At 72.2% G+C, this 112,001-nt stretch carries 87 protein-coding genes, 1 tRNA gene and 1 pseudogene; 39 read left to right on the top strand and 50 right to left on the bottom strand.

What is annotated here, in order from left to right:
• The 5 genes from ACFWJO_RS22280 to ACFWJO_RS22300 all read right to left on the bottom strand — a co-directional run.
• Positions 1–2,046: helix-turn-helix domain-containing protein (locus ACFWJO_RS22280; protein WP_386867618.1), on the bottom strand; the 2,046-nt coding region annotated here is incomplete at its 3' end.
• Between the two features lie 347 nt (positions 2,047–2,393).
• A complete protein-coding gene (locus ACFWJO_RS22285; protein ID WP_386867620.1) occupies positions 2,394–3,287 on the bottom strand; it encodes a BTAD domain-containing putative transcriptional regulator in 894 nt (297 codons plus the stop codon).
• A gap of 438 nt (positions 3,288–3,725) precedes the next feature.
• Positions 3,726–4,373 (bottom strand): ScbR family autoregulator-binding transcription factor, encoded by a 648-nt coding sequence (locus tag ACFWJO_RS22290; protein WP_386867622.1) that lies wholly within the window; start codon positions 4,371–4,373, stop codon positions 3,726–3,728.
• Between the two features lie 330 nt (positions 4,374–4,703).
• Positions 4,704–5,177 (bottom strand): DUF1772 domain-containing protein, encoded by a 474-nt coding sequence (locus ACFWJO_RS22295; protein ID WP_386867624.1) that lies wholly within the window; start codon positions 5,175–5,177, stop codon positions 4,704–4,706.
• 18 nt (positions 5,178–5,195) lie between these two features.
• Positions 5,196–6,707, bottom strand: a complete 1,512-nt coding sequence (locus tag ACFWJO_RS22300; protein ID WP_386867626.1) for a von Willebrand factor type A domain-containing protein — start codon at positions 6,705–6,707, stop codon at positions 5,196–5,198.
• A 241-nt stretch (positions 6,708–6,948) separates the two neighbouring features.
• Between ACFWJO_RS22300 and ACFWJO_RS22305 the strand changes: the two genes are divergently transcribed.
• Entirely contained in the window at positions 6,949–7,659 is a 711-nt protein-coding gene (locus tag ACFWJO_RS22305) for a DNA-binding response regulator (protein ID WP_386867628.1), read from the top strand.
• A gap of 18 nt (positions 7,660–7,677) precedes the next feature.
• Here ACFWJO_RS22305 and ACFWJO_RS22310 read toward each other — a convergent pair whose 3' ends face one another.
• From ACFWJO_RS22310 to ACFWJO_RS22330, 5 genes are all read right to left on the bottom strand, one after another.
• On the bottom strand, positions 7,678–8,118 hold the full coding sequence (locus tag ACFWJO_RS22310; RefSeq protein WP_386867630.1) for a hypothetical protein: 441 nt from the start codon (positions 8,116–8,118) through the stop codon (positions 7,678–7,680).
• A gap of 75 nt (positions 8,119–8,193) precedes the next feature.
• A complete protein-coding gene (locus ACFWJO_RS22315) occupies positions 8,194–14,196 on the bottom strand; it encodes an RHS repeat-associated core domain-containing protein (protein ID WP_386867632.1) in 6,003 nt (2,000 codons plus the stop codon).
• A 500-nt stretch (positions 14,197–14,696) separates the two neighbouring features.
• Positions 14,697–18,932, bottom strand: coding sequence for a LamG-like jellyroll fold domain-containing protein (locus tag ACFWJO_RS22320; protein WP_386867633.1), 4,236 nt, complete (start codon positions 18,930–18,932; stop codon positions 14,697–14,699).
• Between the two features lie 395 nt (positions 18,933–19,327).
• A complete protein-coding gene (locus ACFWJO_RS22325) occupies positions 19,328–20,185 on the bottom strand; it encodes an ABC transporter permease (RefSeq protein ID WP_386867635.1) in 858 nt (285 codons plus the stop codon).
• Positions 20,182–23,073: an alpha/beta fold hydrolase gene (locus tag ACFWJO_RS22330; protein WP_386867637.1), complete on the bottom strand. Its 2,892-nt coding sequence runs from the start codon at positions 23,071–23,073 to the stop codon at positions 20,182–20,184. Before ACFWJO_RS22330 ends, ACFWJO_RS22325 begins: the two co-directional genes overlap by 4 nt.
• Positions 23,074–23,219: 146 nt before the next feature.
• Between ACFWJO_RS22330 and ACFWJO_RS22335 the strand changes: the two genes are divergently transcribed.
• Positions 23,220–23,645 carry a GNAT family N-acetyltransferase gene (locus ACFWJO_RS22335; protein ID WP_386867639.1) on the top strand — a complete coding sequence of 142 codons (426 nt, stop codon included), beginning with the start codon at positions 23,220–23,222 and terminating at the stop codon, positions 23,643–23,645.
• An 83-nt stretch (positions 23,646–23,728) separates the two neighbouring features.
• Here ACFWJO_RS22335 and ACFWJO_RS22340 read toward each other — a convergent pair whose 3' ends face one another.
• From ACFWJO_RS22340 to iolC, 6 genes are all read right to left on the bottom strand, one after another.
• Positions 23,729–24,385 carry a DUF4291 domain-containing protein gene (locus ACFWJO_RS22340; protein ID WP_386867641.1) on the bottom strand — a complete coding sequence of 219 codons (657 nt, stop codon included), beginning with the start codon at positions 24,383–24,385 and terminating at the stop codon, positions 23,729–23,731.
• 45 nt (positions 24,386–24,430) lie between these two features.
• Positions 24,431–25,240 carry an inositol monophosphatase family protein gene (locus tag ACFWJO_RS22345; protein WP_386867642.1) on the bottom strand — a complete coding sequence of 270 codons (810 nt, stop codon included), beginning with the start codon at positions 25,238–25,240 and terminating at the stop codon, positions 24,431–24,433.
• An 87-nt stretch (positions 25,241–25,327) separates the two neighbouring features.
• The gene (gene mmsA / locus ACFWJO_RS22350) at positions 25,328–26,830 is read right to left on the bottom strand and encodes a CoA-acylating methylmalonate-semialdehyde dehydrogenase (protein WP_386867644.1); all 1,503 of its coding nucleotides are present in this window, start codon (positions 26,828–26,830) and stop codon (positions 25,328–25,330) included.
• A gap of 11 nt (positions 26,831–26,841) precedes the next feature.
• Positions 26,842–28,716: a 3D-(3,5/4)-trihydroxycyclohexane-1,2-dione acylhydrolase (decyclizing) gene (gene iolD, locus ACFWJO_RS22355; protein ID WP_386867646.1), complete on the bottom strand. Its 1,875-nt coding sequence runs from the start codon at positions 28,714–28,716 to the stop codon at positions 26,842–26,844.
• Complete coding sequence (gene iolB / locus ACFWJO_RS22360; RefSeq protein ID WP_386867648.1) at positions 28,713–29,543, bottom strand: 5-deoxy-glucuronate isomerase; 831 nt, start codon at positions 29,541–29,543, stop codon at positions 28,713–28,715. The genes iolD and iolB overlap by 4 nt, the downstream gene beginning before the upstream one ends.
• A gap of 104 nt (positions 29,544–29,647) precedes the next feature.
• Positions 29,648–30,703 carry a 5-dehydro-2-deoxygluconokinase gene (gene iolC, locus ACFWJO_RS22365; RefSeq protein WP_386867754.1) on the bottom strand — a complete coding sequence of 352 codons (1,056 nt, stop codon included), beginning with the start codon at positions 30,701–30,703 and terminating at the stop codon, positions 29,648–29,650.
• A gap of 247 nt (positions 30,704–30,950) precedes the next feature.
• Between iolC and ACFWJO_RS22370 the strand changes: the two genes are divergently transcribed.
• Positions 30,951–31,868, top strand: a complete 918-nt coding sequence (locus ACFWJO_RS22370; protein ID WP_384415332.1) for a sugar phosphate isomerase/epimerase family protein — start codon at positions 30,951–30,953, stop codon at positions 31,866–31,868.
• Positions 31,869–32,090: 222 nt separating this feature from the next.
• Positions 32,091–32,288 carry a helix-turn-helix transcriptional regulator gene (locus tag ACFWJO_RS22375; protein WP_384415329.1) on the top strand — a complete coding sequence of 66 codons (198 nt, stop codon included), beginning with the start codon at positions 32,091–32,093 and terminating at the stop codon, positions 32,286–32,288.
• Positions 32,289–32,291: 3 nt separating this feature from the next.
• Here the strand turns inward: ACFWJO_RS22375 and ACFWJO_RS22380 are convergent, their stop codons facing one another.
• Positions 32,292–34,652 (bottom strand): MMPL family transporter, encoded by a 2,361-nt coding sequence (locus ACFWJO_RS22380; RefSeq protein WP_386867651.1) that lies wholly within the window; start codon positions 34,650–34,652, stop codon positions 32,292–32,294.
• A 165-nt stretch (positions 34,653–34,817) separates the two neighbouring features.
• Here ACFWJO_RS22380 and ACFWJO_RS22385 point away from each other — a divergent pair, with 165 nt between their 5' ends.
• Positions 34,818–35,459 (top strand): TetR/AcrR family transcriptional regulator, encoded by a 642-nt coding sequence (locus ACFWJO_RS22385; RefSeq protein ID WP_386867653.1) that lies wholly within the window; start codon positions 34,818–34,820, stop codon positions 35,457–35,459.
• Positions 35,460–35,624: 165 nt separating this feature from the next.
• Here the strand turns inward: ACFWJO_RS22385 and ACFWJO_RS22390 are convergent, their stop codons facing one another.
• Positions 35,625–36,896 carry a cation:proton antiporter gene (locus ACFWJO_RS22390; protein WP_386867655.1) on the bottom strand — a complete coding sequence of 424 codons (1,272 nt, stop codon included), beginning with the start codon at positions 36,894–36,896 and terminating at the stop codon, positions 35,625–35,627.
• A gap of 64 nt (positions 36,897–36,960) precedes the next feature.
• Here ACFWJO_RS22390 and ACFWJO_RS22395 point away from each other — a divergent pair, with 64 nt between their 5' ends.
• From ACFWJO_RS22395 to ACFWJO_RS22405, 3 genes are all read left to right on the top strand, one after another.
• Positions 36,961–37,926, top strand: a complete 966-nt coding sequence (locus ACFWJO_RS22395) for a PrsW family intramembrane metalloprotease (RefSeq protein ID WP_386867656.1) — start codon at positions 36,961–36,963, stop codon at positions 37,924–37,926.
• 126 nt (positions 37,927–38,052) lie between these two features.
• Positions 38,053–38,271: a heavy-metal-associated domain-containing protein gene (locus ACFWJO_RS22400; RefSeq protein WP_384415317.1), complete on the top strand. Its 219-nt coding sequence runs from the start codon at positions 38,053–38,055 to the stop codon at positions 38,269–38,271.
• A gap of 72 nt (positions 38,272–38,343) precedes the next feature.
• The gene (locus ACFWJO_RS22405) at positions 38,344–40,602 is read left to right on the top strand and encodes a heavy metal translocating P-type ATPase (protein WP_386867658.1); all 2,259 of its coding nucleotides are present in this window, start codon (positions 38,344–38,346) and stop codon (positions 40,600–40,602) included.
• A gap of 442 nt (positions 40,603–41,044) precedes the next feature.
• Here the strand turns inward: ACFWJO_RS22405 and ACFWJO_RS22410 are convergent, their stop codons facing one another.
• Entirely contained in the window at positions 41,045–42,334 is a 1,290-nt protein-coding gene (locus tag ACFWJO_RS22410; protein WP_384415311.1) for a citrate synthase, read from the bottom strand.
• A 179-nt stretch (positions 42,335–42,513) separates the two neighbouring features.
• Entirely contained in the window at positions 42,514–44,739 is a 2,226-nt protein-coding gene (locus ACFWJO_RS22415; RefSeq protein WP_386867661.1) for an ATP-dependent RecD-like DNA helicase, read from the bottom strand.
• Positions 44,740–45,110: 371 nt separating this feature from the next.
• On the opposite strand from ACFWJO_RS22415, the gene ACFWJO_RS22420 reads away from it, so the two are divergent.
• Positions 45,111–45,593, top strand: a complete 483-nt coding sequence (locus tag ACFWJO_RS22420; protein ID WP_386867663.1) for a hypothetical protein — start codon at positions 45,111–45,113, stop codon at positions 45,591–45,593.
• A gap of 160 nt (positions 45,594–45,753) precedes the next feature.
• On the opposite strand, the gene ACFWJO_RS22425 is transcribed toward ACFWJO_RS22420, so the two are convergent.
• From ACFWJO_RS22425 to ACFWJO_RS22435, 3 genes are read right to left on the bottom strand one after another with little or no spacing between them, the layout of a single operon-like run.
• Positions 45,754–46,527 carry a sugar phosphate isomerase/epimerase family protein gene (locus tag ACFWJO_RS22425; protein WP_386867756.1) on the bottom strand — a complete coding sequence of 258 codons (774 nt, stop codon included), beginning with the start codon at positions 46,525–46,527 and terminating at the stop codon, positions 45,754–45,756.
• Positions 46,528–46,553: 26 nt separating this feature from the next.
• Positions 46,554–47,768, bottom strand: a complete 1,215-nt coding sequence (locus tag ACFWJO_RS22430; protein WP_386867665.1) for a dihydrodipicolinate synthase family protein — start codon at positions 47,766–47,768, stop codon at positions 46,554–46,556.
• Positions 47,765–48,922, bottom strand: a complete 1,158-nt coding sequence (locus ACFWJO_RS22435) for a Gfo/Idh/MocA family protein (protein WP_386867667.1) — start codon at positions 48,920–48,922, stop codon at positions 47,765–47,767. Before ACFWJO_RS22435 ends, ACFWJO_RS22430 begins: the two co-directional genes overlap by 4 nt.
• Positions 48,923–49,051: 129 nt before the next feature.
• Between ACFWJO_RS22435 and ACFWJO_RS22440 the strand changes: the two genes are divergently transcribed.
• Entirely contained in the window at positions 49,052–50,179 is a 1,128-nt protein-coding gene (locus ACFWJO_RS22440) for a LacI family DNA-binding transcriptional regulator (protein WP_386867669.1), read from the top strand.
• 358 nt (positions 50,180–50,537) lie between these two features.
• The gene (locus ACFWJO_RS22445; protein WP_386867671.1) at positions 50,538–52,289 is read left to right on the top strand and encodes a hypothetical protein; all 1,752 of its coding nucleotides are present in this window, start codon (positions 50,538–50,540) and stop codon (positions 52,287–52,289) included.
• Positions 52,290–52,313: 24 nt separating this feature from the next.
• Here the strand turns inward: ACFWJO_RS22445 and ACFWJO_RS22450 are convergent, their stop codons facing one another.
• Together ACFWJO_RS22450 and ACFWJO_RS22455 are read right to left on the bottom strand one after the other, a co-directional pair.
• Positions 52,314–52,880: an AAA family ATPase gene (locus ACFWJO_RS22450; RefSeq protein WP_386867673.1), complete on the bottom strand. Its 567-nt coding sequence runs from the start codon at positions 52,878–52,880 to the stop codon at positions 52,314–52,316.
• Positions 52,877–53,800: an EamA family transporter gene (locus tag ACFWJO_RS22455; RefSeq protein WP_386867675.1), complete on the bottom strand. Its 924-nt coding sequence runs from the start codon at positions 53,798–53,800 to the stop codon at positions 52,877–52,879. Before ACFWJO_RS22455 ends, ACFWJO_RS22450 begins: the two co-directional genes overlap by 4 nt.
• A 151-nt stretch (positions 53,801–53,951) precedes the next feature.
• On the opposite strand from ACFWJO_RS22455, the gene ACFWJO_RS22460 reads away from it, so the two are divergent.
• Both ACFWJO_RS22460 and ACFWJO_RS22465 read left to right on the top strand, forming a co-directional pair.
• Positions 53,952–54,863: a LysR family transcriptional regulator gene (locus ACFWJO_RS22460; RefSeq protein ID WP_384415287.1), complete on the top strand. Its 912-nt coding sequence runs from the start codon at positions 53,952–53,954 to the stop codon at positions 54,861–54,863.
• A 187-nt stretch (positions 54,864–55,050) separates the two neighbouring features.
• Positions 55,051–56,781 (top strand): glycoside hydrolase family 3 protein, encoded by a 1,731-nt coding sequence (locus tag ACFWJO_RS22465; protein WP_386867758.1) that lies wholly within the window; start codon positions 55,051–55,053, stop codon positions 56,779–56,781.
• 84 nt (positions 56,782–56,865) lie between these two features.
• Here the strand turns inward: ACFWJO_RS22465 and ACFWJO_RS22470 are convergent, their stop codons facing one another.
• From ACFWJO_RS22470 to speB, 6 genes are all read right to left on the bottom strand, one after another.
• Positions 56,866–58,311: an aminopeptidase gene (locus ACFWJO_RS22470; protein ID WP_386867677.1), complete on the bottom strand. Its 1,446-nt coding sequence runs from the start codon at positions 58,309–58,311 to the stop codon at positions 56,866–56,868.
• Positions 58,312–58,398: 87 nt separating this feature from the next.
• On the bottom strand, positions 58,399–58,785 hold the full coding sequence (locus tag ACFWJO_RS22475; protein ID WP_386867679.1) for a hypothetical protein: 387 nt from the start codon (positions 58,783–58,785) through the stop codon (positions 58,399–58,401).
• 83 nt (positions 58,786–58,868) lie between these two features.
• The gene (locus ACFWJO_RS22480; RefSeq protein ID WP_386867681.1) at positions 58,869–59,228 is read right to left on the bottom strand and encodes a hypothetical protein; all 360 of its coding nucleotides are present in this window, start codon (positions 59,226–59,228) and stop codon (positions 58,869–58,871) included.
• 72 nt (positions 59,229–59,300) lie between these two features.
• A complete protein-coding gene (locus tag ACFWJO_RS22485) occupies positions 59,301–63,077 on the bottom strand; it encodes an ABC transporter ATP-binding protein (protein WP_386867682.1) in 3,777 nt (1,258 codons plus the stop codon).
• A gap of 158 nt (positions 63,078–63,235) precedes the next feature.
• On the bottom strand, positions 63,236–64,918 hold the full coding sequence (locus ACFWJO_RS22490) for a thiamine pyrophosphate-binding protein (RefSeq protein ID WP_386867684.1): 1,683 nt from the start codon (positions 64,916–64,918) through the stop codon (positions 63,236–63,238).
• A gap of 124 nt (positions 64,919–65,042) precedes the next feature.
• Positions 65,043–66,020 carry an agmatinase gene (speB, locus tag ACFWJO_RS22495; RefSeq protein ID WP_384409244.1) on the bottom strand — a complete coding sequence of 326 codons (978 nt, stop codon included), beginning with the start codon at positions 66,018–66,020 and terminating at the stop codon, positions 65,043–65,045.
• 129 nt (positions 66,021–66,149) lie between these two features.
• Here speB and ACFWJO_RS22500 point away from each other — a divergent pair, with 129 nt between their 5' ends.
• Entirely contained in the window at positions 66,150–67,649 is a 1,500-nt protein-coding gene (locus ACFWJO_RS22500) for a PucR family transcriptional regulator ligand-binding domain-containing protein (protein WP_386867687.1), read from the top strand.
• 7 nt (positions 67,650–67,656) lie between these two features.
• Here the strand turns inward: ACFWJO_RS22500 and ACFWJO_RS22505 are convergent, their stop codons facing one another.
• Positions 67,657–68,262, bottom strand: coding sequence for a hypothetical protein (locus ACFWJO_RS22505; RefSeq protein WP_384409240.1), 606 nt, complete (start codon positions 68,260–68,262; stop codon positions 67,657–67,659).
• Positions 68,263–68,424: 162 nt separating this feature from the next.
• Here ACFWJO_RS22505 and ACFWJO_RS22510 point away from each other — a divergent pair, with 162 nt between their 5' ends.
• The 3 genes from ACFWJO_RS22510 to ACFWJO_RS22520 all read left to right on the top strand — a co-directional run bounded on the left by ACFWJO_RS22510 (position 68,425) and on the right by ACFWJO_RS22520 (position 71,787).
• The gene (locus ACFWJO_RS22510; RefSeq protein WP_386867689.1) at positions 68,425–69,651 is read left to right on the top strand and encodes a helix-turn-helix domain-containing protein; all 1,227 of its coding nucleotides are present in this window, start codon (positions 68,425–68,427) and stop codon (positions 69,649–69,651) included.
• A 105-nt stretch (positions 69,652–69,756) separates the two neighbouring features.
• A complete protein-coding gene (locus tag ACFWJO_RS22515) occupies positions 69,757–70,914 on the top strand; it encodes an acyl-CoA dehydrogenase family protein (protein ID WP_386867691.1) in 1,158 nt (385 codons plus the stop codon).
• Positions 70,915–71,787, top strand: coding sequence for an acyl-CoA thioesterase (locus tag ACFWJO_RS22520; RefSeq protein WP_386867693.1), 873 nt, complete (start codon positions 70,915–70,917; stop codon positions 71,785–71,787).
• 54 nt (positions 71,788–71,841) lie between these two features.
• Here ACFWJO_RS22520 and ACFWJO_RS22525 read toward each other — a convergent pair whose 3' ends face one another.
• Positions 71,842–74,541 carry a SpoIIE family protein phosphatase gene (locus tag ACFWJO_RS22525; protein WP_386867695.1) on the bottom strand — a complete coding sequence of 900 codons (2,700 nt, stop codon included), beginning with the start codon at positions 74,539–74,541 and terminating at the stop codon, positions 71,842–71,844.
• A gap of 70 nt (positions 74,542–74,611) precedes the next feature.
• Between ACFWJO_RS22525 and ACFWJO_RS22530 the strand changes: the two genes are divergently transcribed.
• Positions 74,612–75,532 (top strand): cation diffusion facilitator family transporter, encoded by a 921-nt coding sequence (locus ACFWJO_RS22530; protein ID WP_386867697.1) that lies wholly within the window; start codon positions 74,612–74,614, stop codon positions 75,530–75,532.
• A 38-nt stretch (positions 75,533–75,570) separates the two neighbouring features.
• Here the strand turns inward: ACFWJO_RS22530 and ACFWJO_RS22535 are convergent, their stop codons facing one another.
• Complete coding sequence (locus ACFWJO_RS22535; protein ID WP_386867699.1) at positions 75,571–76,353, bottom strand: phosphatase; 783 nt, start codon at positions 76,351–76,353, stop codon at positions 75,571–75,573.
• An 84-nt stretch (positions 76,354–76,437) separates the two neighbouring features.
• Positions 76,438–77,049: a TetR/AcrR family transcriptional regulator gene (locus ACFWJO_RS22540; protein ID WP_386867701.1), complete on the bottom strand. Its 612-nt coding sequence runs from the start codon at positions 77,047–77,049 to the stop codon at positions 76,438–76,440.
• Positions 77,050–77,161: 112 nt separating this feature from the next.
• On the opposite strand from ACFWJO_RS22540, the gene ACFWJO_RS22545 reads away from it, so the two are divergent.
• Genes ACFWJO_RS22545 through ACFWJO_RS22560 form a run of 4 tightly spaced genes read left to right on the top strand, consistent with a single transcriptional unit; the run spans position 77,162 to position 82,810 of the window.
• Positions 77,162–78,769 (top strand): carboxyl transferase domain-containing protein, encoded by a 1,608-nt coding sequence (locus tag ACFWJO_RS22545; RefSeq protein ID WP_384409224.1) that lies wholly within the window; start codon positions 77,162–77,164, stop codon positions 78,767–78,769.
• A 23-nt stretch (positions 78,770–78,792) separates the two neighbouring features.
• The gene (locus ACFWJO_RS22550) at positions 78,793–80,718 is read left to right on the top strand and encodes a biotin carboxylase N-terminal domain-containing protein (protein WP_386867703.1); all 1,926 of its coding nucleotides are present in this window, start codon (positions 78,793–78,795) and stop codon (positions 80,716–80,718) included.
• Entirely contained in the window at positions 80,715–81,647 is a 933-nt protein-coding gene (locus tag ACFWJO_RS22555) for a hydroxymethylglutaryl-CoA lyase (RefSeq protein WP_386867704.1), read from the top strand. Before ACFWJO_RS22550 ends, ACFWJO_RS22555 begins: the two co-directional genes overlap by 4 nt.
• 2 nt (positions 81,648–81,649) lie before the next feature.
• A complete protein-coding gene (locus ACFWJO_RS22560; protein ID WP_384409220.1) occupies positions 81,650–82,810 on the top strand; it encodes an acyl-CoA dehydrogenase family protein in 1,161 nt (386 codons plus the stop codon).
• Between the two features lie 85 nt (positions 82,811–82,895).
• Here the strand turns inward: ACFWJO_RS22560 and ACFWJO_RS22565 are convergent, their stop codons facing one another.
• Together ACFWJO_RS22565 and ACFWJO_RS22570 are read right to left on the bottom strand one after the other, a co-directional pair.
• Positions 82,896–83,099 (bottom strand): DUF397 domain-containing protein, encoded by a 204-nt coding sequence (locus ACFWJO_RS22565; protein ID WP_386867759.1) that lies wholly within the window; start codon positions 83,097–83,099, stop codon positions 82,896–82,898.
• A 95-nt stretch (positions 83,100–83,194) separates the two neighbouring features.
• On the bottom strand, positions 83,195–83,455 hold the full coding sequence (locus ACFWJO_RS22570) for a Scr1 family TA system antitoxin-like transcriptional regulator (protein ID WP_386867706.1): 261 nt from the start codon (positions 83,453–83,455) through the stop codon (positions 83,195–83,197).
• Between the two features lie 32 nt (positions 83,456–83,487).
• On the opposite strand from ACFWJO_RS22570, the gene ACFWJO_RS22575 reads away from it, so the two are divergent.
• The gene (locus ACFWJO_RS22575) at positions 83,488–83,877 is read left to right on the top strand and encodes an ATP-binding protein (RefSeq protein ID WP_386867761.1); all 390 of its coding nucleotides are present in this window, start codon (positions 83,488–83,490) and stop codon (positions 83,875–83,877) included.
• 122 nt (positions 83,878–83,999) lie between these two features.
• Positions 84,000–84,458: a DUF4265 domain-containing protein gene (locus ACFWJO_RS22580; RefSeq protein WP_386867708.1), complete on the top strand. Its 459-nt coding sequence runs from the start codon at positions 84,000–84,002 to the stop codon at positions 84,456–84,458.
• On the opposite strand, the pseudogene ACFWJO_RS22585 reads toward ACFWJO_RS22580, so the two are convergent.
• The 7 genes and pseudogenes from ACFWJO_RS22585 to ACFWJO_RS22615 all read right to left on the bottom strand — a co-directional run bounded on the left by ACFWJO_RS22585 (position 84,452) and on the right by ACFWJO_RS22615 (position 89,296).
• A pseudogene (locus tag ACFWJO_RS22585) lies at positions 84,452–85,191 on the bottom strand (transposase). The gene ACFWJO_RS22580 and the pseudogene ACFWJO_RS22585 sit on opposite strands and share 7 nt — an antisense overlap.
• A 36-nt stretch (positions 85,192–85,227) precedes the next feature.
• Positions 85,228–85,653: a hypothetical protein gene (locus ACFWJO_RS22590; protein WP_386867710.1), complete on the bottom strand. Its 426-nt coding sequence runs from the start codon at positions 85,651–85,653 to the stop codon at positions 85,228–85,230.
• 75 nt (positions 85,654–85,728) lie between these two features.
• Positions 85,729–86,172: a glycine-rich domain-containing protein gene (locus ACFWJO_RS22595; RefSeq protein WP_386867712.1), complete on the bottom strand. Its 444-nt coding sequence runs from the start codon at positions 86,170–86,172 to the stop codon at positions 85,729–85,731.
• Between the two features lie 361 nt (positions 86,173–86,533).
• Positions 86,534–86,935, bottom strand: coding sequence for a helix-turn-helix domain-containing protein (locus tag ACFWJO_RS22600; RefSeq protein WP_386867714.1), 402 nt, complete (start codon positions 86,933–86,935; stop codon positions 86,534–86,536).
• Positions 86,932–87,453 (bottom strand): DUF6879 family protein, encoded by a 522-nt coding sequence (locus tag ACFWJO_RS22605; RefSeq protein ID WP_386867716.1) that lies wholly within the window; start codon positions 87,451–87,453, stop codon positions 86,932–86,934. Before ACFWJO_RS22605 ends, ACFWJO_RS22600 begins: the two co-directional genes overlap by 4 nt.
• A complete protein-coding gene (locus ACFWJO_RS22610; RefSeq protein WP_386867718.1) occupies positions 87,440–87,631 on the bottom strand; it encodes a hypothetical protein in 192 nt (63 codons plus the stop codon). Before ACFWJO_RS22610 ends, ACFWJO_RS22605 begins: the two co-directional genes overlap by 14 nt.
• Before the next feature lie 129 nt (positions 87,632–87,760).
• Entirely contained in the window at positions 87,761–89,296 is a 1,536-nt protein-coding gene (locus ACFWJO_RS22615) for a hypothetical protein (RefSeq protein ID WP_386867720.1), read from the bottom strand.
• Between the two features lie 283 nt (positions 89,297–89,579).
• Here ACFWJO_RS22615 and ACFWJO_RS22620 point away from each other — a divergent pair, with 283 nt between their 5' ends.
• From ACFWJO_RS22620 to ACFWJO_RS22645, 6 genes are all read left to right on the top strand, one after another.
• Positions 89,580–90,635 (top strand): ABC transporter substrate-binding protein, encoded by a 1,056-nt coding sequence (locus ACFWJO_RS22620; protein WP_386867722.1) that lies wholly within the window; start codon positions 89,580–89,582, stop codon positions 90,633–90,635.
• A gap of 3 nt (positions 90,636–90,638) precedes the next feature.
• Positions 90,639–91,538 (top strand): siderophore-interacting protein, encoded by a 900-nt coding sequence (locus ACFWJO_RS22625; RefSeq protein WP_386867724.1) that lies wholly within the window; start codon positions 90,639–90,641, stop codon positions 91,536–91,538.
• A gap of 142 nt (positions 91,539–91,680) precedes the next feature.
• Positions 91,681–93,144, top strand: coding sequence for a pyridoxal phosphate-dependent decarboxylase family protein (locus ACFWJO_RS22630; RefSeq protein ID WP_386867725.1), 1,464 nt, complete (start codon positions 91,681–91,683; stop codon positions 93,142–93,144).
• Complete coding sequence (locus ACFWJO_RS22635) at positions 93,137–94,414, top strand: lysine N(6)-hydroxylase/L-ornithine N(5)-oxygenase family protein (protein ID WP_386867727.1); 1,278 nt, start codon at positions 93,137–93,139, stop codon at positions 94,412–94,414. Before ACFWJO_RS22630 ends, ACFWJO_RS22635 begins: the two co-directional genes overlap by 8 nt.
• Positions 94,411–94,974: a GNAT family N-acetyltransferase gene (locus ACFWJO_RS22640; RefSeq protein ID WP_386867729.1), complete on the top strand. Its 564-nt coding sequence runs from the start codon at positions 94,411–94,413 to the stop codon at positions 94,972–94,974. The genes ACFWJO_RS22635 and ACFWJO_RS22640 overlap by 4 nt, the downstream gene beginning before the upstream one ends.
• Positions 94,971–96,755 carry an IucA/IucC family protein gene (locus tag ACFWJO_RS22645; protein WP_386867731.1) on the top strand — a complete coding sequence of 595 codons (1,785 nt, stop codon included), beginning with the start codon at positions 94,971–94,973 and terminating at the stop codon, positions 96,753–96,755. The genes ACFWJO_RS22640 and ACFWJO_RS22645 overlap by 4 nt, the downstream gene beginning before the upstream one ends.
• 74 nt (positions 96,756–96,829) lie before the next feature.
• On the opposite strand, the gene ACFWJO_RS22650 is transcribed toward ACFWJO_RS22645, so the two are convergent.
• Both ACFWJO_RS22650 and ACFWJO_RS22655 read right to left on the bottom strand, forming a co-directional pair.
• Entirely contained in the window at positions 96,830–98,098 is a 1,269-nt protein-coding gene (locus ACFWJO_RS22650) for a calcium-binding protein (RefSeq protein ID WP_386867732.1), read from the bottom strand.
• 236 nt (positions 98,099–98,334) lie between these two features.
• The gene (locus ACFWJO_RS22655) at positions 98,335–99,957 is read right to left on the bottom strand and encodes a beta-N-acetylhexosaminidase (protein WP_386867734.1); all 1,623 of its coding nucleotides are present in this window, start codon (positions 99,955–99,957) and stop codon (positions 98,335–98,337) included.
• A gap of 184 nt (positions 99,958–100,141) precedes the next feature.
• On the opposite strand from ACFWJO_RS22655, the gene ACFWJO_RS22660 reads away from it, so the two are divergent.
• Entirely contained in the window at positions 100,142–100,417 is a 276-nt protein-coding gene (locus ACFWJO_RS22660) for a hypothetical protein (RefSeq protein WP_041662420.1), read from the top strand.
• A 71-nt stretch (positions 100,418–100,488) separates the two neighbouring features.
• Positions 100,489–102,306 carry a glutamine--fructose-6-phosphate transaminase (isomerizing) gene (gene glmS / locus ACFWJO_RS22665; RefSeq protein WP_386867736.1) on the top strand — a complete coding sequence of 606 codons (1,818 nt, stop codon included), beginning with the start codon at positions 100,489–100,491 and terminating at the stop codon, positions 102,304–102,306.
• 128 nt (positions 102,307–102,434) lie between these two features.
• Here the strand turns inward: glmS and ACFWJO_RS22670 are convergent, their stop codons facing one another.
• Positions 102,435–102,995 (bottom strand): GPR1/FUN34/YaaH family transporter, encoded by a 561-nt coding sequence (locus tag ACFWJO_RS22670; RefSeq protein WP_386867738.1) that lies wholly within the window; start codon positions 102,993–102,995, stop codon positions 102,435–102,437.
• 211 nt (positions 102,996–103,206) lie between these two features.
• On the bottom strand, positions 103,207–103,728 hold the full coding sequence (locus tag ACFWJO_RS22675) for a universal stress protein (RefSeq protein ID WP_384409196.1): 522 nt from the start codon (positions 103,726–103,728) through the stop codon (positions 103,207–103,209).
• Positions 103,729–104,051: 323 nt separating this feature from the next.
• Here ACFWJO_RS22675 and ACFWJO_RS22680 point away from each other — a divergent pair, with 323 nt between their 5' ends.
• The 4 genes from ACFWJO_RS22680 (at position 104,052) to ACFWJO_RS22695 (ending at position 106,886) form a co-directional block, all read left to right on the top strand.
• On the top strand, positions 104,052–104,456 hold the full coding sequence (locus ACFWJO_RS22680; protein ID WP_386867740.1) for a hypothetical protein: 405 nt from the start codon (positions 104,052–104,054) through the stop codon (positions 104,454–104,456).
• A 307-nt stretch (positions 104,457–104,763) separates the two neighbouring features.
• Positions 104,764–105,936, top strand: a complete 1,173-nt coding sequence (locus ACFWJO_RS22685) for a helix-turn-helix domain-containing protein (RefSeq protein WP_386867742.1) — start codon at positions 104,764–104,766, stop codon at positions 105,934–105,936.
• A gap of 132 nt (positions 105,937–106,068) precedes the next feature.
• Positions 106,069–106,671 (top strand): oligoribonuclease, encoded by a 603-nt coding sequence (gene orn, locus ACFWJO_RS22690; RefSeq protein ID WP_386867744.1) that lies wholly within the window; start codon positions 106,069–106,071, stop codon positions 106,669–106,671.
• A 142-nt stretch (positions 106,672–106,813) separates the two neighbouring features.
• Positions 106,814–106,886: transfer RNA gene (locus ACFWJO_RS22695), tRNA-His, on the top strand.
• Positions 106,887–106,992: 106 nt separating this feature from the next.
• On the opposite strand, the gene ACFWJO_RS22700 is transcribed toward ACFWJO_RS22695, so the two are convergent.
• Entirely contained in the window at positions 106,993–107,871 is an 879-nt protein-coding gene (locus ACFWJO_RS22700; protein WP_386867746.1) for a glycosyltransferase family 2 protein, read from the bottom strand.
• A 234-nt stretch (positions 107,872–108,105) separates the two neighbouring features.
• Positions 108,106–108,678 (bottom strand): GNAT family N-acetyltransferase, encoded by a 573-nt coding sequence (locus tag ACFWJO_RS22705; RefSeq protein WP_386867748.1) that lies wholly within the window; start codon positions 108,676–108,678, stop codon positions 108,106–108,108.
• Between the two features lie 141 nt (positions 108,679–108,819).
• Between ACFWJO_RS22705 and ACFWJO_RS22710 the strand changes: the two genes are divergently transcribed.
• Genes ACFWJO_RS22710 through ACFWJO_RS22720 form a run of 3 tightly spaced genes read left to right on the top strand, consistent with a single transcriptional unit; the run spans position 108,820 to position 111,972 of the window.
• Complete coding sequence (locus tag ACFWJO_RS22710; protein WP_386867750.1) at positions 108,820–110,169, top strand: ABC transporter substrate-binding protein; 1,350 nt, start codon at positions 108,820–108,822, stop codon at positions 110,167–110,169.
• A gap of 4 nt (positions 110,170–110,173) precedes the next feature.
• Positions 110,174–111,148 (top strand): carbohydrate ABC transporter permease, encoded by a 975-nt coding sequence (locus ACFWJO_RS22715; RefSeq protein WP_386867752.1) that lies wholly within the window; start codon positions 110,174–110,176, stop codon positions 111,146–111,148.
• Positions 111,058–111,972 (top strand): carbohydrate ABC transporter permease, encoded by a 915-nt coding sequence (locus ACFWJO_RS22720; protein ID WP_386867763.1) that lies wholly within the window; start codon positions 111,058–111,060, stop codon positions 111,970–111,972. Before ACFWJO_RS22715 ends, ACFWJO_RS22720 begins: the two co-directional genes overlap by 91 nt.
• The last annotated feature ends 29 nt before the right edge of the window (positions 111,973–112,001 follow it).

The raw sequence follows: 112,001 nt of genomic DNA on the forward strand, positions 1-112,001 counted from the left end.
TGCGTCCTTCGCCGGCCCGGTCTGGCGGGTGTCGCCGAGGGCGGCGCGGCGGCGCGCCAGGACCTCGCGGGTGCGCTGGAGGCGCAGCGCCAGCTGCACCTCCAGGACCTGTCCGGGCTTCTGCCACTCCGGGCCGAGGAGTTCACCGATCCGCTCCAGGCGGCGCGAGACCGTGTTCGGGTGGACGTGCAGGGCCTCGGCCGCGTTGGTGGGACTGCCGCCGGAGGCGAAGTACGCCTCCAGGGTGCGGGTGAGATCGGTGAACCGCTCGGCGTCGTAGTCCAGTACCGGCCCGATCGCCGACTCGACGAAACCGTCGACGTCGTGGTCGTCGGACAGCAGCAGTCCCAGGAAGCCCAGGTCCTCCACGGACGCCGCCGCTCCCGTGCCGCCGAGCGCGCTCATCGCGTCCAGGCAGCGGGTGCCCTCCTGGTAGAGCCGGCCCACGGTGTCCGGGCTCCAGCCGGGGCCGGCCGCGCCCACCGAGACCGGGTGGCCGAGCAGCGGGGCCAGTTCGCCCGAGACGGCCTTCGCGGCGGCGGACGCGTCCACACCGGGCAGCAGCAGCACGATGCAGCCGCCCTGCACGGTCTTCAGCCCCGCCATCCGGTACGCGTACGAGGACGCCCACACCACCGCGCGGCCCTGCTCGCCGCCCTCGGGCCGGGCCACCACCAGGACGTGCGGCTTGCGCAGGTCGATGCCGAGGCGGCGGGCGCGCTGGGCGATCTGCTGCGGGGCGTGCTGCGGCTCGGCGAGCAGGTCGTCGAGGAGTTCGTCGCGGACGGGGCCCTCGGCGACGGCGGTGGAGCGCTGCATGAGGAGCAGGAAGGCGACGGACTGGGCGGCGAGTTCGAGCAGCCGCTCGTCCTCGCCGGTGAGCTCGGTCGCGGCGCTCACGACGAGGACGCCGAGGTCCTCGGAGCCGGCGATGACGGGCGCGACCCAGGTCTGCTCGGCGTCGCCGTCACCGGGGCCGTGATCGGAACCGTACGCCGGGCCGCACCCGGGCGGTCCCGCCTTGGCCCCGGCGCCGCCGGCGCGTACGGGGCGGCGGCCCGCGTGGGCGTCGAGCGAGGCCTTCGCCACCGCGTCCTCGTCGAGGCCGGGGATCTCGCCGGTGGCGGCGAGCGTGCGACCGCCGGTGTCGCGGACGAGTACGCACGCGTCGAGGGCGTCACCGGCCGCCTTGGCGACGCCGAGCAGGTCGCCGCCCGACAGCACCAGGTTCATGATCCGGCTGTGCGCCTCGCCGATGTAGCGCATGCGGGTGAGCGCGGTGCGGGCGCGGGAGCTGTCCTGTTCGAGTTCGGTGACCTCGGCCGTGGTCTGGTCGAGGAGTCCGGCCTTCTCCGTGGCGACGGCGGCCAGGTCGGCGAGCGGTGCGAGCAGCGCGAGCTCGGCGTCCGCGAACCTCCGGGCCCTGCGGTCGGCGCCGTACAGCAGGCCGAGGACGGTGTCGCCGATCCTCAGGGGCACGGCGAGGACGGCGCGCAGTCCCTCCTCGCGGACCACCTCGTCGACCGAGGGCAGGTGCGGGAAGCGGTCGTCCGCCAGGTAGTCCTCGGTCCAGGCCGGTCCGCCGGACGCGTGGACCAGGCCGCCGAGTCCCTGGCTGTCGAGGGCGCCGGAGCAGGCGGCGGCGTCGAAGGCGGTGAGGCCGCCCTCGGAGCTGTGCAGGACGCGTACGCCGTGGTCGTCGCGCAGGGTGACGCAGGCGAGGTCCAGGTCGAGGAGCCTGCGGGCCCGGCGGACGACCAGCCGCAGCAGGCCGTCCAGGTCGTACGGGAGGGTGAGGTCGCGGGCGGTGTCCGCGAGGGCGTCGAGGCCCGCCTCGCGCTGCTCGCGGCGGGCGAGCGAGCGGCCGACTCCGGTGGCGAGGTGCACCGCCCGCTCCAGGCGGGCGAGTTCGCCGGCGGGCATGCCGGACGCGCGGGCCTCGTCGAGCAGTTCGGCGAACCGCTCGGGCGGCGCCTGCTGGGCCAGCAGCTCCAGCACGGAGAGCGCGTCCACTCCCCCGCCCCCGTCCGTGCCGTGGTGGGACATGCCTCAACTCCCGCTGTTGAGCAGAACCAGGTGTCGCCGTTGACACCCGTACCGCTGGCCGAAACTAGATCGGACGTGCACGGCGGTCAACGGTGAGATCGACGACTTCATGGCTGTTCTTCACCTTCCGCCCCATTCCGCTGACTCCAGTGTGCCGGGGCCACCTTCGCGCGCCTGCGACGGGGTGGCGCGGGCACCTTGCCGGGCGGTGCGCGGGCGCGCCAGCGTGAGCGGGGCGCGCCCGACGGTGCGTCAGGGCCGGGCAGGGGCAGGCGGGACCGGGCACCCCGGGAGCGCCGACCTCGGGGTGCCGGGTCCGGCCGCCGGCCCGCCGGGCGGCGGGCGGATCAGGCCGGCGCACCCGCGACGGCCGGTACGAGCCGGAGCGGCCGCAGCCACGATCCCTGGGCCTGCGCCGGTACGCGGGGCCGGGGAGCCTCCCGTACGGTCAGCAGCGAGCGGTGCAGCCGGCGCAGCCGCGCCGAGGGCTCCCGGCCGCCGTCCTCGGCCAGGGCCACGCAGAGCCGGTGGTAGACCTCCACGGCGTCGTCGGTGCGGCCGGAGCGCAGCAGGGCGACCATGAACTGGGCGTGCAGCGACTCGTTGACGGGGTGCCGGGCGACGAGGACGGCGAGTTCGGGCACCATCTCGGCATGCCGGCCGAGCCCCAGCTGGGCCTCGACCCACTGGTCGAGCACGCTGAGCCGGGAGGCCTCCAGGCGCTCGGTCTCCGCGCGCAGCCCCGGGCCGGCGTCGACTCCCGCGTACGGCTCGCCGCGCCAGAGCGCCAGGGCCTCGCCGAGCCTGAGCGCGGCGCGCGCGAGGTCGCCCGCCTCCATGGCGCGGTAACCGGCGCCGGCCGCGCGCTCGAACTGCCACACGTCATGGGAACCGCCGCCGGTGTCGAGCCGGTAGCCGCCGGCCTGGGCGGCGAGCACGGTCTCGGGGGTGCGGCCGTCTGCCGCGCCGGGCCCGCCCTCCGGGCCGCGGCCGGCGCCCCGGCCGTCACTGAGCGCGGCGGCGATCAGCGAGCGCAGTCCCACGATGTGGGAGTGGAGCTCGGCGCGCGCTCCGCGGGGCGCGCCGGACGGCCACAGTTCTTCCATGAGGACGGAGACCGGGACGACCTGGTCGGCACAGGCGGCGAGCAGGGCGAGCAGCTGTCGCGGCGCGGCGGCGGTCGGGGTGATCGACACCCCGTTCTCGCGCACCGAAAGTCCCCCCAGGATCCGGACGTCCACGTTGCCCCCTCAGCCTCTGCGCACGGGATGACCCTCGACGATTAGAAAAGAGACCGCGCGGCATGTCAATAAGAAACCGGACGGTATGGAATCACTGGACTCGGTGGACGGAATTTTTGCCCGTTTCATCCGCGTTCGCGACCGTCAAGAGGTCGTCAAGCGCTCAAGAAACGTACTCCCGGATCCAGTTACTGGACCCACGGGTATGCTTTGGCGTTGGTTTTCAGGCAGCGGTGCGGGCGGCTTCCGGCCAGGAGCTCCGCAAAACCGGCACAGCGGTTTCGTTTGAGATCATGATGGCGCGCCGCGGGGGCCCTGGGAAGGTGGCGTCGGGACCGGCTCGGGAGCACGCGGGGCCGACAGGACCGGCCCCGGGCGCACGAAAGCCGCGCGGGAGACCACGCGGCGAAGGAAGACAGGGCCGGCCGGCAGGCGGGCCTAGGAGGGGGCGTCCGCGGCGCCGAGGGCCCGGGCGCCGCGGCCCGGCTCCAGGTCCAGCATGGTCAGCACGGACGGCACCACGATGCTGGGCAGTAAGTGGTGGTAGAGCGCCGAGGCCCAGCGCTCCATGGAGGAGCGGTCGCCCTCGAGGGCGTGGGTCATCAGGTTGAGCCCCGCGTAGGCGCCGACGACGAGCGGGGCGACCTCCTCGGGCACGGCGTGCGGCAGCAGCTCGCCGCGCTCCTTCGCCTCCCGGAGCAGGGCCAGGTTGATCTCGGTCCACTCGCGGTAGGGGCCGCTGCGGTTGAGTTCGTGGCCGCCCTGGTCGAGGGTGAGCCGGACGCTGCCGCTCAGCACCCGGTCGACGGTGAGCCGGTGTGCGAACACCATGCCGACGTCCACGAACTCCTGGACCTTGCACGTCTGCGGCGGCGCCGTGGGCACGACCGACACCTGGGCGTCGATCACCGCGTGCGCGAGGTCTTCCTTGGAGTCGAAGTGGAAGTAGAGCGCGCCCTTCGTCACCTGGGCGAGCGCCAGGATGTCGGAGAGCTTGGCCGCCTCGTAGCCCCGCTCGTCGAAGACGGCGGCAGCCGCCTCCAGGATCGCCTTGCGCGTGCGAATCGCCCGATCCTGCTTCGCCATGGGAGTCACGTCCCTCTCATCGCGCCCGAACCGGCATCCCGGTGGCCCGAGAAAACAAACCTTGGGGTACCTATTTTCCGGCAGCTGGAAGATACCCGAAGCCTTGTTCGCAGTGAACCCGCAAGCCCGGCCACCCGCTTTCGCAAGCCCCTGACCAGCGGAGTTGCGGACGGTGTCGAGTAAGAGAACGTCAGGTCGGCCGATAACGCACCGACCTGACGCACCGTCGCCCACCGCCGGATGTCACTCAGGGCGACCGGAAAACCGACCCTCCGGTCCAGTGTCGGTCGGCCGTCGGCCCGCAGCCCGTCGGCCGACAGCCGGCAGCCGTCAGCCGGTGACCACCGCCGAGGCCGTGAGGAGCCCGAAGGCGGCCAGGATCAGCAGGGTGCGGACCAGGTGGAGACGGTTCCAGCGCCGCTCGAAGGCCGCCCGTACGGCGGCCGCCGGCTCACCGGCCGGCTCCGACGCGGCGAGGGCGTTGTTGAGCGGGATGTTGCCCGCGACGGTGACCAGATGATTGGCCGCCGCACCGACGAGACCCGCCAGCACCAGCCACTTCTGGGTGTCGGTCCGCCCGTCGACCGGCACGGCCAGGGCCGCCGCGGGGAAGGCGACGGCCCCGAGGAAGACGAGCAGGAACACCGGCCTCGGCACGTACTCGTTGATCCGCCGCATCGCGTTCACGAACTCCTCGTCCGTGAGACGGCCCAGGGCGGGCATCACACCGGTCCGGAAGATGAGCATGAACCCGGCGTAGAGACCGGTGGACACGACGGCGAGGGCGAGCAGCAGGGCGGCCATGGGCATCATGATGGCCGATCACCCGGCGTACGGGTCGGAGGAACCGCTCAACCCGTCCGCCTGCCGGATCGCCTCGGCCAGCTCCCGCACCGACGCGGAGCGGGCCCGCTCGGCGATCGCACCGGCCCGGGCGGCCAGGCTCGACAGGACCGGCGCGCCGGGCAGGTCGCCGCCGCGCAGCCGGTCGGCGAAGTACGCGGCGATCGCAGTCAGTTGCAGGCTGTCGTGACCGTCGCCCCAGATCGGCGCGGTCATGGCGGCGGCGTCCACGCTGCCCGAGCGCTCGTGCGGGGCGCGGGTGGCCGGGTCGAGCCAGCGGACGGTGGCCGTGGCGACCCTGCCGCGCTGCCCCGGCCGCAGCTTCACCGCGTACAGCGCGGTCACGGTGTGTCCGGCGCCGATCTCGCCGCCGTCGACCCGGTCGTCGCGGAAGTCGTCGTCGGCGACCTTCCGGTTCTCGTAGCCGACGAGCCGGAACTCCTCCACGGTCTTCTCGTCGAAGGCGACCTGGGCCTTGGCGTCCCGGGCGCGCAGTTCGACGTGGCCGGGGAGCTGGTCGACGAAGACCTTGCGGGCCTGTTCGGGGGTGGCGACGTAGGTGGTGTGGCCGTCGCCCTTGTCGGCGAGCCGCTCCATGAACGCGTCGCCGTAGTCGCTGCCGACGCCGACGCCGAACAGGGTGATCCCGTACGTGCGGCGCTCGGTGTCGATGCGCTCCAGGATGCCTTCGGCGTCGGTGTCGCCGGTGTTGGCGAGGGCGTCGGAGAGCAGCACGACCCGGTTGGTGGCGCCCGTGCGGCGGCCCTCGACGGCGACGTCGTAGCCGGTGCGGACGCCGGCCTCCACGTTGGTGGAGGAGCTGGTCTCCAGGCCGTCGACGACGTCGTGGATCCGGCCGCGGTTCTCGCCGACCCGGGTCATGGGGAGCCGGACCTCGGCGTCGGAGCTGAAGGTGACGAGGGCGACGGAGTCGTCGTCGCGCAGCCGGTCGGCGAGCAGCCCGAGCGACTCCTTGACGAGGTCGAGCCGACCGGGCTCGCCCATGGAACCGGACACGTCGATGACGAACGTGAGGGCGGCGGGCGGGCGTTCGCCGTCGCCGGGCCGGGTCGCGAGCCCGACCCGGAGCAGCGACCAGCCGGCCGCGTCGGAGCGGGCGCCGTCGAGGGTGACGCTGAAGCCGTTGTCCTTCGGCCGCGGGTAGTCGGGCCGGAAGCTGTTGACGAACTCCTCGGGCCGTACGTCAGCGGGGTCGGGCAGCCGGCCCTCGGCGAGGGTGCGGCGGGCGTAGCCGTACGAGGCGGTGTCGACGTCGAGGGCGAAGGTGGAGAGCCGCTCGGGCGCCTCGGGCGCACCGGACGGCCGCCGCGCGTCCGGGGCGTCGGGCGCGGGCGCGGGGGCGCCGCGGTCGGGAGCGGCGCGGTCGGCGCTGGTCCGGCCGGACCCGTCGGAACCGCCGGCGCATCCGGTCAGCAGCAGGGCGCCGCCGAGCAGTCCGGCCGCCACTTTCGTCGAGAGCCTTCGTCTCATGAACATCTCCCCCACGTCTCCTTCCCCCATGTCCCCTTCGGAGTCACGCACTTGTGAATGTGACGTCCGAGGAGGCCGGAAGGAGCAGACGAAGGAGTTGCGGATGGATCTCAATGCGGCAACGGCGGCGGGGGCGCGCTGCCGTGGCAGGGACTCGCCATCCTTGTCAACAGGGGTTGTCACCGTGTGCAGTCGCGTGCGTACATGGAGTGGCACACCGATCGGGCGGGGGTGGTCAGCGGTGTCAGAGACTGCGGGCTCCGTGATGCTCGCCCGTTCGGCGATGGGCCGTGCCGGTCCGGAGCCCCAGCGTCCTCCCGGGCGCCCGGTCCGCGGCACGCGGCGGGTCAGCGCGGCGCTCGCGGGCCTCGCGGCCTCGGCGCGGCACGAGTTGCTGACCTTCGACGATCCGGCGGCCTCCGCCTCGCGTGCGATCCCCGAGCCGTTCCTGGAGCTGGCAGGAGCGTGCATGCGCGCGGCGGCGGAGCGGGCCGGCGAGGTCCGCCGGATCGTCCCCCGCCACGCCCTCCCCCAGGTGGCGGGGACGGTCCGGGTCCCGGGCCGGGCGAGGGTCGCGGACTCGATCCCCTTCAAGATGATCGTGGTCGACCGCACCGTCGCCGCGGTCCCGCTCGACCTCGAACTCCACTACAACGGCCTGCTCCTGATCCGCGACCCGGTCGTCGTCCAGGCCCTGGTCCGCGCCCACCACGCCTCCTGGGACACCAGCCAGGAACTGGCCGGCCTCACCCCGCCCGCCCGCGACCTCCCGCCCCAGCTCCGCCCGGTCCTCGACGCCCTCCTCGCCGGCCTCACCGACGAAACCGCCGCGGCCCGCCTCGGCATGTCCCCCCGCACCTACAGCCGCCGCGTCGGCGAACTGATGGCGGCCCTGGGCACGACGAGCCGCTTCCGCGCGGGGGCGGAAGCGGCTCGGAGGGGGTGGGTGTGACGAGAACCGTGCAGTCAGTCAGTCGGTCCTGCGGATCGCCAGTTCCCACTCCCGTTGAATCACAGCAGCTTGCTGTCGCACACGTCGATTAACCCGTGGATGTCCGCTTGTGTAGCCGGCCAGAATCAGAAGCGGTATTTCACTCCCGTCCTTTGTCTTGACCACCGGCATTTCAGCCTCAAGCAGGCCGTTCCCACCGACGTATTCGACCGTGACGGACTGTACCGCATCCCACGTGAAGCGCTTACGCTTAAGGATTCCGCGATACAGAACTCCACGGTCATTCACTCGCACTCCGGCGAAAGGCGCGGTAGCCACCACCCATACACCGATGACCAAAGCGATGACGACCGTGAACTCGTTGCCGTCGAACTTGCCGAGCAGCAGACCAGACAGACCGATAGCAAGAGGAAGAAGCCCCATACCGAAGGAAGCCCACTTCCATGTGCCAGACAGCATTGTGATTCCCTTTCGGATTGCGGGCCATGCGGCCCCGAACCTGCGAAATAGATTCGGGCGCCACATCGCTTTCCGCTAATCGCCACTGAAGAACGACGCCGTCGCATTGATGACGGTCGGAGCCGACGTCGCCAGAGTGTAGAGCGGATGATACGCCTGGCCACCCTTCCAGGAGGCCGCCTTATACATCGCCGGCACGCGGCCGGTTTCCCTTACACCGGAGAGCTTGCCGAACTTGGCCCACCTCATGGCAGTTCCTCCGACACCGAAGGTCGATGCCGTGAGCACAGCATCGAAAGTGTTCTCGCGCCATGTCTTCTTCCAGCCTCCTCCTTCAGCCGCACGCTGCTGAGCTCTGACTCCGTAAGCAGCTGCCTGAAGACCGGCGCAGGCGGCCCAACCCACAGCGGGCACGAAGCACCCCACGGTCGCTGCCACACTCGCTACGAGGCCGCGGTTATCCCAGAGCCAATTAGCCCCTGCCTCAACGTTGTTGACCGTATCTGCGGCAACACCAAGGGCAAATTTGGTGAGCGGCTCCCTCAGGGCATTCCATGAGTGCCCCAAGATGCTCAGTTGTGGATTATCGCTATGCGCCTGCCGGGCCGCCTCCCGCTGCGCGGCCTCCTTTAGCGCAGCAGCCCTCAGCGCCTCCACTTGTTTCGCGTCGTAGTGGTACACCTTGTAGTGTCGGGGATTCGCTCGGTAATGCCAGTACTTGCGGTGAGACGCGCGGTCCGACTTCACCTTGATGTCAAAGTCGCCCTTACCATAGTCGTAGTGGATGGACATGCCACGATCGTTGGCCCAGTAGTAGTCCGCGACTCCATTACCGCCCGCCGGACCGTCCGGGCGCAGGCCCGTCGGGTCGGACTTCGTGATCGGGGAGTTGTGGGCGTAGCTGTAGGCGTTCATCTGGGCCGGGTCCTGGGGGTCCATGACCGGGTCGACGGAAAGGAAGCGGCCCAGTGAGGGGTCGTACTCGCGGGCGCCTATGTGTGTGAGGCCCGACTGGGCGTCGATCGTGCCGCCCACGAAGCCCTTCTCGCTCGGCCAGTTACTGGCCACGCCCCGGGCGTTGCCGTAGGGGTCCTGGCGTCGTCGGGTGATCATGCCGGTGGCGGCGGCGATGGCGACGAGGCCTGTGCCCTGCTGGTCGGAGCCCATGAAGTGCAGGTCGCCCTTGTCCTGGCGGACGGCGACCGTCTGGCCCGCGAAGGTGTAGTAGCGGGTGGCCTCGACGGCGGTGCCGCCGGTCGGGAGCTTCAGTTCCATGCCTGGCAGGTAGAGCGTGGTGCCCGTGGCATCCTTCCGGACGGCCCGGTTGCCGTCCGCGTCGTACAGGAAGGTGGACTGCTTGCCGTCCGCCTCGGCGATCTTCGTCGCCTTGCCCTCGGAGTTCCATTCCACGCTCTGAGTGGCGGTACCGGAGGTTCGCGTGTCGGTGTTGCCGCTCTCGTCGTAGTGGTAGGTAGAAGTGCGGGCGCCCGCCGGGTCGGCCTCGTCGACCTTGGTGACGGCGTGCGGACCCGCGGTGCCCTCCCCGTAGGTGAAGGTCCGGGTGACGTCCTTGGTCGCGTCCAAACCGGTGTCGTGCGTGACGTCCTTCGTCCGGTTGCCGATGGAGTCCGTGGTGTAGGACTTCCAGTAGGCGGCGGGGCCGCCGAGCGGGTTCGCGCCGGGCGCCGCGGCACAGGCCGTGGGAGCCTTGCCGTTCTGCGTCGCGCCGACTGTGCCGGAGCCCGTCGCCTCGGCACCGACGGCGGCCGGGGTCCACGCCTCGGTGAGTCGCTGGCCCGCGTCGTAGGCGAAGCACTGCACGTCGGCGACCGCATCTGATGTGTCGGTGACGGACAGGACGTTGCCGGACTGGTCGTAGGAGTACGCGGTCGCCTTCGCCGGAGCCGTGGCGCCCTCGACGTCGACCGTCGAGCCGATCAGCCGCTGGGAGCCCTTCTCGTAGTCGAAGGACTGTTGGACCTGCCGGCCGCTGCCCGAGGCCATCACCAAGCCCTTGAGCTGCCCGGTACCCGTGTACAGCGTGTCCTTGACGTACGTGGACAACACGCTGGTCATGGTGTCAGGACGACGCAGCTCGTCGTATGTGTAGGCGAAGGTCTCGACGGGCAGCTTGCCCGCCGCCGGCATGGCCGTGCTGGTGGGGTTGCCGTCGAGCCCGTACTGGGTCGTGAAGCTGTAGGTGCCTTGGAGTTTGGCGTCCACCCCGGCGGCCACGTAGTAGTCGGTCCTCTCCGGCCGGTAGAGCGCGTCGCGGGTCTGGATGTAGCTGGAGTAGGCCTCGACACCGTCGACGTACCGGATGGAGGCCCAGGGCTGTCCCAGGTAGCCGGCGTTGTCGTACAGGTTCTCGGTCAGCTGCTTGCCCGTACCGGGGTCACCCTCCCACGTGCCGGTCTCACGCCCGAGCACGTCATAGGTGGTGGAGATCTTCTTCTTCCGGGCGTCCTCGGTCCACTTGGGACGGTCGAGGTTGTCGTACGCGGTGGTCGCCGTGCCCGCGTCGGGGTCCACCGTCGTGGTCTTGCGTCCGAGCTGGTCGTAACCGTAGCGCCAGACGTTGCCCTGGGAGTCGGTGACCGTCTCCAACTGACCGCGCTGGGTGTACGTGTACGTGATGGAGTCGTACTGGGTGCCGGGGCCGAGCGGATCAGGGGATGCGGTGCGGTAGTGACGGCGCTCCTTGACCCGACCGTGGACGTCGTTGATCGTCGTCGTGGGCACGCCGCCGACCGGCGGGTCGACGTGGACCGCGTTGCCGTCGTAGGCGGTGGTCGTGCGCCACTGCTCGTTGCCCGCGATGAGGGAGATCTCCGCGGTGGTCCGGCCGAGACCGTCGTACTCGTAGACGGTCTGCGCGCCGACCTGACCGTTGAGCACGGTCACCAGCTCGTCGGACGGCGCTCCTGTCGCGTTGTAGGTGGCGTTGGTCTTCCGCTTTTTCCCGGTTCCGTCGTACCAGACGTCGCTGACGAGACGGGTGCCGCCGGCGCCCGGGGCCTGGGTCTGCCGCAGACGGAGCAGGCTGTCGTAGAGCTGGAACGAGGCCTCGTAGGACCCGTCATTCTTGAGCGTTTCCGTCGTGACCGCGACCGGCTTGTCGCGGCGGACGTTGTAGGCGTACTTGAGGCTCGGGGTGGAAGTCCTGGCCCGGTTGGCGAGCCACACCGAGGTGAGCCGGCCCAGCGGGTCGTACGCCAGGTCCGTGCGCTTCTTGTTCGGGTCGGTGACGCCGGTGGCCACGCCCCAGGCGGGGGCGTAGTCGGTGACGGTGACGTGCTTGAGCGCGTTGGTCACCGTGGTTTTGGTCAGAAGACCGTTGGTGTCGGTGTAGGCGGTCGTGGTCGGATTGAGGTCCGCGTCCTTGACCAGTGTCGGACGGCCGTAGCCGTCGTAGTCGGTGGTGCTCACGGGATCGTAGTGGGGCGTCGTCCCGTCGTGGGAGGTCAGTCGCTTGGTCTCGGTGACGTCACCGGCAGCGTTGTACGTGGACGTCTCGTCGCTGATGACCTGAGTCCTGCGGTCCGGCGTGGCGGCGCAGTTCACGGAGACCGTCTCCTTGCGGGAGATCTGGTCGAAGACGTTCTGGGCCGGCACGTCGGCGTACGAGGGCCGGACGCACTTGTCGTCGACGGCGGTCGTGACATCGCCGAGGTCTTCGCTGTACTTGAGTCGGGTGCCCGGCACGCTCGTGTCGTAGGCGGAGACCGACTTGGTCTGGGTCCAGGTGTTGTCTGACTGACGGTGGTACTCGCGGGTCGAACCCGCACGGACCACGGTGGCCCTGCTCGTGCCCCAGCTCTTGGTCTGGGTGGCGGTGTCCACCTTCCACGGCTCGGTGAGCGTCTTGGAGACCACCGTGCCGGCGACGGCGGTGTCGTATGCCTGCTTCTCGATCTCGAAGCCTGTGAACTCCTTGCTGCCGGTGTACTCGACGTCGGTGGAGTCCTTCACCTTCTCGACCCGGGTGGCGGTGCCGGTGCCGGGCAGCTTGTCGCCGTCGAGTCCCTGCAGATACGTGTAGTCGACGCGGGACGACATGGTCTGACCGTCGCCGCCCGTGACCGTGACCTTGCCGTAGCCCTGCCACTGGCTCCAGGTCAGGTACTTCGGGTCGGTGATGCCATTGGGCTCGGCGTACCGCCAGCCGGCGTCGCCCTGGTAGGCGTAGCGGGTGACGAGGTCGTCGCTTCCGCCCGTACGGTCGGTGTCGGTGATCTGCTGGACGACGTACTTGTGGAACCAGTCCGTCTGCGGACCGGCGGCGCCGGGTGGCGTCCACACGACGGGATAGCAGCGCCTGGTCGAGGAACCGGGCTGCGGCAGTGTGGTCGGCGTGCACTCGGTGGGCGCGTAGGTGATGTCGAGCTGGGCTCCGGTCTCACTGGTCACGGTGGTGAGGCGGAAGCGGTAAAACGGATCGGTGTTGTCGGTGTCGCTGTCGACCCGGTTCATCTTGGCTTCGCCCTGAAGGTCCACGGAGGGCAGTGCGGCAGTGCCGGTACCGGCCCGGCCCTCGTGGTCGATCTTCGAGAGCCACAGGGACTTGGTGGCGTCACCGTTGTCAGTGAACAGATGCGTGAATGTCCACGCATCGACTTCGTCGTATTCCCCGGCAACGGCGCTGGTGCTCATCTGGGTGGTGACGCTGATGAGCCGCCGGGTGGTCCAGAAGGTCTGCGTGCTCTGTGCAAGGGTGCACTTGGTATTGGCAGCACAGTTGCGGTCGAACGGGGTGTCGGGCCAGCGCGCGGCGTTGGCCGCCGTGAACTTCGACGGATGGCAGTCGAACGTGGTGTCCGGAAGACAACGCTCGGCCGTGCCGAACACGACCCGTGCCGGGGCCTTCGTGGAGTAAACGGCGCCGTCACGCTGTCCGTAGTCGATGCGCTCGACATATCCGGCGCGGTGGTAGGCGGTGCCGTTGACGTCCGTCTTGCCGTTCAAGGCGTAGTAGTTGGTCTCGGGCTTGTAGAAGTACGACCTGACATCGCCGTGACGGTCCTTGACGTAGTCGAGGTTCCAGCGCCAGGCCTGCTTGCAGTGAGCGCTGGTGAACGTCGCGTTGTAGCACGGCTCATTGACGTCGTCACCGAACACGGGAGCCGTCCAGACGGACTGAGTCTCCTGCTTGCCCGATGTCCAGCCGGGGAGTCGGTTCAGACCGAAGTAATACTCTGTGCCGTCGGTCGTGGTGATCTTCCAGTACTCGTCGTCGTTGTCGTCGCTGCCAGTGGCGTACGTGCGGCTGTCGAGCTTTTCGATCTTGGCTCCGTTGTCGGTGGCGAAATGCCACGTGCCGTCCTTGTCGCTCTTGACGAGCGCAGAGGACTGGCCGTTGAGCATCACTGTGGCGTTCTCGTACGCCCAGCACTGCTCGCCCGAGCCGGAGTGCCCGTCGTCGGAGCAGGGCTTGTACGAGCGCTCGATGTAGTCCGGCTCATAGCTGAAGCCCTCACCGAGCCAGGAACCCTGGTTGTTGGTGGCAGCGGTTCGACCGTCGGCGGACTGGGACGAGTAGCCCAGCTCGATGTTGGGAGCGATGTCGCCGGGGGTCGGCACCATGCGCAGGGGGTAGCTCCACGAGAAGCCACCGGAGGAGTTGGACACCGACCAGCTCGCCGAGGGGGCCAGCGGAGTGGCCTTGTAGTCGCCCTTCGCCGAGGAGGCGGTGGCGGTCAGCGCGTAGACGGCCGCAGGAGCGTTCGCCGCGGTCGCGGTGACGTCGGAGCTGACGGTGCGGTGCGCCGTGTCGTTCTCGGACACAAGAGTCTTCGGGACGGCCGTGCAGTCCCTGCTGCCCGGCGCCTTCGTGACCGCACAGGCCGGCAGCTGAACGAGGGTGAGCCGGGAGCCGTAGGCACCGCCCGCGCCGTCGGAGAACGACGAGTAGTCCAGGGAGAGCCGCACGGACGAGGCACTGGAACCGGCGTCGGCGCGTTCGACGGTGAAGAGGGCAGCGCCGCCCCAGCGGGCGGCCTTGTCCCGGCCAAGGGAACTGATCTTCACCTTGGCGGGGGTGCCGGCCGCGCTCTTCGCACGTGCAGGCGCGACGGTCACGGGAAGACCTCCCACGCGGGTCTTCCCGACGGCCGCCGGGACAGCGGAACGGGCGGTGTGCGCGCCGGGTCCGGCAGGCACGGTGGCCGTGGACGCGGGCACCGCGACTTCGACGCTCGCCGCGGTGGGCCAGGAAACCTTGCCCAGACTGCGGACCGCTGCCTTCTTCGCCGCGTCGGGGGGCGTCGGCCGGGCCTTACCCGCCTTCCTGCCCTCGATCGGTGCAGGGTTCTCGGCGAACCCGGGCAGGCCGCGAGGCTTCGGTTGAGGCGTGACAGCCTGGGCGATGCTGCCACCTGAGAGGGACAGCGTGAGGGCGAGAACCAGGCCTGACAGTGCGCCTGCGGACATGCGCGCGGCCACAGGTCTACCGCGTAGTGGCATGACGAAACTCCGATGTGAGGTCAGAGGGAGAGAAAGAGAAGGCGACGGAAACCCGAAGGCGACCGACCGGCCGGGTGGCTCGCCTCGAAGAGGGCCACCCGGCCGGGGCAGCGGGCCTACAGGTTCGGGTCCGGCATCTGGTTCTCGATCATGGAGATCACGGTCGGGCTGAGCGCGCCCGCGTAGGCGCGCACCTCGTCCACGGCACCGGACAGGTACTCACCGGTCTTCACCGAACGGCCCACCTGGAGGCCGCCGACGGAGGCCCATCCGGAACCGTTCTCCACCGTGGCTGTCACGGGCTCGCCGCCGTCCACGTAGAGCCGCAGTTCACGCGCAGCGGCGTCATACACGACCGCGAGGTGGCTTCCGGCACCATCGGCGGAAGGCAGCGCGGCGCTGTCCGTCACCTCGGTCACCTTCGCCGCGGCGCTGTCGCTCTCGGTCAGGACGAGCTTCCATCGCTGGGTCGCGCCGTCGTAGCGGACAGCGACCCGGTCGGTGTTCTGGCCGGGCAGGGACAGCACCGTCTGCGAGGCGGTCGAGTTGACGTTGGTCAGCCGCACGCGCGCCGAGAGCGTGAAGCTCTTGTCGCCCCCCACGACCGGTGCGTTGGTGTACGCGTAGTCGTTGACGCCGTCCAGCACCGCGTGGCCTGCACCGGACAGGGCGACCGGTTCTCGCACGCTGGTCCTGCGGTAGAGCGTGGACTCGAACAAGCCGAGCGAGCTGCCCATGCTCTGGATGTTCGGCAGGGTGCCGTCCGCGTTCGCCTTCTCGAAGTCCCAGTACGCCTTCCGGGCCGGCCTTACCGCCTGGAACTCGGCGATCTCCGCTGTCGTGACCGGCCGGTTGTAGATCCGGACGGCGGACAGGTCGCCCGCGAAGTGGGCGACATGGAGGCCCGGGACGGTCATCCGGCCGATCTGGAGAGCTCCGTTGGCGTTCCAGGAGGCGGGGGCTCCCCGCGCTACTGTCGCCGTGCCTGTCGGGGTGGCCGGGTCACCGTCGTCGACGTACAACCGCAGCTGAGGCCCTCCGGTCGCCCTGGCGTCGAACACGCCTGTCAGGTGTACCCACTTGTTGAGGGCGGTGTCGCCGGTGGGGACCGTAACGGTAGTACGCCTGCCGTCATCGCTCGTGGCGAAGCTCCAGGACTTCGCGGCGGCGTCATAGCCGAGCAGGAATTCGGCCCATGTCGTGCCGTCCTGGCTGACGACCGCCATGTCGCGGTCAAGAGCCGCCGGCTTGACCCACGCGCTCACCGAGAAGCTCGACCGGGTGTCGACGACGGAAGCGTCCTCCCACGGGGCCTCGGGGTCTGCGGTTGTCAGATACGCCTCCGACGTGCCGTCAAGTCGCGCCACAGGGTCGGCCTTGCCGCCCTGGCCGGGTACCTCGAAGGTCACGCCGGCGCCGGGACGGATCGCGTAGTTGCCCATCTCGTCATGAGCCTCGGTACTACCGACCGGGTCGCCGAGGTTCCACTGGGCGACCCTCCCGCTGGCGACCAGGAAGGTGTAACTGGCGACCGCGCTCGTCTTTCCCGCAGCGTCGTAGGCCTCGACGTCGACCGTGTGGCGTCCCGGCCAGGTCGGCGTCCACGGCAAGGTCACCGGGTTGCCGGTCGTGGTGGCGACGGTCCTGGTGGTCTCGTCGTCGAAGGTGTACCGATAGCCGATGACGTCGGAGTCGAAGGCATCGAAGGTGAAGGTCCCCTGCCTGCCGACACCGTCGCGCCACTCGTTGTCGGTCTTGTACGGGTCGGCCGTCACGATGGGGGCGGCAGGCGTGGTCGTGTCCCGTCGAACGTAGCAGCGGCCGGCGCCGCTCGCAGAGCTCCACGGACCCCAGGCATCACCGTCGAAGGCGCGCGCCTGCCAGGAGATCACGCTGTTGGCGGGGACGCTGGGAACCCAGGTGCCGGTGAGCGGGGTCACCGAAGTGCCGTAGCGGTCGCCGTACATGAACACGTTGTCCGCGACGTTGTTGGCGTGCTCGTTGTTCAGGTAGAAGGTGTGGTTACTCGATCGCCATACCCCGATGCTGTCGGTCTTGTCACCGTTCCAGTCGCCCACCACGGGGCTGTCACCGACGTTGCCGTAGCGGATCTCCCAGCTGTTGCCGCCCGCGCTGTTGGCGTTGCGGATGTAGAACGTGACGGCGTCGTACGCGTACATGCCGATGGTGTCCACGCCGTCGCCGTTCCAGTCGCCGACGAGCGGGCTCATGCCGTCGCCTCCGTAGATGAACTGGATGTCAGCGACGTTGTTGGTGTGCTCGTTGTTCAGGTAGAAGGTGTGGTTGCCCGGCCGCCACAAACCGACGGTGTCCTTGCCGTCGCCGTTCCAATCACCGACGACCGGTTCATCCCCCGTGTTCCCGAAGGCGATCGTGATGGCAACCGGGCCCGCGTTGTCGTTCCTCAGCGCGAACGTCCGGTTGGCCGGGTCGTACACGCCAAGCGTGTCGATCCCGTCGCCGTTCCAGTCGCCCACCAGGACACGCTTCGCAGGGGTGCCGTACTCGGGAATTCCTCCGATGTCGAAGGGAATCACAGCTGTGTCGGGGCCCGCGGACGGCGTGGAACGCTGATAGACCCTGTTGTGCTCCGCGGAGTACAACCCGACCCCGGAGACCGCCGGCGGTGCCACCCTGTGCGTGTACAGCACACCCGGGTTCGGAGACTTGTAGCCGGTCTCCGCGAGATAGCTCCTCTCCACGTTCCCGGCATCACGGTAGAAGACCTGGTACTGCATCTTCACCGGGTCGCTGGAGCTCTTCGTGTGGTCGGGGTCCGACGCCTGGCCCCGAAGCATCGGAAAGCCGTCGACGTAAGGAGCCTTGGCCGGGTCCGTCACGCACTTGCCGCCGGGGTCCGAGGACATGGTCGCGTTCGCGACCTGGAGCGGCGGCGTGTTGTACGTGATCGACAGGTAGGCGTTACCGCAGATGCGCTTCCAGCCGGCGTACGCTCCCTCGTCCTTGGCTCGCAGACCGAGGGACATGGTCGACCAACCGCCTGCCACGGCTGCCTGCGTCTGGGTGAGCAGCTGGCCGTTGCTGAAGTGCAGGTTGGCCTGGCTGCCGCACTGGGTCGGGGTGATCGACCGGTCGACCGTCATGAGGTTGGCGACCCAGTCATCGCTGGTGTTCGACCAGTTGCTGCCGGAAGTGACGGTGTAGTTGGCGGAGCCGATCCGGTACAGGTCGATCGGCTCGGCGTGGTTGTCGAACGCGTAGTTCTGCGTCAGTCGAGCGGAAAACGTGCTGCTCAGGATCTGCTTGCCCTTGAAATAGCCCAGGGGAAAGGTGAACAGCAGCCGGCGTACGCCGATTCCCGAGCACGATGCGGGCGTCTGGTCGGACGGGCAACGCCCCACGCCCGCGTCGCCGGCGTACTTGAAGTCCTGCTCCGTGGGCATGCCCGACATCACCGACGTCCACGCGGTGGTCCCCGTGGTACGCGGTGTCGGGTCGATGACGACCGGATAGCCGGTGTTCTTGCCGCGCAGCAGCTTCAGGTCGGGCTTGAGGGTCAGTTTGCCCTTGCGTACGTCGAGAGCCACCTTGGCCTTGCGCCCGCCATCGGCTGCGTCCAGCGCGGGCCTCGCGGACTTCGTGGACGTGGCCGCCGATGCCGCCATGGCCGCGGCGGAGTCCCACATGGCTGCGGGGCCCGACTCGAAGACCGTGCCGCCGACAGCGGAATCGACGGCCTTGACGGCACCATCGGAGGTCTCCGTGACCGTCAGGCCCTTCGTCGAGAGGTCGAGTTCCAGCGTGTCCAGCTGCGAGTTGCCGGCCGCCTCAGCCGTCTTGACGACGAAGTAGTGCGAGAAGCCCTCGACACCGGCTCGCACGGCCAGATCGACGCCCGGCAACACCTCTTCGTAGCGGGCGGTGTCGCCCTCGACCTTCGGTTTCGGCAGCGTGCCACCCGGCCAGGTCAGTGCGTACTCGCGGCCGACCCGGCTCATCCTGACGAACGGGCCCTTGCCTCCGTCGGAGAAATCCAGGTCCACGGTCGAGGCCTTCGGCGACCAGGTGCCGTCGCCGTTGGCGACGAGCGTGGCGTCCACGGGCACCCAGCCGTTGCCGCGCCTGGCACGCACGGGCTGCGTGTATTCGCGCGCCGTGAACGACCCGTCCGCGTTGGCGAACACTTCGCGCCGCTCGTGCCGGAGGCCGGTGACCTCCACGGCGCGCCCGCTCCTCTTGGCGGCTGCCTTGGCCAGCGCCTCGCTGGGCGCTTCGCCGGTCTCCGCCGCAGTGGCGACGGCGCCGGCCTGCGATGTGGCGCTCGCCTCCTGCGCGGTGGCCGGCTGGACCGCCGTACCACCCGCCATCATCGCCGTCAGCGTCGTGACGACGGCTCCGTACGTCGCTCTGCGGCGACGCCTTCCCCACCCCATGGACCCCCCAGCCTGCTTGAGTGAGCGCGTGGTTCGCGCGATCGGCCGGGAACGCTACCGGCGGAGTTCAGGTGGGGCAGGGGCGACATCAAGAGCAGACCGGCAGGTTGGTTTTCTTCTGGGACATAGCTGGCGGTGACCTTTATCACGGCCTTATGTCCGGCAAGCTCCTTCCCAAACGTCCACGAGACGGAACACCCAGCTCAGACACCTTTTATCTTGGCATGGACATGCAATCACGTGAAGCCGCTGCAAAGGTCTCGTGAACCGCTCGGAAACGGTCGCCATGCGAATACGTCAGGTTTACCGCCTCTCTCGGCTCATCAGTTCGTTCAGGAAACGACGTCCTTGCGGGAGAAGCCGCGGAAGGCGAGGGCGAAGAGGATCAGGGCGTAGGTGACGGAGATGGCCGTGCCCTTTGCCATGCCCGTCCATTCCAGGTGGGGCTGGAGGGCGTCCGCCCAGGCGAACTGCCAGTGGGCGGGCAGGAAGGCACGCCAGTCCCCGAGGGCGGTGACCGCGTCGAGGACGTTGCCGATGATGGTGAGGCCGACGGCGCCGCCGACCGCGCCCAGGGGTGCGTCGGTGCGGGTGGAGAGCCAGAAGGCGAGGCCCGCGGTGACGAGCTGGGACACGAAGACGAACGCGACCGCGACGGCGAGCCGCAGCAGTGCGTCCCCGGCCGGCAGGGCGCCGCCGGTGGGGAGCTTCAGCGGGCCCCAGCCGTACGCGACGGTGCCCGCGGCCAGGGCGACCAGGGGCAGGAGGAGCATGGCCGCCGCGCTGAAGCCGAGGGCCACCACGAGTTTCGACCGGAGGAGGCGGGCGCGCGGCACCGGCGCGGCGAGCAGATAGCGCAGCGAGGACCAGCCGGCCTCGGACGCCACCGTGTCGCCGCAGAACAGCGCCACCGGGATCACCAGCAGGAAGCCCGCCGAGACGAAGAGGCAGGTCGCGGCGAAGTTGGCGCCGGATGCGGTCGCCGTGTCCATGAGGGTGACGCGGTTGTTGCCCGCCCCGTCCGGAGTGCCGCCGATGGCGAAGGCGGCGATCAGGACGAAGGGAAGGGCGGCGAGGATCCCGGCCATGACCAGGGTGCGGCGGCGCTTCAGCTGGCGTACGGCCTCCACGCGCAGCGGCAGGGTGCGGCCGGGCGTGTAGCCGAGGGCGGCCGGGGCGGCGGCGGTCATGCGGTCTCTCCTCCGATCAGGGTCAGGAACGCGTCCTCCAGGCGCCGGTGCGGGCCCACCCCGGTCACCGGCACGTCCAGGCGGACGAGTTCGCCGATGAGGAAGGTGGCGCTCCTGCCGTCGAGCCGTACCAGCAGGCCGGATTCCGTGCGTACGGCGCCCAGCTTCTCCACCACCGCGTCCGGCACCGGGCCGTCCAGGGTGACGAGGAGGGTGTCGCCGGAACCGGTGATCTCCTCGACCGGTCCCGTCTGGACGAGACCGCCGCGGTCCATCACCACGAGGTGGGTGCAGGACTGTTCGACCTCGGAGAGGAGGTGGCTGGAGACGATGACGGTGCGGCCGCCGGCCGCGTAACGGATCATCACCTCCCGCATCTCGCGGATCTGCGGCGGGTCGAGGCCGTTCGTCGGCTCGTCCAGGATCAGCAGGTCCGGCAGGCCGAGCATGGCCTGGGCGATGGCGAGCCGCTGCCGCATGCCCTGCGAGTAGGTGCGCACGGCGCGTTCCAGGGCGCCGCCCAGGTTGGCGATCCGCAGCGCCTCGTCGATGTGGGCGTCCTCGGCCGGGCGGCCGGTCGAGGCCCAGTACAGCTCCAGGTTCTCGCGACCCGACAGGTGCGGCAGGAAGCCCGCGCCCTCGACGAAGGCGCCGACCCGGGACAGCACCGGAGCGCCGGGGCGGATGGCGTGGCCGAAGACCCGGATCTCCCCCTCGTCCGGGGTGATCAGGCCCATCAGCATGCGCAGGGTGGTGGTCTTGCCCGCGCCGTTGGGGCCGAGCAGGCCGAGTACCTGGCCCTGTTCGACGCGGAAGGACAGCTCACGGACGCTGTACCTGTCCGTGCCGGCGTACTTCTTCGACAGGCCGGTGATCTGGAGCGGGACCTCGGCGAGCGCCGGGTCGGGGGCCGGGGCGGCGGTGCGGCGCCGGGCGGTCAGCAGCAGTCCGGCCGCGACGGCCAGGCCGAGCAGCGGCAGGCCCCACACCCACCAGGGCAGCCCGGCCGCCTGGGTGGCCACGGCGGGCGCGGTCGGCACGGTCAGCGGGCTCTCGACGGCCACGGTGTACGTGGCGGGGGCGACGGGCGAGGCGTAGCCGAGGTCCGTCGCGGCAAGCACCAGCCGCAGCCGGTGTCCGGCCGTCACCTCGTGGTCGACGGCGGGCAGCGTGAGGTCCACGGTGCGGCCGTCACCGGCGGCGCCCTCGACCCGTACCGGGGTGACGAGCTGGGAGGGCAGCACCTGCTGCCGGCCGTCCGGGCCCACGTCGTACACCTTGGCGAAGAGGACGGCCGAGCCGTCGGGCGCGGTGGAGGTCACCTTGACCCGGACGGTCGGGGCGCCGGTGATGCGGAGGGGCACGGACTGCGGCCGTGCGTCGAAGCCGGCGAACTGGCCGGGGAAGTCGAGGGACAGTCCCAGGCCGAGCGAGGAGAACTGCGACAGGCCGCCGCCGAGGCCGGGCACGGCGGACAGGGCGGGCGGGTTGGCGCCGGCCGGGTTGGTGAAGGAGCGCGCGGGTGACGGTCCGGAGGCCGCCGGTCCCGAAGCCGCCGGTCCGGAAGACGGCGGTCCGGAAGACGGTGCTACGGAAGAGGGCGCTCCGGACGGGGCGAGGGTGACCTGGATGGGGCCCGCGGAGAGACCCGGGTAGCGGTCGGCGGTGGCGCCGCGCAGGGTGGCCCGGCCGTCGGTGGAGTCCACTCCTCCGGTACGGCTGACGCGGAAGGCGGGGCCGGTGGCGGCGGAGGCGTCCCGCTTGAGGTAGCGGTCGAACCAGGCGCTGATCCTGGCCTGGACGCGGTCGGTCTCCCGGTCGCCGCCGTCATGGCCCCCGGCCGTCCAGTCGACGGCGACGGGCGCGCCGTTGCCCGCGATGGTCCGCGCCATCGCGTCGGACTGGCCGAGGGTGAAGAGGGAGTCGGCCTGCCCCTGGACGATCAGCGCGGGCACCTTGATGCGGCTGCCGACAGCGGAGGGACTGCGGGCCTCCAGGAGCGCGCGGGCGGCGGCGTCGGGCCGGCCGGTGACGGCGACGCGCTGGTAGAGCGCGCAGACCTCGGGGCTGAAGCGGCCGCAGGAGACGGGGTCGGGGGCCGCCTTGCCGTCCGCCGCACCCGCACCCGCACCGGGACCGCCGGTACCGGGACCACCGGTACCGGGACCACCGGTACCGGGACCACCGGTACCGGGACCACCGGTACCAGGACCGGACCCGGGGCCGGACCCAGGACCGGACCCCACCCCTCCGCCCGTACCCGCCCCCGTACCCGCGCCCGCCGAGAAGAAGATGCCGGACCAGAGCTTTTTGAAGACGCCGTTCGGGAACAGCGCGTCGGCGAGGTTCCAGTACGTGATCTGCGGGGCCACGGCGTCGACGCGCGGGTCGTGGCCCGCGGCGAGCAGCGAGACCGCGCCGCCGTAGGAGGCGCCGGTGACTCCGACGCGCGGGTCGCCCGCCTTGTCGAGGAGCACCTCGGGGCGTCCGGCGAGCCAGTCGACGAGTCCGCTGACGTCCTTGACCTCGCGCGCGGGGTCGTTGAGGCCGATCTGCCCGGTGGAGGCGCCGAAACCGCGGGCGGACCAGGTGAGCACGGCGTAGCCGTCGCGGGCGAGCTGCTCCGCCTGGGCGCGGACGTCGTCCTTGGAGCCGCCGAAGCCGTGCCCGAGGAGGACGGCCGGGCGGCGGCCGTCGCCGCCGGAGGTGAAGTACGAGGTGTCGAGCCGTACGCCGTCGAGTTCGAGCATCCGGTCGGCGCGCCGCACGGGCGCGGCGTCGTCGGAGGCGACGGCGGTCCAGGTGCCGGCGCCGCCCGCGAGCACGGCGAGCACGGCGCCGACCGCGGCCCATCGCGGCAGGCCCTTCCGGGGAAGTCGCAGCTGCATGGGTCGAGCCTAGGCGCCGAGCCCGGCGCGGTTCGCGTGCCCAGGGGCGGAACTCGTCGGCCTCCTCAGGTCGTACGCGGTAGCGTCCCCGTACACCGGACGCGGTACGTGCACGCGACGCGTGGACGCGGATGTGGGAGGTACGGGTGGAGATCCGGCGGGCCACGGCGGTGGCGGAACTGCTCGCGGCGGCGCATCTGTACGACGCGCCGCCCCGGGAGGACTGGGCGGCGGCCTTCCTTGCCGCGCCCGGGCACGTGCTGCTGATCGCGTACGCGGAGGACGGCTTCCCCGCCGGTTTCGTGTCCGGGATCGAGATGCGCCACCCCGACAAGGGCGTGGAGCTGTGCCTGTACGAGCTGTCGGTCGACGAGGCGCACAGGAGGCGGGGCGTGGGCCGCGCCCTGACGGAGGCGCTGGCGTCGGAGGCCCGGGCCCGGGGCTGTTACGGGATGTGGGTGGGCGTGGACACGGACAACGAGGCGGCGCTGCGGACGTACGCGTCGGCGGGCGCGGTGGACGAGGGAGTGTTCACCATGCGGGGCTGGTCGTTCGAGAGGGAGCGGACCTGAGCCTGGTGCGGTGCACGGCGGACGGGCGTCCTCTGCCGGGCCGCGTCCCTGACCTGCCCGGCCCCTGAGCCGCCGGGCGCGCCCTAGGCCGTTTCTTCCGGACGCGGACCCGACCACGATCCGGAAGGGACGGCCTGCGCGACGACCCGCCCCAGGAGTCCGTCCCCCACCGGGTACGGCCGCTCCTCGGGCAGCAGTCGTTCGGCCTCCTCCAGACGTCGCTCGCGTACCAACTCGTGGATCTCGCGGGCGAGCGGCGTCACGTCGCGGATGGCGACCGTCCACTCGTCCGCGTAACGCCGGGAGGCCTCCCCGGCGAGGCCCAGCTGGAGCGAGCGGTACGGCAGCGGCCGGTGGTGCAGATCGCGCTCCGGGTCCCACTGGACGCGGGCCGGCGAGCGCTTCAGCTCCCGCTGCCAGGCGGCCCGGTCCTCGTGGAAGCCGCGGACGTAGTGGGAGAGACAGGCGTTCCGCAGCGCCCACTCGAAGCCCTCGCGGGTGATCTCGACGGCCAGCACCGTCTCCTGGCCCTCCTTCAGGCCCCAGCCGCAGCGGTACGCCATCCACAGGAACGAGGGCTTGATCCACGTCATCCGGTCCCGTTTCCAGGCTGCCGGGAAGCGGCCGTCGCGGGCGGCCGGCAGGCCGATCGACGGCCTGTAGGCCTGGTAGACGGTCACCGTGGTGTCGGTGTGGACGGCTCTGATCTGGAACTTCGGCGGCTGTGCGGGAACGGACATGGCCCCAGGGTGCGCCGGAACGCGCCGCGGGGGCCACTCATTTCGTCAGCGGCGGCCGCTGATCATCTCCATCAGCAGCCCATGGGTCTCGGCGTCGGCGGCGGCGAGGAGGCCGCGGCCCGCCCCGTCCAGCGGGGCTCCGTCGATCCCGGTGACCACGCAGCCGGCGGCACGGCACAGGGCGATGCCGGCGGCGAAGTGCACGCTCCCGGAGAGGTCGCCGCCGTCGGTGACGTACGCGGCGCGCCTGCCGGCGGCGACCCAGGCGAGGGCCAGGGTCGTGGACACGACCCGGGGCCGGAAGCGAGCGGCGAACTCGGGGTGGGCCAGCAGGTCCACGGCCCGGAACGCCGGCGCGTTCGGGAACGGGGGGTCCAGGTTGACGTCCACGAGCCGGGTGGCGGGTGTGGGCGTCAGCGGCGCGTCGTCGGCCCCGTCCCGCCGTACGCGTGCGGTCTTCCCGTCGGTGAAGAAGACCTCGCCGCCGAACGGGTCGGCGACCGCTGCCGCACCGTCCCGGAGCGCCACGTTGACGGCCACCAGCATGGAGCCGACGGCGTAGTTGAGGGTGCCGCACAACGGGTCCACCAGCCACTGGCGTTCGCCGCCGGCAGCGCCCCGTCGCCCGCCTTCCTCGCCGAGCACCGCGTCGCCGGGCCGTGCGGCGCGGAGGACGTCGAGGATCGCCTCCTCGGCCGCCACGTCGGCGGCGGTGGCGAAGTCGCCGGCGCCCTTGTCGATGCGGGCGAGCCGCCTGCCGTACATGCCCCGGACGACCTCCGCCCCGGCACGGGCCCCGGCTATGGCCACTTCGGCGTCGTGCGCCTGATCGGTACTCGCGGATGAGGTGATCATGTCGGCAGGCTACCGAGGCTGGCTCAGGGGGCGGCCCCCGCCGACTGCGGTCGACGGGGGCCTGCGGGTGCGACGGGGCTCAGGCGCTCAGTGGTTGCGCGGGAAGCCCAGGTCCACGCCGGCCGGGGCCTCGGACGGGTCCGGCCAGCGGGTGGTGACGACCTTGCCGCGGGTGTAGAAGTGCACGCCGTCGTTGCCGTAGATGTGGTGGTCGCCGAAGAGCGAGTCCTTCCAGCCGCCGAAGGAGTGGTAGCCCACCGGGACGGGGATCGGCACGTTCACGCCGACCATTCCGGCCTGGACCTCCAGCTGGAAGCGGCGGGCGGCGCCGCCGTCGCGGGTGAAGATCGCGGTGCCGTTGCCGAACGGGGAGGCGTTGATGAGGGCCACGCCCTCCTCGTACGTCTCGGCGCGCAGCACGCACAGGACCGGGCCGAAGATCTCGTCCTGGTACGCCTTGGCGGTGGTCGGCACGTGGTCCAGGAGGGACAGGCCGATCCAGTGGCCGTTCTCGTGGCCGTCCACCGTGTATCCGGTGCCGTCGAGGACGACCTCGCAGCCCTCGTCCGCCGCGCCGTGCACGTAGGAGGCGACCTTGTCGCGGTGGACGGCGGTGATGAGCGGGCCCATCTCGGAGGTCGGGTCGTTGCCGGGGCCGATCTTGATCTTCTCGGCGCGCTCGCGGATCTTCTGCACGAGCTCGTCGCCGATGGCGCCGACCGCGACGACCGCGGAGATCGCCATGCAGCGCTCGCCGGCGGAGCCGTACGCCGCCGAGACCGCCGCGTCGGCGGCCGCGTCCAGGTCGGCGTCGGGCAGCACCAGCATGTGGTTCTTGGCGCCGCCGAGCGCCTGGACGCGCTTGCCGTTGGCGGAGGCGGTGGTGTGGATGTGGCGGGCGATCGGGGTGGAGCCGACGAAGGAGATCGCGGAGACGTCCGGGTGCTCCAGGAGCCGGTCGACGGCCACCTTGTCGCCGTGGACGACGTTGAAGACGCCGTCCGGCAGCCCCGCCTCGGCGAGCAGCTCGGCGATCTTCAGGGACGGCGACGGGTCCTTCTCGCTCGGCTTGAGGACGAAGGTGTTGCCGCAGGCGATGGCGATGGGGAACATCCACATCGGCACCATCGCCGGGAAGTTGAACGGCGTGATGCCGGCGACCACGCCCACCGGCTGGCGGATCGCGGCCACGTCCACGCGGTTGGACACCTGGGTCGACAGCTCGCCCTTGAGCTGGGTGGTGATGCCGCAGGCCAGGTCCACGATCTCGAGACCGCGGGCGACCTCGCCGAGCGCGTCGGAGTGCACCTTGCCGTGCTCGGCGACGATCAGCTCGGCGATCGCGTCGCGGTTGGCGTCGAGCAGCGCGCGGAACTTGAACAGGACGGTGGTGCGCTGGGCCAGCGAGGAGGTGCCCCAGGTCTCGAAGGCGGCCTTGGCGGCGGCGACGGCCGCGTCGACCTCGTCGACGGAGGCGAGGGCCACCTGCGTGGTGACGGCGCCGGTGGCCGGGTCGGTGACCGGGCCCCAGTTGCCCGACGTGCCCTCGACGGTCTTGCCACCGATCCAGTGGTTGACGGTCTTCGTCATTACGTACTCCTTCAGAGATGGCGGCGTCGGGCGGTGACGTGCCGGTCGTACTCCTCGCGGGCCTTGACCGCCGACGGGCGGGTCGAGGTCTCGGCCACGGGCACATCCCACCACGCCTGGGCGGGGGGCGCGCCCGACACACTGTCTGCCGTTTCGGTCTCGACGTAGACACATGTGGGAACCGTCGCCCCGCGGGCGTCGGCGAGGGCTTCCCGCAGGTCACGTACGGTGCGGGCGCGCAGCACCCGCATGCCGAGGGAGGCGGCGTTGGCGGCGAGGTCGACGGGGAGCGGCGGCCCGGTGAACCTGCCCTCCGGGTCCCGGAAGCGGTAGTCGGTGCCGAAGCGCTCGGCGCCGACGGCCTCCGAGAGGCCGCCGATGGAGGCGTAGCCGTGGTTGTCGAGGATCACGACCTTGATCGGCAGGTCCTCCTGCACGGCGGTGACGATTTCGGTGGGGTTCATCAGATAGGTCCCGTCGCCGACGAGTGCCCAGACGGGCCGGCCGGGCGCGGCGAGGGCGACGCCGATGGCCGCCGGGATCTCGTAGCCCATGCAGGAGTAGCCGTACTCGACGTGGTACTGGTCGGACGACCGGGTCCGCCACAGCTTGTGGAGGTCGCCCGGGAGTGAGCCGGCCGCGTTGATCAGGATGTCGTCGCCGGTGACCAGAGTGTCGAGTGCGCCGAGCACCTGGGCCTGGGTGGGGCGGGCGTCCTCGCCGTCCGGCGCGTAGGCGGCGTCGGTGCGCGCCTGCCAGTCGGCCTTGGAGGAGGTCCACGGGGTCTCGTCCTGGCCGTCGGCGGCCCGGCGGTGGTCGCCCAGGGCCTCGGTGAGTGCCGTGAGTGATTCCCGGGCGTCGGCGACGAGGGTCCGGGCCGCCTGCTTGTGGGCGTCGAAGCCGGTGATGTTGATGTTGAGGAAGCGGGTTGCGGGGTGGAAGAGGGTGCCGGAGGCGGTGGTGAAGTCGGAGTAGCGGGTGCCGACGCCGATGACCAGGTCGCTGGTGCGGGCGAGCGCGTTGGCCGTGGCGGTGCCGGTGTGGCCGATGCCGCCGACCTCGCAGCGGTGGTCGTACGGCAGGGCGCCCTTGCCGGCCTGGGTGGTGGCGACGGGCAGGCCGGCCCGCTCGGCGAGCGTGCGCAGGGCGTCCTCCGCGCCGCTGTACTTCACTCCCCCGCCCGCGATGACCAGCGGCCGCTCGGCGGCCCTGATCGCGTGGACGGCCGCGTCGAGCTCGGCCGTGTCGGGGCGCGGCCGGCGCACGGTCCAGGTCCGCTCGGCGAGGAACTCCTCCGGCCAGTCGTACGCCTCGGCCTGCACGTCCTGCGGCAGCGCGAGGGTGACGGCCCCGGTCTCGGCCGGGTCGGTGAGCACCCGTACGGCGGCGAGCGCGGCCGGGATCAGGGCCTCGGGGCGGGTGACCCGGTCGAAGTAGCGCGAGACCGGGCGCAGGCAGTCGTTGACCGACACCTCGCCCGCGTACGGCACTTCGAGCTGCTGGAGCACGGGGTCGGCGGGACGGGCGGCGAAGGTGTCGCCGGGCAGCAGCAGCACCGGGATCCGGTTGACCGTGGCGAGCGCGGCACCGGTGACGAGGTTGGTGGCGCCGGGGCCGATGGAGGTGGTGACGGCGTGGATCCGCAGCCTGCGGGACTGGCGCGCGTAGCCGACGGCCGCGTGCACCATGGCCTGTTCGTTGCGCCCCTGGTGGTACGGCATGAGGTCGGCGTGCTCGACGAGCGCCTGGCCGATCCCGGCGACGTTGCCGTGGCCGAAGATGCCCCAGGTGGCGGTGACGAGCCGCTGCCGCACGCCGTCGCGCTCGGTGTGCTGCGCGGCGAGGAAGCGCACCAGGGCCTGGGCGACGGTGAGCCGGACGCTCATGCGTATCCCTCCGTGTGGTCGGGGTGGAAGCTGATCCGCCACTCCCGCTCGGGGCCGGGGCCGGCCATGACGTTGAGGTAGTACAGCGGGTGTCCGGGCTGGGCGACGGACGGGCCGTGCCAGCCGTCGGGGACGAGGACGGCGTCGCCGGTGCGCACCTCGGCGAGGAGTTCGGCGCCGCCGGGCCGGGAGGGCGTGATCCGCTGGAAGCCGTAGCCGTCCGGGCCTCCGGCCCGCGCCGACACCTCGTAGTAGTAGATCTCCTCCAGGACGGACTCCGTGCCGGGGTGGTGCTCGTCGTGCTTGTGCGGCGGGTAGGACGACCAGTTCCCGCCGGGGGTGACGACCTCGACGGCGATCAGCCGATCGCACGCGAAGACGCCGGCGGCGGCGAAGTTGCGCACCTCACGGGCGCGGTTGCCGCTGCCGCGGGTCTCGACGGGAACCTCCGGCGCGGGGCCGTAGCGGGCGGGGAGTCGTCGCTCGCATTTCGCTCCTGCCAAAGCGAATCGGCCCCCCGCGCCGGAGGCGATCTGGGCGTGGGTGTCCCTGGGCACGTAGGCGAAATCCGAGACCCCGTCGAACGGGCTGGCGCGGCCCACGAGTTCGAGGGTTTCCCCCTCGACGCGCACCGTACCGCCCCCGGACAGCGGAAGCACCACCCATTCGCTGTTCCCTGTCTCGAACTCGTGGGTCCCGCCGGGCGGGAGGTCGAGCACGCGCAGCGAGCTGTGCGTCCAGCCGGCCCGCTCCGGGTCGATGTCGACGGCGTACGGGCCGCGGGCGGCGGTCCCCGCGGGGACGTGGAGGGTGAGCGTCGAGTCCATGATCTGTCCCTACCCCCGGTCCGGGGGCCTCACCGCCGCGTCCGGGTCATGTCCGGGCCTGGTCCGGGACGCCGTCCGGGTTGTGTTCGAGGGGTCGCGGGGCGTCATCGCGGGTGGTCCGGGAGGGTGGCGTGGCCGGTGTCGAGGGCGAGGGTGATCTCGTCGGCGTACGGCATCGCGGGCGAGCAGGCGAGCCGCCCGGCCACGATCGCGCCCGCCGCGTTGGCCCGGCGCAGCAGGGTCTCCAGGTCGAGGCCGGTGAGCAGGCCGTGGGCGAGCGCTCCGCCGAAGGCGTCGCCCGCGCCGAGGCCGTTGACGACCTCGACGGGCAGCGGCGGCACCTCGGCGGTGGTGCCGTCGGCGGCGAGCGCGAGCACGCCCTTGGGCCCCTGCTTCACGACGGCGAGCCGCACGCCGGCGGCGAGCAGGGCGCGGGCGGCGGCGTACGGCTCGCGCTCTCCGGTCGCGACCTCGCACTCGTCGAGGTTGCCGACGGCGACGGTCGCGTACCGCAGCGCCTCCCGGTACAGCGGCCGGGCGTCGTCGGCGGTGCCGTCCCAGAGGGCCGGCCGCCAGTCGAGGTCGAGAACGGTGAGCGGTCCGGCCCCGGCCGCACCGCCTCCGGCCCCACCGGCCCCACCGGCCCCACCGGCCCCGGCCGCACCACTACCCGCCGCACCGCCCCCTGCCGTGTCCTCGCCCGCCGCCTCGGCCCGCGCGCGGAGGGCGCCGAGGGTGGCGGCGCGGCTGGGCTCGGCGCTCAGTCCGGTGCCGGTGACCCACAGGGCGCGGGCGGCGCACAGGGCCGGAAGGTCCAGCTCGTGGAGGTGGATCTCCAGGTCGGGGGCCTTGGGCCGGCGGTAGAAGTGGATCGGGAAGTGGTCGGGCGGAAAGATCTCGCAGAAGGTGACCGGAGTGGGATGGGCGGCGACGTCGGTCACCCAGCGGTCGTCCACCCCGAACGCCCGCAGCTCGCGGTGCAGGTACTCCCCGAACGGGTCGGCCCCCGTGCGGCTGACGAGCGCGGTGCGGCTGCCCAAGCGCGCGGCGGCGACGGCGACGTTGGCCGGGGAGCCGCCGAGGAACTTCCCGAAGGTCTCGACCCGCGCCAGCTCCACCCCGCTCTGCAGCGGGTACAGGTCCACGCCGAGGCGGCCCATCGCGATCAGGTCGTAGGCCCGCTCGTCCGGCCGGTCTCCCGACCGGTCCTCCGACGGGTCCTCCGGCCGCTCCTCGGGTTCCGGCGTCATGCCACGTCACCTCTCGCCTGCGCCCTGCCGGGCCACGCTCCAGGTCTATCCACGGCCCCGGGCGGTGTCAACGACATGTCCGGTCATCCGGGCGTGCCGCCGGACCGGCCGGGTCGACGTCTTGACGCCCCTCGGAGTCCGTCCCAAGGTGGCATGCATGACGAACCTGACGAACCGGTCGCCGTCGTCCCGTATCCGCATCGGTTCCGCCCCGGACTCGTGGGGCGTCTGGTTCCCCGACGATCCGCGGCAGGTGCCGTGGCAGCGGTTCCTGGACGAGGTGGCGGGCGCCGGCTACGAGTGGATCGAGCTCGGCCCGTACGGCTACCTGCCCACCGATCCGGCCGTCCTCGCCGAGGAGACCGGCCGCCGGGGACTGCGGGTCTCGGCGGCGACCGTGTTCACCGGGCTGCACCACGGACCCGCGGTGTGGGACCGGACCTGGGCCCACGTCGCCGAGAACGCGGCGCTCGCCCAGGCGATGGGCGCCCGGCACCTGGTGGTGATCCCCTCCTTCTGGCGTGACGACCGCACGGGCGAGGTCCTGGAGGACCGCACCCTGACGGCCGGGCAGTGGCGGCAGCTCACCGGGCTGACCGAGCGGCTCGGCCGCGAGGTCCGGGAGCGCTACGGGCTGCGGCTCGTCGTCCATCCCCACGCCGACACCCACATCGACAGCGAGGAGAACGTCACCCGCTTCCTGGACGCCACCGATCCCGACCTGGTGGCGCTCTGTCTCGACACCGGGCACTACGCCTACTGCGGCGGCGACAGCGTCAAGCTGATCGAGACCTACGGCGAGCGGATCGGCTACCTCCACCTCAAGCAGGTCGACCCCGCCGTCCTGGCCCGGGTGGTCGCCGACGAGGTGCCCTTCGGCCCGGCGGTGGCCCAGGGCGTGATGTGCGAGCCGCCGGCCGGGGTGCCGGCCCTGGAGCCGGTGCTCGCCGCCGCCCAGGCCCTGGACGTGGACCTGTTCGCCATCGTCGAGCAGGACATGTACCCGTGCGAGCCGGACGCGCCCTACCCGGTCGCGGTGCGCACCCGGAGCTTCCTCCGCTCCTGCGGCCTCTGATGACCATGCGTCACTACGGCCACCCCCGTCCCTCACGGCCACCGGACCCCTTGTAACTATGTGTCACTTACGTCACGTACGTCGCTCCTTCGTCACACATGTCTCCCTTACGCGGGATTTCCGTCACAGCCGTTCGACAGCCGCCCTCCGCCCGTCGGAAGGGGGCGTCGACCGGGCACAGGCTCAGTGATCAGCAGTGATCACCAGGAGAGGTGCCACGCCATGACCGACAGAAGGCTCTGGTCGTACAAGGACATCGCCGCGCACATCAAGGTGCAGCCGGACACGGTCCGCTCCTACCGGAAGCACGGCCTGCTGCCGTCTCCCGACCATGTGGAGTCGGGCAAGCCCTACTGGTACGCGGACACCATCCACGCCTGGGTCGCCAGCCGGCCGGGGAACCGGAGCCGCCGGGAGTGAGCGCTACCCCGTCTTCGCGGGCACCCGGGCCGGGTCGGCCTGGCCGGGTGCCTCCGCCATGCCGGTACCGGTGCCGGTTCGGGTCCCGGTACCGGTGTCGGTTCGGGTCCCGGTGCCGGTGCCGGTGCCGGCGCCGACCTCGTTCCCGCTCTCGCTGATACCGAAGCGGCCGTGGAACCGGCGCAGCGGCCCGGGGGCCCACCAGGTGAGGCGCCCGGTCAGCTTCATCACCGAGGGGACGAGCAGACTGCGCACCACCATGGCGTCCATGAGGACGGCGAGGGCGACGCCGAGCCCCAGCATCTTGGTGTTGGTGACCCGGGAGGTGCCTATCGCGACCATCACCACGGCCAGGATGACGGCCGCCGCGGTGATCAGCCCGCCGGTACGGCGCAGTCCGTGGCGGACGGCGCCCTCGTGGTCGCCGGTGGCGTCGTACTCCTCCTTGATGCGGGAGAGCAGGAACACCCCGTAGTCCATGGAGAGTCCGAAGGCCACGCAGAACATGAGGACGGGCAGGGTGGTCTCGATGTCCCCGGTCGGCGTGAAGCCGAGGAGTCCGGAGAGGTGCCCCTCCTGGAAGACCCAGACGACCGCGCCGAACATGGCCGTGAGGCTGAGCGCGTTGAGCACGACGGCCTGGAGCGGTATCAGCACGCTGCCGGTGAGCAGGAAGACCAGGACGAGGGTGACGACGGCGATGATGACGGCGGCCCAGGGCAGCCGCTCGCCTATGGCGTCCTTGGAGTCGACCAGGACGGCGGCGGCGCCGGTGACCGAGGTGGGGAACGGGGCCTGTTCGGCGCGCAGTTCCCCGACGACGCGCTGGGCCTCGGCGCCGACGCTCTCGCCGTCGGGCACGACGGTGAAGTAGGCGTGGGTCCGGCCGCCGGTCCCGGCGGTGACGGGTCCGTCCACCCTGGCGACCCCGTCGAGCGCCGCTATCCGCTGCCGGTACCCGGCGTACTGCTCGGGCGTGGCCTGTCCCTCGGCGAGCACGGTGAGCGCCCCGCCGGGGCTGCCGGGGAAGCCGTCGCGGAGCTCGTCCTGGACCACACGGGACTCGGCGACGGCAGGCAGCTGACGGTCGTCGGCGGTGCCGAACTTCACGCCCAGGAAAGGCAGTCCGAGTAGCACGAGCCCGGTGGCGGTCGCGACGGCGAACCACGGCGCCCGGCGCATGACCATGCCCGCCGCGCGCCCCCAGCCGGCACCTTCGGTTTCCCCGACACCCCCGGCCCCTTCGGCGCCGCTCGCCCCGTCGCGCACCCGGGCGTCCGCCCGGCCCTTGCGGCGCAGGAGCTTCCGCAGGTCCAGGGCGTTGACCCGGTCGCCGAGCAGGAGCAGGGCGGCGGGCAGCAGGATCAGCGCGGCCGCGGCGGCGAGCAGCACGACGGCGATGCCCGCGTAGGCGAAGGAGCGCAGGAAGTACTGCGGGAAGACCAGCATCGCGGCGAGCGAGACGGCGACGGTCAGGGCGGAGAAGAGGACGGTGCGCCCGGCGGTGCGCAGGGTGGTGCCGACGGCCGTCCGGGTGCCGGCGCCCGCGGCCAGCTCCTCGCGGAAGCGCCGTACGACGAACAGGGCGTAGTCGATGGCGAGTCCGAGACCGAGGGCGGTGGTGAGGTTCTGGGCGAAGACGGAGACGTCGGTGAACTCGGTGATGCCGCGCAGCACGGCGTTGGTGCCGAGGATGGCGACGATGCCGATGCCGAGCGGGAGCAGGGCGGCGACGGCGCTGCCGAAGACCATGACGAGCAGGACGAGGGTGATGGGCAGGGCGATCAGCTCGGCCCTGAGCAGGTCCTCCTGGATGATCGTCTGCATCTCGTGGCGGACGGCGAGCGGGCCGCCCACGGAGACCTGGACGGGGCCGTGGGTGCCGCGGAAGTCGGGCGCGAGGTCCTGGAGGGTCTCTCCGGCGGTCTTCTCGTCGCCGGCGATGCGGGCGGCGATCACCGCCTGCCGCCCGTCCTCCGAACGCAGCGCGGGAGAACCGGTCTGCCAGTAGGACCCGACGCCGTCGACGCCTTCCCGGGCGTCGAGCCGCTCGGCCAGGCGGCGGGCCTCGGCGGCGACCCCGGGGTCGTCGACCCCGGCGCGGCCCGCGTCGACGAGGAGGAGCAGGTTGGGCTGGGAGGCGGGGAACTCCCGCTCCAGGACCTCGGTCGCGTACGTCGACTCGGCGTCCGGGTCCTCCCAGCCGCCGCTGCCCATCCGCTCGGCGACGCCGCCGCCGGCCAGCACGGCGAGCGCGGTGAGCACGAGCGCGACGAGCAGGGTCAGACGCGGTCTGGCCGTGACGAACCTCGTCCAGGCCCCGCCGCCACCCCCCGTGGGCTGGGCTTTCTTGACTTCGGCCATCACGCGGTGTCCCCTTCACCGTGACCCGTGCGCTCGCTTCCCGGCAGGCCGCATGGGTCGCCCATTGCCCATAGAATGGGCAAACACGAGCGATCACTCGCGTTTCTCAAGAATGCGAGCGACCTCTCGTGTTTGTCAATCGCGTTCAGAGAGCTGGGGACAGCCATGCCCGAGGAACCGAAGCCGCGCCGCCGCCAGGCCCGCGGCGAGCGCCGCATCGCTCAGCTGCTCCAGGCCGCCGCGAACGTGTTCTGCGCCAACGGCTACACGGCGACCAGCACGAACGCGATCGCCCGCGAGGCGAGCGTCTCCCCCGGCACGCTCTACCAGTACTTCCCGAACAAGGAAGCCATCGCGATCGAGCTGGGCGACCGACTGCTCGCCCAGATGCGGGAGTACCACGGCCAGGCGTTCACGCCCGAGAACCTCGCCCTGCCGCTTCCCCGCCTCCTCGACGCCGTCCTCGACCCGCTGATCGCGTTCAACGTCGAGAACCCGGTCTTCCTCGCCCTCATGCACGGCTCCGAGATCCCGGGCCGCATCGCCGAGGAGCACGACGCCCTGCACGCCTCGCTGCTCGCCCGGGTCGGCGATCTCCTCGGCCACTACCTGCCCGACGGCGACCCTTCCCAGCACGCCCGGATCGCCGACATGACCTTCGCCATCGTGAAGGCCGGCCTCGCCCTGATCCTGGCCGCACCCGAGGGCGCGGAGCGGGACGCGGTGATCACGGAGACGAAGACGGCACTGCTGCGCTATCTCGACCCGGTCATCGGCGAGGCACTCGCCACGGCACCGACCCCGTGATCCCTCACGACACCCGGGCCGGCACTCGCCACGGCACCGACCCCGTGACCCCTCACGACGTCCGGGCCTGCGGCTCGCCACGCCACTGCCCCCGTGACCCTCGTGCCGCCCGCCCCCTGACCCCTCACGCCGCCCCCGTCACCCGCACGACCCCGGACCCGCGGCTCACCACGTCTCCGAGCCCGTGACCTCGTCGCCCGCCAACGCCCTGCCGCCGGTCCCGGCTTCGCCCGTCCCAGCGCCCTTCCCGGCGCCCTTTCCGGCGCCCGCTCCGGTCCGCGCCCGCAGCTTCAGTGCGAGCAGCGGGAAGACGAGCACGGAGACCATGCCGGCGCCGACGAGTGCCGCCGCCTCGCCCGCCGTCATCGCCTTGCCGTCCACGCCGATGGTGGTGATGGCGACGACCAGGGGCAGCGCCGTGGAACCGTAGAGGACGAGACCGCCCCGGTCCCGCCGGCCCAGGTCGCGCGGGGCGAGGAACCAGACCGGTCCGCCGCGCACCACCAGGAAGAGCAGCAGGAAGACTGGCAGGAGCAGCAGCGTGCGGCCGCCGGAGAGCAGCGAGTCGAGGTCGAACTCGATGCCGGTGACGACGAAGAACACCGGGACGAGGAAGCCGAAGCCGACCGCCTCGACCTTCTCCAGGATCTGCGGCCCCGACTCGGGCGCGGCGCCCGTGAGCACGAGGCGGGTGATGAGCCCGGCGGCGAAGGCGCCGAGCAGCACGTCGAGCCCGAGCGCCGTGGAGGCGCCCAGCATCAGGGCGATCAGCAGGAAGACGAAGCGCACGGCGAACTGCCCGCTGGTGTGCAGCGTACGGGCGACCACCCGCGAGAACCACGGCGGACGCGGGCGCAGCGCCCAGAACACCGCGGCGGCGGTGAGCGCGGCGAACACGGCGAGCAGGGCGGCCGACTCGGCCGGTCTGCGGCCGCTGAGCAGCAGCGCCATGGCGATGATCGGCCCGAACTCGCCGACGGCACCGAAGGCCATCACCACCGAGCCGAAGCGGCCGTGCAGGTCGCCGGAGTCCCGCAGCACGGGGAGGACCGTGCCCAGCGCGGTGCTGGTGAGCGCCACTCCGATGAACACGCCCTTGTCGTAGCCGCCGCCGAGCAGCACCCCGGTGGCGAGGCCGAGCGCGAGGGCGATCACCCAGGCCCACAGCGAGCGGCTGAGGGTGTCACCGCGGACCTTGCCGAACTCGATCTCGTAGCCCGCGAGGAAGATCAGCATGGTGAGGCCGAGTTGCGAGAGCCCGTCGATCAGCGCGTCGGAGCTCGCCCAGCCCAGGACGTCGGGGCCGACGAGGATGCCGAGCAGGATCTCGAAGATGACGAGGGGCACGGGGAGCCGGCGGCCGACCCCGTAGGCGAGCAGCGGCGCCAGGACGGCGATCGCCATGATCAGGATCAGCGTGGTCCCCGAATGCGACATATCGGGTATTTACCATAAGCTCCGGTCAGATGCCCGGCCGACGGAGGGACTTGGAGGTCTTCCTGTGCACGACCAGTACGGCGGCGGCCCGCCGCCCCGGACACAGACCCCGCCGCCGGTTGCGCCGGCCCCGCCCGCAGCGGTCGACGCCGTGCGCCCCGGCCTGTGGAAGCGCTGCCTGTGGGGCGGGCTCGCGCTCTGGGCGCTCACCGCGGTCGTCACGTACGCCACGGAGAACACCACCCTGCTGCCGACGCTGATCCTCCTCGGCAGCTTCCTGGTCCCGGCGGTCTTCGTGCTGTGGGCGTACGAGCGGCACGGCCGGGACTTCGGGGTGCCGGCGGTGCTCGGCTGCTTCGTGACGGGCGGGGTGCTCGGGGTGCTCGGCGCCTCGGTCATGGAGTACTACCTGCTGCACCCCTCCCTGTGGATGTTCCTCGGCGTCGGGCTCATCGAGGAGGCCGTGAAGCTGGCGGCGCTGATGTTCGTCGTCCGCCACCGGCCGTGGCTGCGCGGGACGCGCGCCGGCCTGGTGCTCGGCGGCACCGTCGGCTTCGGCTTCGCGGCCTTCGAGAGCGCCGGGTACGCCTTCAACGCCGCCGTCACCATGGACGGCATCGACCTGCGCTCGCTCCTGGAGACCGAGATCCTGCGCGGGGTGCTCGCACCCTTCGGCCACGGCCTGTGGACGGCGATCGCCGGCGCCGCGCTCTTCGCCTGGCGCCGCCCCGACGGCCGCTTCCGCCTCGCGGGGCCGGTGGTCGCCACGTACCTCGGCGTGGCCGTGCTGCACGCGCTCTGGGACTCCATGCACGGCATCGCGCTGTGGCTGGTGCTCCGGCTGACCACGACGGACCTGGACCGCTCGCTCTTCGCGCACGGCTACCTGCCGGACCCGACCTCCCGGCAGGAGCACCTGTTCACCCTCTTCTCGGTGGGCGGTCTGGCCTTGGTGACGGCGGCGGGACTGCTGTGGCTGCGCTCACTCGCCCGGCGCGACCGGACCACCGACCCGCTTGATACCCCCTAGGGGTACACTGGGTGGTATGACGGCGTACGGCCCGGCGCACCACCGGACCGCGCACCGCACGCACCGCCCGCACCACCGCGAGTCGCACCGCACGCGAAGCGCACCGCCCTCGAAGAGGAGACCGACATGTCCACCACCGTCGTCTACAAGGTCACCGGAATGACCTGCGGCCACTGCGAGGGCGCGGTCACCGAGGAGATCTCCGGCATCGCCGGCGTCTCCGCGGTCAAGGCCGTCGCCGCCACGGGCGAGGTCACCGTGACCTCCGCCGCCCCGCTCGACGAGGAGGCCGTCCGCGCCGCCGTCGACGAGGCCGGCTACGAGCTGGTGGGCCCGGCCGCCTGACCGGCCTCCGGAACACCCCCGCAGGGCCGTACCGTGACTACGTACGGCCCTGCTCCCGTTTGGAACCCGCCCATGGACACGCTCACGACCTCCGCCGTCACCGAGCTCACGATCGGCGGCATGACCTGTGCCTCCTGCGCCGCCCGCGTCGAGAAGAAGCTCAACCGCATGGAGGGCGTGACCGCGACGGTCAACTACGCCACCGAGAAGGCGCGCGTCGAACACCCGGCCGAGCTGCCGGTCGCGGAGCTGATCGCCACCGTCGTGAAGACCGGCTACACCGCCGAGGAGCCCCCGCCGCCGGAGCCCGAACCGGCGCCGGAGCGGGAGCCGGAGGCCGCCGGAGCGGGCGAGGGCGGCGAGCCCGAGGCGGACCCGGAGCTCTCCTCGCTGCGGCAGCGGCTCACGGTCTCCGCCGTGCTCTCGCTCCCCGTCGTGCTCCTGTCGATGGTCCCGGCCCTCCAGTTCGACAACTGGCAGTGGCTCTCCCTCACCCTCGCCGCGCCCGTCGTGGTCTGGGGCGGGCTGCCCTTCCACCGCGCGACCTGGACCAATCTGCGGCACGGCGCCGCGACCATGGACACCCTCGTCTCGGTCGGTACCCTCGCGGCCTTCGGCTGGTCGCTGTGGGCGCTCTTCCTCGGTGACGCCGGCATGCCCGGCATGCGCCACGACTTCGACCTCACCGTCACCCGCGACCACGCCTCCTCCGCCCTCTACCTGGAGGTGGCGGCCGGAGTGATCACCTTCATCCTCCTCGGCCGCTATCTGGAGGCCCGCGCCAAGCGGAAGGCCGGCGCGGCCCTGCACGCCCTGCTGCGGCTCGGCGCCAAGGACGTGGCCGTGCTGCGGGACGGCACGGAGGTACGGGTGCCGGTGGCCGCGCTGCGGGTCGGCGACCGCTTCGTCGTACGGCCGGGCGAGAAGATCGCCACGGACGGCACCGTGACCGAGGGCGCCTCCGCCGTCGACGCCTCCATGCTCACCGGCGAGTCCGTGCCGGTCGACGTGGTCCCCGGCGACGCCGTCACCGGCGGCTGCGTCAACGCCTCGGGCCGGCTGGTCGTCGAGGCCACCCGGGTCGGCGCCGACACCCAGCTCGCCCGGATGGCCCGGCTCGTCGAGGACGCCCAGAACGGCAAGGCCGCCGTCCAGCGGCTCGCCGACCGGATCTCCGCCGTCTTCGTGCCGCTCGTGCTGGCCCTCGCCCTCGGCACCCTCGGCTTCTGGCTGGGCACGGGGCAGGGCGCGACCGCCGCCTTCACCGCGGCCGTCGCCGTCCTGATCATCGCCTGCCCCTGCGCGCTCGGCCTCGCCACGCCGACCGCGCTCTTGGTCGGCACCGGGCGCGGCGCGCAGCTCGGCATCCTGATCAAGGGCCCCGAGGTCCTGGAGTCCACCCGGCGCGTCGACACGGTCGTCCTCGACAAGACCGGCACCGTCACCACCGGCCGCATGGAACTGACCGGGGTGCACGTGTACGGAGGCGCGTACGGCACCGCCCGCACCGACGAGAACGAGCTGCTGCGCCTCGCGGGCGCCCTGGAGCACTCCTCCGAGCACCCGGTCGCCCGCGCCGTCGCCGCCGGCGCCGCCGCGCGGGTGGGCGAGCTGCCCGTACCGAAGTCCTTCGAGAACGTGCCCGGCCTCGGCGTGCGCGGCTCGGTCGACGGCCATCTGGTACTCGTCGGGCGCGCGGCCCTGCTCGCGGCCGAGGAGATCGAGGTGCCGGCGGAGGCCGGCCCCGGCGTCGTGCACGTCGCCTGGGACGGGCGGGCCCGCGGCACCCTGACCGTCGCCGACGCGGTCAAGGACACCAGCGCCGAGGCGGTGACCCGGCTGCGCGGCCTCGGCCTGCGGCCGGTGCTGCTGACCGGCGACGGCCGGGCGGTGGCCGAGCGGGTGGCGGCGGAGGTCGGCATCGACGAGGTGATCGCCGAGGTGCTGCCCCAGGACAAGGTGGACGTGGTGCGGCGGCTGCAGGCCGAGGGCCGCACGGTGGCGATGGTCGGCGACGGCGTGAACGACGCGGCGGCGCTGGCCACGGCCGACCTGGGGCTGGCCATGGGCACCGGCACGGACGCCGCGATCGAGGCGAGCGACCTCACCCTGGTCCGCGGCGACCTGCGGGTCGCGGCGGACGCCATCCGGCTCTCCCGCCGCACCCTGGCCACGATCAAGGGCAACCTGGGCTGGGCCTTCGGCTACAACGTGGCCGCGCTGCCACTGGCGGCGGCCGGCCTGCTCAACCCGATGATCGCCGGGCTGGCGATGGCCTTCTCGTCGGTCTTCGTCGTGACGAACAGCCTGCGGCTGCGCCGCTTCCGCTGAGCGGCGCCGGGCCCGCCCGCCGGGCCGGGACGAGGCCAAGAGCACGCCACGACCAGGTCATGACCACGTCACGATCACTCCATGATCACGCGAATTCACCTACACGTGACGCACAGGACCTTCACAAAGAGATCTAGATCACAGATATTGGGGGGTAACCATCTGGGCTGTTCGCGAGTCTAAGTGGGCGATGCCGAGAACGTCTTGGGGGACGTTCATGGAGAGGTCTTGGGGGACGTCTCCAGGCAAGCGCGGCCGGGGCACGTGCACCGGGGAGCTTTGAGCGGCCCTCCCGTACGTACCCCGGCAGACCGCGCGAGCAGACGCCCGGCCCGGATCCCGTGGGGGGAATCCGCACCGGGGATATGGGAAGCGCCCCGCTCGCCGACCCGTGGGGGGATCGGCGGTGGGGCGCTTTCGCCAGGCGTCAGACCGGCTGCGGTCAGCGGGCCTCGACCGGGACGAAGTCGCGAAGGACCTCGCCGGTGTAGATCTGGCGCGGGCGGCCGATGCGGGAACCCGGCTCCTTGATCATCTCGTGCCACTGGGCGATCCAGCCCGGGAGGCGGCCGAGGGCGAAGAGCACGGTGAACATCTCGGTCGGGAAGCCCATCGCGCGGTAGATGAGGCCCGTGTAGAAGTCCACGTTCGGGTAGAGGTTGCGCGAGACGAAGTAGTCGTCGGAGAGCGCGTGCTCCTCGAGCTTCAGCGCGATGTCGAGCAGCTCGTCGGACTTGCCGAGGGCCGACAGGACGTCGTGCGCCGCCGCCTTGATGATCTTGGCGCGCGGGTCGAAGGACTTGTACACCCGGTGGCCGAAGCCCATCAGGCGGACGCCGTCCTCCTTGTTCTTCACCTTGGTGATGAAGGAGTCGACGTCGCCGCCGTTGGCCTGGATGCCCTCGAGCATCTCCAGGACGGACTGGTTGGCGCCACCGTGCAGCGGGCCCCACAGGGCCGAGATGCCGGCGGAGATCGAGGCGAACATGTTCGCCTGCGAGGAGCCGACCAGGCGGACGGTGGACGTCGAACAGTTCTGCTCGTGGTCCGCGTGCAGGATCAGCAGCTTGTCGAGCGCGGAGACCACGACCGGGTCCAGCTCGTACTCCTGGGCCGGGACCGAGAAGGTCATGCGCAGGAAGTTCTCGACGTACCCGAGGTCGTTGCGCGGGTAGACGAAGGGGTGGCCGATCGACTTCTTGTACGCGTACGCCGCGATCGTCGGCAGCTTGGCGAGCAGCCGGATCGTGGAGAGGTGGCGCTGCTTCTCGTCGAACGGGTTGTGGCTGTCCTGGTAGAAGGTGGACAGCGCGGAGACCACGGAGGACAGCATCGCCATCGGGTGGGCGTCACGCGGGAAGCCGCGGAAGAAGTTCTTGACGTCCTCGTGGACCAGCGTGTGCTGGGTGATCTCGTTCTGGAAGGTGGAGAGCTCCTCCGCCTTCGGCAGCTCACCGTTGATCAGCAGGTACGCCACCTCCAGGAAGGTGGACTGCTCGGCCAGCTGCTCGATGGGGTAGCCGCGGTACCGCAGGATGCCCTGCTCACCATCGAGGTAGGTGATGGCGGATTTATAGGCGGCGGTGTTGCCGTATCCGCTGTCAAGGGTGACCAGCCCGGTCTGGGCTCGGAGCTTCCCGATGTCGAAGCCCTTGTCGCCGACGGTGCTCTCGACCACCGGGTAGGTGTATTCACCGTCCGCGTACCGCAGTACTACAGAGTTGTCGCTCACGTCATCCCTCACCGACGTAGTGCCTCTTCTTCGAGGTGCCCTGACTGTCTCTACCATCCCCCATTTGGCTCAGGAGAGTGCACTCGGGGTCGACCATTGGGCCAATTGGCGGCACTCAGTGCCGTCAACCTGCTCATCCTGCCCCCTTCGCCCCGGTTCCGGAAGTCCTCCGTGATCTTTCACACGACGGAGCCCCCTGTGAGCCGGTGCGCCAGTGCGGTAAAGCGGCGCCCGGCCGAGACCGTACGCACCGCCTGGGCGATCGCCTTGCGCGAGCCCACCAGGACGACGAGCTTCCGGGCCCGGGTGACGGCCGTGTAGAGCAGGTTCCGCTGGAGCATCATCCAGGCGCTCGTGGTGACCGGGATCACCACCGCCGGATACTCGCTGCCTTGGGATCGGTGGATGGTCACAGCGTAGGCATGGGCCAGCTCGTCCAGCTCGTCGAACCCGTACGGCACCTCCTCGTCCTCGTCGGTGCGCACGACGAGCCGCTGCTCGACCGGGTCGAGGGCGGTGACCACGCCCACCGTGCCGTTGAAGACGCCGTTGGCGCCCTTCTCGTAGTTGTTGCGGATCTGGGTGACCTTGTCGCCGACACGGAAGACCCGGCCGCCGAAGCGCTTCTCCGGGAGGTCGGGCCGGGCCGGGGTGATCACCTGCTGGAGCAGCCCGTTGAGCGCGCCGGCACCGGCGGGGCCCCGGTGCATGGGCGCGAGGACCTGGACGTCGCGCCGCGGGTCGAGCCCGAACCTGGCCGGAATCCGACGGGCCGCCACTTCCACGGCGACCCGGGCCGCGTCCTCGGTCTCCTCCTCGGCGAAGAGGAAGAAGTCCGGCAGGCCGTCCGTCACGGGCGGAAGCCCCTCGTTGATCCGGTGCGCGTTGGTCACGACCCCGGACTGCTGCGCCTGGCGGAAGATCCGGGTGAGCCGGACGGCCGGCACCGGGCTGCCCGGCGCGAGGAGGTCCGCGAGCACCTCGCCCGCGCCGACCGACGGCAGCTGGTCCACGTCTCCCACGAGCAGCAGGTGTGCACCCGGTGCCACGGCCTTGACCAGCTTGTTCGCGAGGAGCAGGTCCAGCATGGAGGCCTCGTCGACGACGACCAGATCGGCGTCGAGCGGCCGGTCCCGGTCGTACGCGGCGTCGCCGCCGGGCTTCAGCTCCAGGAGCCGGTGCACGGTCGAGGCCTCGGCGCCGGTCAGCTCCGCGAGCCGCTTGGCGGCCCGCCCGGTGGGCGCGGCGAGCACCACCTTGGCCCGCTTGGCGCGGGCCAGCTCCACGATCGAGCGGACCGTGAACGACTTGCCGCAGCCGGGTCCGCCGGTGAGCACCGCGACCTTGCGGGTCAGGGCGAGGCGGACGGCCTGCTCCTGCTCCGGCGCGAGCGAGGCCCCCGTCCGGTCGGCGAGCCAGGCCAGGGCCCTGTCCCAGGCGACGTCCCGGAAGGCCGGCAGCCGGTCCTCGTCGGCGGTGAGGAGCCGGCGGAGCTGGGCGGCGAGGGACAGCTCGGCCCGGTGGAACGGGACCAGGTAGATCCCGTTGACGGGCAGGCCCTCGGGCCCGGGCACCTTCTCCCGTACGACGCCCTCCGGGTCCTCGGCGAGCTCGCCCAGGCAGTCGATGACGAGCCCGGTGTCGACCTGGAGCAGCTTCACGGCGTCCGAGATGAGCCGCTCCTCGGGCAGGAAGCAGTGGCCCTGGTCGGTGGACTGCGACAGCGCGTACTGCAGCCCCGCCTTGACCCGGTCGGGGCTGTCGTGCGGGATGCCGACGGCCTGGGCGAGCCGGTCGGCGGTGAGGAAGCCGATGCCCCAGACGTCGGCGGCCAGCCGGTAGGGCTGGTTCTTCACCACGGAGATCGACGCGTCCCCGTACTTCTTGTAGATCCGCACGGCGATGGAGGTGGAGACGCCGACGCCCTGGAGGAAGACCATCACCTCCTTGATCGCCTTCTGCTCCTCCCAGGCCGCGGCGATGTTCCTGGTGCGCTTGGGGCCCAGGCCCGGGACCTCGATCAGGCGCGCGGGCGACTCCTCCAGGATCTGCAGGGTGTCCAGACCGAAGTGGGTCGTGATGCGGTCGGCGAAGACGGGCCCGATGCCCTTGATCAGACCGGAGCCCAGATAGCGGCGGATCCCCTGGATGGTGGCCGGCAGGACGGTCGTGTAGTTCTCCACGGTGAACTGCCGCCCGTACTGCGGGTGGGAGCCCCAGCGGCCCTCCATGCGCAGGGACTCCCCCGGCTGGGCGCCGAGCAGCGACCCGACGACCGTCAGGAGATCGCCGGAACCGCGGCCGGTGTCGACCCGGGCGACCGTGTACCCGTTCTCCTCGTTGGCGTAGGTGATCCGCTCCAGGACCCCTTCGACCACTGCGGGCCCGCGCGCTTCGCTGGACATGATCAGACGGTAGCGAAGCCCTCCGACAAGCGGGCGGCCTGTGGACGTCCGCCTGGGGAAGCCGCGCGCGGGCCGCCGTCCCGGCGTGCGGCGGGCACTCGCCAGCACCGGCTGCCCGGGCGCCGCGGCCGGCGTGCCCGGTCGGGCCGGTCCGGGGGCCGTCGGGCCAGGTCACCGCGCGCGTCACGGGCGACGGCGCCCTCGCCGCGAGCGCGGGCGGCCGTGTCAAGGCGGCGGCCCCTGCCACGGCTCCGGCCGGTTTCGTCCTTCAGCGGTGGCTCGCGCCGCCGCCACGATGAGCGTGCCGGAAGAACGGCAGTCACGACTCGTCCGCAGTCGTGTCCATCGACTTCTGAGGGGGAAGCAGCGGCATGAAGCTGATCAAGAGGCTGGCGATGACCGGTGCGGCCGCGGTACTGGCCGCGGGCCACCTGCTGGCCGGCACCGCGGCGGCGACGCCCGCGGCCGACGAGGCGGCCGGGACCGACACGGTCCAGCGAAAGGTCGCCGCGTATCTGGCGAGCCATCCCGGCGAGCGTCGGATCGCCGCGGACAAGGCGACCATGCCCGGCGGATCCGTCACCTTCGCCACCCCGGGCTCCGCCGGCACCGCCGCCATCAGCTGCGACTACGGCCATCTGTGCATCCAGGACGGCAACGGCAACCGCTACGACTACTACTACTGCGGCTACTACGACTTCTACGGCGTCGGCGACGGCTACTTCAACAACAACCAGACCTCGGGCACCGTCGCGAGGTTCTACAACAGCGACGGCAGCCTCCGGTGGACCAGCCGGGCCCCGCAGAGCGGCACGGCCTCGTGGACGCCGGTGTACCACATCCGTCCGTGCTGACCTGAGCCGCCGGGAGCCGTCGGCCGGGCCGACCGGGCGGACGGCTCCGCACGCGACGTCCGGCGCTCCGCCCCGCTCCCGGGACGGAGCGCCGTTCGTCGTCGCAGCGGCGTTCGGCGGGAGCGCGTGCGGTACCTGAGAGCGTCCCCCGCGCCCTGCCTCACACCTCCAGGAACGCCTTCAGCGTCTCCTCCAGGACCTCCACGCCGTCCCGGGCCCACAGCTCGTCGTTGAACAGCTCGACCTCCACCGGGCCCTCGTAGCCGGCCTCCGCGACCAGCGCGCACCAGGCCGGCAGGTCGATCGCGCCCGTGCCCAACTGGCCCCGGCCGTTGAGGACTCCGGCGGGGAGCGGCGTGGTCCAGTCGGCCAGCTGGAAGGAGTGGATGCGGCCGGCCGCGCCCGCGCGGGCGACGGCGGACGGGGCGCGGTCGTCCCACCAGAGGTGGTAGGTGTCCACGACCACGCCCACCTGGTCGGCCGGGAAGCGTTCCGCGATGTCCAGGGCCTGGTCCAGCGTGGAGACCGCGCAGCGGTCGGAGGCGTACATGGGGTGGAGGGGCTCGATGGCGAGCCGGACGCCGCGCTCGCCCGCGTAGGGGGCCAGTGCCCCGATCGCGTCCGCGATGCGGGCGCGGGCGGCGGCGAGGTCGCGGCCGCCGGGCGGGAGGCCGCCCGAGACGAGGACCAGGGTGTCGGTGCCGAGGGCCGCCGCCTCGTCGATCGCCGCGCGGTTGTCGGCCTCCCACCCGTCGGAGGTGAAGAAGCCGCCCCGGCACAGGGTGGTCACGGCGAGCCCGGCGTCCCGCACCAGCGCGGCCGCCGCCTCGACGCCGTACTCCCTCACGGGTTCGCGCCACAGGCCGATGCCCGGGATGCCCAGCCGCACGCACTGGGCGACCAGTTCGGGCAGGGGCAGCTGCCGGACGGTCATCTGGTTGATGCCGAAGCGTTCGATGTTCACCGGGGGACTCCGTACACGTCCAGCAGGGACCGCATCCTGGCCGCGGCGCGCGCCGGGTCGGGGAACAGGCCGAGGCCGTCGGCGAGTTCGTACGCCCGGGCCAGGTGCGGGAGCGAGCGGGCGGACTGGAGGCCGCCGACCATCGTGAAGTGCTCCTGGTGGCCGGCGAGCCAGGCGAGGAACACGACGCCCGTCTTGTAGAAGCGGGTCGGCGCCTGGAAGAGGTGGCGGGAGAGCGCCACCGTCGGGTCCAGGAGCTCGCGGAAGCCGGTCACGTCACCCGTGTCGAGCGTCCGTACCGCCTCCGCCGCCAGCGGGCCCAGCGGGTCGAAGATGCCGAGCAGCGCGTGGCTGAAGCCCTGCGCGTCCCCGGCGATCAGCTCCGGGTAGTGGAAGTCGTCGCCCGTGTAGCAGCGGACGCCCTGCGGCAGCCGCCGCCGGAGCTCGACCTCGCGCCGCGCGTCCAGGAGCGAGACCTTGATGCCGTCGACCTTGTCCGGATGGGCGGCGATGACCTCCAGGAACACCTCCGTGGCCGCGTCCAGGTCGTCCGATCCCCAGTAGCCCTCGAGCGCCGGGTCGAACATGGGGCCGAGCCAGTGCAGGATCACCGGCTCGGCCGCCTGCCGCAGGAGGTGGCCGTACACCTCCAGGTAGTCCTCGGGGCCCCTCGCGGTGGCGGCCAGGGCGCGCGAGGCCATCAGGACGGCCTGGGCGCCCGACTCCTCGACGACGGCGAGCTGTTCCTCGTACGCCTTGCGGATCTCGGCCAGGTCACCGGCCGCCGCACGATCGGCTCCCGCCGGCCGACCGGACCGCGTCGGGCGGTCGTACCCCGTCAGCTGGTCGGTCCCGACTCCGCAGGCGATCCGTCCGCCGACAGCCTTCGCCTCGGCGGCGGACCGGCGGATCAGCTCCGCCGCGCCGGCCCAGTCCAGGCCCATGCCGCGCTGCGCGGTGTCCATCGCCTCGGCGACGCCGAGACCGTGGGACCACAGGTGCCTGCGGAAGGCGAGCGTCGCGTCCCAGTCGACGGCGGCGGGAGAGCCGGGGCTGGTGTCGGCGTACGGGTCGGCGACGACATGGGCGGCCGAGAAGACCGTACGGGAGGTCAGCGGGCCGGTCCCGGACGGTGCGGGCGGTTCGGCGCGGGGCGCGTACGCCCGCAGCTCCCCGCCCGGCTGGGGCAGCAGGATCACGGACGGGCTCACAGCGAGACCTCCGGGACCTCGAGCCGGCGGCCCTCCGCCGCCGACCGCAGGCCGAGTTCGGCGAGCTGGACGCCGCGGGCGCCCGCGAGCAGGTCCCAGTGGTACGGCTCGCCGAGCACGACGTGGCGCAGGAACAGCTCCCACTGCGCCTTGAAGCCGTTGTCGAACTCGGCGTTGTCCGGCACCTCCTGCCACTGGTCGCGGAAGGACTCGCCGGCGCTCAGCGGGAGGTCCGGGTTCCACACCGGCTTCGGGGTGGCGGCGCGGTGCTGGATCCGGCAGCCGCGCAGTCCGGCGACGGCGGAGCCGTGGGTGCCGTCGACCTGGAACTCGACGAGTTCGTCGCGGTGGACGCGGACCGCCCAGGAGGAGTTGATCTGCGCGATCGCGCCGCCCTCCAGCTGGAAGATGCCGTACGCGGCGTCGTCGGCCGTCGCCTCGTACGGCTTGCCCGCCTCGTCCCAGCGGCGCGGGACGTGCGTGGCGACCTGGGCGGTGACGGAGGTGACCCGGCCGAAGAGCTCGTGCAGCACGTACTCCCAGTGCGGGAACATGTCGACGACGATGCCGCCGCCGTCCTCGGCGCGGTAGTTCCAGCTGGGGCGCTGGGCGTCCTGCCAGTCGCCCTCGAAGACCCAGTAGCCGAACTCGCCGCGGACGGACAGGATCTCGCCGAAGAAGCCGCCGTCGACCAGCCTCTTGAGCTTGCGCAGGCCGGGCAGGAAGAGCTTGTCCTGGACGACGCCGTGGCGGATGCCCTTCTCCTCGGCGAGGCGGGCGAGTTCGAGCGCGCCGGCGAGGTCTCCGGCGGTGGGCTTCTCGGTGTAGACGTGCTTGCCCGCCGCGATGGCCCTGGTGATCGCGTCGGCGCGGGCGGAGGTGACCTGGGCGTCGAAGTAGACGTCGACCGTCTCGTCGGCGAGGACGGCGTCCAGGTCGGTGGACCACTCGGTGAGGCCGTGGCGCTCGGCCAGGGCGCGGAGCGCGGGCTCGCGGCGGCCGACGAGGACCGGCTCGGGCCACAGGGTCTCGCCGTCGCCGAGGTCGAGTCCGCCCTGTTCGCGCAGGGCGAGGATCGAGCGGACGAGGTGCTGGCGGTAGCCCATGCGTCCCGTGACGCCGTTCATGGCGATGCGGACGGTTCTGCGTGTCACGAAGGTGGTCCTCTCCTGGGCGGGCCGTGCTTCGCGCTGACCGAAAGTCCGATGGAAAGCGCTTTCTATCGGGCATGACGCTAGCCTGCCGACATCACCGCCGACAAGGCCTCTGGAGGTACGCACGCGATGACCGTCACCCTGGCGGACGTGGCCGCCCGCGCCCGGGTCTCCCCCGCGACCGTCTCCCGCGTGCTCAACGGCAACTATCCGGTCGCCGCCGCCACCCGCGAGCGGGTCATGCGCGCGGTCGACGAGCTGGACTACGTGCCCAACGGCCCCGCGAGCTCGCTCGCCGCCGCCACGTCCGACCTGGTCGGCATCCTCGTCAACGACATCGCCGACCCCTTCTTCGGGATCATGGCCGGGGCGGCGCAGGGCGCCATCGGCGCCCAGAGCGGCGGGCCCGGCGCGCCCGGCGGCGACCGGTCGGCGGAGGCCGGGCCGGCCGCGAGCGAGAAGGCGGGCGGCGAGAAGCTGGCCGTGGTCTGCAACACCGGCGGCTCGCCCGCGCGCGAACTCACCTACCTCACCCTGCTCCAGCGGCAGCGGGCCGCCGCCGTGATCCTCACCGGCGGCTCCCTGGAGGACCCGGAACACCTCGCGGCGGTGACGGCCAAGCTGGCCCGGCTCGCGGAGGCCGGCACCCGGGTGGTGCTGTGCGGGCGGCCGCCCCTCGAACGGCCCGCGCCCGGTGGACCGGCCGGCGGGCCGCCGGTCGCCGCGACGCTCGCCTTCGACAACCGGACCGGCGCGCGGCGGCTCACCGAGCACCTCCTCGCGCTCGGCCACCGGCGGATCGGTTACGTGGCGGGCCCCGAGAACCGCACCACCACCCGGCACCGCCTGGAGGGCCACCGCGCGGCGCTCGCGGCGGCGGGAGTCGCCGAGGGGCCGACGGTGCACGGCCGTTACGACCGCGCGTCCGGCCATGAGGCGACCGCCGAACTCCTCGACCGGGAGCCCGGCCTGACGGCGGTCGTGGCCGCCAACGACACGGTCGCGCTCGGCGTCTGCGCGGCGCTGCGCGACCGCGGCCTGAGCATCCCCGGCGACGTCTCGGTGGCGGGCTTCGACGACCTGCCCTTCGCGATCGACGCGGTGCCCGCCCTGACGACCGTACGCCTCCCCCTGCACGAGGCGGGCGCCCGCGCGGGCCGCCTCGCGCTCGGCACGGAGGCGCCTCCGGCGGACGGCGTGGCGACGATCGCGGCGGAGCTGGTGGTACGGGGGTCGACGGCGGCGCCGCGCGCCTGACGCGGGCTCAGGACCCGGTCCTGACCCGCCTCGCGCCTAGGGGGTGTCTCGTCGATCAGGCCGGATCAGGGAGCGGCGTCTGGTGCATGGGGTCTCCCCAGGCCCGCCAGGGCCGAGGGGACGCGTCGCAAGGCGCCGGAGTGGCTCGATAGCGGAGCTATCGGGGCGCTTCGGCAACGCGGCGAGGCGCGGTGCCAGACGTCGCGAGCCCGGCATGATCGGCGAGACACCCCCTAGGCCGTCTGGCCGCGCCCGCGCCATCGGAGTGATCAGCCGGATGACCCGCGCAAGTCGCCGACCGGTTGCCGTGCCCGAAGGCTTCCGCTCAGAAGCCCCACCCCTGAACCGAGAGGTGATCATGAGCGGAAGACTCCTGCTGCCCGGCCGGTCCACGCGAAAGCGCGCCGCGGCCATCGGTGCGGCGGCACTGCTGTGGAGCGGTCTGGCCCCGGCGGCGTGGCAGACCGCGCAGGCCGAGGACGGGCGGACCGACGGCGTACGGGCGGCCGCCGACGCCCGGGCGGCCGAACCCGGGATCGGTCTCGGGTGGGGCAGCAACGGCGCGGGCCAGCTCGGCGACGGCACCACGACCCTGCGCAGCACCACTCCGGTCCGGATCTGCGGCGGCGCCCCGTGCCCCACGCCCTTCGACGACGTGATCGCCGTCGACGCCGGCATCGCCCACAGCGTGGCGCTGCGCGCCGACGGCACCGTCTGGGCCTGGGGCAGCAACAGCCGGGGACAGCTGGGCAACGGCACCACCACCAACAGCACCACCCCCGTGCAGGTGTGCGCCGTCGGAGCGACCGCCCCCTGCACCGACTTCCTCACGGGCATCACCGCCGTCGCCGCAGGCGCCACCCACGTGGTGGCCCTCCGGGGGAACGGCACCGTCGTGGCCTGGGGCGCCAACGGTTCGGGCCAGCTCGGCAACGGCACGAACGCCGACAGCAGCGTGCCGGTCCAGGTCAGCGGGCTCACCAACGTGTCCGCCATCGCCGCCGGCGACCTCCACAGCCTGGCGGCACTGACCAACGGCTTCGTCCGCGCCTGGGGGAACAACAGCACCGGTCAGCTGGGCAACGGCACCGCCACCAACAGCAACGTCCCCGTGGAGGTGTGCGCCGTCGGAGCGACCGCCCCCTGCACCGACTTCCTCGCGGGCGTCACCGCCGTCGCCGGAGGCGGAGCGCACAGCCTGGCCCTGCGCACCGACGGCACCGTGCGGAGCTGGGGAGGCAACGGCGCCGGCCAGCTCGGCAACGGCACGAACGCCAACAGCAGCGTGCCGGTCCAGGTCAGCGGGCTCACCGGGGTGAAGTCGGTCGCCGCCGGTGTCATCCACAGCCTGGCGGTGCCGGCCGACGGCATCGCCCGCACCTGGGGCGACAACAGCTCTGGCCAGCTCGGCAACGGCACCACGACCAGCAGCAAGGTCCCCGTCAGGGTCTGTGCGCCCGGAACGACCGCGCCGTGCGCCAGCTTCCTGACCGGGGTCAAAGACGTCTCCGGCGGCCTCCTCCACAGCGTGTCCCTCCACACGGACGGCACCGTCCGCGCCTGGGGCAGCAACGGCTCGGGCCAGCTGGGCAACGGCACCACCACCGGCAGCACCGTCCCCGTCCGGGTCTGCGCCCTCGGCCAGACCGCTCCCTGCACCCGCTTCCTGGACGGCGTGGGCGCCATCGGCACGGGCGACAACCACACGCTGGCCGTCAAGCGGCCGAGCGCCGACCTCGCCATCGCCATCAAGAGCGCGCCCAACCCCGTCGCGCACGACCAGAACCTGACCTACACGCTCACCGTCAAGAACAACGGTCCGACGGCCGCCGAGGACGTCCGCCTCGACGACACCCTGCCCGCCGACGGGGAGTTCGTCAGTGCCATCTCCACCCACGGCAGCTGCGTCGTCCCGCCGTCCGGCTCCACCGACACCGTGACGTGCGCACTGGGTGACCTCGCCGCGAACACGTCGAAGGCCGCCCAGATCGTCATCACGGTCCGGGCCAACGCCGGGACCACGGTGGTCAACACCGCGAAGGTGAGCAGCGACACGCCCGACCCGAACCAGATCAACAACACGGCGACCGTGCGGACCCGGGTGAGCTGAGCCCGCACGCACCACCGCACGGAATCAGAGACCCGTGGCCGCGAGCCCCGTCGCGCTCAGCACCGCGGCCACGGTCTCCTCGACCGTCTGCTCCGCGTTGTCGATCCAGACGCCCTCGCCGGCGAGTTCGGCGCGCATGGCCTCGTCCAGCGGAGCCCAGTTGGTGGTCAGCCGCTTGTCCCGGGCGTTGTTGCGCTCCCAGGCCTTCTCCGGGCCCGGGGCGAGGACGATCACGTGGAGCGGGCCGGTCCTCAGCTGGGAGCGGTAGTAGTCGAGGTGGGAGCGGCGGACCACCACGTCGTCGACGACCGGCAGGAAGCCGGCCCTGTGGAAGCTGTCGGCCAGCAGGCAGGCGTTGCGGGCGCGCAGCAGGATCTGCCGGTCGGCCTCCGGGTCGCCGTCGGGCGTGGGCCAGTGGCCGCCCTGGACGATCAGCTCCTGGAGCTTGTCCACCTCGATGCGCGCGGACCGCTCGAACCGGGCCGCGAGTGCCGCCGCGACGGTGCTCTTGCCGCTGCCGGGAATGCCGACCAGGAGGACGGTGCCGGGGGCGGGTACGGGGCTGTCGACGGTGACGTTCTCGAAGGTCATGCACGCTCTTCCACGGCGACACGGACGGGGTCGGGGCGCACGCTACTGGGTTCCCCGTCGTTCCGCCTCCGGATATTCAGCGAGGTCAGTGCCACTCCTCCGACCAGCAGCGCGGCCGCGCACCAGCGCAGCGGGCTCACCGACTCGCCGAGGAAGAGCGCGGCCGAGGTCATGCCGAAGACCGGGACGAGCAGCGAGAACGGGGCCACCGAGGAGGCCGGGTGACGGCGCAGCAGCCAGCCCCAGGCGCCGAAGCCGAAGACGGTGGCGACCCAGGCGACGAAGACGATGACGCCGACGCCCGCCGGGTCGAGGGCCCGCAGCGCGGCCAGGTCGCGTGCGGGGCCTTCCACGAGCAGGGAGAGGCCGAGCAGCGGCAGGACGGGCACGGTGCTGACCCACACCATGAAGTTGAGCGGGTCGGGCGGGGCGGCCTTGCGGGTGAGGACGTTGGACACGCCCCAGGCGACGGCGGCGGCGATCACCAGGGCGAAGCCGGTCAGGGAGCTGGAGGCGCCCTCGTCGGCGGCGGCGACCCCGATGCCGGCGAGGGCCACGGCCATGCCGAGCAGCTTGACGCGCCCGGGCCGCTCGCCGAGCGCGAGGAAGGCGAACAGCGCCGTGAACACGGCCTGGACCTGGAGGACCAGCGAGGACAGACCGGCCGGCGCGCCCAGGCTCATGCCGGTGAAGAGGAGTCCGAACTTGGCCACGCCGAGGGCGAGTCCGACGCCCGCGATCCACTTCCAGGCGACCTTCGGGCGGCCGACGAAGAAGACGGCGGGCAGCGCGGCGACCAGGAAGCGGAGGGCGGAGAAGAGCAGTGGCGGGAAGTGGTCGAGGCCGATCTCGATGACGACGAAGTTGACGCCCCAGAGGGCGGTGACCAGGGCGGCGAGGGCGAGGTGAGCGGGGCGCATGCCCTTGAGCATCACCCGGCCGGACTGTGTAGCACCAGCACGGATTCCTTCATGGTTGGATGAAGCACTGCTACATCCACGTCGGATGAGGCACTGCTACATCCACGTCGGATGAAGCACGGCGACATCCAACCCCTCGCGGGAGGCTTCGGTGCTGGATCTCGGACGTCTGCGGGCGCTGCACGCGGTCGCCGTGCACGGCACGGTCGGCGCGGCGGCCGCCGCCCTCGGCTACACCCCCTCCGCCGTCTCCCAGCAGATCGCCAAGCTGGAGCGGGAGACCCGGACGACCCTGCTGGAGCGCAGCGGCCGGGGCGTCCGCCTCACCGACGACGCCCGCCAGCTCGCCGACACCGCCGAGCGGCTGCTCGCGATGGTCGAGGAGGCCGAGGTGCGCCTGGAGGAGCGGCGCGGACTGCCGGCCGGCCGGCTGCGGATCGGCTGCTTCCCGAGCGCCGCGCGCGGTCTGATGCCCCGGGTGCTCGCCGACCTGGCCCGCCGTCACCCCGCGCTGGACGCGCGCCTGACGGAGGTGGACCCGCACCTGTCGGTGGACCTGGTGAGCCGTGGCGTGCTCGACCTGGCCGTGGCGCACGACTGGGACATCGCCGCGCTGCCCGTACCGCCGGGCGTGGAGCAGGCGGTGGTCGGCGACGACGGCTGCGACGTCCTGGTGCCGCGGGACCATCCGCTGGCGGCGCGGGACGCGGTGCGGCGCGAGGACCTGAGCCGGGAGCGGTGGATCACGCAGCCGCCGGGGACGGTGTGCCACGACTGGCTGATCCGGACGCTCCGGGCGACCGGTTACGAGCCCCTGATCGCCCATCAGGCCGAGGAGAACCACACCCAGGTGGCGCTGGTCGCGGCCGGCCTCGGCATCGCGCTCGTACCGCGGCTGGGGCGCGGTCCGCTGCCGCCGGAGGTGGCGGCGCTGCGGCTCGACCCGGTCCCGGTGCGGCGGCTGTGGGCGCTGTGGCGGGCCGGTGCCGCGCGACGGCCGGCGATCACGGAGACGGTGCGCACGCTCCAGGAGCTGTGGCCGGAGGCGGCAGCGGCCAGGTGACGGGGACGCGTTTTCTTGCGCGGATCCTTGACCTGGCAGTTACTTTCCGGCTATCCGTGGCACCTTGGAAGTTTCCTTCACGGAAGGAGCACCAGTGCACCACCGCGCCCCGTCCCCCTCCAGACGCACCGTCCTCACGGTCACGGCGGCGGCCGCCGCGGCCGCCGTCACCGGAACGACCACGCCCGTGTACGCGGCCGACGACAGCCAGGACGACAAGCTGCGCGCCCTCCTCTCCCGCATGTCACTGGAGGAGAAGGTCGGCCAGCTGTTCGTCATGCGGGTCTACGGCCACTCCGCCACGGCCCCCGACCAGGCCGACGTCGACGCCAACCTCAAGGAGATCGGCGTCCGCACCGCCGCCGAGCTGATCGAGCGTTACCACGTCGGCGGCATCATCTACTTCGCCTGGGCACACAACACCCGCGATCCGCACCAGATCGCGGACCTGTCCAACGGCATCCAGCGGGCCGGGCTCGCCCAGGCCACCCCCGTCCCGCTGCTGATCTCCACCGACCAGGAGCACGGCATCGTCTGCCGGGTCGGCGAGCCCGCCACACTGCTGCCCGGCGCGATGGCGCTCGGCGCCGGCGGGGCACACGCGGACGCGCGCAAGGCGGCGCAGATCGCGGGCGCGGAGCTGGCCGCCGTCGGCATCCGGCAGAACTACGCGCCGGTCGCCGACGTCAACGTCAACCCGGCCAACCCGGTCATCGGCGTCCGTTCCTTCGGCTCCGACCCGCAGGCCGTGGCCGGTCTGGTCGCCGCCCAGGTCAAGGGCTACCAGCGGGCCGGGGTCGCGGCCACCTCCAAGCACTTCCCCGGGCACGGCGACACGGCCGTGGACAGCCACTACGGCCTGCCGGTCATCACCCACACCCGCGAGCAGTGGGCCGAGCTCGACGCGCCGCCGTTCCGCTCGGCGATCGCCGCGGGCATCGACTCGATCATGACCGCGCACATCGTCGTACCCGCGCTCGACCCGAGCGGGGACCCGGCGACCCTGTCCCGGCCGATCCTCACCGGCATCCTGCGCGAACAGCTCGGCTACGACGGTGTCGTCGTCACCGACTCGCTCGGCATGGAGGGCGTCCGGACGAAGTACGGCGACGGGCGCGTCCCGGTCCTCGCGCTCAAGGCGGGCGTGGACCAGCTGCTCAACCCGCCGAACCTCGCCGTGGCCTGGAACGCGGTCCTGCAGGCCGTCAGGGACGGCGAGCTGACCGAGGCCCGGCTCGACGAATCGATCCTGCGGATCCTGCGGCTCAAGGCGAAGCTGGGCCTGTTCAAGGACCCGTACGTCAGCGAGGCCGACGTGGACCGCACGGTGGGGACCGCGGCCCATCTCGCCCACGCCGACCGGATCGCCGAGCGGACCACCACGCTGCTCGTCAACGAGGGCGGCTTCCTGCCGGTCAGCCGGCGCAGTCACCCCAAGGTGCTCGTCGTCGGCGCCGATCCGGCCTCGCCGTCCGGCACCACCGGCCCGCCGACCACCACCCTGGCCGGCGCCCTCACCGAACTCGGCTTCTCCGCCACGGCGTTGTCGACCGGCATCACGCCGACCGCCGCGAAGATCGACGAGGCGGTGGCCGCCGCGGCGGGACAGGACCTGGTGGTCGTCGGCACGTACAACGTCTCGGCCACGAGCCCGCAGCGCACCCTCGTCGCCCGGCTCGTCGCGACCGGCGTGCCCGTCGTGACGATCGCCATCCGCAACCCGTACGACGTCGCCAGGATCAGCGGCCAGCGGGCCACGCTCGCGAGCTACTCGTGGACGGACGTCGAACTGCGCGCCGCCGTCAGGGTGCTCGCGGGCCGGGCCGAGCCGTGCGGCAGGCTGCCCGTACCGATACAGAGCGCGGACGACCCGGCGAAGGTGCTCTACCCGGTGGGCCACGGCCTGTCGTACCGCTGAGACGCACCCGCAGACGGGCCGGCCCCCGTCCGTGACCGCACGGACGGGGGCCGGCGCGTCATCCGCGCACGGGGCTCACCGGGCTCACGGGCGCAGGCCGTGCTCCCGGGTGGCGTCCTCGTCGACCGGCCTGTCGAGCCGCGCGTCGAAGCGGGCCAGCGGCTGCGCGGCCTGGACGGCGGGCGCCTCGACGCCGGCCCAGGCGAGGATCCGGGCCGTGGCGTTAGCCTTCTCGGCCTCGACCAGACCGGCCACGTTGGCGCCGTGGTTGGCGCCCGGCGCGACGTAGACATAGCTGTCACGGGCGCCCTTGCCGAGGCGGAACTTCTCCGAGCCCCACGGGTCGTTGCCGCCGTAGACGAACAGCATGTGGTTCGCGTTGTGGCGGACCCAGCTGTCGACGTCCCGCATCACCCACGGCTTGAAGCGCGTCGGGATCTCGCTCGGCACGAAGTTGCGGGCGGGCTGGTAGCCGTAGCGGCTGAGGCCCGCGAGGTGCGGCTGCGTGATGGTCGGCGAGCCGAGCTCGGTGGCCGCCTGGTAGTAGTACGGGGTGTACCCCTCCAGGCCCTGGTCGGTGTACGCGGACCAGCCGGAGTAGGCGTCGATGGTCTCGTAGACGGTGTCGTCGCTCGCGGTCGCCGCGTCCGGGATCTGGTCGCAGACGTCCTGGCCGTAGTACTGCCAGAAGCCCCACACGAAGTCGAGGACGACGGCCTCGTACGCCTTGTCGAGCGAGCCGAGGGTGTTGAAGGTGGCGCCCTCGGACTCCGCCCAGGCGGCCAGCTTCTTCTCCAGCGGCTCGCGGCGCACCAGCGCCTCGCGCTGCATGGCGTTCAGCCGGTTGCGGCAGTCCTCGGTGCCGACGGTCGCGAAGAACCGGTCGTAGGCCGAGTCCTCCTTCTCGACCACGTCGTTGGGCGCCACGTACGCCACGACGCCGTCCATGTCGCGCGGGTAGAAGCGCTCGTAGTAGGTGGCGGTCATGCCGCCCTTGGAGGCGCCGGTGGACAGCCAGTTCTTGCCGTAGATCTTCTTCAGCGCGGTGAAGATGCGGTGCTGGTCGCTGGCGGCCTGCCAGATGTCGAGCTTCGACCAGTCGGCGGGCTGCGGCCGGGACGGCGTGAAGAAGCGGTACTCCATGGAGACCTGGTTGCCGTCGACGATCCGGGTCGGCTCACTGCGGCTAGGCGTGGTGCTCAGCGAATAGCCGCTGGTGCGGAAGACGGTGGGGCGGTCGGTGTCCTTGTGGAGGACGGATATCCGCTGCTTGAACGTGCCGGCCCACGGGCGGCGGTGGTCGACCGGCTGCTCGTAGTTGAGGACGAAGTAGCGGTAGCCGGCGTACGGCTTCTCCTCGATGAGGCTCATCCCCGGTATCGCCAGGATGCGGTCCTTGATGTCCGCACTCTGCGAGTCGGCGACGGACGTGCTGCCCGAATCCGGTTCCGCGGCGGTAGCCACGCCGGTGGAGCCGACGGTGCCTATGAGCACCGACAGCGACAGCAGCCATCTGAGCGACTTGCGCATTCACCCTCCCCTTGGTTCACAACGGTGTCGCGAACCTAGCGGGGGCAACGTGCGGGCCGCCAGACCCGGTTGAGCCTTACCTATACCTCAGCACAGGATCCAGCCGGTGGACGTGCCCCGGCCGGAGACGGTGGCGGACGCCCGGACGCAGCGGTTCAGGGCGTGCACGGTGACCGGTCCGGCCTGGCGGGTGAAGCGGCCGGCGTTGACGGTGGCCCGGCCGCCGCGCGGCTGCAGCGAGACCGACATGGCCTGCCGCGGCCCGGGCCGCCTGGTCACGGCGAGCGCGCACACGTACTGCCGGGTCCGGTAGAGCCGCAGTTCCCCGGTGGCGAAGCCGATGGTGCGGGTGGGCCGGCCGTGGCAGACGGACGCCGCGTCCGCGCTGCCGGCCGCGGGCCCGGCCAGGACGAGCAGACCGGCGGCGACGACCAGGGTGAGCGCGTACGCGGAGAGCCGGCGAACCGCCCTCACCACAACCCCACCGAACACACGCACCCCTCCCCTGCTCCTGCCGTACACGCATACGACGCGCCCGGGCCCGATTCGGTTGCCCTCTAACCGGCGAAGTGCGCCATCACGAGCAGGAGGAAGTTCGCCTCGGCGCCGAGCAGGGTCCAGTAGGCGGCCTTGCGGTGGGACGCGGGCGGGGCCGGCGGACGGGTGTCGGGGGTGGCCAAGGCCCAGATCCACGCGACCGCCGCCACGGCGAGGGTGACGAGGTACAGCGGGCCGGGGACCTCGCCGCAGGTGCCCAGCATGACGCAGGCCGTCCCGCTCTCGGTGGCGAGCATGAGGACCACCACGAGAACGGTCGCCGGGGCCAGGGCGAGACCGGTCCACAGGGCACGGCCGCGCAGCCGCCCGGCCTCCGTCTTCGGGGCGGGCGGTGCGGGCACGGGGCGGAAGTCGTTCATGACGCCGATTCAACCCGGCCCGCCGGCGGGCCGGAATGCGTCGTCGTACTCAGACGGGCAGGGGGCCCGGGCTCAGACCGCCTCCGGCGCGCGCTCCTCCTCGGCGTGCTCGCCGATGAAGGTGCGCCACAGGGCGGCGTACCGCCCGTCGCGGGCGAGCAGTTCGTCGTGGGTGCCGTCCTCGGCGACCCGGCCGTGGTCCATGACGACCACCCGGTCCGCGCGCGCGGCCGTGGTGAGGCGGTGGGCGACGACCAGCGTCGTGCGGCGGCCGGCGAGGCGGTCGGTGGCCGCGTTGACCTGGGCCTCGGTGGCCAGGTCGAGGGCGGCGGTGGCCTCGTCGAGGAGCAGCACGTCCGGGTCGACCAGCTCGGCGCGGGCCAGGGCGATCAGCTGGCGCTGACCCGCCGACAGGTTCCGGCCGCGCTCGGCGACCTCGTGGAGGTAGCCGCCGTCGAGGGTGGCGATCATGTCGTGGGCGCCGACCGCGCGGGCCGCGGCCTCCACCTCGGCGTCGGTGGCGTCCGGCCGGCCGTACGCGATGGCGTCGCGGACCGTCCCCTCGAAGAGGTACGCCTCCTGCGGCACCACGCCCAGCCGGTGGCGGTACGCGGTGAGGTCGAGCTCGCGCAGGTCGGTGCCGTCGGCGGTGACCCGGCCCGCCGTCGGGTCGTAGAACCGGGCGACCAGCTTGACCAGCGTCGACTTGCCCGCGCCGGTCTCGCCGACGAAGGCGACGGTCTGGCCGGCCGGGATCCGCAGGTCGATGCCGGTGAGGGCCTCCTCGCCCTCGTCGGCGGCCCCGTAGCCGAAGGAGACGTTCTCGAAGGCGATCTCGCCGCGCAGCGACGGCACCTCTCGCGGGGCGTCGGCGGCGGCGGTGGAGGTGGGCTCCTGGAGCAGCTCCTGCATCCGCTTCAGGGACACGGCCGCCTGCTGGTAGCCGTCGAAGACCTGCGACAGCTGCTGCACGGGCGCGAAGAACAGGTCGATGTAGAGGAGGTAGGCGACCAGGGCGCCGGTGGTGAGCGTGCCCGCCTCGATCCGGTTCGCGCCGACGACCAGGACGGCCGCGGCGGCCACCGAGGACAGCAGCGTGACGAACGGGAAGTAGACGGATATCAGCCACTGGCCGTGGACGCGGGCACCGCGGTACGCCTCGCTGCGGGCCGTGAACCGCTCGGCGCCGGCGCCCTCGCGCCGGAAGGCCTGCACGATCCGCAGGCCGGCGACGGACTCCTGGAGCTCCGCGTTGACCACGCTGATCCGCTCGCGGGCCAGCTCGTACGCCTTCACGCTGGCGCGGCGGAAGAAGTACGTGGCGACGGCCAGGACCGGCAGGGTCGCGAAGACCACGAGGGCGAGCTGCAGGTCGAGCACGAGCAGCGCGACCATGATGCCGAAGAAGGTGACGACGGAGACGAAGGCCGTGACCAGACCGGTCTGGAGGAAGGTCGACAGGGCGTCGACGTCGGTGGTCATCCGGGTCATGATCCGGCCGGTGAGCTCGCGCTCGTAGTAGTCCAGGCCGAGCCGCTGGAGCTGGGCGAAGATCTTCAGGCGCAGCGCGTAGAGGATCCGCTCGCCGGTCCGGCCCGTCATCCGGGTCTCGGCGGTCTGCGCGACCCACTGCACGAGCACCGTCACCAGGGCGAGCGCGGACGCGGCCCACACGGCGCCGATCGCCAGCCGGTTGACGCCCTCGTCGATGCCGTGCCGGATGAGGACCGGCAGCAGCAGTCCGGCGCCCGCGTCGAGGGCGACCAGGCCGAGGCTGATCAGCAGCGGAAGGCCGAAGCCCCGCAGGAGGCGGCGCAGCCCGTAGGAGTCCTCGGGAGACACGGCCCGCGTCTCGTCGACGTCCGGGACGTCGGTCGCGGGCGGCAGGGCCTCGACGGCGGCGAGCAGCTCGGGCGTGGCGCCGGGCGCCGCGGTCTCGCGGTCGTCGCTCTCCTCGCGCACCCACAGGGCGGGCGTGATGCCGCGCTCGGCGTCGAACTCGGCGTCCAGCTCGGCCCGCAGCGTGCGGTCCTCGGGCAGCTCGGCCGGCAGCGCGTGCCCGGGCGAGACGGCGCCCAGCTCGTCGGGGTCGGTGAGGAGGCGCCGGTAGAGCGCGGAGCCGCGCTCCAGCTCCTCGTGGGTGCCGATGGCGGCGAGCCGGCCGCCGTCGAGGACGGCGATGCGGTCGGCGAGGCCGAGGGTGGAGCGGCGGTGCGCGATGAGCAGGGTGGTGCGGCCCGCCATCACCGACTTCAGGGCCTCGTGGATCTCGTGCTCCACCTTGGCGTCGACGGCGGAGGTGGCGTCGTCGAGGACGAGGAGCCGCGGGTCGGTGAGGATCGCGCGGGCCAGCGCGATGCGCTGGCGCTGGCCGCCGGAGAGGGTCAGGCCGTGCTCGCCGACCTTGGTGTCGTAGCCGTCGGGGAGCTCGGCGATGAAACGGTCGGCCTGCGCGGCGCGCGCGGCGGTCTCGATCTGCTCCTGGGTGGCGTCGGGGACGCCGTACGCGATGTTGGCGCGGACGGTCTCGGAGAACAGGAAGCTGTCCTCGGGGACCAGGCCGACGGCCGCGCGCAGCGAGTCGAGGGTGAGCTCGCGGACGTCGTGGCCGCCGACGAGGACGGCGCCGCGGGTCACGTCGTAGAAGCGGGGCAGCAGGAGCGAGACGGTGGACTTGCCGGAGCCGGAGGCGCCGACGACGGCGACGGTCTCGCCGGGCCGGATCTCCAGCGAGAAGCCCTCCAGGACGGGGCTGCTCTTCCCGTCGGCGCTCTCGTACGCGAAGGACACGTCGTCGAACTCGACGGTCGCGGGCGCGTCCGCGGGGAGCTCCTTGGTGCCGTCCCGCAGGCTGGGCTCGGTGTCGATCAGCTCCAGGACCCGCTCGACGCCGGCCCGGGCCTGCTGGCCGACGGTGAGGACCATGGCGAGCATGCGGACCGGGCCGACGAGGGAGGCGAGGTAGGAGGAGAAGGCGACGAAGGTGCCGAGGGTGATCTGCTGGCGGTAGGCGAGCCAGCCGCCGAGCGCGAGCACGGCGACCTGGCCGAGCGCGGGCACGGCCTGCAGGGCGGGCGTGTACTTCGCGTTGAGCCGGATGGTGCGCAGCCGGCCCGCGAACAGCTTCCGCCCGGCCTCGCGGATCTTGCCGGTCTCCTGGTCCTCCTGGCCGAAGCCCTTCACGACCCGCACGCCGGTCACGGCCCCGTCGACGACGCCGGCGACGGCGGCGGCCTGCTGCTGCGCGTACCAGGTCGCGGGGTGGAGGCGGGTGCGGCTGCGGCGGGCGATCCACCACAGGGCGGGGGCGACGGCGAGGGCGACGAGGGTGAGCGGGAGGGAGAGCGAGGCCATCACGCCGAGCGAGATGAGGAACAGCAGCACGTTCCCGATGGTCATCGGGAGCATGAAGAGCAGGCCCTGGATCAGCTGGAGGTCGCTGGTGGCGCGCCCGACGACCTGCCCGGTGGACAGCTCGTCCTGGCGCCGCCCGTCGAGCCGGGTGATGGTCCCGAACATCTCGGTGCGCAGGTCGTGCTGGACGTCGAGGGCGAGGCGTCCGCCGTAGTAGCGGCGGACGTAGGTGAGGACGTAGACGACGACGGCGGAGGCGAGGAGCAGTCCCGTCCACAGCCCGAGGGACCCGGTGCCTTCGCCCTTCGCGCCGATGACGTCGTCGATGATGACCTTGGTGATGAGCGGGACGAGCGCGAGCACGGCCATGCCGGCGAGGGAGGACCCGAGCGCGAGCACCACGTCGGTCCTGTGCCGCCACGCGTACGACCACAGTCTGCGCGCCCAGCCCGGCCCGCGCTCCCCCGCCTGCTGTTCCTGCCCCACCGCCGCCACGTGGCGCCTCCCGTCCGTCCTGCTCTACCGCAAGCCCCAACACGGCCGACGTGCGATTTCATCCCGCCGCAACAATTCCGGGGCCAATGACCGACCTCGGCCGGCCGGAGGTCCCGGCGGTCCGGGCCCGCGGTCCTAAGACCGGTCAGGGACGGGATTCAGAGGTGCGTCGGCTCGAACATGCGGAGGAGGGCCGGGAGGACGACCACCGAGGGGCCCGGGGTCTTCAGGGCCTCGGCGAGGTCCTTGGCGAGGGTGTCCGGGGTGGTGAGGGTCGCCGGGACGCCGAAGGACTCCGCCAGGGCGACGAAGTCGGGGCGGGTGAGCTCGGTGGCCGTGGCCTCGCCGAAGGAGTCCGTCATGTACTCGCGCAGGATGCCGTAGCCGCCGTCGTCGACGATCAGCCAGGTGACGTCGAAGCCGTACTGCTTCGCCGTCGCCAGCTCCGCGATCGAGTACATCGCGCCGCCGTCGCCGGAGACCGCGAGGACCGGCGTCGTCGGGTCGGCGGCGGCGGCGCCGAGGGCGGCCGGGAAGGCGTAGCCGAGGCCTCCGGCGCCCTGGGCGGAGTGCATGGTGTTCGGGCGGCGGGCGTCGAAGGCGGACCAGGCCCAGTACGCCAGGATCGTCATGTCCCAGAAGCTGGGCGCCGTGGCGGGCAGGGCCTTGCGGACGGCCGCCACGACCCGCTGCTCCAGGTCCAGGTCCTGGGCGGCGAGGCGGTCCGCGACCTTGGCGAGCACCGCCGCGACCCGCTGCGGGGCGCTCGCGTCCTCCCGTACCTCGACCGTCTCCAGAAGGGCCTGGAGGGCCAGGCGCGCGTCCGCGTGGATGCCGAGGGCCGGGTGGTTCGACTCCAGTTTCCCGGCGTCGGCCTCGATCTGGACGACCCGGCCGCGCGGGGCGAAGGTGTGGTAGTTCGAGGACAGCTCGCCGAGGCCGGAGCCGACCACGAGGAGGACGTCGGCGTCCTCCAGGAAGTCGGTGGTGTGCCGGTCCTCGAGCCAGGACTGGAGCGACAGCGGGTGCCGCCACGGGAAGGCGCCCTTGCCGCCGAAGGTGGTGACGACCGGCGCGCTGATTCGCTCCGCGAGCGCCAGGAGCTTGCCGGAGGCGTCGGAGCGGACGACCCCGCCGCCCGCGATGATCGCCGGGCGCTCCGCGTTCGCCAGCAGGTGCGCGGCCACCGCGGTCAGCTCGGGTCGCGGCGCGGGCTCGTCGGGCGTCGCGTCCACGGCGGTGACCACCGGCAGCGCCGTCTCGGCGAGCAGCACGTCCTGCGGGATCTCGACCCACACCGGGCCGTGCGGGGCGGTGAGCGCCGACTTCCAGGCGGCGGCGATCGCGGACGGGATCTGCGACTGGGTGCGGACCGTGTGGACGGACTTCACGACGTCCCGGAAGGACGCCTGCTGGTCGCGCAGCTCGTGGAGGTAGCCGTGCCGGCCGCCGCCGAGCCCGGCCGTCGGGACCTGGGCGCCGATCGCGAGGACCGGCGCGGACGCGGCCGCCGCCTCCTGGAGCGCGGCGAGCGACATCAGCGCGCCGGGGCCGGCGGAGAGCAGCAGCGGGGCCGCCTCGCCGGTGATCCGGCCGTACGCGTCGGCGGCGAAGCCGGCGTTGTTCTCGACGCGGAGGCCGACGTAGCGGAGGGACGAGCGGCGCAGGGCGTCGAACATCCCGAGGGCGTGCTGGCCGGGCAGGCCGAAGACGGTGGTCGCCCCGAGGCCGGCGAGCGTCTCGACGACGAGGTCGCCGCCGATGCGCCCCGGGGGCGGGGCGAGGGCGGCGGCGGTCTGCGCGGCGGTGGGGCGCAGGACGAGGTCGTGGTCGTGGGTCATGGGGTCCCTCGGGGCGGCGTGTGGCGTACGTGCAAGCGTGCCCTGTGCGGTGTCGCGGCGGGTGACCGGGGGTGGGGCGGGGTCCGGGCCCGAACGGCCGCGGACCCCTCCCACCGCCGAGGTCCTACTCGGCCGCGCGGCTCGCCGCGATCTGGCGGGACATGATCGTCGTCAGCTCGTACGCCGTGTGCGAGGCGGCGACGGCCGTGATCTCGGCATGGTCGTAGGCCGGGGCGACCTCGACGACGTCGGCGGAGACCAGGTTGCAGGAGGACAGGCCGCGGAGGATCTCCAGGAGCTCGCGGGAGGTCATGCCGCCCGCCTCGGGGGTGCCGGTGCCGGGCGCGTGGGCCGGGTCGAGGCAGTCGATGTCGATGGAGATGTACAGCGGGCGGTCGCCGATGCGCTGGCGCAGCTGGTCGGCGACCTCGTCGGCGCCGCGGCGGTAGATGTCCGCCGAGGTGACGATGCCGAAGCCCATCTTCTCGTCGTCGGTCAGGTCCTGCTTGCCGTACAGCGGACCGCGCGTACCGACGTGGGACAGGGCCTCGGTGTCGAGGATGCCCTCCTCGACGGCACGGCGGAACGGCGTGCCGTGGGTGTACTCCGCGCCGAAGTACGTGTCCCAGGTGTCCAGGTGGGCGTCGAAGTGCAGCAGGGCCACCGGGCCGTGCTTCTTCGCGACCGAGCGGAGCAGCGGCAGCGCGATGGTGTGGTCGCCGCCCAGGGTCATCATGCGGGCGCCGGTGCCCAGGATCTCGTCCGCGGCCGCCTCGACCGTCTCGACGGCCTCGTTGATGTTGAACGGATTCGCCGCGATGTCACCGGCGTCCGCGACCTGGGCGAGCGCGAACGGCGAGGCGTCCTGCGCCGGGTTGTACGGGCGGAGCAGGCGGGAGGCCTCACGGATGGCGTTGCCGCCGAAGCGGGCGCCCGGGCGGTAGGAGACGCCGCTGTCGAAGGGGACGCCGACCACGGCGACGTCGGCGGTGCCGACCTCGTCGAGTCGCGGCAGCCGGGCGAACGTCGCGGGACCGGCGTACCGCGGGATGCGGGACGAGTCGATCGGGCCGCGGAACGCGTTCTGGTCGCTGCTGCTCATGCTCGGGTCCTCCTGGGGGTGTCGGTGGGGTCCGGCTCGACGGTAAGTGGCCCGAAAGCGACATTGAAGTGTACGTTTCCTCCACTGTACGGGCGGCCGATAGACGAAGGGTCCACAGTCGTTTCTGCCATGAGCGCCATGACCCCGCCGGAGCCCGGCGCCACTCCCCCCGCGCCGCCGGTCCCGCTGGCCTCGCTGCTCGCCCGCGAGGAGCTCGGGCTGCGGCTGCGCGCCGGTTCGCCCGAAGTGTCGCTGCACTGGGTCCACACCTCGGAGATGGCCGACCCCTATCCGTACCTCCTCGGCGGCGAGCTCCTGATGACGGCCGGCGTCCAGCTCACCGACCCTGCGCGGTACGTCGAGCGGGTGGTGGAGGCGGGCGCGGCGGCGCTCGGCTTCGGCGTCACGCCGGTGTACGACACGGTGCCGCCCGCGCTGGTGGAGGCCTGCGCCGCGCGCGGGCTGCCGCTGATCGAGGTGCCGCCGCAGACGCCGTTCACGGCGGTGGCCCGGGCGCTGTGGCGGCTGATGGCGGAGGCCCGGCTGCACGAGCTGCGCCGGGTGAGCGAGGCCCAGCAGTCCCTGGCGACGGCCGCCGCCCGCCCGGCGCCGGTGCCAGCGGTGCTGGGCGCGCTCGCCTCCCGGCTCGGCGGACGGGCCGTGCTGTTCGGCCCGGACGGTACGGAATCGGCGGCGGCCGGCCGCGCGATCCCGCCGGAGGCGGGGCGGGCGCTCGCCGGCCTGGCGGCGGTGCTCGGCCCGCGGCCCGGCGGACCGGCCTCCGCGAGCGGCGAGGGCGGCGGGCTCCGGCTCGCCGCGTACGCGCTGGGCGGCGGCGAAGGGCTGACCCTGGGCGTGGCCGCGGAGCGGCGCGCGCCGAGCGACCACACCATCGCGGGCGTCGCGGTCGTCCTCCTGTCCCTCCTCACGGCCCCGCACCGCGCCGCCGACGTCACGGCCCGCGACACGGCCCTGGTCCGGCTCCTGCTCGGCGCCTCCCCCGCGGAGGCCGTTCAGTTGCTGGGCCCGGGGCCCTGGACGGTGGTCCACGCGTCCGGCGGCGACGGGACGCCGTTCGCGGCGGCGGCACTGGCGGCGGGGCTGGGGACGCCGTTGCTGGATCCGGGCCGGGCCGGTGGGGCGGAAGGGGCTCCGGCACAGCCCGGGGCCGGTACGGCCGCCGTCGGCCGCCCCCGGCCCGTGCGCCTCCTGCTGCCCGCCTCCTCCGCCGTCACCGCCCAGCCCGGCTGGACCCTCGGCGTGAGCGCGCCCGCCGAGGCCGACGGGCTCGCCGCCGCCGACGCCGAGGCCGCCCGGGCCCTGCGCCGGGCCGAGGCGACCCGGACGCCGCTCGTACGGCACCGGGCCGCCGGTTTCGCGGGCCTCGTCGACCCGGACGAGGCCGCGGCCTACGCCCGCACGCTCCTCGCCCCGCTCTCCCCCGCGCTGGCCGACACCCTGCGCACCTGGCTCTCGCTGCACGGCAGCTGGGACCGGACGGCGGTGGCGATGGACATCCACCGCAACACCGTCCGCCAGCGCATCGCCCGCGCCGCGACGCTCCTCGACCGGGACCTGGACGACCCGGACGTACGGATGGAGCTGTGGTTCGCGCTCAGCTCCGCCTGACCACCGGTCAGTACAGCTTGTTGACGGCCGTCTTCGTCGTCGTGCGGAAGGCGGTCAGCGGAGCGTCCTTCAGGTCGCCCATCTGGCCCCAGCGGACGAGGGTGACGGTGCGGCCGTCGCGGCCGACCGAGAAGAGGTGGATGTCGGTGTTGCCGACCTGCGGGTCGGCGGTGTCCAGGCTGTAGACCCAGGCGCCCTCCTCGACGGCGAGCTTGCCGTGGTAGGCGCTGACCGCCTTCAGGCCCGGGTTCTGCTTCTCCAGCAGCGGGCCGCAGCCGGCCAGGGACTTGCGGAGGGTGTCGACCAGCTTCACGGCGTCGGCCTCGGTGCGGGCGACGGTGGTGACCTGGACGCCGTTGGTGTCGAGCTCGGTGCTGAACTCGCGGTAGCGGGTGTTCTGCGCCGGGATCTTGTACGAGGCGCAGAGGACGCCGCCGTTCTCGGGGACGCCGGGGAAGATCTGGGTCGCCGTCCACGGCGTCGACGACGGCGGCATCTGGGAGGCGGCCAGGAAGGCAGGCTGGGCGGCGGCCTGCGCCGGGGCCGTCGCGAGGGCCGCGAGGCCCAGGGCGGCAGCGGCGGCGGTGGCCAGTGCGGTACGGAACGTGTTCATGTGGTGGATCCCCCGTGGGTTGGTTCGGTCGGTGCTCCACCAGCGTCGGGCCGGCATCCGCCGCTCGCAACGGTGACGCGCCGACCATCCGTCCCGGAACCATTCCACCCCCGCTGACGTGCAAGAACGTGAAGGGTGAGACGCAGGGTCGAGGGGGATGGAATGCCGAAGGACGCCGCCGTCGAGGAGTTCGCGCGGCTCGTGCGCGGGCTGAAGGCGCGGGACGGGCGGAGTTACGAGGCGCTCGGCCGCCGCCTGAACGTCAGCGCCTCCACCCTGCACCGCTACTGCTCCGCCGCGACCGTCCCGGAGGACTTCGCCGTCGTCGACCGCCTGGCGGTGCTGTGCGGCGCGGACGCGGAGCAGCGGCGGACCCTGGAGGAGGCCTGGGTCCTCGCGGACCGCGCCCGGCGCCCCCCGGCTCCCGAGCCGGAGCCCGCGCCCGCACCGGAGCGGGAGCCCGTGGCCGGTTCCGGTTCCGGGTCCGGTCCCGTGTCCGAGCCCGCACGCGCGCGCGTGCCGGTGCCGGCCCCGGTGCCCGCCCCGGTGCGAGATCCGGAGGACGGGCCTGAGGCGACGGCGGCCGGGGCCGGGGATGCCCCGCGGCGCCGGCCGTCCGCGACGGGGCGCCGCCGGTGGTGGCGGGTGGGCCTGGTCGGGGCGCTGGCGGTCGTCGGGGCGGTGACGCTCGGAGCCGTACTCCTCACCGGGAAGCCCCGGGACCGGGAGGCGCCGGCGGTTCCTCCGGTCCCGCCTCCGCCGCTGACCTGGACCGTCGCCTCGCACGTCTGGGAGGCCGGGTGCGCGCACACGTACCTCGTGGAGCGGCCGCCCGGTCCGCCGCCGGAGCCGGCCGACGCGCGGCGGTGGGCGGTGGCGCGGGGTGCCGTGCACGGTGAGGAGACGCTCCTGCGGGTGTCGGTGCAGGGGAAGGGTGCGGCGGCGGTGGTGCTCCAGGGGCTGCACGTGCGCGTGGTGGAGCGGAGGGCGGCGCTGCCGTGGGCGGCGTACCGGATGGAGGAAGGCTGCGGCGGGGCGGTGACGCCGCGCCGTTTCACGGTGGATCTGGACCGGCCGCGTCCGGTGGCCCGGTCGCTGGACGGGTACGACGCCTCCGGGGAGGGCCGGACGCTGCCGGCGGTCTCCTTCCCGTACGCGGTCACCGCCGCCGAGCCCGAGGAGCTGCTGGTCTCCGCGCGGACGGCGGGCTGCGACTGCCGCTGGTACCTGGAGCTGGAGTGGAGCTCCGAGGGGCGCTCGGGGACCGTGCGGATCACCGACGAGGACGGCCGGCCCTTCCGTACCAGCGGGACCACCGGCGACACCCTCTCCTACGACGCCTCCGGGGGGCGCTGGATCACAGTCTCCGAGTCTGGACAGAGCGGTTGACCCATGGGTAACTTCGGAGGGAGACAGGCTGAGCAAGCGCTTAGACAAGCGTCAGAGCGCCAGGCGGCGGCCGGAGACCAGGACAGGACCCGAAGGAGGCGGCTCGTGCGCCGTACCGTATTCAACGAGGACCACGAGGCGTTCCGGGAGACCATCCGGGCCTTCATCGAGGCCGAGGTCGTCCCCGTCTACGACGAGTGGTTCGCCGCCGGTCAGGCGCCGCGCGACTTCTACTACAAGCTCGGCGAGCTGGGCATCTTCGGCATCAACGTGCCCGAGGAGTTCGGCGGCGCCGGCCTGGACACCCACAAGTTCGAGGCCGTCCTCTACGAGGAGACCGCCCGCGCCGGCGTGCAGTTCGGCGGCTCCGGCGTGCACGTCCTGCTCGCCCTGCCGTACATCAAGATGCTCGCCACCGACGAGCAGAAGAAGCGTTACCTCCCGAAGTTCGTCTCCGGCGAGGAGATGTGGGCCCTGGCGATGACCGAGCCGGGCACCGGCTCCGACGTCGCGGGCATGAAGACCACCGCCAAGCTCTCCGAGGACGGCACCCACTACGTCCTCAACGGCGCCAAGACCTTCATCACCGGCGGCGTCCACGCCGACCGCGTGATCGTCTGCGCCCGCACCTCCGCCCCGTCGGCCGAGGACCGCCGCTTCGGCATCTCCCTCTTCGCCGTGGACACCAAGTCCGAGGGCTACTCCATCGGCCGCAAGCTGGACAAGCTGGGCCTGCGCACCTCCGACACCGCCGAACTCGCCTTCGTCGACGTCAAGGTGCCGGCCGAGGACCTGCTGGGCGAGGAGGGCAAGGGCTTCTCCTACCTCGGCCACAACCTGGCCTCCGAGCGCTGGGGCATCGCCTTCGGCGCGTACGCGCAGGCCAAGGCCGCCGTCCGGTTCGCGCAGCAGTACGTCACGGACCGCACGGTCTTCGGCAAGCCGGTCGCGCACTTCCAGAACACCAAGTTCGAGCTGGCCGCCTGCCAGGCCGAGGTCGACGCCGCCGAGGCCGTCGCCGACCGCGCCCTCGAGGCCCTGGACGCGGGCGAGCTGACCCCGGCCGAGGCCGCCTCCGCCAAGCTCTTCTGCACCGAGGTCGCGCACCGCGTGATCGACCGCTGCCTCCAGCTGCACGGCGGCTACGGCTACATGAACGAGTACCCGATCGCCCGCCTGTACGCGGACAACCGCGTCAACCGCATCTACGGCGGCACCAGCGAGATCATGAAGTCGATCATCGCCAAGTCGATGGGTCTCTAAGTGCCCGACCCGCACACCGCATTGGATGACCTGCTCGATCTGCTCGACCTGGAGCGGATCGAGCAGGACATCTTCCGGGGCGAGTCCCGCTCCGCGCTCGTCCCCCGCGTCTTCGGCGGCCAGGTGGCCGCCCAGGCGCTGGTGGCTGCGGGCCGGACCGTCCCCGAGGACCGTCTCGCCCACTCCCTGCACGCGTACTTCCTGCGCGCGGGGGACCCGGGCGCGCCGATCGTCTACAACGTGGACCGCATCCGCGACGGCCGCTCCTTCACCACCCGGCGCGTGGTCGCGGTCCAGCACGGCCAGCCGGTCTTCCACCTCTCGGCGTCCTTCCAGACGTACGAGGAGGGCCTGGACCACCAGTACGACATGCCGGCCGCACCGGACCCGGAGTCGCTGCCGGCCCCGGCCGAGATGCTGCCCCGTCACCTCCCGCGCGAGGTCGCGGACCGGCTGATCGAGGCCCGGGCGGCGGTGGACCTGCGGTACGCCGACGTCCCGCCGTGGGGATCCGTCGGACGGCCCCGTGAGCCGCGCTCCCAGGTCTGGTTCCGCACCAACGGCAAGCTGGCCGACGACCCGCTGCTGCACGTCGTCCTGGCCACCTACGTCTCCGACATGACGCTGCTCGACTCGATCCTCCTCGCCCACGGGCGCGGCGGCTGGGCCGTCGGCGACGTCGTCGGGGCGTCCCTCGACCACGCCATGTGGTTCCACCGGCCCTTCCGGGCGGACGAGTGGCTGCTGTACGACCAGGAGTCGCCGACCGCGTCCGGCGGGCGCGGTCTCGGCCAGGCCCGGATCTACACGCAGGACGGCCGGCTCGCGATCTCCGTCATCCAGGAGGGTGTCGTCCGCGTCCCGCGCGGATGAGGATGACCCGACGGGCGGGCGCCGGCGGCCGGTGGCCGGTCCGGGGCCGGCGGCTCATCGCCGGTCGCTGCCGGGAACCGGTCCTGGCAGCGGCTGTTCCGCCCAGATGACCTTGCCGTCGGGCGTGTAGCGGGTTCCCCAGCGCTCGGCGACCTGGGCCACCAGGAACAGACCGCGGCCTCCCTCGTCCGAGAGCGCGGCCCGGCGCAGGTGCGGGGCGGTGCTGCTGCCGTCGGAGACCTCGCAGATCAGCGCGCGGTCGCGGATCAGCCGTACGCGGACCGGGTCGACGCCGTAGCGGATGGCGTTCGTGACCAGTTCGCTCAGGATCAGCTCGGTGGTGAACGCCTCCTCCGGCAGGCCCCAGTCCTCCAGCGTCCGGGTGGCCGCGGCCCGCACCGGGGCCACGGCGGAAGGATGGGAGCGCACCTCCCACGTGACGGTGCGGCCGGCGTCCAGCACGCGGGTCCGGGCGACGAGCACGGCGACGTCGTCGCCGGGGGGACGGGGCAGCACGGACTCCAGGACGGCGCGGCAGGTCTCCTCCGGCGAGCGCCCGGCGTGGGCGACCGCGCGGCGCAGCAGGTCGAGGCCCTCGTCGATGTCGCGGCCACGGGCCTCGACGAGCCCGTCGGTGTAGAGCACGAGGGTGCTGCCCTCGTCGAGTCGCAGCTCGGCCGTCTCGAACGGCAGGCCGCCCAGGCCGAGCGGCGGTCCGCCGGGGACGTCGGGGAACTCGGCGGCGCCGTCGGGCCGCACGAGGACGGGGCCGAGGTGCCCGGCCCGGGCCAGGGTGCACATGCGGGACATCGGGTCGTAGACCGCGTACAGACACGTGGCGCCGGTGACCGGCACCACCGCGTCGCCGTCGCCTCCCGCCGCCTCGTCCTGGTCGATCCGGGTGACCAGCTCGTCCAGGTGCCACAGCAGCTCGTCCGGGGGCAGGTCCAGGTTGGAGAAGTTGTGGACGGCGGTCCGCAGCCGCCCCATGGTGGCGGCGGCGTGCAGCCCGTGCCCGACGACGTCGCCCACCACGAGCGCCACCCGGGCGCCCGGCAACGGGATGACGTCGAACCAGTCGCCGCCGACCCCGCCCACGCCGCCCGCCCCGGGGTGCGCCGGCAGGTAGCGGTGGGCGACGTCCACGGCGGTCTGCTCGGGCAGGGCCCGCGGGAGCAGGCTGCGCTGCAGGGTGACCGCCATGGTGTGTTCGCGCGTGTAGCGGCGGGCGTTGTCGACGCTGACCGCGGCGCGGGCGACCAGCTCCTCGGCCAGTGACCGGTCGTCCTGTTCGAAGGGCTCGGGCTTGTCGGAGCGCCAGAAGGTGGCCACGCCCAGGACGACTCCCCTGGCCCGCAGCGGGGCCGCGATCATGGAGTGGATCCCGTACGAGAGCAGCCGCCGGGCGTTGTCCGGGTCCTGCCGCTGCCACCCGGAGAGCGCGGCCATGTCCGCCTCCATGACGACCTCTCCGGTGCGGAAGGCCGCTGCCTGCGGGGTGGACGACACGAAGCCGATGAGGCTGCCGGCCGGGTAGAGGGGGCTGTCGTCGCGGATGCCGCGGAACGCCACCCGGCGCATGTCCGCGCCCGGGCCCGCGGGCTCTTCCCCGCGCACGACCGGATCGGCGAGGTCGACGGTGACGAAGTCGGCGAACCGGGGGACCGCGAAGTCCGCCAGTTCCCCGGCGGTCCGCCCCACGTCGAGCGTGGTGCCGATCCGCAGCCCGGCGTCGTACAGCAGGCGCAGCCGCTCCCGGGCGACGACCGCGTGGCCGGCGAGCGCCCGCAGTTCGGTGGTGTCCCGCAGGGTGACGACGGTGCCGGAGGGGCCGCCGTCCTGGTCGGTGGGGCGCTGGTTGACGGCGAGCAGGCGGTCGCCGGCCACGTGGACCTCGTCGGCGGCCGGCCGGCCCGAGTCGAGGAGCCGTGCCATGTCCGGGTCGATCCCGAGGTCCGTCGCCCGGCGCCCCTGGGCGTCGGCGGTGAGGCCGAGCAGTCTGCGGGCCTCGTCGTTGGAGAGCACGAGGCGGCGTTCGCCGTCGAGGATGAGCACGCCTTCCCGTACGGCGTGCAGCACCGCGTCGTGGTGCTCGTACATGCGGGTGATCTCGGCGGGCCCCAGTCCGTGGGTCTGGCGCAGCAGCCGCCGGCTGACCAGGGCGGTCCCGCCGGCGGTGAGCGCGAGGGCGCCGGCCGCGGTGCCGAACAGCAGCGGCAGCTGGGCGTCGGCGACGCCGCTCACCTCGTCGAGCGTGACGCCTGCGGCCACCAGGGCGACCACGTCGCCGTCGTCCTCGACGACGGGCACGACGGCCCGGATGGACGGGCCGAGGGTTCCGGTGACGGTCTCCCTGACGACGCCGCCCGCGACGGCGGGGGCGATCGTGCCGATGTAGTGCCGTCCGATCTGGGCCGGGTCGGGATGGGTGTAGCGCACGCCGTCGGTCGTCATCACGACGACGAACGACACCCCGGCTCCCGTCCTGGCCCGTTCGGCCATGGGCTGCAGCACCGCGGAGGGGTCGGGGGAGGCCAGGGCCGCCTTGAGGCCGGGCGCGGCGGCGAAGGTCTGCGCCACGGCGAGGGAGCGGCTTCGTGCCTCCCGCTCGCTGTCGCTGCGGGACTGCAGGACGAGCGCCACCATGGCCGCGACGACGAGGAGCACCACGATCGCCACCTGCAGGAGGAAGACCTGACGGGCGACGGTGCGTGCGCCCAGCATCGAGCGCAGGTGGCCGGCGATTCCAGCCATGCCTCTTTTCTAGCACCGGGGCGGGTGTCGTTCTCCTCTCGCCCCGATAATCAGACATACCGTCCGATGTATGGCGGAACAGGGTGAGAGTCTCTTCACGGTGATCGTGGCGGCCACGGCCAACCTGGGCATCGCCGCCGCCAAGGCCGTCGCCGGCGTGATCTCCGGATCGAGCGCGATGCTGTCCGAGGCGGCCCACTCGCTCGCCGACACCGTCACCGAGGTCATGCTGCTCACGGCCCTCCGGCGCAGCGGGAAGCCGGCCGACGAGGACCACCCCGTCGGGTACGCGGGCGAGCGCTACGTGTGGGCCCTGCTGGCCGCGGTCGCCACCTTCGTGGGCGGCGCGGTCTTCTCGGTCTACGACGGCGTCCACACCCTCACGCACGGCGAGGAGCCGGGCGACCCCCTCGTCTCGTACGTCGTCCTCGGCATCGCCTTCGTCCTCGAGGGCCTCAGCCTGCGCACCGCGATCCGGCAGGTCACGGCGGAGGCGGCCCGGGCGAAGGCGCCCTTCGGCCGCTATCTGCGCCTCACCCCGGACACCACCGTCAAGGCGGTCGTCCTGGAGGACTCGGCCGCCCTCGCCGGCCTGATGCTGGCGGCCGGCGGCCTGCTCGGCGTCGAGATCACCGGTTCGGGCGTCTGGGACGGCGTCGCCTCGATCCTCATCGGCCTGCTGCTCGCCTACGTGGCCTGGGTCCTCGGCCGCTCCAACGCGGAGCTCCTGATCGGCCGCCCGCTCCCCCGCCCGATGCGGGAGGCGGTGCGCGACGAACTCCTGGCCGTGGACCACGTGGTCGGCGTCCTGGACCTGACGACGCTGATCCAGGGGCCCGACGAGGTGCTGGTCGCCGCGAAGATCGACTTCCGGGACATGGCCTCGGCCGAGCAGGTCGAACTCGCCTGCGAGCAGGCGGAGTCACGGCTCCGCGACCGCTTCCCCGCCGTCCGCCGGGTCTACCTGGACCCGACACCGGGCCACGGGTGACGCCGACGGACCCCCGCACCGGCCGTGAGGGCCGGCCCTCAGTCCAGCAGTCCCGCCGCGTCCAGGACGTAGGCGGTCAGCGGCTCGTAGTACCGCGGGTCCACCACGTGGTCGTCCAGCGGGACGGTGACCTGCATGGTGCCCTCCGCCTCCGCCAGGAACAGGGCCGGGTCGTTGCAGTCCGCGTACCCGACGGCGTCCACGCCGCGCTGCGCCGCGCGCCCCGCCCACCCGTGGTCGGCGACGACGAGGTCCGGCGCGGGCTCGCCCAGGGCGGCCAGGCCGTCGAGGACCGCGTTCATGGGCTCCGGGGAGTGGGTGTGCCAGAGCGAGGCGCCCCGCTCGAAGACGGCGACGTCGGCGAACTGCACCACGTAGCCCTCGTCGGCGGTCAGTCCGCCGGGGATGCGGACGATGTCGCAGCCCCGCGCCCGCAGGGCGGCGGCGACCCGGCCGTGGGCGTCGATCAGGGAGCCCGGGTGCCCGGTCGCGAACAGCACGCGCTCCTTCGCGGCGGCGGCCTTCGCGAGGCGGGCGGCCATCCGGTCGAGCGCGGCGACGGTCAGCTCGGGGTCGATGGTGTCCTGGCCGGTCCGGTGCGCCGGGTCGTCGACGACGCCGCACCGCTCGGCCATGACGGCGAGCACGTCCTGCTCGTCGGTCCACCGGTCGCCGAACTCGAGGCCGAACCAGTAGTGCCGGTCGCCGTTGGCGAGCTTGCGGTAGTGGCTGAGGTTGTTGTCACGCGGGGTGGCGACGTCTCCGGCGATACGGGTCCGGACGAGGTGCTCGACGAGGTCGGCGCGGCTGAGTATCGGCATGCGCCCCATTCTGCCGGTCCGCGGCCCCGGAAGGCCGCGGATCGGCGGGCGAAGGTCCCCGGGCGGCGCCCGCGGCCGCGGGTGTCAGGCCCCGAGGGCCCCGAAGGCGCCCCGGGCGAGGCCGCGCAGCAGGGTCTCCAGCTCCGTGCGGCCCAGCGGAGTGCCCAGGTGGGGCGTGGAGTTCAGCAGGCCGAAGACGGCGTGGACGGCGGCGCGGGCCTCGGACTCGGCCGCGTCCGGGTACAGCTCGCGCACGACGGCGACCCACAGTTCGACGTACTGCCGCTGGAGCTGGCGGACCCGCTTGCGGTCCTCGTCCTTGAGCCGGTCGAGCTCGCGGTCGTGGAGGGTGATGAGCGGCCGGTCGTCGAGGGCGAAGTCGATGTGGCCGTCGATGAGGGAGCCGAGCACGGCCCGGGGGGTGTCGTCGGACTCGGTGACCCGCAACCGCCCGCCGTCGAGCAGCCGCTCGCTGATGCCCACGAGCAGCTCCGCGAGCATCGCGTCCTTGCCGGGGAAGTGGCGGTAGAGCCCGGGCCCGCTGATGCCGACCGCGGCTCCGATCTCGTCCACGCCCACCCCGTGGAAGCCGCGCTCGGCGAAGAGGCGGGCGGCCTCCTTGAGGATCTGCTCGCGTCGCGTCAGGGCGTCGGTCCGGCCGTTCGGGGCCGGTGTCGGGGTCGGCGTCGTGGTCATGGATTCGATTCTAGACAACCCCGTTAGCGGTCGTTAACCTGAAGGGCATACGTTAACGGTCATTAACAGCACTCCTGAACGAGTGGACCGACCGAGCAAGGGAGCTCGACGGATGCAGCAGGCACCTGTGCTGACGAGCGCGGCCGATCCCGCGTCGCCGGCCTGGCAGGCCAACGAGGCGGCTCACCACGAGCTGGCCGCGACCCTGCGCGACAAGCTCGCGGCGGCCGCCCTCGGCGGCGGCGAGAAGGCCCGCGCCCGCCACACCGCGCGCGGCAAGCTGCTGCCGCGCGACCGCGTGGACACCCTCCTCGACCCGGGCTCGCCCTTCCTGGAGCTGGCCCCGCTCGCGGCGAACGGGATGTACGGCGACCAGGCCCCGGCCGCCGGCGTGATCGCGGGCATCGGGCGGGTCTCCGGCCGCGAGTGCGTGATCGTCGCCAACGACGCGACGGTCAAGGGCGGCACGTACTACCCGATGACGGTGAAGAAGCACCTGCGGGCGCAGGAGGTGGCGCTGGAGAACCGCCTGCCCTGCCTCTACCTCGTGGACTCTGGCGGCGCCTTCCTGCCCATGCAGGACGAGGTCTTCCCGGACCGCGAGCACTTCGGGCGGATCTTCTTCAACCAGGCCCGGATGTCCGGCGCCGGCATCCCGCAGATCGCGGCGGTCATGGGCTCCTGCACGGCCGGCGGCGCGTACGTCCCGGCGATGAGCGACGAGGCGGTGATCGTCCGGAACCAGGGGACGATCTTCCTCGGCGGCCCGCCGCTGGTGAAGGCGGCGACCGGCGAGGTCGTGACCGCGGAGGAGCTCGGCGGCGGCGAGGTCCACTCGCGGATCTCCGGCGTCACCGACCACCTGGCGGAGGACGACGCCCACGCGCTCCGCATCGTCCGCAACATCGTCGCCACCCTCCCCGAGCGCGGCCCGCTCCCCTGGTCGGTGGAGCCGGCCGAGGAGCCGAAGGTCGACCCGGCGGGTCTGTACGGCGCGGTGCCGGTCGACTCCCGCACGCCCTACGACGTGCGCGAGGTCATCGCGCGGATCGTGGACGCCTCCCGCTTCCAGGAGTTCAAGGCCGAGTACGGGCAGACGCTGGTCACCGGCTTCGCCCGGATCCACGGCCACCCGGTCGGGATCGTCGCCAACAACGGCATCCTGTTCGCCGAGTCGGCCCAGAAGGGCGCGCACTTCATCGAGCTGTGCGACCAGCGCGGCATCCCGCTCGTCTTCCTGCAGAACATCACCGGCTTCATGGTCGGCAAGGCGTACGAGCACGGCGGCATCGCCAAGCACGGCGCCAAGATGGTGACGGCGGTGGCCACGACCCGCGTCCCGAAGCTCACCGTGGTCGTCGGCGGCTCGTACGGCGCGGGCAACTACTCGATGTGCGGCCGGGCGTACTCGCCCCGGTTCCTGTGGATGTGGCCGAACGCCAAGATCTCCGTGATGGGCGGCGAGCAGGCCGCCTCCGTCCTCGCCACGGTCAAGCGCGACCAGCTCGGTGACGCGTGGAGCGCCGAGGAGGAGGAGTCCTTCAAGGACCCGATCCGCGCGCAGTACGAGACGCAGGGCAACGCCTACTACGCGACGGCCCGGCTGTGGGACGACGGGGTCATCGACCCGATGGAGACCCGGCAGGTGCTGGGTCTCGCCCTGACCGCGTGCGCCAACGCGCCCCTGGGTGACCCCCAGTTCGGCGTCTTCCGGATGTAAGGGACACCCAGACGATGCAGCACATGTTCGACACCGTCCTCGTCGCCAACCGCGGCGAGATCGCCGTCCGGGTGATCCGCACCCTGCGCGAGCTCGGCGTGCGTTCGGTCGCCGTGTACAGCGACGCGGACGCCGACGCCCGGCACGTACGGGAGGCGGACACGGCGGTACGGATCGGGCCCGCGCCGGCCTCGCAGTCGTACCTCTCCGTGCCGGCCCTGCTCGACGCCGCCGCCCGCACCGGCGCGCAGGCCGTCCACCCCGGCTACGGCTTCCTCGCGGAGAACGCGGCCTTCGCGCGGGCCTGCGCGGAGGCCGGCCTGGTCTTCATCGGCCCGCCGGCCGAGGCGATCGCGCTGATGGGCGACAAGATCCGGGCGAAGGAGACCGTGAAGGCGGCGGGCGTGCCGGTCGTCCCCGGCGCCGCCGACCCCGACATCGCCGACGCCGCCCGCGAGCTGGGCGCGCCCGTGCTGCTCAAGCCGAGCGCGGGCGGCGGCGGCAAGGGCATGCGCCTGGTGCGCGACCTGACCGTCCTGGAGGACGAGATCGCGGCGGCGCGGCGCGAGGCGCGCTCCTCGTTCGGCGACGACACGCTCCTCGTGGAGCGGTGGATCGACCGGCCGCGGCACATCGAGATCCAGGTCCTGGCGGACGCCCACGGCAACGTCGTCCACCTCGGCGAGCGCGAGTGCTCGCTCCAGCGGCGCCACCAGAAGATCATCGAGGAGGCGCCGAGCGTCCTGCTGACCCCGGAGATCCGGGCGGCGATGGGCGCGGCGGCGGTCGAGGCGGCGCGGTCCTGCGGCTATGTCGGCGCGGGCACCGTCGAGTTCATCGTGCCGGGCGGCGACCCCGCCTCGTACTACTTCATGGAGATGAACACCCGCCTGCAGGTGGAGCACCCGGTGACGGAGCTCGTCACGGGCCTGGACCTGGTGGAGTGGCAGCTGCGGGTGGCGGCGGGCGAGCCGCTGTCGTTCGGGCAGGAGGACGTCCGGCTGGACGGCTGGGCGATCGAGGCCCGGATCTGCGCCGAGGACCCCTCCCGCGGCTTCCTGCCGTCGGGCGGCACGGTGCTGTCCCTGAACGAGCCGCAGGGCGACGGGGTGCGCACCGACTCGGGTCTCGCCGAGGGCACGGAGGTGTCGTCCCTCTACGACCCGATGCTGTCGAAGGTCATCGTCCACGCCAAGGACCGCCCGACGGCCCTGCGCAAGCTCCGCGCCGCCCTCGCGGACACGGTCGCCCTGGGCGTGCCCACCAACGCGGGCTTCCTGCGCAGGCTGCTGGCGCACCCGGACGTCGTCTCCGGCGAGCTCGACACGGGCCTGGTCGAGCGGGACGCGGAGAGCCTGGTCCCGCAGGGCGTCCCGGAAGAGGTGTACGCGGCGGCCGCGGCGGTCCGGCTCGACGCGCTGGCCCCGGCGCCCCGCGAGGGCTGGACGGACCCGTTCTCGGTCCCCAGCGGCTGGCGCCTGGGCGGCGCCCCGAAGCCGCTCGCCTTCCCGTTCCGAGTACCGGGAGCCGAACCCGTCACGCACGGCGCGCCGTCCGGCGCGCGGGTGACGGACCGGTCGGTGACCGTGACCGTGGACGGGGTCACCCACCGCTTCCACCGCGCCGGCGACTGGCTGGGCCGAGACGGCGACTCCTGGCACGTGCTCGACCACGACCCGGTTGCCGCCGCGCTGTCCGGGGCCCGGCACGGCGGGGCCGACACCCTCGCCGCGCCCATGCCGGGGACCGTCACGGTGGTCAAGGTGGCGGTCGGTGACGAGGTGGAGGCCGGACAGAGCCTGCTCGTCGTGGAGGCGATGAAGATGGAGCACGTCATCTCCGCCCCGCACGCCGGCACCGTCACCGAGCTGGACGTCACGCCCGGCACGACCGTCGCCATGGACCAGGTCCTGGCCGTGGTGACGCCCCGCGAGGAGGAGGACGCATGAGCCTGCCCATGACCGTGCCCGCCGCCGGGCTGCCGGCCCGGGTCCGGATCCACGAGGTCGGGCCCCGCGACGGCCTGCAGAACGAGAAGACGGCCGTCCCGACCGACGTGAAGGCCGAGTTCGTCCGGCGGCTCGTCGCCGCGGGCCTGACCACGGTCGAGGCGACCAGCTTCGTGCACCCGAAGTGGGTGCCCCAGCTCGCCGACGCCGAGGAGCTGTTCCCGCGCGTCCGTGACCTGCCCGTACGGCTGCCGGTGCTGGTGCCGAACGAGCGCGGACTCGACCGGGCGCTCGCGCTCGGCGCCCGCGAGGTCGCCGTCTTCGCCTCGGCGACCGAGTCCTTCGCGAAGGCCAACCTCAACCGGACCGTCGACGAGGCGCTCCTGATGTTCGCGCCGACCGTCACCCGGGCCATAGAGGCCGGTCTGAAGGTCCGCGGCTACCTCTCCATGTGCTTCGGCGACCCGTGGGAGGGTGCCGTCCCGGTCGAGCAGGTCGTCCGCGTCACCAAGGCCCTCGCCGACATGGGCTGCGACGAGCTGAGCCTCGGCGACACCATCGGCGTCGCCACGCCGGGCCACGTCCGCGCCCTGCTCTCCGCGCTGAACGAGGCCGGGGTGCCCACCTCGCGCCTCGCCGTGCACTTCCACGACACCTACGGGCAGGCCCTCGCCAACGCCTACGCGGCGCTGGAGCACGGGGTCACCGTCTTCGACGCCTCCGCCGGAGGCCTCGGCGGCTGCCCGTACGCCAAGTCCGCCACCGGCAACCTCGCCACAGAGGACCTCGTGTGGATGTTCCGCGGTCTCGGCATCGAGACCGGGGTCGACCTGGCCGCCCTCACCGCCACCAGCGTGTGGATGGCCGACCAGCTGGGCCGCCCGAGCCCTTCCCGTACCGTCCGTGCGCTCTCCCACAAGGAGTCCTGAGCATGTCCCTCGACCACCGGCTCTCCGAAGAGCACGAGGAACTCCGCCGCACCGTCGAGGCGTTCGCCCACGACGTCGTCGCCCCGAAGATCGGCGACTACTACGAGCGGCACGAGTTCCCGTACGAGATCGTCCGCGAGATGGGCCGCATGGGCCTGTTCGGCCTGCCGTTCCCCGAGGAGTACGGCGGCATGGGCGGCGACTACCTGGCGCTCGGCATCGCCCTGGAGGAGCTGGCGCGGGTCGACTCCTCGGTCGCCATCACCCTGGAGGCGGGCGTCTCGCTGGGCGCGATGCCGGTCTACCGCTTCGGCACGGAGGAGCAGAAGCGGGAGTGGCTGCCGAAGCTGTGCGCCGGCGAGGTGCTCGGCGCGTTCGGCCTGACCGAGCCGGGCGCCGGCTCGGACGCCGGCGGCACCCGCACCACGGCGGTCCGCGACGGCGACCACTGGGTCATCAACGGCTCGAAGTGCTTCATCACCAACTCCGGTACGGACATCACGGGTCTGGTCACGGTCACCGCCGTCACCGGCCGCAAGGCGGACGGCAGGCCGCTGATCTCGTCGATCATCGTCCCGTCCGGCACGCCGGGCTTCACGGTCGCCGCGCCGTACTCGAAGGTCGGCTGGAACGCCTCGGACACCCGCGAGCTCTCCTTCGACGACGTGCGCGTCCCGGTGGAGAACCTGCTCGGCGAGGAGGGCCGCGGCTACGCGCAGTTCCTGCGGATCCTGGACGAGGGCCGGATCGCGATCGCGGCGCTGGCCACGGGTCTGGCGCAGGGCTGTGTGGACGAGTCGGTGAAGTACGCGAAGGAACGTCACGCCTTCGGCCGTCCGATCGCCGACAACCAGGCCATCCAGTTCAAGATCGCCGACATGGAGATGCGGGCCCACATGGCCCGCATCGGCTGGCGCGACGCGGCCTCCCGCCTCGTCCTCGGCGAGCCGTTCAAGAAGGAGGCGGCGCTCGCGAAGCTGTACTCGTCGACGGTGGCCGTCGACAACGCGCGCGAGGCGACCCAGATCCACGGCGGCTACGGCTTCATGAACGAGTATCCGGTGGCCCGCATGTGGCGGGACTCCAAGATCCTGGAGATCGGCGAGGGCACCAGCGAGGTCCAGCGGATGCTGATCGCCCGCGAGTTGGGCCTGTCGGCCTGACCCGTACGCGGACACGGCCCCCGGGGCGCGCGCCGGAACGCGCCCTAGGGGCCGGCCTGCTAACCATGGGCGACGACCTGTTGCCCTACCAGGAGCGAGCCTCCGAGACGAAGGTGATCCACGCGTGGGACGTGAACACCAGGACCGCCCCGCCCGGCGTCTTGCTGTCCCGCACGGGAACGCCATCCCCGAAGCCGTCGGCGACTTCCACGCACTCGTTGTTGCCTCCGCTGTACGTACTCTTGCGCCAACGCGCACCCGTGAGATCGGGATTCGGGGGGCTTGGGATACTCCTCGTCCGTGCTCCTTGGCGACCTTGCGAATCCGAGCGATCGACTCCACCGGCGACAGCGCGCCCGTGCGGGCGTCATCGAACAGCGCACGTTAGCGCGAGACGTCCGTGTCCTGCTCCAGCCAGATGGACCCAGTCGAATTGTCGGCCAACACGACGTCCAGTGCCGATGCCTCGGAGAAGCCGAGTATGAGGTACGGGCCCACATCGGGCAGCTCTGCGGCCCGCACCAGATGATCGAGCTGTGCGCGCATGACGTCCCGCCCACCGACTTCCTGCCAGAGAACTCCCTCCGCGATGACCGCCCATACGTGCAGCGGATCGCTCGCGGTGAGCCTTTCCTGCCGCGCCAACCGTCACGGCCCCCCACGATGGCAAACCGATCATCACGAGGTGGCCGCAGGGGCCGAGGAGCGTCCCGCTGGCTCGGCGCGCGCTGCGCAGGGCGCTGGACGATTGGGGGCTGCGGGACATCGAGGACGTGGCGTCACTCGTCCTCTCCGAGCTGATGACCAACGCGGTCCGGCACGCTCACGTACCGGGGCGGGAGATCGAGACACGATTCGAAGCGACCCTCGGCAGCCTACGCATCGAGGTCCACGACGCATCGGAGAATCGACCACTGATGGCACTGCCGGAAGATGACGCCGGTGGCGGCTGGGGGCTTCCGCTCGTGGACACCCTCTCGGAGAAGTGGGGCGTATCCGACCGGCAAGGGACCGGCAAGCTTGTCTGGGCCGAACTGACGACCGGAGCGGCGCACAACCACTCCTGAACCCAGTCCTGGCCGTCCGCCGGCTTATGGCCGGCGAACGGCCAGGGCGTTCTTTTGCCTCTAGAGCGTCTCTTCCGGATCTTGCTCAGAGTCGGTGTGAGCGGTGTGGCACGATCGCGCCCATGACGTCCGCTTCCATTCCTCTCGCTGACACTCACGTGAGGCTCCTGGCCGGCCATGCCAGCAACGGGAACCCTGTCTTCGAAGTGTTGCCCGCTCGCAGTCTTGGTCCCGGCCTCTTCGAGCTTGCCGGCAGCCCGGGACTTGTCCTGGGCTGTGCAGCTGGAGACGTCCTACGCGTATCCGATGAAGGGCAATTCGAGGTACGGACGACGGGCCAGAACCTCTGCGTCCAGGCTGCTCCACAGAGCGGCCTCTTCACGGCCGAGGCCCTGGCAGCACTGACCGAGGACTTCGAAGCGGTCGGAGGCCTGGTCGAATCCCCGCCTGACCGACGCTTCATCGTGGTCACGGTGGACCGCTCGACCGGTATACCCCTCATCACACGGTTGATGGAGGCTTGGTCTCTCGGTGTCGGCCAGGGCGAATGGTGGTTCGGAAACGCTGACGAGACTCAGTAGGACCCTCGGCGGTTGTCATCGGGCAGCCCAGGTGAGGATGCCGGCAAGGTGGAGTCCAACATCGTGGCGGTCTTGTCGTGCCGCGTCGCAAGACCACGCCATTGCTTGAGCCTGTTGATGCATCGCTCGACGCTGTTCGGCTGCTTGTAGGCAACCTTGTCGAAGGACGGCGGCCTGCCGCCATCTCGGCCTCGACGTCGGCGATGGGCCATCTGATCGGCGGGCTGCGGGATAACTGCTCGAATCGCACGTCGGCGCAAATGCTCGCGGATGGCGCGCGACGAGTGCCGCCTTATCGGCGAGCACCACGGGCGGCGAGCCCTGGGCCTCCCACGCTCTCTGGGCACCCGGATCGCAGCCATGACCTGCTCGAGTGCTGGAGCATCCCCCGCCTGTCCAGCCGTGAGGACGAAGGCCAGTGGCCTGCAGTCGCCTTCGGCGGCCAGATGGATCTTCCTGGTCAGACCCCCACGGGAACGACCGAGGGCATAATCCGTGGGCTCAGCCGCCGAAGCCCCCTTCTTACGCGCGCCGGCCGCGTGCTGATGGGCGCGAACAATCCCTTCCACGAACCGAAGTCTGAAGGAAGGTTCTTCCAGGGCGAGCCCGTCCGGTACTTCCAGACGATGGCATTGATCACCTGTCGGTGATCCCGCCACTGCCCGCCTCGCTTCGGAGTTCGGTCCGGTAGCAGCGGCTCGATCCGAGCCCACTGAACGTCAGGCAATGACATACCTGGGCCAACGATCCATGATTCGGAAGAGACGGCCTAGACCGTGTAGATCGAGGGCTTGGCCGCCACCATGTCCGGCGTAGTGCCTTCGACCGTCAGGTTCCCGGTCCACAGTTCGTACCGGTTGCAGTACGAGCCCCCGAACTCGATCCTCCGACCTCCGGGCTCCAGCTTCCAGTCCGCCTCGTCCCACCGGGCGAGGAGATCACCGCAGACGAAGGCCCGGTGGGCTTGCAGCATGATCCACTTGCCTTTGTCGACCTCGCTCGCGGACTCCTTGTTCATGCCGGCCGCCATCTGCCACAGCCGGGACGAATCAACACCCGGAGTCAGCGGGCCGACGATGCCGACCTCGCCGAGATTGCGCGCGTCCAGGTGGTGGGTGGCGTAGCCGAAGACGGTTCCGAACACAGGGAAGACGCACGTGCGGGTGCGGCCTTCCGCGCCGTTGGCGTTGTGCATATCGTCGACTCCGATAGCAGCGCGGCCCGGACGTCTTGCCCACGTCCGGGTCGCGCTTCGTTCAGTGGGTCAAGGTCAGCAGCACGGGCCGTCGCCGCAGCAGGCCGGCGAGTTGCAGTCCGCGGCGAACCCCCACAGCGACCGGTCCACCTCGAAGCCGGCGTCCCGGATCAGGTCCATGACGTCGAGCATCAGCCCAACGGTGCGCGTCTTGGAGTTCGGAGCGTGGTGAAGGAAGCGGCCGAAATGCTCCTCGCACCACTCGGCGTACTCCTGGCTGTGCAGCATGAACGTGTGCCATGCCGGGTCCACGTCCGCGCTGGGCGCCATCACGTCGCCCTTCCCGGTCGTTCCCATGGTCCACAGGAACGCCAGCCCCTCGCTCATGACCCGGCTGGCCATGACCGGGTCGAGCTTGTACTCCTCGGCGCAGAACGCCGTCAGCCTGTCGAACAGTTCGGGGGCCACGAGGTCCCTGCCGCGCCGCAGAGCGACTGGCCTTTCGGGTGCGACCGTCATGAGGAAGTCCTCTCGTGTGTGGGAGTGACCGGCACCCGCTGGGGGCACCGGTCGGCGTGCCAGTAGGAGGGGATCAGATCCACGACGTCCTCCGGACGCCGGTATCCGCGCCGGACCGGCTCAGCCGGGTCGATGTCCTGCCGACACGCAGGACAGACCTCCCCCGCAGGCGCGTACGTGCCGTACTCCACGTATCCGGCGTCAGTGTCCGATGCCGACGCCCTTCCCGCTCTCGCCATGTCGTCCGCCTCCTGGATTTCGGGACGGGTCGATAGTCCTGCGGACGGCCAAGCGGTTCTAGCCTGTTTCCTGTTCCCTCAAGAAGCCGTCTCGGATGCCCTCTACAAGGTCTCGCATGGCATCACCCGAAAGTGCCAGGTGTGCGAAACCATCGAACTTCCGGAGGTAAAGCCCCACGTCGCACGGATCCGTAACGACACAGGCGCAGAGTGGCCATCTGAGCTTCGAGGGCCATGGCCGCGTACTGGCCCTTGTGGATTCCGGCACGCTTGAGAAGCCGCCATGCGGTCACCTCTGCCGTCGCCGCTCTGGCTGCCTTGGTGTACTCGTCCTTGATCTCGGCGGACACACCGATGGCCGTAAGGATGCGTTCGACATCGGTGGCACTGGGCAGAAGCTTGGCGTTCTCAATCTTCGACAGCTTCGACGGAGACATGAGTGCGCTACGGGCTACCGCTTTGGCGTCCCTTCCGGAGGCCTCACGCAGAGCCCGCAGCGCGGCCCCGAGCTGTGCTTTGTTCACTCGCCGTGCTTTGCCCACCAGTCGGTGAACGGCTCGGAGTGCGCGAGCGCTGTCCGCCGGTAGCCGACGAATCTCTCCGACTCCGTCACCGGCAGCACCTTCGCGCCTCGGAAAGCACCGTGCTCGTCGTACTCCATTACTGCCGTGTCAGCCGAGTCGAACAGCCAGAAGTCCGGCACTTCCGCCAGCGGATTCGGTGCGTCGGTCACGTCGAGAATGAAGAACTCCTCCCCTCCTGTCATGTTCTTCCGATATCCCCAGCCGAGCTCGAAGCGCAGGTACTCCGTGAGCGGTCGAGCCAGGACATGAACGCGACAGACACGCTTGCCCTGGCTGGTATGGGACCGGAGCTCCGCGACCCATTCGGCGTTGTAGTCGTCCGGTTGCGGCTCTCCCGCCTGGAACAGCTCATAGGCATTCGTGTTCCCGGACCGGCTGTAGTCGTCCAGGGTCTCCAGGCGGAACGCCTCTCGCTCGAACGAGTCGAAGAGGTCACCGAGCGTCCTAGACGAGGCCATCGGCAATGGCCTTCTTGAGCAGGTCCATCGGAATCTCGACGAGCGTCTCGTGAGCGGGAATCTCGAGTCCGTGGTCGGTCGGTGTCTCCCCCTGCACGAGAAACGTCCCGCGGTCGGTCGCGTAGATCGTCGGACAGTCCTTGAGGTCACACGTGCTGACCAGCTTGGTCACCTGCATGGTGATCGGTTCCCCTCTCCGCCTGGTTGGCGCCCACGGCTCTGTGCCTCGCTTGATGCTCCCGAGGCCGCGACGCGAGGGTCAAGGGATCACGGTTGAGAGAACGGGAAACCCTCTCACGACAGCGTTTCACGGTGTCGTGCCGGGTGGCACGTAGGCGTCGTAGCGGTCCCAGCCGGGGGCCGCGGGCAGCCGCACCGGCCGCCAGGTCCGCGCGTACGCCGGGGGTGCGGCGCCGGCGGCGACGAGGACGGCGACCGGCATGCGGCGGGCGGCCGCGGTGATGCCCGCGGGGGTGATGGCGGCGTCGTGGCCGCCGACCGCGCGCGAGGCGCAGCCCGCGTAGTAGCCGACGAGCACGTACTCCCTGCCGCTGACCAGGCACGGCGGCCGGACGCCGGCGCCGTGCAGGGCGGCGGCGATCCCCGTGAACTGCGCGCGGGTGGAACGGCTGTGGGCGACGGCCTTGGAGAGCACGGCGTACTGGACGGCGAGATGGCCGACGAGGAGACCGGTGAGCAGCCCCACGGCCAGCGGCCGGCGGGCGGGGCGCACCGCGGCGAGCGCGTGCGCGAGCGCCTCGGCGGCGGGCAGGGCCAGCAGGGCGTAGGCCGGGAGCAGGAAGCGGGGCGCGGCGTAGCCGACGGTGAAGAGGTACGGGGCGGCCAGCGAGAGCGCGGTGACGGTGGCGAGGACGGCGGGGGCGCCGCGGCCGGCCCGGAAGGCGGCGGCGATGCCCGCGGCGACGGCGACCGGCAGCAGGAACCACCAGAGGGCGGTGACGGGTTGGTCCCAGGGCACGTCGCAGGGCCGGCACAGGGTGCGGCCCGCGAGCGCCCTGACGTGGTCGTCGACGGACATGTACCAGCCCAGGTGGCCCTGGATCTCGCCGGCGCGGCGCAGCCGGGCGGTGAGTCCGCCGTAGTGCGCGTGGGCCTCGGCGATCCACGGCGCGGCCCCGAGCAGCGGCCCGGCGACGAGGGCGAGGGACACCGCCGGGCGGCGGCGCCAGGCGGGCACGAGCAGGGCCGCCGCGAGGAGCGGAAGGGCGAGCCAGAAGCCGTCGGCTGGCCTCAGCAGGGTGACCGCGCCCACGGCGGCGCCGAGACCGGGGAGGGCCGCGCGGCCCTGGCCGGCCCGGGGCTTCGCGACGGCGCGCAGGAAGCAGCCGACGGCGGCCAGGGCGCCGAACGCGCACCACAGATTGGGCATCACGCGCGGCCCGTAGAACAGGGTGATCCACAGTCCGGCGAACAGGCCGCCCGCGACGGTGAGCACGGGCACGGGCAGGACCCGGCGCCAGATCCACAGCGCGCCGAACAGGGCGGCTCCGGACAGCAGGGCCAGGTAGACGCGGATCGCGGTGGTGGAGGCCGTGAGGAAGGCGACGGGGGCGACGAGGTACGAGATGCCCCGGGCGCGGGGCGCGCTGAAGAACGCGGGCGGGGCGTTGCCGCCGACCTGGCTGACGTAGACGGACTCGTCCCAGCCGAGCCCGGATCCGGGGACGACGAGGGCGAGTTGGGCGAGGGTGAACAGGACCGCGAGGGCGGCCGGCCGGAAGGCGGGGTGTGACGGCGGGATCGTCGTGAGGCGCCGCCGGCGGACGTCGGACGCGGAGTCCGGGAGGGACGGCCGCGGTACGGGAGCGGTGAGGGGGCTCATCCGGTCCACGCTGCTCGGGTCCGGCACCCGACGGCCAGGCGACGTACCGTGCCGGGCGCGTCCGTCACTCCGTCAGAGGCCTGGCGGACCAGGCGGCGACGCGGTGACCCGCCGGAGGCGGGGCCGGGCGGGCGAGGTGACGGGCCGTTCCCCGGGAGCCCCACAAGGTGGCGGGCCTCACTCCCGGCCCGGCGACCCCACCCCTGTTGATCGGACTGAGGTTAGGCTAACCTACCCACGAATTGCCCAGGCCGACCCCGGCACGTACGAAAGCGACTTCGCCATGCCCAGCACCGCCCGAGCCACTTCCCTCACCCGTCGCGGTCTGCTCGCCGCGGGCGGCGCCCTCGGGCTCGGCGCCGCGCTCGCCGCCTGCGGCGACAAGGGAGGCGAGAAGAACGGCGGCTCGCCCGCCAAGGCCTCCGAGAAGGCCGGCCCGTGGAAGTTCACCGACGACCGCGGCACCGCCGTCGAGGCGAAGTCCACCCCGAAGAACATCGTCGCCTTCACCGGAACGGCCGCCGCCCTCAAGGACTTCGGCATCGAGGTCAAGGGCGTCTTCGGCCCGACCTACGTCGAGGACCCGAAGACCAAGGCGAAGACGCCCGACGTGCAGGCCGGCGACCTCGACATCGAGAAGGTCAAGGTCATCGGCAACGTCTGGGGCGAGTTCAAGATCGAGGAGTACCTCAAGCTCCAGCCCGAGCTCCTCGTCACGGACATGTGGGAGAAGAACGACCTCTGGTACGTCCCGGCCGAGCAGAAGGAAAAGATCCTCAAGATCGCGCCGAGCGTCGCCCTGTGGGCCGCCGACAAGTCCATGCCGGCCGTCCTGCAGCGCCACGCCGACCTCGCCGCCTCGCTCGGCGCCGACGTGCAGACCGCGCAGATCAAGGCGGACAAGGCCCGCTTCGAGGCCGCCGCCGAGCGCGTCCGCAAGGCCGCCCAGGGCAAGAAGGACATCAAGGTCCTCATCGGCTCGGGCTCCCCGGACCTCTTCTACGTCTCCACCCCGGTCCGCCCGACCGACACGCTCTTCTTCAAGGAGCTGGGCGTCAACATCGTCGTTCCCACCAAGCTCGACCAGGGCGGCTGGTTCGAGGGCCTGAGCTGGGAGAACGTCGACAAGTACCAGGCCGACATCATCATGCTCGACAACCGCACCTCGGCCCTCCAGCCCGAGGCCCTGAAGGCCAAGCCCACCTGGGCCGCGCTGCCCGCCGTCAAGGCCGGCCAGGTGATCCCGCGCGTGACCGAGCCGATCTACTCCTACGCCAAGTGCGCCCCGCTGCTCGAGGACCTGGCCAAGGCCCTCGAGACCGCCAAGAAGGTGTCCTGACCCATGACGAACACCGAGACCGCCCCGTTCCAGTTCTTCTCCCTCCAGGTCGACCGGACGCGGCGGCTCGGGCCGTCCCTGGTCCGCGTCACCTTCACCGGTGAGGACCTCAGGCGCTTCGCCTCCGGCGGTCGCGACCAGTCGCTCTCGCTGTTCCTGCCCCACCCGGGGCAGGACGCGCCGGTGCTGCCGCCGCTCGACGACCCGGACATGTACGCGATCCTGGGCGCCTACCGGGCCATGCCGCACGACGAGCGGGCCGTGATGCGCTCGTACACCGTCCGCGCGCAGCGCACCTCGCCGGTGGACGAGATCGACATCGACTTCGCGATCCACGAGGCGGCGCCAGGCGCCGGCGCGGGCGTCGGCCCCGCCTGCCGTTGGGCCCAGCAGGCCAAGGCCGGCGACCGGGTCGTCGTACTCGGTCCCGCCGTGACCGAGAACACGGGTGTCCGCTTCCAGCTGCCCGCCGACGCGGACTCCGTGCTCGTGTGGGGCGACGAGACGGCCCTGCCGGCCGTCTCCGCGATCCTGGAGTGGCTGCCCGCGGAGACCCGCGCCCACGTCTACCTCGACGTCCCGTACTCCGGCGACCGCATGGAGCTCGCGACCGAGGCCGACGCGACCGTCACCTGGCTGGTACGGGAGGAGGGCGCGCCGTCCGCGGTCGAGGCGATCGCGGGCGCCGAGCTGCCCGGCGAGTCGCCGTACGTGTGGATCGCGGGCGAGTCCGGTTCCGTGAAGGCGCTGCGCCGCCACTTCGTGCGCGAGCGCGGGATCGACAAGCGCCGCGTGACGTTCGTGGGCTACTGGCGCAAGGGCCTGTCCGAGGACGCCCTGCGCGAGGTCCCGGACGAGACGGCGCAGGACGAGGCACAGGACGTGGCGCAGGACGTGGCGTAGCCACCCCTCTACCCCCCGCAGGGCGCACGGCCCCTCAACCCGCTCGGGTTGGGGGGCCGTTGTGCTGCAAACTTAGGTTAGGCTAACCTAACCAGGACACCGAAGGTTCCTTGCGTCCCCTCACTCCCGGAAGGGCCCCCACATGCGCTCCCACCTCCTCAACGCCACGACGGCGGAGTCGTACCGACACTCCGTCACCGAAGGAGTGGATCGGGTGGCGAGGAAACTCGCCACCGTGCGCGGCCCGTTCACGGGTGTCACCCCCGCCGGCCTCGCGCCCGTCGTCGACGCCGTCGACCTCGACAAGCCGCTCGGCGACGCCTCCGCCGCCCTCGACGAGCTGGAGGACGTGTACCTGCGCGACGCGGTCTACTTCCACCATCCCCGCTACCTCGCCCACCTCAACTGCCCCGTGGTGATCCCCGCGGTCCTCGGCGAGGCCGTCCTGTCCGCCGTCAACTCCTCGCTGGACACCTGGGACCAGAGCGCCGGCGGCACCCTCATCGAGCGCAAGCTGGTCGACTGGACCACCGGCCGGATCGGCCTCGGCCCGCTCGCCGACGGCGTGTTCACCAGCGGCGGCACCCAGTCCAACCTGCAGGCGCTGCTGCTCGCCCGCGAGGAGGCCAGGACCGGCCGCGACGGCCGTCAGGGCACCGACGACCTGGCGAAACTGCGGATCTTCTCCTCGGAGTGCAGCCACTTCAGCGTCCAGAAGTCGGCCACCCTGCTCGGTCTGTCCCGCGACGCCGTCGTCTCCGTCCCCGTCGACCGCGAGCGCCGCATGCAGTCGGTCGTCCTCGCCGCCGAGCTGGAGGCCTGCCGGGCCGAGGGCCTGATCCCGATGGCGATCGTCGCCACCGCCGGCACCACCGACTTCGGCTCCATCGACCCGCTGCCCGAGATCGCCGCCCTGGCCGCCGAGTACGGCGCCTGGATGCACGTCGACGCCGCCTACGGCTGCGGACTGCTCGCCTCGCCGACCCGCCGTCACCTCCTCGACGGCATCGAGCACGCCGACTCGGTCACCGTCGACTTCCACAAGTCCTTCTTCCAGCCGGTGAGTTCCTCGGCCGTCCTGGTCCGCGACGGCGCCACCCTGCGCCACGCCACCTACCACGCCGACTACCTCAACCCGCGCCGCGCGCTGGCCGAGCAGATCCCCAACCAGGTCGACAAGTCCCTGCAGACCACCCGCCGCTTCGACGCCCTCAAGCTGTGGCTGACCCTGCGCGTCATGGGCGCCGACGGCGTCGGCGGCCTCTTCGACGAGGTCTGCGACCTGGCCCGGGCCGGGTTCGAGCTGCTCGCCGCCGACCCGCGCTACGACGTGGTCGTCGAGCCGCAGCTCTCCACCCTCGTCTACCGCTACATCCCCGAGAACGTCACCGCGCCCGAGGACATCGACCGCGCCAACCTCCACGCCCGCAAGGCCCTGATGGCCTCCGGCGAGGCGATCGTGGCCGGCACGAAGGTCGACGGGCGCCAGTACCTCAAGTTCACCTTGCTCAACCCCGAGACGACCGTGGCCGACATCGCCGCCGTCCTCGATCTGATAGCCGGCCACGCCGAGCAGTACCTGGGAGAGAACCTTGTCCATGCCTGAGACGACTCAGACGTACGACTTCATCGGCATCGGGCTCGGTCCCTTCAACCTCGGCCTGGCCTGCCTCACCGAGCCCATCGACGAGCTGAACGGCCTCTTCGTCGAGTCCAAGCCGGACTTCGAGTGGCACTCCGGGATGTTCCTGGAGGGCGCCCACCTCCAGACGCCGTTCATGTCGGACCTGGTCACCCTGGCCGACCCGACCTCGCCGTACTCCTTCCTCCAGTACCTGAAGGAGAAGGGCCGGCTGTACTCGTTCTACATCCGCGAGAACTTCTACCCGCTGCGCGCCGAGTACAACGACTACTGCCGCTGGGCCGCCGCGCAGCTCTCCTCCATCCGCTTCTCGACCACCGTCTCCTCGGTCTCCTTCGACGAGTCCGCCGAGGAGTACGTGGTGGCCACCACGGCCGGAGAAACGTTCCGCGCCCGCCGGATCGTGCTCGGCACCGGCACCCCGCCGTACGTCCCCGAGTCCTGCCGGGGCCTGGGCGGCGACCTCGTGCACAACTCGCGCTACCTGCCGAACAAGGAAGCGCTGCAGAAGAAGAAGTCGATCACGATCGTCGGCAGCGGCCAGAGCGCCGCCGAGATCTACTACGACCTCCTCAGCGAGATCGACGTCCACGGCTACCGGCTCAACTGGGTGACCCGCTCCCCGCGCTTCTTCCCGCTGGAGTACACCAAGCTCACCCTGGAGATGACCTCCCCCGAGTACGTGGACTACTTCCACGCGCTCCCCGAGCCGACCCGCTACCGCCTGGAGAGCCAGCAGAAGGGCCTCTTCAAGGGCATCAACGGCGAGCTGATCGACGCCATCTTCGACCTGCTCTACCAGAAGAACTTCGCCGGCCCGGTCCCCACCCGGCTGCTCACCAACTCCGCGCTGCACTCCGCCGCGTACGACGAGACGAGCGGCACGTACACGCTCGGCTTCCGCCAGGAGGAGCAGGAGAAGGACTTCGAGATCGAGACCGAGGGCCTGATCCTCTCCACCGGCTACAAGTACACCGTCCCCGCCTTCCTGGAGCCGGTCAGGGACCGCCTCCGCTGGGACTCCCAGGGCCGCTTCGACGTGGCCCGCAACTACTCGGTCGACACCACCGGCCGCGGGGTCTTCCTGCAGAACGCCGGCGTGCACACCCACTCGATCACCTCGCCCGACCTGGGCATGGGGCCGTACCGCAACGCGTACATCATCGGGGAGATGCTGGGCTCCGAGTACTACCCCGTCGAGAAGACCATCGCGTTCCAGGAGTTCGCCGTATGACCGCCACCGTCCAGATACGCCCGCTCGACCCGCTGAAGGACGCGGAACTGATCCACCCCTGGGTCACCGACCCCAAGGCGACCTACTGGATGATGCAGGGCTTCGCGCTCCAGGACGTCGAGCGCGAGTACATGGCGATCGCCGCGAACCCGCACCACGACGCCTTCATCGGCCTCGTGGACGGCGAGCCCGCCTTCCTCATGGAGCGCTACGACCCCGCGAAGGTCGAGCTCGTCGGCCTCTACGAGCCGCAGCCCGGCGACGTCGGCATGCACTTCCTCGTCGCACCCACCGACACCCCCGTGCACGGCTTCACCCGCCGGGTGATCACGGCCGTCATGGCCGAGCTGTTCGCCGACCCGGCCACCGCCCGCGTGGTCGTCGAGCCCGACGTCCGCAACACCGCCGTGCACGCGCTCAACGAGGCCGTCGGCTTCGTGCCCGAGCGGGAGATCCAGAAGCCGGAGAAGAAGGCCCTGCTGAGTTTCTGCACCCGCGCCGCCTTCGAGGCCGCCGTCGCCTCCGCGGCGACCGCCGCGCCCGTGGAGGTGGCGGCATGAGCGCGCTCACCGACAGCCCCGTCGCCCACCTCACGCCCGAGCGCTGGGCCGACGCCAACCGCGCCCTGATCCGCAAGGGTCTCGCCGAGTTCATCCACGAGCGGCTGCTCGACCCGCAGGAGCTCGGCGACAGCCGCTACCAGGTCCTCAGCGACGACGGCCGCACCGAATACCGCTTCACCGCCGACCGCTTCGCCCTCGACCACTGGCAGGTCTACCCGGAGTCCATCAGCCGGCACCGGGGCAGCGAGCAGCTCCCGCTGGACGCCCTGCAGTTCATCACCGAGCTGCGCGGCTCGCTCGGCCTGAGCGACGAGATCCTCCCGGTCTACCTGGAGGAGATCTCCTCCACCCTGGCCGGCACCGCGTACAAGGCGACCAAGCCGCGCATCGGCTCCGCCGAGCTGGCCCGGGCCGGCTTCCAGGCGATCGAGACCGGGATGACCGAGGGCCACCCCTGCTTCGTCGCCAACAACGGGCGGCTCGGCTTCGGCGTCGACGAGTACCGCGCCTACGCCCCCGAGGCCGCGAGCCCGATCCACCTCGTGTGGCTGGCCGCGCACCGCGACCGCGCCACCTTCACCGCCGGTGCGGACGTGGAGTACGACTCGTTCATCCGCGCCGAGCTCGGCGACGAGGCGGTGGACCGCTTCGCCGCCACCCTCGCCGAGCGCGGCCTGGACCTGGCCGACTACCTGCTGATGCCGGTGCACCCCTGGCAGTGGTGGAACAAGATGGCCGTCACCTTCGCCGCCGAGGTCGCGCAGCAGCGGCTCGTGTACCTGGGCGAGGGCGACGACGCCTACCTGGCGCAGCAGTCCATCCGCACCTTCTTCAACACCAGCGACCCGGCGAAGCACTACGTGAAGACGGCCCTGTCCGTCCTCAACATGGGCTTCATGCGGGGCCTCTCGGCCGCCTACATGGAGGCCACGCCCGCCATCAACGACTGGCTCGCCGGCCTGATCGAGGCCGACCCGGTCCTCCGGGCGGCCCGCTTCTCGATCATCCGCGAGCGGGCGGCGGTCGGCTACCGGCACCTGGAGTACGAGGCCGCCACCGACCGCTACTCGCCCTACCGCAAGATGCTCGCCGCGCTGTGGCGCGAGTCCCCGGTGCCGTCCCTCGCCGAGGGCGAGCGGCTCGCCACGATGGCCTCGCTGCTGCACGTCGACCACGCGGGCGCGTCCTTCGCGGGCGCCCTGGTCAAGGACTCGGGCCTCGCCCCGACCGACTGGCTGCGGGCCTACCTGGACGCCTACCTCCTCCCGATCCTGCACTGCTTCTACGCGTACGACCTGGTCTACATGCCGCACGGCGAGAACGTGATCCTGGTCCTCGACGAGCAGGGCGCGGTGTCCCGGGCGATCTTCAAGGACATCGCCGAGGAGATCTGCGTCATGGACCCGGACGCGGTCCTGCCGCCGGCCGTGGAGCGGATCCGGGCCGAGGTCCCGGAGGACATGAAGCTCCTGTCCGTCTTCACCGACGTCTTCGACTGCTTCTTCCGCTTCCTCGGCGCCACGCTGGCCGCCGAGGGCGTCCTCGGCGAGGACGACTTCTGGCAGACGGTCGCCGAGTGCGTCAAGGACTACCAGGCCTCCAAGCCGGAACTCGCGGACCGTTTCGCGCAGTACGACATCTTCACGGAGACCTTCGCCCTCTCGGCCCTCAACCGCCTCCAGCTGCGCAACAACCGCCAGATGGTGGACCTGGCGGACCCGTCGGCGGCACTCCAGCTCGTCGGCGACCTGGTGAACCCGATCGCGCGGTTCGCCTGACGGACCGGCGCGGGCCCTGGCGGAGTTACGGTCCTCCGCCAGGGCCCGTCGTCATGCCGGCGCGCGCCGCGCGGCTAGCCGAGCCGGCCTGCCGGTCCGACGAGCCGGCCTGCCGGTCCGACGAGCCGGTCATACAAGGGGCGGTCCGTCACCGGGCGGGCCGTCAGGCCGGGGGCGGCGGCGCTCCGGGGCGACCGCCCGGTCCGCCGGGCGCCCTGCTGCCCTTCGCAGTTGACCACCGTGTCCGTCCCTCCCTCGCCGTCGCAGTCGTCGACGCCCGCCTGGCCGTCGAGGGCGTCGTCGGCGGGGCCGCCGCGCAGGAAGTCGTTGGCGTCACCGCCGCGCAGGACGTCCCGGCCACCGGCGGTGCCGAGCGTCTGGCTCCAGTCCGAGTTGTCGCCGAAGATCCGGTCGTCGCCGCCGCGGCCGTCGATCTGGTCGTTGCCCGCGGTCGCCCCGGTGGGATCGACGAGCGTGCTGTCGCCGATGAGGATGATCTCGCCCGTGCCGCCGCCGACGATGCGGTCGTTGCCGGAACCGACCGCGGTACCGCCGGACGTGTGGTCGCCGACGGCTCCGAACGCGCCGTCCGCTCCCAGGTCGATCAGGTCGTCGCCGCCGGCCCCGGTCGCGTTGCCGAAGGGCGCGAAGCTGTCCCCCGTGACGTCGCCGAACGTGCCGGCGCCTTCGAGCAGCACGTCGTCCGCGGCGCCCGACGCGGAGAAGAAGCCGAGCGAATCCCCGACGATGACGTCCTCCCCGTTGCCGCCGATGATCCGGTCGGGGGCCCCGCCGTCGGCGTGGTCGCCGGAGTCGTCCCCGTACAGGACGTCGTCCCCGTCCCCGCCGACGAGGACGTCGGGGGAGGCTCCGGCTGCCGTGCCCTGCGACGCCCCGTTGTCGCCGAGAAGGAAGTCGTGCCCGGAGCCGCCGTCGAGGTAGTCCCGCCCGGTGGGGCTGGTGACGTCACCCGTGTACGCGCGCTCGTCGCCGGTCATGCGGTCGTTGCCGGCGTCGCCGAAGATCCGGTCGTCCCCGGTGCCGCCCGAGACGCTGTCGTCGCCGTCCCCGCCGTGGACGAGGTCGTTGCCTCCCAGGCCGCAGATCTTGTCGTTGCCGCCCCTGCCGTCGATGACGTCGTTGCCGGGCGTGCCGATGATGACGTCGTCGCCGGGGGTCCCGGTGGTGCCGGGGACGGTGGCGGCGGCCTCGAAGCAGGTGGGCGCCGCCGCGGCGGGCGTGCCCGTGGTGGCGGTGAGCGCCGCGGCGGCGAGCACCGGGGCGCACAGGAGGCTGACTGTCCGGCGGCGTGCTGCGGGGCGGACGGCTCGTCTTCGGGGCATGGGTGGTTCCTTCCCGTGGCAGGGACGCGAGTCGGTCACTCTGCGCGATGTCTGCCCCGGGTGAGGGGGGCCCGTGATGAACGGACAGTAATTTCACCCGATGGGTCCGCGGCTCCGGCCGACGGGCCGGAGCCGGTGTCGACCGGCCCGGCGCGTCCCGGCCCGCGCCGGCCGGGACCCGGCGCGAGCGGGCCCCGGCGGCGCGAGCGGCGTCCCGTGTTGCTACGGACTGACGGCTATTCAGCCGCCCACGGCACCTGCGGCGACCGGTAGAAGTCGACGCCCAGGGCGCTCAGGCGCGGGCCCTGCGCGGCCAGGCGCAGCCGGTACGACTCCCAGTCGTGGCTCGCGGCGGGTGACCAGCCCAGTTCGGCGATGCCCGGCAGGCGCGGGAAGGCCATGTGGTCGATGTGGGCGCTCGTGGAGACGGTCTCGGTCCACAGCGGGGCCTCGACGCCCGCGATGCCCGACTCGGGCAGGCCCGGCAGCAGGGTCGCCGGGTCCCAGTCGTAGGACCGCCGGACCTCCACGTAGCCCGCCCAGGACAGGCCGAGCGGGGTGTCCTTCGTGTACTTCATGTCGAGGTAGGCCCGGTCGGCGGGCGAGAGGATCACCTTGGTGCCCGCCCGCGCGGCCGCCGCGACCCGTTCCTTCTCCGTCGCCGACGAGCGGTCCAGGCCCCACCACTGGGCGAGCGCGCCTTCGGCCGGCCGGGCGTTCGTCAGCTGGTGCCAGCCGATGACCGTCTTGCCGTACCGCGCGACGACCGGCTGCACCCGGTCCATGAAGGCGACGTAATCCGCGTGGCTGGTGGAGTGCGCCTCGTCGCCGCCGATGTGGAGGTGGCGGCCCGGCGTGAGGGCGGCGAGTTCGCGGACGACGTCGTCCACGAAGTCGTACGTGACCTCCTTGGGCACGCACAGCGAGCTGAAGCCCACGTTCGTCCCCGTGTAGAGCGGCGGTGCGACGCCGTCGCAGTTGAGCTCGGCGTAGGAGGCGAGGGCCGCGTTGGTGTGGCCGGGCATGTCGATCTCGGGCACGACCTCCTGGTAGCGGGAGGCGGCGTAGCGGACGATCTCGCGGTAGTCGTCCTTGGTGTAGTGACCGCCGGGCCCGCCGCCGACCTGGGTGGAGCCGCCGTGGGTGGCCAGCCGGGGCCAGGAGTCGATCGCGAGGCGCCAGCCCTGGTCGTCGCTCAGGTGCAGGTGCAGCTTGTTGATCTTGTAGAGGGCGAGCTGGTCGATGTAGCGCTTGACCTGGTCGACGGTGAAGAAGTGCCGGGAGACGTCGAGCATCGCGCCCCGGTAGGCGAAGCGCGGGGCGTCCCGGACGACGCCGCCGGCGATCTTCCAGGGGCCGGGCTGCACGGTGCGCTTCTCGACGGCCGCGGGCAGCTGCTGGCGCAGGGTCTGGACGCCGCGGAAGAGCCCGGCGTGCTCGTGGGCGGTGAGGGTGACGCCGCCGCGGCCGGAGCGCAGCTCGTAGCCCTCCTCGCCGAGCGCGGTGGCGCCGCGGTCGATGCGGAGCAGGATGCCGCCGCGGGCCGCGCCGTCGCCGACGACGGGCAGCGGGTAGCCGGTGGAGGGCCGGAGCACCCCGGCGAGGTAGCGGCCGATCTCCCGGGTGGCGCGGTCGCCGGAGTCGACGCGGACGGCAGTGGCGGGGCCGAGCGTGTACGGCGCGCCGCCGGGCGTCACGGAGGCCGGGACGGGCACGACGTCGCCGAGCGGCCGGACGAGGGGCTCGGCGGCGGCGGTCCGCGCGCCGGGGACGCCGGCGACGGCGAGGAGCAGGGAGGAGAGGACGAGGAGCCGCGAGGAGCGGAGGAGCGGAAACGTTCTGCGCGGTCGCACAGGCATGTCCCTTTCGATGGGGTCGACTGCGGGCATGGCGTATCCGAACGGTCACCATGCGTACCGCCTGCCCCATCGCGGGTCAAGGTGTAGACCAATTAACCCGTCTGGCGGCGCGATCACACCCCCTCCTGCCCGATATCGGGCAGGATTCTTGCAATGCCCCTCGAGTACCCCTCAGTATTCACGGGTGCTCGAACGCCGACCGTCGCACGACGACCTCATCGACCACCTGGTCCGCAGCACCGCGCTCCAGCGCGGTGAGGCCGCCCGGGTGGTGCTCGACGTGCTGGCGTACTTCGACGAGTCGACCGAGGACTTCGTCCGGCGCCGCCACCGCGAGCTGCAGTCGGGCGGCGCGGTCAACGCGGAGATCTTCGAGCGGATCGCGGCCGAACTGCCGCACCGCGCCGTGGCACCACCGGAGCTCTCGCTCCGCCAGCTGCGACGGATCGTCTACGGCTGACCACCGGGGCTCCCGCCCCCTCGGTCGCCCGGCCGGGCACACCCACTGACTTCTGGAGGACTGACACCTTTATGTGCGGAATCGTCGGTTACATCGGCAAGCGCGACGTCGCTCCCCTGCTGCTCGAAGGACTGCAGCGGCTCGAGTACCGGGGTTACGACTCCGCCGGCATCGTCGTCACCAGCCCGAAGGCCTCCGGCCTGAAGATGGTGAAGGCCAAGGGCCGGGTCCGCGACCTCGAGGCCCGCGTCCCCAAGCGCTTCGCGGGCACCACCGGCATCGCGCACACCCGCTGGGCCACCCACGGCGCCCCGAGCGACGTCAACGCCCACCCGCACCTCGACCCCGAGAACAAGGTCGCCGTCGTCCACAACGGCATCGTCGACAACGCGGCCGAGCTGCGCGCCAAGCTCGAGGCCGACGGCGTCGTCTTCGCCTCCGAGACCGACACCGAGGTCATCACCCACCTGATCGCCCGCTCCCAGGCCGACTCCCTGGAGGAGAAGGTCCGCGAGGCGCTCAAGCACATCGAGGGCACCTACGGCATCGCCGTCATGCACGCCGACTTCAACGACCGCATCGTGGTGGCCCGCAACGGCTCCCCGGTCGTCCTCGGCATCGGCGAGAAGGAGATGTTCGTCGCCTCCGACGTCGCCGCCCTGGTCGCCCACACCCGCCAGGTCGTCACCCTCGACGACGGCGAGATGGCCACCCTGAAGGCCGACGACTTCCGCACCTACACGACCTCGGGCGCGTCCACCAACGCCACCCCGGAGACCGTGGAGTGGGAGGCCGCCTCGTACGACATGGGCGGCCACGACACCTACATGCACAAGGAGATCTCCGAGCAGCCCGACGCGGTCGACCGCGTGCTGCGCGGACGGATCGACGACCGCTTCTCCACCGTGCACCTCGGCGGCCTGAACCTGGACGCCCGCGAGGCCCGCTCGATCCGCCGGATCAAGATCCTCGGCTGCGGCACCTCGTACCACGCCGGTCTGATCGGCGCCTCCCTCATCGAGGGCATGGCCCGCATCCCGGCCGACGCCGAGCCGGCCTCCGAGTTCCGCTACCGCAACCCGGTCGTGGACCCCGACACCCTCTACATCGCCGTCTCCCAGTCCGGCGAGACCTACGACGTGCTCGCCGCCGTCCAGGAGCTCAAGCGCAAGGGCGCCCGCGTCCTCGGCGTGGTCAACGTGGTCGGCTCCGCCATCGCCCGCGAGGCCGACGGCGGCGTCTACGTCCACGCGGGTCCCGAGGTCTGCGTCGTCTCCACCAAGTGCTTCACCAACACCGTGGTCGCCTTCGCGCTGCTCGCCCTGCACCTCGGCCGCATCCGCGACCTGTCCGTCACCGACGGCAAGCGGATCATCGAGGGCCTGCGCAAGCTGCCCGGCCAGATCGAGGAGATCCTCAAGACCGAGGACGAGATCAAGAAGCTGGCCAAGGAGTACGCGGGCGCCCAGTCGATGATGTTCATCGGCCGCGTCCGGGGCTACCCGGTCGCCCTGGAGGCCTCCCTCAAGCTGAAGGAGATCTCCTACATCCACGCCGAGGCCTACCCGGCCTCCGAGCTGAAGCACGGCCCGCTCGCCCTCATCGAGCCGGCCCTGCCGACGGTCGCGATCGTCCCCGACGACGACCTGCTGGAGAAGAACCGCGCCGCCCTGGAGGAGATCAAGGCCCGCAGCGGCCGCATCCTCGCGGTCGCGCACCAGGTGCAGGAGAAGGCCGACCACACCATCGTCGTGCCGAAGAACGAGGACGAGCTCGACCCGATCCTCATGGGCATCCCGCTCCAGCTCCTCGCCTACCACACCGCGCTCGCCATGGGCCGCGACATCGACAAGCCGCGGAACCTGGCCAAGTCCGTCACGGTCGAGTAGCGGGGACTCCGGGCCTGTCCCCCGGACCCCCGCCCGCCGGGCCTGTCCCCCGGCGTCGGCCGGACACCACAGCGGTCCCCGTGCTTCCCAGGAGCACGGGGACCGCTGCTTTCCGCGTGGTGTACGGATCAGCTCGCCGCGGCGGCGCGGGAGCCGCGGGCCAGCGAGGTCGGCCAGCCGGCCACCGCCGCCGTCGCGCCGTACCAGGCCGCGAGGCCGGCCACCGCGGCCACCCAGCCGCCCGCCTTGCCGAGGCCCGAGTTGTCGGCGAGGGCGCCGATGCCGAGCAGCAGCAGGGCGACGAAGAGCAGCCCGTACACGCCCTGTCCGAAGAGGCCGCTGCCGCCCGACGCCATGGTCAGGGTGAGCGCGAGGAGCGCCCACAGCAGCAGGAAGAGACCGGCGGCCTCGGCGGAGCCGCTGTCGCCGACGCCGGTGCCCCAGGTGAACCAGAAGGCGCCGAGCGCCGAATAGGCCGTGCCCTCACCGGTGTTGCCCGCACGCAGGGCGAGCAGGCCGACGAGGAACAGGGCCACACCGCCGACCCAGGTCGCGAGCCCGGCCGCGTCCGCCGCGCCGACGTGGTCGATCACGCCGGTGGAGCCGATGCCGAAGGCCAGCAGGGTCAGTCCGAGTGCGAGGTGTCCGAGGGTGGAGGTGCTGTTTCCCGCGGTGGCGTCATTGGACACGGCGGGCTCCCTTCAGGTGTGCAGTTGTGCTGCTTGGGCTGCTTTGTTCCGGTGAGCTTTATGTACCCTTCACAAGCACACAATTCACCTGAGGAAGGCCGAAATTATGGCCGGAACAAGGGAGTTGAGGCAGCGACCCGAGGGACCGGCGGTGCCGCTGTTACGGGACGACGGGATCGCGGGACCGGAGCGGGGGACCGGAGCGCGGTGTCTACGGGATGACGACGACCGGGCGCTGGGCGCGCCGTGCGAGCCGGCCGGCCACCGAGCCGAAGATCCGCCCGACCACGCCGTGCGTGGAGCCCACCACGATCGCGTCGGCGGAGTACTCCCGGCCGACCTCTTCCAGCTCGTGACAGATGTCGCCGCCGCGCTCGACCAGGATCCACGGCACCTCGGAGAGGTGCTCCGCGCAGGCCAGCTCCAGGCCGAGGACCTCGGTGCGGTGGTCCGGCACGTCGACGAAGACCGGCGGCTCGCAGCCGGCCCACACGGTGGTGGGCAGCCGGTTGGCGACGTGCACGATGATCAGGCCCGATCCGGAGCGGCGGGCCATGCCGATGGCGTACGCGAGGGCTCGTTCACTGGACGTCGAGCCGTCGAATCCGACGACGACGCCGTGCCGGAAGGCCGGGTCGCAGGCGTGACGGGGCTGTTCCACCGCGAGGGGGTCGACCGTGGAGTCGGCGACGCGCTTGCGGTCCGCGGGTTCGGGGAATTCGTGACCGGCCATCGGTGTCTCGGCGAAGAGGGTCCTCTGGAAGGGACGGGCAGGACGGGGAGCGGAACAACGGTTGGCGGCGGAGCTGTGTCCGGGAATCATCTTCCCAAGCCCATACCCCCAAGGGTACGGCGACACTCCTCTCGTGCCCAGGGGCGGCCGCCGGGCGCCGTTACGGCGTTCCAGGGAGCATGCACGAGCCCCGCGCCGTAGCGCAATGCCGGATGTGCCCTACAGGAGTCCGAACGGGGGCCAAACGGACGCCCCGCGCAGTGACCGGAACGTTCCGCTCCTCGTTCCCACAGGTCAACGCCACCGTCGCAGGGAGCCCGCCCGTGCCCGCACCGTCGCCCATGGACACCGACGACCGCCTCGACCCCGCCGCCCTCGCCTCCGCCGAGACGGTCACCGCTTTCCTCGCACCCCCCGGCGCCGCCCCCGCCGGCCCCCGCGCCCCCCGTCCGCGCGGGCGCCGCCGGGCGCGGGAGGCGGGCGGTCCGGGCGGTTCCGGCGAGCACGGGACGCCGGGCGGCGGCACCGCGCCGGACGCGGCGAGCGACGTGGTCCGCTGGGCGGTCTTCTGCTGCGCGCTCGTCCCGGTCGTCCTCGTGGTCTACGGCACCTCACTGGGCGGCGCGGCCGGCACCGCGCTCGGCCTGGCCGCCGTGACGGCGGCCTGCCGGGTGCTGCTGCGGCGCTCCGAACGGGGTCTGCGGGCCGAGCGCCACTCGCGGAGTTGACAGGGTCGCACAGCCGATCCCGTATGTTTTCAGCCAAGTTCCTGTGCCCGGCCGGAGCATGGCCGAAGACCGCTCAACCCGCGTAGGTCCAGGCATCACCGCCCTGGACTGGGCTTCCTGATCGAACGCTTCACGCCAAGTGCCCATGTCGACAATGTGCCGGAAGGAGAACTTGTCGCTCGGGCGCCACGGGACGCAGTAGATTCGATCATGGATACCGAAGACTGGGGTCTCGCGCAAAACCGAGGGGAAACGTGGCACAGCGACACGACCAGGGAGACGCCAACACCGAGGGGGGCTTAGCGTCATGAGCCAGGACCACTCCGCCGCACCGGAGGCGGCACGGAAGCTGTCCGGGCGCCGCCGTCGCGAAGTCGTCGCGGTACTGCTGTTCAGCGGTGGCCCCATCTTCGAGAGCTCCATCCCGCTCTCCGTTTTCGGCATCGACCGCCAGGACGCGGGGGTGCCACGCTACCGACTGCTCGTATGCGCCGGCGAGGACGGCCCCCTGCGGACCACGGGCGGGCTCGAACTCTCCGCGCCGTACGGCCTGGAGGCGATCAGCCGGGCCGGCACCGTCGTGGTGCCCGCCTGGCGCTCGATCACCTCACCGCCGCCGCCGGAGGCGCTCGAAGCGCTCCGCCGGGCCCACGAGGAGGGCGCGCGCATCGTCGGTCTGTGCACCGGCGCGTTCGTCCTCGCCGCGGCCGGCCTGCTCGACGGCCGCCCGGCGACCACGCACTGGATGTACGCGCCGACGCTCGCCAAGCGCTATCCGTCGGTCCACGTGGACCCGCGGGAGCTCTTCGTCGACGACGGCGACGTGCTGACCTCGGCCGGCACCGCGGCCGGAATCGACCTCTGTCTGCACATCGTGCGGACCGACCACGGCACGGAGGCCGCGGGCGCCCTGGCGCGCCGGCTGGTCGTCCCGCCGCGGCGCAGCGGCGGTCAGGAGCGCTACCTCGACAGGTCTTTACCCGAGGAGATCGGCGCCGACCCGCTGGCCGAGGTCGTCGCCTGGGCGCTGGAGCACCTCCACGAGCAGTTCGACGTGGAGACCCTGGCGGCGAGGGCGTACATGAGCCGTCGTACGTTCGACCGCCGGTTCCGCTCGCTGACCGGCTCGGCGCCGCTGCAGTGGCTGATCACCCAGCGGGTGCTCCAGGCACAGCGGCTCCTGGAGACCTCCGACTACTCGGTCGACGAGGTCGCGGGACGCTGCGGCTTCCGCTCGCCGGTGGCCCTGCGCGGCCACTTCCGGCGGCAGCTGGGTTCCTCGCCGGCGGCCTACCGGGCGGCGTACCGGGCCCGGCGGCCGCAGGGCGAGGGCGCCACGGCGGTCCTCGACGCGGTCGTCCCGGCGCAGGCCCAGACGGTCCCGCGCCGCCCGGGGCACCTGATGGAGCCCGGAAAGCCGCCGTCGGACGCCTTCACGGGCGGCCGCCCGGCCCTCCCGGGCCAGCGCAGCGCGCCGTAACCGGCCCCGTGAGCCGCGCGAGCCACAAGCCGCGCACCGAGAAAAAACCGAAGGGCTCCCCAGGACACCTCCTGGAGGGGCCCTTCGGCCATCCTGCGGTTCCGCTCCGCGTTCGGCCATAAGGTAGGACGCATGAACGATCGCATGGTGTGGATCGACTGCGAGATGACCGGGCTCTCGCTGACGGACGACGCACTCATCGAGGTGGCCGCACTGGTCACCGACTCGGAACTGAACGTGCTCGGCGAAGGCGTGGACATCGTGATCCGCCCGCCCGAGGCGGCCCTGGAGACGATGCCGGAGATCGTGCGCCAGATGCACACGGCCTCGGGCCTGCTCGACGCGCTGGCCGAGGGCACCACCCTGGCCGACGCCGAGGCGCAGGTCCTCGCGTACGTCCGCGAGCACGTCAAGGAGCCCGGCCGGGCCCCGCTGTGCGGGAACTCGGTCTCCACCGACCGCGGCTTCCTCGCCCGGGACATGCCCGCCCTGGAGAGCCACCTCCACTACCGGATCGTCGATGTCTCCTCGGTCAAGGAACTGGCGCGCCGCTGGTACCCGAGGGCGTACTTCAACAGTCCGGAGAAGAACGGCAACCACCGGGCGCTCGCCGACATCCGCGAGTCCATCGCCGAGCTCCGCTACTACCGCGAGGCGATCTTCGTGCCGCAGCCCGGCCCGGACTCGGAGACCGCCAGGCAGATCGCGGCCCGGCACGTCCTCCCGGCCGAGTAGGCACCGGCCCCCGGCCCTCGCCGGGAAGCCGCTCGCGCCCACCGGACCCCCTCGGGGAAAACGTGTGCGCGAGCACCCCCTCGGACCCTGTAGACTTCTTCTCGGCCGGTCAGGGAAGCCCTCGGGCGAATGACCGGTCGTGGTGGGTATAGCTCAGCTGGTAGAGCACCTGGTTGTGGTCCAGGATGTCGCGGGTTCGAGTCCCGTTACTCACCCTGAGAGATCGAGGCCCCGGTTCGGAAGAACCGGGGCCTCGGTCGTTTCCCTGTTCCGTACGCCTCGGTCCCGCCCCGGGAGGGACGGGACCGAGAAGGAGCCGGGTCAGATCACCGGCGGGCGGCCCAGGCGGCCCATGCGCCACACCGTGGACCAGCGCATCGGGCGGCGGGTGCCGCCGGAGCGGCGGACGCCCTCGAAGAAGCCGGCGAACCAGGCGCGCAGGCCCGGCAGGGAGCGGGTGCGGGCCAGGGTCAGCAGCGTCCACACGCCCAGGTAGACGGGAACGAGCGGGACCGGCAGGTTCCGCTTGGCCAGCCACACCCGGTTGCGGGCGGTCATCCGGTAGTAGACCGCGTGCCGGGCCGGGCTGGTCTTCGGGTGCTGGAGGAGCAGCTCCGGCGCGTACCGCACGGTCCAGCCGTCGTCGAGGGCGCGCCAGGCGAGGTCGGTCTCCTCATGGGTGAAGAAGAAGTCCTCGGGCCAGCCGCCGATCCGGTCGAGCATCCGCATCGACAGGCCGTGGCCGCCGCCGAGGAAGGTGGTCACCTCGCCGCCCCGCATCGGGTCCTTCGCGCCGAGCCTGGGCACGTGCCGCCGCTGCGTCTCGCCGTTCTCGTCCGCGATGCGGAAGGAGACCACGCCGAGCCTCGGCTCCGCCTCGTACAGGTCGACGAGCCGGCGGAAGACGTCCGTGTCGACGAGCAGGCCGTCGTCGTCGAGGTCCACCAGGACGTCGACGTCGCCGAAGGACCGGAGCGTCTCGATCGCGACGTTGCGGCCGCCGGACACCCCGCGGTTCTCCGGGAGCTCCACCCCGTGCACGCCGTCCGGCAGATCGGCCAGCGTCCCCGCGCCGTTGCCGATCACGACGACCCGGGTGGCCGGCTCGTCCTGCGCGGCCACCGAATCGAGCAGCGCCCGCAGCTCCTTCGGGCGCGTGCCCATCGTCAGCACCGCCACACCCACACGCGGTCGCGCCACAACCCACTCCGTCCGTCGATCACCATCCCGGGTCCCGCGATGCTAACGGGCCCGCGTCCCCGTCCGTTCACGTGGACGGCACGCGGCGCACGCCCGCCCGTCATGATCGCCGTCGCAGCCGTGATCGCCGTCGCCGCAGCCGCAGCCGCAGCCGTCGCCGCCGTGGCCGTGGCCGCGCCCGGGCCGGGCCGGGCCGGCCGGGCGGGGCGGGCGGGGCGCGCAGGGCGTCCCGGGTCAGCGCAGGTCGCGTCGCATCAGGACGCGGGGATGACCGGCGAGGACCGAGGTGGTGTCGGCGGCGTGGACGAAGCCGGCGCGCTCGAAGTTCCCGCGCAGTCCCGGATACGCCATGGTCAGGTCGACCCGCGCGTCGCCGTTGTCCAGCGGATACGCCTCGACGACGGGCGCGCCCCGCTCGCGGGCGAACTCGACGGCGCCGGCGATCAGCGCGTGCGAGACGCCCTGCCCGCGGTGCCCGGGCCGCACCCTGACGCACCACAGCGACCACACCGGGAGGTCGTCGACGTGCGGGATCTTCCGGCTGCGCGCGAAGCTCGTCTCGGCGCGCGGCGCCACGGCCGCCCAGCCGACCGGCTCGTCCCCGTCGTACGCGAGGACACCCGGCGGGACCGCCCCGCGGCAGAGCCCGGCGACGTACTCGCCCCGGGCCGGGCCGCGCAGCTCGTTGTTGAGCGCGGACGGGATCCGGTAGCTCAGGCACCAGCAGACGGTGGCCGTCGGCGACTTCGGGCCGATGACGGCGGCGGTGTCGGCGAAGTCCGAGGCCGGCCGCACCTCGATCGTCATCCCCTTCTCCCCTCTCTCCCCTTCTCTTCCGTCACCCTCCCACGGTGCTCCTTCGCCCGCCCGGGTGGCGCGGCGGAGCGACTTCCGCGGCCCCGGCGAGCTGTCCCCCGACGGCCGCGCGGGCCGCACTACGGTCGCGCCATGTCCAGGCGCACGAGAGGGAGCGGCGGCCTCGCCGGCCGGCCCGTCACCGCGCTCGTCCTCGCCCTCCTCCTCGCCGCGGGGCTCACCGCCGGCTGCGCCACCGACCCGCCCGTGCCGCGCCCCGCCGGTGCCGGCGGCGTGGACCCGGCCGGGCGGCCGGTCACGCTGACCGTCGGCGTCTTCGGGTCCTTCGGGCTCAAGGAGGCCGGGCTCTACGACGCGTACATGCGGCTGCACCCGGACGTCGCGGTCCGCCAGACGTCCGTCGAGCGCAACGAGAACTACTACCCGCAGCTGATCACCCATCTCGTCACCGGCTCCGGACTCGCCGACGTACAGGCCGTGGAGATCGGCAACATCGCCGAGGTCGTCGGCACGCAGGGCCACCGCCTGGTGGACCTGGGCAGGGCGCCCGGGGTGGACCGGGGGGCGTTCCTGCCGTGGAAGTGGGCGCAGGGCACGGGCCGGGACGGCCGGACGGTCGGGCTCGGCACCGACATCGGCCCGCAGGCCGTCTGCTACCGCAAGGACCTGTTCGCCCGGGCCGGGCTGCCGACCGGGCGGGAGGCCGTGGGGCGGCTGTGGGCCGGGGACTGGCGGCGCTTCCTCGCCGTGGGCCGGCGGTTCGCCGCGCGGGCACCGGACGGCGCCGCGTTCACCGACTCGGCGTCGGGCGTGCTGGCGGCGGTCATCAGCAGCGGCCCGCTGCGCTTCTACGACGGGCGGGGCACCCTCGTCGTCGGCACCAACCCGGCCGTCCGGGAGGCCTGGGACCTGGCCGCCGCCTTCGCCCGGGAGGGGCTGACGGCCCGGCTCCAGCAGTTCACCCCCGGCTGGGACCAGGGCTTCGCGAACGGGACCTTCGCGACGGTCGCCTGCCCGGCCTGGATGCTCGGCTACATCCAGGACAAGGCGGGCCCGGCGGGCGCGGGCCGCTGGGACGTGGCCGCGGCGCCCCGGCCGGGCAACTGGGGCGGCTCCTTCCTCGTCGTCCCCCGGGCCGGCCGGCACCGGGCGGAGGCCGCCCGCCTGGCCGCGTGGCTGACCGCCCCCGCCCAGCAGGCCCGGGTGTTCGCGCTCCGCGGCAGCTTCCCGAGCACCTCGGCCGCCCACGCCGTGCCCGCGGTGGCGTCCGCCCGCCACCCGTACTTCGGCGACGCCCCGGTGGGCGCGCTCTTCACGGCGGCGGCGCGGGGCGTGCCGACGGCCCCGGTCGGCCCGAAGGAGGGGCTCGTCGCCCAGCACCTGTCCGACGTGGGCATGCTCCAGGTCGACCAGGCGGGCCGCGACCCGGACGAGGCCTGGGCGGAAGCGCTGCGGTCGATCGACAACGCGCTGGACCGGTGAGACGGTGACCGACGTTCCCGCGCACGGGGCGCCGCCCGCGACCGCCCTGGCCACACCCGAAGCGCCGGTCCGCCGGGCCGTGCGGCGCGGCCGCTGGGTCCCGTACGGCTTCGTCGCGCCGTTCTTCGTGCTCTTCGGGGCGTTCGGCCTGTTCCCGCTGCTGTACACCGGGTGGGCCTCGCTGCACCGGGTCGAGCTGACCTCGCTCGACCGCTGGGAGTGGCTGGGGCCGGGGAACTACGTGCGGCTCGCCGGCGATCCGTTCTTCTGGAACGCCCTGGGCAACACCTTCGTGATCGGCGTGCTGTCGACGGTGCCGCAGCTGCTGCTCGCGCTGGGGGTCGCGCACCTCCTCGACGTACGGCTGCGGGGGCGCGCGTTCTTCCGTGTGGTGGCGCTCGCTCCGTACGCCACCTCCGTGGCCGCGGCGACGCTCGTCTTCGCGCTGCTCTTCGGGCGGGACCACGGTCTCGTCAACTGGGTCCTGTCGGTCGCCGGCGTCGGCCCGGTCGACTGGCAGAACGGGCCGTGGGCGTCGAAGGCCGCGGTGTCGGCGATCGTCGTGTGGCGGTGGACCGGCTACAACGCGCTGGTCTACCTCGCCGCGATGCAGACCGTGCCGCGCGAGCTGTACGAGGCGGCGGCGCTCGACGGGGCCTCGCGGTGGCGGCAGTTCGTCCACGTGACGCTGCCGGGACTGCGGCCGGCGATCGTGTTCACGGTGGTCGTGTCGACGATCGGGGCGACCCAGCTGTTCGGCGAGCCGCTGCTGTTCGGGGCCGGGGCGGGGGCGTCGGGCGGGGCGGACCACCAGTTCCAGACGCTGGGGCTCTACCTGTACGAGCAGGGGTGGGTGAACCTGCATCTGGGGCGGGCCTCGGCGATCGCCTGGGTGATGCTGCTGATCCTGCTCGTGGTGTTCGGGGCGGCGCGGCTCGTCCGGTCGCGGGCGGCGGCCGGGCCCGGGGAGGCGGACTGATGCGTACGGCACGGGCCGGCTGGGGCACGTACGTCCTGCTGCTCCTCTTCGCCGCCGTCTCCCTCTTCCCGCTGCTGTGGGCGGCGGTCGCGGCCTCCCGGACGACGACCCGGCTCGCGCACACGCCGCCGCCGCTGCGCTTCGGCCGCAACCTGCCGCGCAATCTGGGCATCGCGTGGACCGACGCCCATCTGGGCGCGGCGCTCGCGAACACGGCGCTCGTGGCGTCGGTGGTCGCGGCGGGCACGGTGCTCGTGGCGACGCTCGCCGGCTTCGCGTTCGCGCGGCTGCGGTTCCGGTTCCGGGGCGCGCTGCTCGCCCTCGTGGTGGGGACGATGCTGATCCCGCCGCAGCTGGGGGTCGTGCCGCTGTTTCTGCTGGTGGCCCGGCTGCGCTGGACGGACGAGCTGCAGGCGGTGATCCTGCCGGGTCTGGTGTCGGCGTTCGGGGTGTTCTTCATGCGCCAGCACCTGGTGCGGGCGCTGCCGGCCGAGCTGGTGGAGGCGGCGCGGGTGGACGGGGCCGGGGCGCTGCGGATCGTGTGGCACGTGGTGTTCCCGGCGGCGCGGCCGGCGATGGCGGTACTGGGGGCGCTGACGTTCGTGGCGGCCTGGAACGACTTCTTCTGGCCGGTGCTCGTGCTGACCCAGACGGGGAGTCCGACGGTGCAGGTGGCGCTGACGGGTCTGGGGCGCGGCTACATCCCGGACCAGTCGGTGGTGATGGCGGGCGCGGTGCTGGGGACGGTGCCGCTGCTGCTGGTGTTCGCGGTGCTGGGCCGGCAGATCGTGGGCGGGGTGATGCGGGGCGCGGTGAAGGGCTAGGGGTGTCCGACCCTGATCCGCCGGACAGG

The sequence above is a fragment of the Streptomyces sp. NPDC127092 genome (genome assembly GCF_042722475.1).
Taxonomy (GTDB): Bacteria; Actinomycetota; Actinomycetes; order Streptomycetales; family Streptomycetaceae; genus Streptomyces.

Bases quoted from the DNA above. Each gene is read 5' to 3' on its own strand.
- ACFWJO_RS22290 (WP_386867622.1), bottom strand. From the start codon at position 4,373: ATGGCGAAGCAGGATCGGGCGATTCGCACGCGCAAGGCGATCCTGGAG.
- ACFWJO_RS22295 (WP_386867624.1), bottom strand. From the start codon at position 5,177: ATGGCCGCCCTGCTGCTCGCCCTCGCCGTCGTGTCCACCGGTCTCTAC.
- ACFWJO_RS22300 (WP_386867626.1), bottom strand. From the start codon at position 6,707: ATGAGACGAAGGCTCTCGACGAAAGTGGCGGCCGGACTGCTCGGCGGC.
- ACFWJO_RS22310 (WP_386867630.1), bottom strand. From the start codon at position 8,118: ATGCTGTCTGGCACATGGAAGTGGGCTTCCTTCGGTATGGGGCTTCTT.
- ACFWJO_RS22320 (WP_386867633.1), bottom strand. From the start codon at position 18,932: ATGATGGCGGGTGGTACGGCGGTCCAGCCGGCCACCGCGCAGGAGGCG.
- ACFWJO_RS22325 (WP_386867635.1), bottom strand. From the start codon at position 20,185: ATGACCGCCGCCGCCCCGGCCGCCCTCGGCTACACGCCCGGCCGCACC.
- ACFWJO_RS22330 (WP_386867637.1), bottom strand. From the start codon at position 23,073: ATGCAGCTGCGACTTCCCCGGAAGGGCCTGCCGCGATGGGCCGCGGTC.
- ACFWJO_RS22340 (WP_386867641.1), bottom strand. From the start codon at position 24,385: ATGTCCGTTCCCGCACAGCCGCCGAAGTTCCAGATCAGAGCCGTCCAC.
- ACFWJO_RS22345 (WP_386867642.1), bottom strand. From the start codon at position 25,240: ATGATCACCTCATCCGCGAGTACCGATCAGGCGCACGACGCCGAAGTG.
- mmsA (WP_386867644.1), bottom strand. From the start codon at position 26,830: ATGACGAAGACCGTCAACCACTGGATCGGTGGCAAGACCGTCGAGGGC.
- iolD (WP_386867646.1), bottom strand. From the start codon at position 28,716: ATGAGCGTCCGGCTCACCGTCGCCCAGGCCCTGGTGCGCTTCCTCGCC.
- iolB (WP_386867648.1), bottom strand. From the start codon at position 29,543: ATGGACTCGACGCTCACCCTCCACGTCCCCGCGGGGACCGCCGCCCGC.
- iolC (WP_386867754.1), bottom strand. From the start codon at position 30,703: ATGGGCCGCCTCGGCGTGGACCTGTACCCGCTGCAGAGCGGGGTGGAG.
- ACFWJO_RS22370 (WP_384415332.1), top strand. From the start codon at position 30,951: ATGACGAACCTGACGAACCGGTCGCCGTCGTCCCGTATCCGCATCGGT.
- ACFWJO_RS22375 (WP_384415329.1), top strand. From the start codon at position 32,091: ATGACCGACAGAAGGCTCTGGTCGTACAAGGACATCGCCGCGCACATC.
- ACFWJO_RS22380 (WP_386867651.1), bottom strand. From the start codon at position 34,652: ATGGCCGAAGTCAAGAAAGCCCAGCCCACGGGGGGTGGCGGCGGGGCC.
- ACFWJO_RS22385 (WP_386867653.1), top strand. From the start codon at position 34,818: ATGCCCGAGGAACCGAAGCCGCGCCGCCGCCAGGCCCGCGGCGAGCGC.
- ACFWJO_RS22390 (WP_386867655.1), bottom strand. From the start codon at position 36,896: ATGTCGCATTCGGGGACCACGCTGATCCTGATCATGGCGATCGCCGTC.
- ACFWJO_RS22400 (WP_384415317.1), top strand. From the start codon at position 38,053: ATGTCCACCACCGTCGTCTACAAGGTCACCGGAATGACCTGCGGCCAC.
- ACFWJO_RS22405 (WP_386867658.1), top strand. From the start codon at position 38,344: ATGGACACGCTCACGACCTCCGCCGTCACCGAGCTCACGATCGGCGGC.
- ACFWJO_RS22415 (WP_386867661.1), bottom strand. From the start codon at position 44,739: ATGTCCAGCGAAGCGCGCGGGCCCGCAGTGGTCGAAGGGGTCCTGGAG.
- ACFWJO_RS22420 (WP_386867663.1), top strand. From the start codon at position 45,111: ATGAAGCTGATCAAGAGGCTGGCGATGACCGGTGCGGCCGCGGTACTG.
- ACFWJO_RS22425 (WP_386867756.1), bottom strand. From the start codon at position 46,527: ATGACCGTCCGGCAGCTGCCCCTGCCCGAACTGGTCGCCCAGTGCGTG.
- ACFWJO_RS22440 (WP_386867669.1), top strand. From the start codon at position 49,052: ATGACCGTCACCCTGGCGGACGTGGCCGCCCGCGCCCGGGTCTCCCCC.
- ACFWJO_RS22445 (WP_386867671.1), top strand. From the start codon at position 50,538: ATGAGCGGAAGACTCCTGCTGCCCGGCCGGTCCACGCGAAAGCGCGCC.
- ACFWJO_RS22450 (WP_386867673.1), bottom strand. From the start codon at position 52,880: ATGACCTTCGAGAACGTCACCGTCGACAGCCCCGTACCCGCCCCCGGC.
- ACFWJO_RS22455 (WP_386867675.1), bottom strand. From the start codon at position 53,800: ATGCGCCCCGCTCACCTCGCCCTCGCCGCCCTGGTCACCGCCCTCTGG.
- ACFWJO_RS22470 (WP_386867677.1), bottom strand. From the start codon at position 58,311: ATGCGCAAGTCGCTCAGATGGCTGCTGTCGCTGTCGGTGCTCATAGGC.
- ACFWJO_RS22480 (WP_386867681.1), bottom strand. From the start codon at position 59,228: ATGAACGACTTCCGCCCCGTGCCCGCACCGCCCGCCCCGAAGACGGAG.
- ACFWJO_RS22490 (WP_386867684.1), bottom strand. From the start codon at position 64,918: ATGACCCACGACCACGACCTCGTCCTGCGCCCCACCGCCGCGCAGACC.
- speB (WP_384409244.1), bottom strand. From the start codon at position 66,020: ATGAGCAGCAGCGACCAGAACGCGTTCCGCGGCCCGATCGACTCGTCC.
- ACFWJO_RS22500 (WP_386867687.1), top strand. From the start codon at position 66,150: ATGAGCGCCATGACCCCGCCGGAGCCCGGCGCCACTCCCCCCGCGCCG.
- ACFWJO_RS22505 (WP_384409240.1), bottom strand. From the start codon at position 68,262: ATGAACACGTTCCGTACCGCACTGGCCACCGCCGCCGCTGCCGCCCTG.
- ACFWJO_RS22510 (WP_386867689.1), top strand. From the start codon at position 68,425: ATGCCGAAGGACGCCGCCGTCGAGGAGTTCGCGCGGCTCGTGCGCGGG.
- ACFWJO_RS22525 (WP_386867695.1), bottom strand. From the start codon at position 74,541: ATGGCTGGAATCGCCGGCCACCTGCGCTCGATGCTGGGCGCACGCACC.
- ACFWJO_RS22530 (WP_386867697.1), top strand. From the start codon at position 74,612: ATGGCGGAACAGGGTGAGAGTCTCTTCACGGTGATCGTGGCGGCCACG.
- ACFWJO_RS22535 (WP_386867699.1), bottom strand. From the start codon at position 76,353: ATGCCGATACTCAGCCGCGCCGACCTCGTCGAGCACCTCGTCCGGACC.
- ACFWJO_RS22540 (WP_386867701.1), bottom strand. From the start codon at position 77,049: ATGACCACGACGCCGACCCCGACACCGGCCCCGAACGGCCGGACCGAC.
- ACFWJO_RS22545 (WP_384409224.1), top strand. From the start codon at position 77,162: ATGCAGCAGGCACCTGTGCTGACGAGCGCGGCCGATCCCGCGTCGCCG.
- ACFWJO_RS22550 (WP_386867703.1), top strand. From the start codon at position 78,793: ATGTTCGACACCGTCCTCGTCGCCAACCGCGGCGAGATCGCCGTCCGG.
- ACFWJO_RS22555 (WP_386867704.1), top strand. From the start codon at position 80,715: ATGAGCCTGCCCATGACCGTGCCCGCCGCCGGGCTGCCGGCCCGGGTC.
- ACFWJO_RS22560 (WP_384409220.1), top strand. From the start codon at position 81,650: ATGTCCCTCGACCACCGGCTCTCCGAAGAGCACGAGGAACTCCGCCGC.
- ACFWJO_RS22580 (WP_386867708.1), top strand. From the start codon at position 84,000: ATGACGTCCGCTTCCATTCCTCTCGCTGACACTCACGTGAGGCTCCTG.
- ACFWJO_RS22590 (WP_386867710.1), bottom strand. From the start codon at position 85,653: ATGCACAACGCCAACGGCGCGGAAGGCCGCACCCGCACGTGCGTCTTC.
- ACFWJO_RS22595 (WP_386867712.1), bottom strand. From the start codon at position 86,172: ATGACGGTCGCACCCGAAAGGCCAGTCGCTCTGCGGCGCGGCAGGGAC.
- ACFWJO_RS22605 (WP_386867716.1), bottom strand. From the start codon at position 87,453: ATGGCCTCGTCTAGGACGCTCGGTGACCTCTTCGACTCGTTCGAGCGA.
- ACFWJO_RS22610 (WP_386867718.1), bottom strand. From the start codon at position 87,631: ATGCAGGTGACCAAGCTGGTCAGCACGTGTGACCTCAAGGACTGTCCG.
- ACFWJO_RS22615 (WP_386867720.1), bottom strand. From the start codon at position 89,296: ATGAGCCCCCTCACCGCTCCCGTACCGCGGCCGTCCCTCCCGGACTCC.
- ACFWJO_RS22620 (WP_386867722.1), top strand. From the start codon at position 89,580: ATGCCCAGCACCGCCCGAGCCACTTCCCTCACCCGTCGCGGTCTGCTC.
- ACFWJO_RS22625 (WP_386867724.1), top strand. From the start codon at position 90,639: ATGACGAACACCGAGACCGCCCCGTTCCAGTTCTTCTCCCTCCAGGTC.
- ACFWJO_RS22630 (WP_386867725.1), top strand. From the start codon at position 91,681: ATGCGCTCCCACCTCCTCAACGCCACGACGGCGGAGTCGTACCGACAC.
- ACFWJO_RS22635 (WP_386867727.1), top strand. From the start codon at position 93,137: ATGCCTGAGACGACTCAGACGTACGACTTCATCGGCATCGGGCTCGGT.
- ACFWJO_RS22640 (WP_386867729.1), top strand. From the start codon at position 94,411: ATGACCGCCACCGTCCAGATACGCCCGCTCGACCCGCTGAAGGACGCG.
- ACFWJO_RS22645 (WP_386867731.1), top strand. From the start codon at position 94,971: ATGAGCGCGCTCACCGACAGCCCCGTCGCCCACCTCACGCCCGAGCGC.
- ACFWJO_RS22650 (WP_386867732.1), bottom strand. From the start codon at position 98,098: ATGCCCCGAAGACGAGCCGTCCGCCCCGCAGCACGCCGCCGGACAGTC.
- ACFWJO_RS22655 (WP_386867734.1), bottom strand. From the start codon at position 99,957: ATGCCTGTGCGACCGCGCAGAACGTTTCCGCTCCTCCGCTCCTCGCGG.
- glmS (WP_386867736.1), top strand. From the start codon at position 100,489: ATGTGCGGAATCGTCGGTTACATCGGCAAGCGCGACGTCGCTCCCCTG.
- ACFWJO_RS22675 (WP_384409196.1), bottom strand. From the start codon at position 103,728: ATGGCCGGTCACGAATTCCCCGAACCCGCGGACCGCAAGCGCGTCGCC.
- ACFWJO_RS22685 (WP_386867742.1), top strand. From the start codon at position 104,764: ATGAGCCAGGACCACTCCGCCGCACCGGAGGCGGCACGGAAGCTGTCC.
- orn (WP_386867744.1), top strand. From the start codon at position 106,069: ATGAACGATCGCATGGTGTGGATCGACTGCGAGATGACCGGGCTCTCG.
- ACFWJO_RS22705 (WP_386867748.1), bottom strand. From the start codon at position 108,678: ATGACGATCGAGGTGCGGCCGGCCTCGGACTTCGCCGACACCGCCGCC.
- ACFWJO_RS22710 (WP_386867750.1), top strand. From the start codon at position 108,820: ATGTCCAGGCGCACGAGAGGGAGCGGCGGCCTCGCCGGCCGGCCCGTC.